This window comes from Microvirga sp. VF16, from assembly GCF_016864375.1.
In the GTDB taxonomy this organism is placed as follows: Bacteria; Pseudomonadota; Alphaproteobacteria; order Rhizobiales; family Beijerinckiaceae; genus Microvirga.
This window is the reverse complement of the sequence record NZ_CP069354.1, coordinates 4,912,068-5,023,338: the sequence shown is the minus strand read 5'-3', so window position 1 is coordinate 5,023,338 and position 111,271 is coordinate 4,912,068. Positions and strand designations below refer to the sequence as shown.

Here is a 111,271-nt window from a genome sequence, read left to right as displayed (position 1 = left end):
GGATGTCCTTGGCAGCAACGTGGAAGAACCAATCGAGGGGGATACTATGGGTGCGAACAATTCATCAACGTCAGGATCGGGCCGACTGAAGGTGTCAGAGTGGGCTGCCATCGTCAGCTGTATTGCTTTCGCCACGATCTGGTTCGCAATCTCATTTGCCTGATGGATGCATCTGCGAGAGTCTGAGCGGCGACGCAGTGCGGTCGCCGATGCTCATTCGACTGCGTGACTGCGAGGGAGGGAAGCGGTCATGACCCCAGAACTCCGCCCCGCCACGCCTACTGATGTGGAAGCCTGCGGGTGCATCATCTTCGAGGCCTTCAAGGCGATTGCGGATCAGCATGGCTTCCCGTGGGATTTCCCGTCGGTGGAGGCGGGAACGCAGCTTGCCTCAACCTTTATCGCGGCCCCAACCATATACGGGGTAGTGGCCGAGTTGGACAGTCGGGTGGTCGGCAGCGTCTTTATGGCCGAAGGGGATCCGATCCGTGGCATCGGGCCGATCACTGTCGACCCGGCCATGCAGGGCAGCGGGGTTGGGCGCAAGCTTATGGAAGCCGTCCTGGAGCGGGCCCGCGACGCCTTGGGGGTGCGCCTCGTCCAGGACGCCTTCAACACCCGCTCGCTTGCGCTCTACGCCTCGCTCGGGTTCGACGTCCGGGAGCCGCTTGTGCTCATGCGCGGCACGCCGCGCAGCGGGCCAGATCTGGGTTTCGCGGTCCGGCCGATGATCCCTGGGGATGTCGACGCCTGTGCAGAACTCTGCACGGCCGTCCATGACATCGGGCGCAGTCATGAACTCCAAGAAGCACTGCAGGTGTTCACGCCCTTCGTGGTCGAGCGGGAGGGCCGCATCACGGGCTATCTCTCGGCGGCGACATTCTGGCTGATGAACCACGGTGTTGCCGAAACCGAATTGGACATGAGAGCGCTCCTGGCTGGCGCCGGAGCCATGAGCGCTGAGCCGCTCTCCCTGCTCCTGCCAACGCGGCAGGCGAACCTATTCCGCTGGTGCCTGCATCAAGGAATGAGCGTGATCAAACCGATGAACCTGATGACGATAGGCACCTACCAAGAGCCGAAGGGCTGTTACTTCCCCTCGGTGCTCTACTGATTGACGACCATTCCCGGAACGGTAGCAAACTACCCGGCTCTTGATATCCGGGTGACCGGTCACTTTGGTACAGGCAAAGGAATTTTTCGATCACAGGAGCCATGGTATAACTTCGCGAGACAAGGTCGATTGGATGGGGCTGAAGATCCTCTCAGGAAGGGGGCACATGCTATCCATTACAGCTCAGGACGAGACGCCGGACCGGATCCGGGCAACGGCTCGGGGGTTGATCAAGCCGCTTCAACGCCAGGAACTCAGGCGTGAACCATCTCAGTGTCCGGATGCCTCGCCGATCAGGTGTCGCCGTTCGGACTGCTGTAGAGCTTGCGCACGTTTTTCATGCTGTGGGCTCCTGCGCCGATCTCAGCCGATCAAAAAGCGGAGTAATCGCTTCCCGCCGCGGCCTGAAGCACCACCGAGCGCCGTCTCGGCCCCCACGTGCCCGGGGCTGCCTCGAACACACCAGGGCAGGGGGTGCCGCAACTGCCACAACGCCCATCGACGGTGAGGTTCCAGGCGGTGAGTTGGTACCAGTCCCGTCCGATCAGCACTGCCTGACACGCATGGCAATAGGTGCTCTGGCCTTCCGCATCGTGGGTGTTGCCGGTGAAGACATAGCGCAGCCCCACTTCCTGGGCGATCCGGCGGGCCATCCTCAAGATCTCGGGCGGGGTGGCCGGGGTGTCCAGCATCTTCCAGTCGGGATGGAAGGCGGTGAAGTGCAACGGCACGTCAGGACCCAAGTGCTCCAGCACCCAGCGGCTCAAGGCTTCGATCTCAGTAGGGGAGTCGTTTTCGCCGGGGATCAGAAGCGTCGTGATCTCGAACCAGATGTCGGTCTCATGCTTGAGGTACTCCAGCGTATCGAGCACCGGTCCCAGCCGGGCCGAGCACAGGGTCTTGTAGAACTCCTCCGTGAAGCCTTTGAGATCGATGTTGGCCGCATCCATGTGCCGGAAGAACTCGACCCGTGGCTCATCGCAGATGTAGCCCGCGCTCACCGCAACCGATTTGATGCCGCGCTCGCGGCAGGCCTGAGCCACGTCGACGGCATACTCCAGAAAGATCACCGGATCGTTGTAGGTGAACGCCACCGACCGGCAGCCGCTTGCGACCGCGGCCTCGGCAATCGCCTCGGACGAGGCGCGGTCCTGAAGACGGTCGAACTCGCGGGCTTTCGAGATGTCCCAGTTCTGGCAGAATTTGCAGGTGAGATTGCAGCCCGCAGTGCCAAAGGACAGCACCGGTGTGCCGGGCAGAAAGTGGTTGAGCGGCTTCTTCTCGATGGGATCGATGCAGAAGCCCGACGACCGGCCATAGGTGGTGAGCACGATCTGATCGCCTTGCCTGGCGCGCACGAAGCACAAGCCTCGCTGGCCCTCATGCAGCTTGCACAGGCGCGGACACACATCGCACTGGATGCGCCCGTCCTCCAGCAGGTGCCAGTAGCGGCCCGGGTTGCCTGGGGAGATCTGTTGATCCATGCCGACCTCACCTATCTCTGGTAATGAGGTTGAGAGTCGCCTGCGGAGCAGCATCCAGTGGCATCCGGACAAGATCAACAGCAGGTCAGGCGGGCTGCGGTCGCGGGCCGGTTCTATCCTCGCAGCCCGCACCAGCTTCGCACGACTGTCGACGCGCTCTTGGCCGGGGTGAGGATTGCCCCCGTGGCGGCTCCCAAAGCCATCATAGTCCCTCATGCCGGATACATCTACTCCGGCGAGGTGGCTGCCACTGCCTTCGCCTCGCTGCAACCCCATGCCGACACGATCACGCGGGTGGTGCTGATCGGGCCTGGGCATTACGTGCCGTTTCGCGGCCTCGCCATGCCGACGGTGGACGCTTTCGAGACACCGCTGGGGCGTGTGCCCGTCGCGCAGGATGCCGCCACCATACTTGCAGACTTCACGCCCATGCTGCGGGCTGACGCTCCGCACGCGCCTGAGCATGCCCTTGAAGTCGAACTGCCATTCCTCCAATCGGTCCTCAGGTCCTTCGAGTTGGTCCCGCTGCTGGTAGGTGACGCCGCTCCGGAGGAGGTCTCCGGCGTGCTCGACCGGCTGTGGGGTGGCCCGGAGACGCTGGTCGTGGTCAGCTCGGACCTGTCGCACTTTCATGATTATGAGACGGCCCGGCAACTCGATGCAGTTACGGCGGCTCAGATCGAGCGGGGCGACTGGGCCAGCCTTGGACCGAACAATGCCTGCGGGTATCTCGCCATTGCGGGCCTGATCATAGAAGCGGACTGCCGCGATCTTGGACTGCAGCGCCTAGCGCTGGCGAACTCCGGCGACACCGCCGGGACCCGGGATCGTGTCGTCGGTTATGGGGCGTGGATTATCGACGACACCCGGAATGCCTCCTAGAGGGGAGAGGAAGTGTGGGGCGGCCCATGTCGCTGCTTACCGGGGAGAGGTTCGCCCCGAACGAACAACGAGCGGCGACCTTGGTTTACCCCCTATGCATATCCCAACGTGCCGATCGCCTGCCCCACGAAACCTCACACTCCCCAGCTGGCTTTGCCGCAAATCCGCAGCAGTGACGAGAAAGGATCAGGTGTTTGTGAAGAACTCATGCGGCGGGCAGAGCACCCTGCTCGGCGGTTCGCCCAAGCCGAACGGCAAAAAGCCGCTTGCGGACTACCTCAGCCGAACCTGTCAGCCTAGGGTTCGGTCATCCATGATCTCTCGCCGAGCCGCCAGAACGACGTTCCCACGGCCGCATCAGGCTTCGACAAAGCCGCCAATGAAACGGCCGATGCAGCGCCAAATCACGATAATCTTGAGAAAAATCCGAGATTAGGGCACAATTCATCGTCGCATCTGAAGTGCGCAGTTATCTCAAATCCGGCCGTGTCGCCGCCGAGTGATAGTTCGCATCGGAGGGTGGGCGTCGATGGATCAGGGTTTCTTTTTTCTATTCGCTGCGGCGTCCGTGATCACGGCCCTGATCATGGTTCTGGCGCGGAATCCGGTTCACAGCGCATTGGCGTTGATGGCGTGTTTCCTGCAGATCTCGGCAATCTTCGTCTTGCTCGAGGCGCCGTTGCTCGCTGTCATCCAGATCTTCGTCTATGTCGGCGCAATCATGGTCCTGTTCTTGTTCGTGATTATGATGACCGATGTGCGGGAAGCGGTGTTGCAGCGGTTCTTGCCGGGTAGCAACTTGCCGGCTCTGGTGTTGCTCGTCCTGCTCGGGGTCGAAATGCTTGTGCTGGTGCTCTGGAGCGACAGATTTTCGGTCACGGAGCCCGTCTCTATGCACATCGGTGGTGAGATCAGACAGCTTAGCGTGACGCTTTTCGCCGACTACCTCCTGCCGTTTGAAGCCGCCTCCGTCATCCTACTGGCGGCTCTGGTCGGCGCCATTGTGCTGGCGCGGAAGGAGCCGAAGTGATGGTGCCGCTCTGGTGGTATATCGTGCTCGGGGTGGTCCTGTTCGTGATTGGGGCGTCGGGGGTGCTGCTCAGGCGCAACATCCTAGTCGTTCTGATGTCTCTGGAGCTGCTGCTCAACTCGGTCAACATCAATTTCATCGCGTTCGGGCACTTCCATGACGACTTCCGCGGACAGATCTTCACGATCTTCGTCATCGCAATCACCGCGGCGGAAGTTGCCGTTGCCCTCGGCATCCTGGTCGCCCTCGTGAGGAACAAGGCCACTCTCAAGGTCGACGATATGACCATCATGAAAGGATAGCGGCTTGAACCCGGTGGTATCGACCCGGCCGCTGCTTGCCGTCGCGATCGCAGCTCTGGCGGCACTGGCAGTTCTCCTTCTGAACAAGCGTGAGAAATTTCGCGATGTCGTCTCGCCGCTAGCGGCGTCTGCCATGTTCGCAACTGTCGCCTCAATGGCGCCCACCGTGCTAGCGGGCGGCACGGTCGATTTGCGTCTGTTCGAGATTCTGCCGGGGATCGACTTCGCGTTCCGAGTCGACGCGCTCGGCATGGTGTTTGCCACAGTCTCGTCGCTGCTGTGGGTTGCGGCGTCGATCTATTCCATCGGCTACATGCGGCATTTGAATGAGCACGCGCAGACCCGGTTCTTCGCCTGCTTCGCCGCGAGCATCGCGGCAGCCGTCGGGGGCGCCTTCGCAGCCAATCTCTTCACGCTGGTGATCTTCTACGAAGTGCTCAGCCTCGTTACCTATCCGCTCGTCTATCACCACGAGGACGGCGAGGGATGGGCGGGCGGACGCAAGTACCTCGTCTACTTGATGGGCGCGTCGAAAAGCGTGCTTCTCGCCGCGCTGGCGCTGACCTACCATATTGCGGGGTCGCTCGACTTTGTGGCGGGAGGACTGCTGGCAGGGGTCGATGCCTCGGCCGGGCTGCTGACGGTCATCTATTTCTGCTATCTCTTCGGCTTCGCCAAGGCAGCAGTGATGCCTATGCACGCTTGGCTGCCCGCCGCGATGGTGGCACCGACACCGGTGAGCGCACTCCTGCATGCGGTGGCCGTGGTCAAGATGGGCGTGTTCTGTGTGCTGCGGGTGGTGTTCCATGTCTTCGGCACAGGGCTGATGGATGGGTTAGGTCTCGGCATCGCAACAGCGTATCTGGTCTCCTTCACTATCCTGATGGCGTCCGTATACGCTCTGACGCGGGACGACCTGAAGGCGCGGCTCGCCTATTCGACGGTCAGCCAACTCTCCTACATCGTGCTGGGTGCGGTTCTGCTGTCGCCGGCTGCGATGATCGGCGGGATCATTCACATCGCGGCGCACGCGTTCTCCAAGATCACTCTCTTTTTCTGCGCCGGGTCAATCTATTGCGCGTCCGGCAAGCGGAATATCAGCGACATGGCCGGCATCGGCCGCAGACTGCCCTGGACGATGGGGGCTTTCTTCATCGCCTCGCTCAGCATGATCGGGATACCGCCGACAGCGGGCTTCGTCAGCAAGTGGTATCTGGCGCTGGGTTCGGTGGAGGCGGGGGAAGTCGCGTTCCTGATCGTTCTCTTGGCAAGCTCGGTCCTGAATGCCGCCTATTTCCTGCCTGTCAGTTATCTCGCCTTTTTCGAGACAGAGGCAGTGGAGAGCCCTGCGGCGGTCCGTGAAATACCGTTGGTGACGATCCCGCTGGTCGCGACCGCCATCCTGTCGGTGTCGATGGGCATCTTCCCCGCCTATTTTCTTTCCTTGGCGGAGGAGGTGGTCAGATGATCAAGCGCGTCGTTGATTTCTTCGGTGACGGGAAATATGCGAAGATACGGCGTCGCCTGTTCTACCTGACACTCGTTCTGATCGTCGTTTCAGACTTTTTGGTCCCCCGCGAACACGGCGAATACTTTTGGGACCGCCTGCCGGGCTGGTCGGCCGTTTACGGCTTCGCCTCCTGCGTGCTGTTGATCTTCATTTCCAAGTTCCTCGGCCATCAGGGCGGGCTGATGCGGCGCGAGGACTATTATGACTGACTTCGTCCATCCCACGCTGCTGCTTGTTCTTGGCGCCCTGCCGATCCCCTTCCTGAGGGGATTGATCCGCAAGATCTATCTGCTGCTGATACCGGCGTTGGCAATCCTCGCCGTGCTCACGATGCAGCCGGGCGACTATGGCGCAGCGCGGTTCATCGGACAGGACATCCTGATTGCGAAGGTCGACAACCTGAGCATCGTCTTCGCCACCGTTTTCACCATCATGTCGCTAATCGGCATGGTCTATGCGCTACACCTGACGTGTGCCGGCCAGCATGTGGCGGCGTTCGTCTACGTCGGCAGCGCGCTCGGCGTCGTCTTCGCTGGCGACTATCTGACCCTGTTTCTGTTCTGGGAAGTTATGGCGTTCGCCTCTGCCTATCTGGTCTTCGCCCAGCGTAGTCGGCAGGCGATCCGCGCTGGGTTCCGGTATCTCATGGTCCATATCACCGGCGGGCTCGCCTTGCTCGGCGGTATTATTGCCCATGGGCTTACTGTCGGCTCGCTTCGCTTCGGCCCGATCGAGAGTGGGATGGACGTCGGGGTCTACCTGATCCTTGCCGGATTCATGCTCAATGCTGCTGTGCCGCCGCTCAATGCCTGGCTGACCGACGCCTATCCGGAGGCGACCGTCACCGGGGCGGTGTTCATGAGCGCCTTCACGACCAAGACGGCTGTCTATGTGCTGGCACGGGCGTTCCCGGGGACCGAACTTCTGGTCTGGCTCGGCACGGTGATGGCGCTTTACGGCGTCGTCTACGCGGTGCTGGAGAACGATTGCCGGAGGCTCCTAGCCTATCATATCGTCAGCCAAGTGGGCTACATGGTGGCCGGAATCGGCATCGGCACCGAGATGGCGGTGAACGGAGCCGCCAGTCATGCCTTCGCGCATATTCTCTACAAGGCGCTCCTCTTCATGGGTGCGGGGGCGGTGATCTACGTCACCGGGCGTCGCAAGCTCACCGAGCTTGGTGGGCTCTATAGGACCATGCCGCTGACTGTGGCGCTCTATATGGTCGGCGCCTTTGCGATCTCGGCATTTCCGTTCTTCTCGGGCTTCGTCACCAAATCCATGGTGATAGCCGCCGCCGGACAGGATCACCGCGCGCTGGTCGTGCTCGCGCTGACGATGGCATCGTCCGGGACCTTCCTGCACACTGGGCTCAAGCTCCCATACTACATGTTCTTCGGCACGGACCGGAAGCTGGAGGCGCGAGAACCTCCCCGCAACATGCTGATTGCGATGAGCATGGCGGCGGTGCTCTGCATCGCGATCGGAGTGTTCCCCCAGCCGCTCTATGCGCTTCTACCCCATCCGGTCGACTTCGAACCCTACACCACCGTCCATATCACCGAGAGCCTCGGCCTGCTGATGTTCACCGCATTGGGGTTCGTGCTGTTCCTCAAGGCGCTCGATCCTGAGAACACGATCAGCATCGACACCGACTGGTTCTATCGCAAGGGTGCGCGACGCTTCCTGTGGCTCGCCGAGAACCCGCTGGCACGCTACGAGAAGGCGGTGAGCGACGTGTCAGAGACCACGGTACTGCCCTTTCTGCACGGAGCGGCGCGGACCGGGCTGCGGATCGATCACAGCAAGGTGGACGCCGTCGTGAATGGTGTCGCTCGGGCGATCCTGAGCACTGGCGAGGCGCTGCGGCATCTCCAGACCGGCGTCGTGACCCAATATGCGCTGGCGATGATCGTCGGCGTGATCGCGGCGACCGCCGTATTCGCTGTGATGTGGCGTTAGGGGGGGCGATGGAGTTCCCGCTGCTCAGCTTCATCGTGTTCATGCCCGCCATCGGGGGCGCAATTCTGATGTTTCTCCGCAATGACGATGCGGTGCGATGGACGGCGTTTGGCGTCACCGTCCTCGACTTCGCCCTCGCCATCGCGATGCTGGCCGGCTTCGACATCACCACTCACGAGATGCAGTTCACCGAGACGCGCCCATGGGTGCCTGCGCTCGGGATCACCTACGCACTTGGCGTCGACGGAATCAGCGCGCTCTTCGTATTCCTGACCGCACTGTTAGGCTGGATCTGTGTACTCGCCTCATGGGTGGCGATCGACCGCAAGGTGAAGGAGTTCATGATCAGCCTGCTGGTCATGCAGACGCTGATGCTTGGGGTGTTCTGCGCGCTCGACCTGTTCCTCTTCTACGTCTTCTGGGAGGCGATGCTGATCCCGATGTACGTGATCATCGGCGTCTGGGGCGGCAACGGCCGTGTCTATGCGGCGTTCAAGTTCTTCCTGTACACCCTGGCGGGCAGCGTCCTGTTCCTGGTCGGTATCATCGTGCTCTATTTCCACGGCGGCGCGACCTTCGACATCCTCGCCTTGACCGCGCAGGATTTGCCGTTCGAGGTCCAATCTTGGCTGTTCTTCGCCTTCCTGATCGCCTTCGCGGTCAAAGTGCCGATGGTTCCGGTCCATACATGGTTGCCGGACGCTCATGTGCAGGCGCCGACGGCAGGCAGCATCATCCTCGCCGCCGTGCTCCTGAAGATGGGCGCCTACGGGTTCCTGCGGTTCTCGCTGCCGATGCTGCCGGAAGCGTCGGTGCATTATTCGCCGCTGATGCTGGCCCTTTCCGCGCTTGCCATCGTTTACGGCGGGCTGCTTGCCCTGGCGCAGGATGATCTGAAGAAGCTGGTGGCCTATTCCAGCATCAGCCACATGGGCTTTGTGACCCTGGGGATTTTCGCCCTGAACCTACGCGGGCTCGAGGGCGGCATCCTGCAAATGTTCAATCACGGCGTAACCACAGGCGCGTTGTTCCTGTTCGTGGGTCTGATCTACGAGCGGACCCATACGCGCAGCATCGCCGACTATGGCGGGCTGATGAAGGTGGCGCCGGTTTACACGACATTTCTTGCGCTGTTCATCTTGTCCTCAATGGCGCTGCCGGGAACGAACTCGTTCGTGAGCGAGTTGCTGGTGCTGTCAGGCGGGTTTGCGGCCAACCTGGCCATTGGTGCGGTCGCCGTTCTGGGGGCATTGCTAGGCGCGGCCTATCTGCTTGGCATGTACGGGAAAGTCGCGCTCGGTCCCGCCAGCGTCGCCGGGCGGTTCGAGATCCGAGACGTGAACACCCGCGAATTGGCAGCGATCCTGCCGCTAGCCGTCCTCGTGCTCTGGGTCGGGCTCTATCCAAAACCATTTCTCGACATCATCGACGCCTCGATGAAGCATCTGTTGGTGCAAGTGCACGGTAAGGGGAGTCGCCAATGACCGCTGCCGCGCTGTTGCAGTCGATTCTCGCGAGCCTGCCCGAGATCGTGGTGGTCGTCGGGGCCTGTGTCCTGCTGATCCTGGGACAGATCGTGCCAAAAGGGCAGGAACAGTTCCTCATCTGGGCTTCCGTCGCGATCGTGCTGATCGCCGCCTTGGGAACACTCATGTTGGCGGGCGAGGTGAGGCCGGCATACATGGACATGTTCATTGCCGATCGCTTTTCAGCCTTCTTCAAGATCGTGTTCTACTTGGCAACGGGTCTGACATTCCTTCTTTCGCGAAAATATGTCGAGATCGAAGAGATCGGGAGCAGCGAATACTATGTCCTGCTGCTCTTCGCGCTTTCGGGAATGATGATCATGGCCTCGGCGACAGACCTCCTGTCGATCTATGTGGGCCTCGAACTGATGGCACTCTGCACTTATGTGCTGACCGGATTCCTGCGGCGGCAACGACGGTCGAACGAAGCGGCTTTGAAATACGTGATCCTCGGTGGGGTCTCGACGGGGCTTTTCCTCTACGGCGCTTCGCTGGTCTATGGGCTCACCGGCACGACGCAGCTGGACGGGATGGCTGCGGCGGTGACCAGCAAGCCGCTCGATCCCGGATTACTGCTGGCGGTGGTCTTCATCGTTGCGGGGCTGGCGTTCAAGGTTGGCGCGGTGCCGTTCCATATGTGGGTGCCGGACGTCTATGAAGGCGCGCCGACGACCATCACCGCCTTCATGTCGGTAGGCCCCAAGGCAGCCGGGTTCGCGGTGATCCTGCGAGTATTCCTCAACCCGCTAGTCGCAGCCTCGGACGTTTGGATCATCATCGCGATCATTGCGGTGGTGACGATGGCGCTCGGGAGTTTCGTGGCGCTTGTGCAGGACAATTTCAAGCGCCTCTTGGCCTATTCCAGCATCGCCCATGCCGGCTTTGCGATGTTCGGGGTGGTGGCCGGCGGCGCTGAGGGGGTCGCCGGCGTGATGCTTTATCTGCTGATCTACACGTTCATGAATCTCGGCATCTTCGGCACCGTCATCATGATGCGGAACGGCGATTCCTCGGGCGAGGCCATCGAGGACTACGCCGGTTTAGCTAGGTCGCATCGCGGATTGGCACTTCTGATGCTGCTTTATCTGTTCTCTCTGGCGGGCATTCCGCCGACGGCCGGGTTCTTCGCCAAGTTCTACGTGCTGGTCGCGCTCGTCGAGCGGGGTTTCATCCTGCTCGCCGTAATCGCAGTGCTTTTGAGCGTCGTCGCCGCCTATTTCTACATCCGCATCGTCATGGTGATCTACATGCGTGAGCCGGAGGGCTCATTCGACCCGGCGCTGACGCCCTCGGTCCGCGCCACACTTGCCCTCACGGCCGCGGGCACCATTGGGATCGGCCTGTTTCCAGCGTGGTTTCTGAGGCTTGCCCAACATTCCGCGTTTGGCGGCTGATCGATTGGATTTGCATTGATTCGACAGACGGAATACTCTTGCAGTGCAAGAAAGGAATGCCCAATCCGCTTGCCGGGGACCTGCGCCAGGCCCGAATAGGGTCGGTTACGGCCTGAGCAAAGTCCTCGGTGGATAACCGGATGATGCGATATGACTGGGATGGAATTCCTGCCGGTTCTTATCATGACCGCCGGAATTGTTCTGGTGGCAGTTGCGACGCTCTTTGTCTCCTCGCTGCTGCGGCCGTCCAATCCCTATCCGGCGAAGAACATGCCCTATGAATGCGGCATGGATCCGGCAGGCGAGGCCGCCGGGGGGCGCTTCAGGGTGCAGTTCTTCATCCTCGCGATCCTGTTGGTCGTCTTCGATGTCGAAGCAATGTTCCTCTTTCCCTGGGCCGTCGTTCTGAAAGAAATCGGGTTGGTCGGCTATATCGAGATGTTCGTCTTTATGGTGCTTCTTCTTGTGGGCTTCGCCTACGCTTGGCTGAAGGGGGCGCTGGAATGGGAAGCGTGAACAACGCGATCCGCGACAGCGTGCTGTTCACCACGGCCGACAGCGTCATCAGTTGGAGCCGACGGTCGGCACTGTGGCCCGAGACTTTCGGCATTGCCTGCTGTGCCATCGAGATGATTTCGGCGGGCTGCGCCCGCTACGATCTCGACCGTTTCGGCGTGGTATTTCGGCCTTCGCCGCGCCAGTCCGACGTGATGATCATTGCCGGCACGGTGACGCGGAAATTCGCGCCAGTCGTGCGCCGGCTCTATGATCAGATGCCGGAGCCGCGCTGGGTGATCGCGATGGGCACCTGCGCGATCTCGGGCGGAGTCTACAACACCTATGCGGTGGTGCAGGGGGCCGAGACGTTCGTGCCGGTGGACGTGCATGTGCCTGGTTGCCCGCCGCGGCCCGAGGCCCTGATGCATGGCTTCCTTCTGCTTCAGGAAAAGATCAAAAAATCCCGGGCGCTGGCTGGGGCGCCCCTGGGTCGGATTTCAGTGCCATGAGCATGGAGACGCCCCTCAATCGCGCCCCGATCATGGAGTGTTTCGGAGGAGCAATCGAGGATCTTGGCTTCGCCCATGGCGTGCATGCCTTCGCTGCCTCGCCTGGAGCGATCGTCGAGCTTTGCCGGTTCCTGAAGGAACATCCGGCCTTACGGTTCAACTTCCTGTCCGACATCTGCGGGGTCGATCATTATCCTGAGACGCCACGCTTCGAGGTGGTATACCATCTGTATTCGCTGCCGAACAAATGGCGCGTCCGGATCAAGTGTCGCCTCGGCGATCCGCCGCAGATTCCGTCGGTGATGGGCGTCTGGCGCACCGCCAACTGGCATGAGCGCGAGGCTTGGGACATGTACGGGATCAGATTCGAGGGTCATCCCGACCTGCGCCGGATCTACATGTGGGAGGGGTTCGAGGGTTTCCCGCAGCGCAAGGACTTTCCGCTCCGGGGCTACAAGGACGAGTTGAACCCGTTTGGCGCTGAAGGCCCTCCGCCGACGCAACCCGACCTCGCCACCAGGGACATTCCATAAGAGGCCATTCCATGCCGAGGACTCGAGATGACGGAAGTCACGGAACTGAGAAGTCCTGAAGGCGAAGCGCTCGACACCAAAGAGGTGCTGCTCAATCTCGGCCCGCAGCATCCCAGCACGCATGGGGTGTTGCGGCTTGTCCTTGAGATGGAAGGTGAATATGTCGCGCGCGTGGACCCGCATATCGGCTATCTCCACCGTGGCACTGAGAAACTGGCGGAGAGCTTCACCTATACCCAGATCTTTCCTCTGACGGACCGGCTCGACTACGTCTGTCCGCCATCGAACAACTTGGCGTTCGCGCTGGCGGTAGAGAAGCTCCTGGGCATTGAAGCGCCGATCCGCGCCCAATATATCCGCGTGTTGATGGCCGAACTGGCGCGGATCTCCGGTCATCTCCTGATCACCGGCGCACTGCCGATGGATCTGGGCGCCATGACCGCGTTGCTTTACGCCATGCGCGAGCGCGAAATGATCATGGACCTGTTGGAAATGATCACCGGAGCGCGGATGCACACCTCCTTCTGCCGGGTCGGCGGCGTGCGCGAGGACCTTCCCGACGGGTTCCTCCCCAAAATCAGGGAGTTCTGCGACGTCTTCCCGAACCGGATCCGCGACTATGAACGGCTGATCGAGAACAACCGTGTGTTCCTGAGCCGCACGCAGGGCGTCGGCGTGATCTCCGCCGAGGACGGCATCGATCTCGGCCTGAGCGGCCCGAACCTGCGGGCCTCAGGCGTCAACTGGGACATCCGCCGCGACGAGCCCTATGAGATTTACGACCAGCTCGAATTCAATGTTATTACCAGCGATGAGGGCGATTGTTACGCGCGCTGGCGATGCCGGGTCGAGGAGATGCGCGAGAGCATCCGGATCATAGAACAATGCCTCGACCGGATGCCCGAAGGGCCGTTCCAGGTCGACATGCCGACAATCGCTTTCCCGATGGACAAGAATAGGGTGCACTGCTCGATGGAGGCGCTCATTCAGCATTTCGACCTGTCTGCCTACGGCTTCAAGGTGCCAAAGGGCGAGGTCTATTCGGCAATCGAGGCGCCAAAGGGAGAACTCGGGTTCTACATCATCAGCGACGGCTCGGCAAAACCGTTCCGTATGAAAGTGCGGGCGCCGTCATTCGTCAACCTTCAGGCACTGTTTGGGGTCACCAATGCGCGCTACCTGGCGGATATGATCGCCGTGCTGGGCAGCCTCGATCCGGTGATGGCCGAGGTGGACAAGTAGCAGGGGATTTCGACGCGATGACCATGCGCGAAAAGATCGAGGCGGCAGCGGCGCGGTATCCCGATCAGCGCTCGGCGATCATGCCCGCACTTCTGATCGCGCAGAAGGAACATGGCCATCTCCCCGGCCAGGTGTTGGAAGAGATCGCCGACATCCTTGATGTCGAGCGGATCTGGGTCTACGAGCTGGCGACCTTCTACACCCTCTTCCATACGGAGCCGGTGGGGATATTCCACCTGCAACTCTGCGATAACGTCTCCTGCATGCTGCGCGGATCCGAGGACCTGTTGAGGCACCTCGAAGCCGTGCTGGGAATCAAGAAGGGTGGTACAACCCCGGACGGACTGTTCACGCTTTCGACCGTCGAATGCCTCGGCGCCTGCGAGATGGCCCCGGTGATGCAGGTCGGCGACGACTATCTCGGTGACCTCGACATCGCGAGGATCAACGCGCACTTGGACAGACTGCGGGCGGCGGCGGAGCATGCGACCGGTGTCGATCTCGCCGCAGGATCGCCGGGAGAGTAACGCCATGTTCGAACCGGTTCTTCTCAGGAACATGGACGTACCAGATAGCCATCTTCTCGCGACCTACGAGTCCGGCGGCGGCTATCAAGCGCTGGCGAAGGCGCTGCGCGAGTACACGCCCGATGAGATCATCGACCTGGTTAAGAAATCCAACTTGCGCGGTCGCGGCGGGGCCGGATTCCCAACCGGGGCAAAATGGAGCTTCGTGCCGAAGCAAGCCCGCAAACCGAAATACCTGTGCTGCAACGCCGACGAGGGCGAACCGGGCACCTTCAAGGATCGGCTCATCATGGAGCGTGACCCGCACCAGCTGATCGAGGGTCTGGCGATCGGCGCCTACGCGATCGGGGCCGAAACCGCCTATGTCTACATCCGCGGGGAATACGTGCTGGCGATCCGGCGGCTGGAGCAGGCGATCGCTGAGGCCCATGCGAAGGGGTATCTGGGAACGCGGATCCTCGGCTCAAATTTCAGCTTCGTCGCGCACATCCATTGCGGCGCCGGAGCCTACATTTGCGGCGAAGAGACCGCGATGCTCGACTCGCTCGAGGGCAAGCGGGCGCAGCCGCGTTTGAAACCGCCGTTCCCGGCGGTCGAGGGACTCTACGCCAGTCCCACCGTGATCAACAACGTCGAGACAATGGCCTGCGTGCCGCATATCGTGGCGCGGGGGCCAGATTGGTTTCGCAGCATCGGCCCGGAGAAGAGTCCGGGCCCGAAGCTCTATTGCGTCAGCGGACACGTGCGAAAACCGGGCCTTTACGAGCTGCCAATGGGCATACCGCTGCGCGAATTGGTCGAGGACCGCGCCGGTGGGCCGCCACCGGGACGCAAGATCAAGGCGGTGATCCCCGGCGGAGTGTCGGCACCGATGCTCCCGGAGCGCGGATTGGACGTCGGGATGGATTTCGACTCACTGGCCGCCGCCGGCTCGATGCTCGGCTCGGCCGGGGTGATCGTGATCGACGACACGACCTGCATGGTTAAGGTTGCGACCCGGATCATCGAGTTCTTCCACCATGAGTCCTGCGGCAAATGCACCCCCTGCCGCGAAGGATTGAATTGGACCGCGAAAGTACTGCGCCGGATTGAGGCGGGGCAGGGCGAGCCGGGCGATCTGGAACAGCTGGAGGCGCTTTGCAAGGGCATTTTCGGCAACACGTTCTGCGCTCTGGGTGACGGCGCGGCTATGGGACTGCGGGCGGCGCTGATGCATTTCAGGCATGAATTCGTCGCCCATATCGAGGAACGGAGGTGCCCGTTTCACTGAAGAGCGCGCAGGGAGAGGGCCACGAGGAAGCCATGGTTAGCCTCACGATCAATGGACAAATGCTGGAAGTGGAGGCGGGCTCGACGGTTCTCCAGGCCGCTCAGCGTCTGGGCATCGACATCCCGACCTTCTGCTATCTGAAGCGTCTGCCGGCGCTGGCCTCCTGTCGCATGTGCTTGGTGGAGATCGAGGGGCAGCGACGGCTGCAGCCTTCCTGCGCCACTGCGGTCGCCGATGGCATGGTGGTGCGAACCAACACGCCGTTGATCGAGGAAACGCGCTCTTCCATGCTCGACATGCTGCTCGCCAACCACCCCCTCGACTGCCCGATCTGCGACAAGGGTGGTGAGTGCGAGCTTCAGAACATGGTGATGGCATACGGCCCCCGCAAAAGCCAGTTCCACGATGCCAAGCGTGTGTTCCACACCGAGGACATCCGTCTCAGCCCGGTCATCATCATGAACGTCAACCGCTGCATCCAATGCCAGCGCTGCGTCCGGATGTGCGAAGAGGTCGTGGGCGCGGTCGCCTTGGGCACTGTCGAAAAAGGCATGGACACTGCCGTCACCGGCTTCGAGGGCAGCCTCGCGAGTTGCGACCAGTGCGGCAATTGCGTCGAGGTCTGTCCGGTCGGCGCGCTGATGAGCTTCCCTTATCGCTACAAGGCGCGGCCTTGGGATCTGGTTGAGACCGACACGGTCTGCGTGCATTGCGGCACCGGCTGCCAGCTGACCGTCGGTACGCGCAAGGGCGAGTTCATGCGCGTCCGGTCGAAGTGGGAGCATGGGGTCAACCGCGAAACGCTCTGTGTGCGAGGGCGCTTCGGTCTCGACTTCGTCGAAAGCCGGGACCGGATCAAGCAGCCGATGATCCGTCGTGATGGCGCCCTGGTTCCGGTTTCCTGGGATGAAGCGGGAGACTATCTGGGCCGGCGCCTGGTCGCCGTCGAAAGCAAGACAGCAGGCGGTCTGGCCTCGCCGCGTCTGCCCAACGAGATGCTTTATCAGTTCCAGAAGCTGATGCGGACGGTGTTCCGGACCAACAACGTCGACTGTTCGTCGCGTTGGTCCACACATTTCGACACGCTCGGCCCATTGGTGACGAGCTTCTACACCCGCGCGCAGGTGGAGGAGGTGGTTGGCAACGACTGCGTGCTCATCGTCGGCGGCAACGTGACGGACGAAAACCCGGTCACCGAATACCTGCTGCGGGATGGCGCGCGACGGCGACAGACTAGTTTGCTCATGATTTCGGCGCGGCCGTCCCGCCTGGATGCCGATGCCCGGGCGGTCGTTCGCGTTCCGCCGGGCGGTGAGGCAGCGAGTCTTGCCGCGGTGGTGGCCGGGCTGGTGGCGTCCGGTCAGACTTTGCTGGGAGACGTTTTGACTGGCATCGGCGGGTCAGCAGCGAATACCAACAGTGATGGCCTGGACAGTCTGGTCACAGCCCTGCTGGAAGGCCGGAACGTCGCCATGCTTGTCAGCGCCGATCTCCTCAGATCATCCGAAGCGCGCGTGACGCTGCAACAGCTCAGCAATCTGTTGCAGGTTCTCCGCGTGCTCGGCAAGGGCCCGGCAATGCAGTTCCTCTTCGACCGGGCCAATCAGATGGGCGCCTGGGACATGGGGGTTCTGCCGGCGGCATTGCCGGGATTGCGCTCGGTCACTGACGACGTGGCACGCACAAACCTCGAACAGGCCTGGGGCGCCGAAATCCCGCCTGAACCGGGCGCGGATTTCGACGCCTTGCTGGAGCTCTGTGACGAAGGGCGTATGGGCACGCTCTATATCGTCGGAAGCGATCCGCTGATGGCTTATCCCGACCGGGAATTCGCCAAGCGGGCGCTTGGCGCTGCCGATCTCCTGATTGTGCAGGACACGTTCCTCACGGATACGGTGGGTTTGGCTGAAGTCGTTCTGCCCGCGGCGGGTTTCGGCGAGGAATCCGGCACGTTCACCAACAACGAGGGCCGGGTCCAGAAGGTCTGCAAGTTCCGCGAACCCGTCTTCGATGCGCGGAGCAATCTGGCGATCTTCGACTTCGTCGCGGCGCTCCGCGGCAGGATGTTGCAGCCATCGACGCACGGCGAGATCCTCCGCGAGATCGCACGGCTGGTTCCGGCCTATCAGGGACTAGAACGCGACAGGCTTGGCGCCGACGGAGCATTCACGAAGGCAGCCCCGACACCACCGGCCGGCGAACTCTTCGCCCCTCCGCCGGCACAAAAGGCAGACGACCGGCTCATGCTGGTCACCGGCAACTGCCTGTTCCACAATGGATATCTTTCCGAACGATCGGAGATCCTGAATACGGTCGCGGATGACCCATATGTTGAGATGAGCGCGTGGGATGCCTCGCAGCTTGACCTTTCGGATCGCGATCAGGTGGTCGTGCGATCCGCCCGAGGCGAACTGACGGCGCAGCTCAAGGTCAACAAGCGTTTTCCCAGAGGCCTCGTGTTTGTTCCCGAAAACTACAGAGCTCTGCGTCTCAACAGCCTGATGCGTCGGGGCGAATATCCATGTCCGGTGGAGGTTCACAAGGCGCGCGTAACCTTCGAGCTCGCCATCGGCGCCAGACCAGGGGCGGAGTCTGAGGATCTGGACTGAGGCATTGCTGGGTTTCCCAGCGGCCTGCGCGAACCTTGCGTCTGCACCCCCGGGTCGGCGGCGTCAGTGATAACCGACCCCGGCGATGTAATCGTGCAGCGCCTGCTCGTTGCGCAGGAATTCGTCGAGCCGATGCTTGACCACGTCGCCGATGCTGACCACGCCGACAAGGGTGTCGTCGTCCATGACCAGCACGTGGCGCGTGCGCCGCTTGGTCATGATCGCCATCACCATGGGCAGCCCATCCTGTACCGAACAGATCGCCAAGCTGCGGTTCATGATGTCGGCGACCCGCATCATGGGCGCCTCGGTTCCGTGTTCAGCCACCGCATTGCAACAGTCCCGCTCCGACAGCGTGCCCAAGTACTCCCCGGACCGACGGCTGACGACCACGAAGCCGATGTTGTTTTCCCGAAACAGCCGCAGGACTTCCACCATCGTCTGACCTGGAGTGACCGAGATGATTTCAGGAGCCTTGGTCTGCAAGATTTCGACGACAAGCATCTGAGCCTCCTGTCTGCACGGCCCAGCTTGATGGCTGGCGCGCGTTCACGTTCGTCGGATATTTCGCCACCAGTTGTACCCCTGCAGCTCGCTCGCCTCGACCAGCACCTCCTGTTCGGTGTTCAGGCGCGCGGCGACCACGCTGCCGCCGGTCATTGCCTTGCCCGGTTTGTCGAGCAGATTGTCACGCCCGATCACTAGGTCATGCGAGGAAAAACTCGAAAACTCGTACTGTTGTCCAAGCGCGATCGCGTCCGCCGGGCAGGCGTCCTCGCATAGTCCGCAGAATAGGCACCGGGCCATGTCGATCTCGAATTTTGCCGGGCGACGGTTGCCCTTATCGTCCTCGTAGGGGACGACTTCGATGCAGTCGCAGGGGCAGATCCGCGCGCAGAGCTCGCAGGCGACGCATTTGATCTCGCCCTCTTCGTCGCGCTTCAGGAAGTGGTGCCCGCGGTAACGCGAATAGGGCAGCCATTTTTCCCTGTCCGGATACTGCATGGTCACGGATCTGGAGAACATGTAGCCGAAGGTCAGTGCCAGGGCGTCCGCCAGATCGGCGAAGAACGCCCAGCCGATCCATGTTCCACTCCTGTCTAGTGCGCGCGACATAACCGCCTCGCTACCGGGCCGCTGCGGCCCCTAAAGGAAAGCAACACCTGTTATAATTATGTTCGCCAGTGACAATGGAAGCAAGACTTTCCATCCGATCGCCATCAGTTGATCGTAGCGGTAGCGCGGGAAAGTGAAGCGGAACCACATAAATACATAGATGAAGACCGCGACCTTGATCAGGAACCAGAGGAGTGGCGGCAACGGGATCAGCACGCCGTTCCAGCCGCCGAAAAATAGGATCACGGCCAGGACCGACACCAGCAGCATGATGGCGTATTCACTGACCATGAAGAAGGCGAAGCGGATACCGCTGTATTCAGTATGGAATCCGGCCCCCAGATCACCTTCCGCTTCCGCCAGGTCGAAGGGAATGCGCTGCGCTTCGGCCAACCCGGCGACGAAGAACACGAAGAACCCGACCGGTTGGTAAACGATGTTCCAGACATCGGCCTGCGCCCGTACGATCTCGAGCAGGCTCATGGATTGCGCCAGCATGACCACGCCGATGACCGCGAACCCCATCGGGATCTCGTAACTGATCATCTGCGCGCAGGTCCTGAGACTACCCAGAACCGCATATTTGCTGTTTGCGGCCCAGCCGCCGAAGATGACGCCATAGACCTCGATCCCGATTACCGCGAGAACGAAAAGGAGCGCCACATTCATGTTGGAGACATAGAGCGTGATCTCGGCGCCGAGAACAGAGACGGTTTCTCCGAAGGGGATTGCGACGAACACTACGAAGGGCGGAGCGAGTGCCAGGATTGGGGCCAGTTTGAACAGGAAACGATCGGCCTCGGCCGGGATATGGTCCTCCTTGGTTAGGAGCTTGATCCCGTCAGCCACCGGCTGCAGCAGCCCGTGCCACCCCACGCGCATCGGTCCTATCCGCTGCTGGATGTGCCCGGCGACCTTGCGTTCCAGCCAGGTCAACGGCAGGGGCAGCAGCAGCAGGACCGCAATCAGCAATGCGACCTTGAGGACGATCAGGCCAAGGGCGACGGCAAGTTCCATGATCCGCGGCTACTTGTTTAACAGTTAAACCCGCGACCGGACTTCAGCTCCGGCTGTACACTGAATACCTGTGCAGTTCTCAGGCTGCGCAGGAGCGCTCTTTGCCAACGACGGCGTGCTTTGTGCAAGGATATCACAGTCTTGCCGTCGCTGGCTATGGCACCGTGCGCCCGCCCGGCTGATTTAAATCTTTTCATGATGCGTTCGCGTCGGCGGGTCGGTTGATGAGAATTCTCTGCTCGACTGTTCAGACCCCGATGCTACCGATGCTCCACGCTGGGCATCACGGCCCTTTTCGCGAGGGTATAGCTGGCCAGCTTGTCTGTGATTAGCACGCGCGGTGCGGTGCCCTGCTTCTTGAGAGGCTTCCGCAACAGGCGTTTGGCGGCCTTTGCATTGCGGCGGCTCTGGACCAGAATGTCGAGCACGGTCCCGTGCTGATCCAAGGCTTGCCATAACCAATGCTTATGGCCGGCAATGCCGATGACGACCTCATCCAAGTGCGACTTGTCTCCGGCAGCCGGAATACGCCGATGGATCTGGTTCGCGAAGCCCTGACCGAACCTCAGTGCTCACTGCCGTATGGTCTCACGGCTGACCAGAATGACTCGGGCCGCCAGCATTTCCTCAACCATGCGCAAGCTACGTGGAAACCGAAAGTACAACCACACGGCATGGCTGATCACTTCAGCCGGGTAGCGGTGGCGAGCATAATGGGGGTGACGGGTCTTTTTCATCCATCACATATGTCAGGATCCTATCACCTCCGGGTTAAATTGAAGGTGCCCTTCTACCTACCGGATGCACCACTTAGTTGCCCTCCCTACGGAACCGACCCTTTTATAGAACTTGCAGAGCATTGCTGGGCTCGGACTTTTCCTAGGCTATGAGGTACAATGCTTCTGTTGCAGAAACACGAGGAACCTCGCCATGACGCCGCATGAGCTTGAGGCCACTCTTCACGACCTACCCGCCGGCCAAGCCGTGCACGTGCCTTATGACCTCTTCAGCGAGCTATTTCCGCCAGGTGAACCCGACAGCGAGGCTCGGCAAAGAGCGCTTCAGCTTGCCATGGCCAATGACTGCTTTATCGAGAACCGGACACAGAAGCAGGAGATCCTATTCGTCAAGAAGCAGAGCGGATTGCGCCTCTATGGGCGCTAACCCAGATTGTTTGGAAGCATGAAATGCTCGCGAACCATGTCTTGATCCAGCCACAGTCAAGCTGCGCCACTCGAGCAACTCCAACAACACAAGGGTGCGGAATGGAGAGAAGGGATCTGATCACTATCTATGGGCGAATGGGCCTCATTTTTGCACTCACCTTAATCGCCGGGATCATCGCAGCACCCATTCTTCCGAAAACCGGAACACCTACGGTGATTGCTTCCAAGCCGTACCAAGAGCCAAACCTGCTTCTGCCCATTACGTCGGCAAGCGTCCATAAAGACTAGGATCAGGGCTCATTCATCCAGTGAAGGGGCACGACCGCTTCAAGTCCTCAATCAGCCTTCATTTGGAGAGAGCATGAGATTCCATGGGGCAGCCGCTAGGGATCTTCTCTGGAAGACGGTAATCAAACCCGATCAGCACAGCGGCCGCGCAAAGCGAAGCAAAAAATTGCGGACGGCCTTTGCCCCACGCTTCCTTAGGCTCTCCTACATCGATCGGGTGTGTCAGCCATCGGCCCGTCATATCTTCCAGATGATCAATCACTCACTCACAAGTCCGAATATTCAGAGGATCCGACATGCCCGACCTCCATGTCCTGACATCCGACCAGAAGCCGAGGGACCAGGACAACAACATTGTCCTGACGGAGGTGGTGCGGCCCGGGCGCGGGATGGAGTACACCGTGACGGTACTCGTCGATGGGACGGCCATCGCTGTGAGTGGACCATTCCTCACCTTGGAGGAAGCGGTCGACCAAGCCAGTGGCCAAGCCAGGCATTATGAGCTTGATCCAATCTATTTCAGACGAGAGCAGGACTAAGGGGAGGGGCCCGTTCCCTCCACCCAGGCCTTGCAGCCTGCCGCGCGGTCTGCTCGTCCGCGAAACCACGCTTGGTGGGCTGCCCGAAGCCGCAGACGTGGTACTGAAAAGCGGCCGCGAAGCACCCATCATTCGTGGCGAAGCTCAGGACGGATGCTGCATCGTAGGAACACCGTGGACACAATCTCTGATCCATAGGGCTCTCCCTTTCCCGCCGATTGCAGCTGGTTGAGCGACGTTAACGCAAATAGCGCTGCGTCCGAGCCGGGGAGGCCGCGACAACATTGGGCGGCGCAAAATGGCAAGGGATCCGGGGTACGAACAAGGTGGCCCTGACATCGTTCCCGGCCAGCCGCGTTTAACGACCTCATACCCCCTCACAAGGAGGGGAGCTTGAGGAAGTGTGTTGGTTGTTTCGAACGGTGCCCGGTGGAACGAGGTTCGTGTCAGACCGAACTGCGCCCGCCGCCGCGATCCACCCTCTCGCAGATTTCAGCCTGCCGATCGACGGCCGCACGAACCCTGATGCCCCTGGTTCCGGACGCGGCTTTCGGAACCAACGTAGATTACGCCCGTTCGACCGGCATGATCCCGAATGAGCCATAACAGGCTTCCGTCATCCGCTTGGTCGAGGATGAGCCTCTGATGTGCATGACGACCGCCGGGTTAGAGGAGGTGGCGAGTCCTGCTGTCATCCCAATGTGGTGCTGGCGGCACAATCCGACGCAGTGCGGGTTCTCCCCACGGATGGAGATAGGCCCGGCTCAGGGGCCGCATAGCGCTGGCCATGCAGGTCCCCGCCCACCGAGAGGCGCGAGGCCCACTAAGCGAGATCGTATCGGGGGCGCAGCATGAGGAGGAACTCATGAAAATCAGTGAAGTCATGACACGTGATGTGCGGCTGATCGAGCCGACCCAGACCATCCGGGATGCGGCTCGGCTGATGGCCGAGCTGGATGCCGGAATCATGCCGGTGCGCGAAGGCGACCGCCTGGTCGGCATGATCACCGACCGTGATATCGCCATCCGGGCCGTCGCCCAGGGCCGAGGCCCTGACACCCCGATCCGTGAGGCGATGACGGACGAGGTCCTGTATTGCTTCGAGGACGATGACACTGTCAAGGTGGAGCGTAACATGGCCGACATCAAGGTCCGCCGCCTGCCGGTGCTCAACCGTGACAAGCGCCTGGTTGGCATTGTGTCGCTGGGTGATCTGGCGATGAACGACAAGGCCGCGAAGGTTGGTACCGCGATGGCCGGCATCTCACAGCCGGGCGGCCTGCACAGCCAGACCGGCGGTTCCCGGCATTAGGCCTTTGGCCTAGCGAGATCCAGAACAGCCTGACGCCGGGAAGAACAGCACAACGATAAAGGAGAGCATGAGGTCTTATGGGGCGGCGATGAAGCGCTTGAGGGCGGCCCCATTGGCGGGCAGGGAGACGTGTTGAAATGGCGAGCTCTCGAAACAGCCCCTGACTGAGTGCCCCACACTTCCTCACGCTCTCTCTCGCGCGCGTCCGATTTACTCTTTTACTCTTGGGTTACGCGCCACGGGTAACAGCAGACGAGACTGCAGCAGTGCACCCCAGTGCCGACCCACGGCGAACTCCTGGAACATGCGCCCGTCGTGGCCGTTTCGAGGCTCCCTCGTTACTGGCATAAATATCCCCGCGCGCCATCGGACATGCACTTGGTGCCGTTCGGCAGTGTCACACCGCCCGTTCCGTCGGGCGCGACGTAGGCCCCGTTCGGCAGCCGGAAGCCGCCCGATCCGTCTCCCGCCGCCGTCGTGCCGTCGGGCAGGACGTAGCCGCCGGCCCCGTTGTAGACGATATGTTTCGCATTGGTGGGCGCGGGGGCGATCGGCGGGGCCGGCACGGCAGCCGCGGCCCGGGTGTCGCCCACATTCGCGGGCGGTAAGGGCTGTGTCTGCTGCTGTTCTCCCGACGAGACGCACGCGGCGAGAGCCAGGCATATCGGCAGGGCGGGCGGCAGGCGCATCGGGTTCCTCCAATGGTGCGACCGAACGGCCAAACCTGACTACCGGCACCGCAGGATCGCCGCCATTGCTCTCATGGGTGAGGCCAGCTGGAGTCAGGCAAGCGATGCTCCCTCTCCGAGATGACTGGGCATCGATCGTCGGTGACGATCAGCCATGGTCACAGTCACGGGATTATACTCCGTTTGTGAGTCGCCTTGACATCGTTTCCGGCCCTGCATGCGTTATGGTTGGGTGGAGTGCAGTGCACGGTTCTTGGTCAGCCTCCGATGAGGATCGCCACGGTAATTTCAGTGCGCCTCGCGGCCTTCCTGACCGCCGGCGCGGGGCTGTTACCCGACGGTGCCGAAGCTGCGCGGCTTCATTGCACCACGCTGTCGCACGTCAGGTCCAATGCCGAGGGGAGAATTGAGGAGGCCGATCCGGCCGATCCGTTTGCCATGACCTGGCAGAGCTTCGACTTCGACACCTCGACCCTGATCCTCACCAATGCGCTTCCCGATGACGCAACATACTCGCAGAAACTGCAGAAAGGCCTCCTCAGCACGAGCGAGTTCGTCGGCTTCTTCCGGATTGGCGCCTCGCCGATCGGGATGCTCCACGTCAGCCTGTCGAGCACGCCCATGACCTTCAGCCTCTACAGGATCCGAGACTTTCTGTCGGGTGTGTGCCAGTCGCTCGAAGAAGAACCAGAGTGATCCAGACGATCCGAGGAGCCGTTGATAGACAGGCTAAGGCTTGTGAGGCTCGACCACGGTCGCCGAGGCCCGCTCGTTTCAACACGAACGTCTATCTAGGAGAGCATAAGGTTTTGTGGTGCAACTCTGAGCGTTTGCGGACAGCCGTCATTGATGGGTATGCAAACGTGTTGAGATAGCGGGCTCTGAAACTGATTCACAGGTTGGCGCCCCACAGATCCTCATGCTCTCCATGGATGCGCCCGCAGGCTCTTTGCCAAGGTGAGAGCGGTGAGAGCACAGGGCAAGTTCCCGGATAGGTGGTGCTTCCTGAACTGATCGGCGGCGTGTGAAGCTGTATTGGATGTCCCCCACGGTCTTGGAAGCGACCTTGGCGCCGGCCGTTGAGACGGCATGGGCGCAACGCTTCAGGCTTTGGACGCGCTTTGAGCCTGTGATTTTTTCGCCTGTCCTAGGTTCTGCTCCAAGAGGAAGCCGATGCGGCGCGGCTCTTCCTCTTCCTTCAGCTTGGGAAGGGCCGTGAGGAGAAGGCTCAACTGTGTATAGTGCTGGATCAGATGAACCGGGCGTCCATGCTGGTTCAAGCCTGAGAAAATCAAAAGGTCAGGGTTCGAGTAGGCCACGGCAAGAATATGAAAGGCGTCGGCTCCAACCCCGGTCGGGAGATAGCCGCCTATCTCCTCATTCGGATTCAGTCGGTCCTCAAAGGCTTTGATCTGGTCCACTAAGCGCACGAACACCCAGCCTGCTGGATTTTCATTCCTGGCATTGCATTCTGCCTCGTGCGCAAAGGATTGGTGCACTGAGGCGTTCAGGGACGAGAGGAGTTCAGTAGGATCACGGGTCATGTCCATTCCTTTGCCTGCCCCCATAATACCGTTCCATGTCGGTTTATGAATTCTCCCGGAAATGCCCCGTTGGGGATCTGCCTGAACGGGGCCAGGGTTGAGTCGGCCGAGATCTGTGGGGCAGCTCTCGCAAAGATATAAGACACAAGGCCCAGAACGTGCGAATGCTGTCATCGTATCGAGCAAGACCCCACGCCGGAGTCAAAGCTCTAGCTTGGCCGCAGCCGAGAATAGGTCTTCCCTCAATGCTTTTGCTATAATCCCGCGCGAGCGGGACCTGCAAAGGCCCCGACGCCGCACTTGGGATCGAGGAGGCGGATATGGCCTTCAAAGCCTCAGCCTTTAAAGACTTGTTGCTTCTGACCCGCCAGGGCACGGAAGCCGGCAACCGCTATGCACTGTGGCTGGCGGACACGTGTGGCGCGAGATTGACCGTGACCTCGCCGGCGATCAGTCCCGCTCTGCCTCCCATGGTCTCGGTGGAGATGCCGGGTAACCTCCTCTCCCGGATGCAGGAAGAGATTAAGAAGGATGCGCGCGGTGCACTTGAGGCTTTTTTGGAGAGGGCGAAGCAGACGGATGTCACCGTGGAAACGCTGACGCTCGAAGCCTCGAGTGGAGACCTGGGCAGAGAGGTCGGTCGTCTCGCACGGTATTTCGATGTCGTCGTTCTCGAGCAACCGAACCCTGAGGGCCCTGACACGTCTGAGGTTATCGAAGCTGTGCTCTTCGGGTCAGGGCGGCCGGTATTGATCGTCCCCTACATCCACATGCTCCATGTTCCCCCACAGCTCAGGACAGTGCTCGTCGCATGGAACGAGGGGCGTCCGGCCGCCCGCGCCATCGCGGACGCCTTGCCGCTCCTCCAGATGGCTGATCGGGTGGAAGTTGTGACCGTATCAGACACCGACCCGATGGGCGTCAGGCATGCGTCAGCCGACACGATGGCACAGCACCTGGCTCAGCACGGGATCAACGCCGATGTGAAGTCTCTTGCCAGGGGAGCCATTGATATTGGCAACACGCTTGTTTCATATGCCGCGGATGTCAGCGCAGATCTGATCGTGATGGGCGCCTATGGCCATTCGCGCCTACGGGAGATTGTGCTTGGTGGTACGACCCGTACCATTCTCCAGTCGATGACGGTCCCGGTGCTGATGGCCCATTGAGCCTACTGCCATTAAGGGAGCCACTTTTCACACGTGTCCTTGTCTTTCAGGTGAGACTTTTCGCATTTCATTTGAGACTGGCCAACCGGTTCATGCTGGATGACGAAACTCCCATGGCAGGCTCGGAAGCCACCCTTGGCTGGAGGCCGCTCCGGGGCGGATCACTGAGATGGCGCGACCGTTTGTTTGCACTTCATGTGGGACCGAATGTGGGGCTGCCAGCCTCCTCAGTCTCAGATGAAGCGCACGAACTGCCGTCCAAATCGCCGAGCTCCATCATGAAGTGCAAATCGACAGAAGCGCCTGCGACCTTGGTCAGCCCGCGCGGCCATCGCCGCGACAAAGGCTGGCGGAATCAGGTGGTGATGGACATCAATGGGGTGAGAAGGTCGACATGACGGTCTCCCTCGCGCTGGCGGGTCGGGGCCCATGCAGAAAGACGGTGCGTGCGTTGGCAACGGTCCAAAGGGCGCCCAAGGCAATCCTAGGCCCATGCTCTCAGGGACCAGAGCCGAGATTTCAGAGTGACGGGAGGAGATCAATGAGCTTCCAGATTGATCCGCTGATCGCCCTCGGTGTCGTGCTGGCCACCGCCATGACCGATGCGGCCTATGTGTTCTTCAACGCGGCCGTGGTCGCCCGGCATCGGATCAGGGCGGCGAACTGGAGCGCCATCTGGTATCTGCTCTCGGCTTTCGCAGTGATCAGCTACACAGAGCAGGCGGTCTACGTCGCCTTTGCAGCCCTCGGCTCCTGGATCGGTGCCTTCGTGTCGATTACCTGGCTGGTGCGGGTCCCGCGACTGAAAGCCTGATGGGATGAACCAGCCGCAAGGTGCCTTGCGTGGCACCGATCTCCGCCGTGACCGCTCGCAGGCGTAACTGACTTGGTGGCGAACTGGCGATCGAAGTCGACTTTCTATGTGATCAGACGCCCGCCAGGCGGAAGGGCGTCGGCCTACATCGCGGCATGGAACTCCTGTACGCGGGTGCACTGTTCCTTGGTCCGTCGGAGTGGATCACCCAGCCCGAGGACATGGACAGGTCCCGGGTGCCCATTGAGCTCCGCCGGCAGGGCCAAGCCCATGCCACGGCGAGCGCGCAGATCGGTAATCTGTTCATTTGAGAGCGCCGTCACGGGCCGGTGCTCCCAGCCGGCAATAGGGCGAGGCGGGACCATGCTGGGCCTGGGCGGCGCCATCGTGGCAAACCATGCAATGATTGCGACAGGCAGGTACGGCATCAACGATCTCCGATCGATAAAGGAGCGGGATTGTTGAAGCCGTACGGGTTCACAGGGGCATGGTGGCGACGTAGATGGCCAGCACCAGCAGGACGCACACTCCCGCTGAACTGACCAGCCATGGGGCGAGCTGGTTTCTGTAGTGCTCTTCCACGCGACGTTGGTGCTTGCGACGGGACATCGTCGGCCTCCTCCCGATGGAATGGCGCATGATGACGTGTCGAGCGGATCATAACCTGTTGCTGCCTGGGCCACGACCCAAAACTGGCGCAGTCGGAAGTCGCCTGGCATTGGCTCCGCCTGCCGCATTTCCGGACGGAAAACCGGTTCTAATCCGTGTTGGCGCTGAGGGCAGACGAGGGAGCAGTCCGATGGAAACCCGCATTGTTGAGATTGGCGATCGCATCCACCGCCTCTCGACCTACGCGTACCGGATATCGTGCCGCCGGCCGGCTTCACCTTCGATCAGTTCCGCATCCTCGGCGAGGAGCCGATGCTGTTCCACGCCAGCTTACGGCACATGTTCCCGCGGTTCTGTCGCAAACTCGAAGTATAGGCACTTCCAGCCCCATTTTGGTGTCAAGGAAGCAGCGCTAAGCCGTTGATTCTACAGCAGCCGGTGACCACGGATCCTCCAGTATAGGCAAGCAAAAAGCGAGTTTGCGACAGAACCGTATGAAGTGCGTAGCACCTCCTCGAGGGCTGTCTCGGCATTCACGCAGCGGGAATAGATCGCCAGACAGGTTGCCTTCGCGGGAAAGCGGCTCTGGGTGGTGGAGAACCTGAGTTCGTGCCGGACGAGGTTCATCAGGTCGGCCGAGTCCTCGCGGTCATGGATCGAGAAGGCGGGGTCGAGACCGATCTCCGGCGCGTAGTCGCGGAGGAGCCTGGCGCCAATGCCGTGGAATGTGCCGGCCCAGGTGAGAGCGTCGGTCATCACGCCTGCGCTATGGCCCATGACCCGTTTGGCGATCCGCTCGACCCGGCGTGCCATCTCGGACGCGGCCCGGCGCGAGAAGGTCAGTAGGAGGATGCGGCGTGGATCGGCTCCATTGACGATCAGATGAGCCACGCGATGGGCCAGGGTGTTGGTCTTGCCTGATCCTGCTCCAGCGATGACCAGCAGCGGCGCAGCCAAACTCGAGCCACCGGCCAGGACACCGTGCTCCACCGCCTGACGCTGCCGGGGATTGAGTTGCTCAAGGTAGGCGGGGTTAGCGGACACGGGCGAACCATTCCTCTCTGGTCCACTATAGACCCCCATTCCTGTTTTGTTCGCAACGGCCCAGCTTATCGCCGCAGGATGGCGACGCGACAATATGTTCGCATTTTGTTCTATCTTTTCTCGACGAGGATCCTTAGGGTCCGGCTTCTTCTCTCCAGCACAGGATTTGCGATGACTACGGATAAGGCCAAGGCGATCGAAACCGCAGTCAGCCAGATTGAACGCGCCTTTGGCAAAGGGGCCATTATGCGCCTCGGCGGCGATCAGGTCATCGAAGTCGAGACGGTCTCCACTGGATCGCTGGGCCTCGACATCGCGCTCGGCGTTGGCGGTCTGCCCCGCGGCCGCATTATCGAGGTCTATGGGCCGGAGTCGTCCGGTAAGACGACGCTCGCGCTACAGACCATCGCTGAGGCTCAGAAGAAGGGCGGCGTCTGCGGCTTTATCGACGCCGAACACGCTCTGGATCCCGTCTATGCCCGCAAGCTCGGCGTCAATCTGGACGATCTCCTAGTGTCTCAGCCGGACAATGGCGAACAGGCGCTCGAGATTGTCGACACGCTTGTCCGTTCAGGCTCCGTGGACATTCTCGTCATCGACTCGGTTGCGGCCCTGACTCCGAAGGCTGAGATCGAAGGCGAGATGGGCGAGAGCCGTCCCGGCCTTCAGGCCCGCCTGATGAGCCAAGCCCTGCGCAAGCTCACCGGTTCGATCAATCGCGCCAACACGATGGTGATCTTCATCAACCAGATCCGCATGAAGATCGGTGTCACCTATGGCAGCCCTGAGGTCACGACGGGTGGTAACGCGCTGAAGTTCTATGCATCGGTGCGGCTCGACATCCGCCGCACGTCCACTTTGAAGGACCGCGACGAGCCGATCGGCAACCAAGTGCGCGTGAAGGTGGTCAAGAACAAGGTTGCTCCGCCCTTCAAGCAGGTTGAGTTCGACATCATGTTCGGCGAAGGCATCTCCAAGATGGGCGAGTTGATCGATCTCGGCGTGAAGGCCAACGTGGTCGAGAAGTCTGGCGCTTGGTTCTCTTATGACAGCCAGCGCCTCGGCCAGGGACGCGAGAATGCCAAGACCTTCCTGAAGGACAATCCGGAGATTGCGGCCGAGATCGAAGGCAAGATCCGCCAGAATGCCGGCCTCCTGATTGCGGACCTGCAGGGCAACGATGACGTGAGCGCGTCAGAGGATGCAGCCTGAGGGTTTTCTCGCAGCACAACGCTGACCTTTTGCGGATCGGCCAAGTCCGCACTGCTTGAAAAGTAAAAGGCCGTCCCTTGGTGGGCGGCCTTATCAGTAATTGAAACACTAAGGTGAGCTCAGGCCGCCTCAGCGACAGGAGCGGGGCCTGCCTCGTCCATGGCTCGCATGTAGACGTCGAGCAGGCTGTCGTGCTCGTCGCGCTCGTCCTGATCCTGCTTGCGCAGCTTGATGATCTCCTTGAGGATCTTCACGTCGAAGCCCTCACCTTTGGCCTCGGAGAAGACTTCCTTCTTGGCTTCGTTCAGCTCCTTGATCTCGTTCTCGATCTGCTCGATGCGCTCGACAAACGACCGGATCCGATTGCCCGGAATTCCAACGACGTCACTCATGGCTTCTCCTTTGCCGTATGTGGACCGGCACTATCGGGCAGGAGAGTAATCACCCCGTTAATCCGGCGCTGCAGTCACGTAGGAACTGCCTTAACAAGACCGCACTGCATTCGGGCGCACCGGTGACGAGGGTAGGAATGGATGTTACACACGCTTCGTGACATGACGAAGAGGTCATGAGGCCGCCCTGAATCTCTCGAAGGCGGTGATCCGCTGGGTGAAAGGCTCTACGTCCCGGCAGTAGATCTCCTGCCGCAGGAACTTCATCTCCGCCTCATACGCATCCTCGGTAACCTCGATGAACCAGGACTTGGGGCGGCCGTCGTTGCCATCACTCCAACGGTAGCCGCGCTTCTTAAGCTCGTCTTTCATGTCAAAAGGAGAGCCTTCCGCCCAGATCCGCAGCAGGGCCTTTCGAGCTGAAGCCAGCAGATGGGACATGGCACAACCTGTGTCCCCGCGGAGCGGAGCCGCCAGGACTTCCAGAAGGGCATGGCAGTCCTCGACCGCACGATGACCCTGATGAAACCAGCCGCACTGAGACAGCAGGTAGCCGAGCTTCGAGCCCTCGAAGCCAAAATCCGACCAGGACACCTCCGCATGGGAGCAGGCCCATGCCTTCAGTGAGAAGGCTTGGGACAGGCGTTCACAGAACGGTCGGTCGAAGCGGGCGTTGTGGGCGATCACCAAATGGGCTGGCTGAATGAATGCCTCGACGGGATCGAGATCGATCATCTGGCCCTTGACCATGTCGGGCGTGATCCCGGTCAGACGTGTGATCTCAGGCGTGATCGGGACCGACGGCTCCCGCAGGGCGTTGAAGGTGTCGACGACATCGCCGATACGGCCATCTTCGTCATACGAGAACGCCACCATGCCGATCTCGATGACTTCGTCTCGGGTGTGATCGAGACCTGTGGTTTCGGTGTCTACGATGACAGCAACCTTTTGGCCGGGGACTGCAATACGGGAAGTGACAACAGGTCGTGGCTGGAGGCGGCGCAGAATGCGGTACTGTCCGCTCGCCTCCAAGGCGTTAGCCGCGGGCTCGAAATTGGCAGGGTCCAGGCGAAGCGCCCGCTGTTGTCCTTGCAGCTTGACCTGAATTTGAGAGCTGACGGGCTTCTGGAACGGGCCCGCTGCCTCGTCCAGACCAAGAAATAGATCGGCCTGTCCCTGCATCCAGTTCTACTCCTGCGGCAGCCATCGGGCGATGTCCATGGAAGTTGCGAACAGTAGGGTAGAACTAATCGCTGCGGAGTTAATGAAAGTACCAAATTCGTCGAGCGCTTGGAGAAAGCCCAAGCATCCGCTCTTCAAATGTACGAGATTGGCACATTCCGGAAGCAGACCGATTTTCCAGAATGTGCGGCAAGCGGATCTTCCTATTGCTTTGTCTGAATATGCGGCCGCTAAAGCTGCCCGCGGCTTTTCGGGGGATTTGAAAGTCAACATCTTGCTAATGCCGATAAGTATGTACGGATTATCGGGCATTGCTGAACGTCTCTTACTTTATCAGAGGGCAGTTGCCTTCCAGGCGACCAGAAAACCTCTTCGCCTGGAAGGGTTCTGACCAGCTTGTAGGGATCCCAGGCACTCATGGATTCCCGTAGGGTTTTGACTTAGCCGGACCATCTGCGGTCCGCGCGCCTTCAGACGTTGGGTTGTGTCTATCCGAAGCCTTCCGAACATCCGGAAACTCTCAGGAGGACTAGGACCAATCGACATTCAGGGTTCAAATTCGCGGCGGTGCGTGATTCATAGGTCTCCAGCTTCGATCTGGGGAACCTGCATGGCCAAGCGATATGAACTGACCGGCGAGCAATGGCGGCGCATTGAGGGGCTGTTGCCCGGCAAGTCCGGCGATCCCGGGCGGAGTGGCCGGGATAATCGGGTGTTCGTCAATGGCGTGTTGTGGATCCTGCGCTCTGGCGCGCACTGGCACGACCTTCCCGAGCGCTATGGCAAGTGGAAGACCGCGCATCAGCGTTTCCGGCGCTGGGCCAAAGCCGGGGTCTGGGAACGCGTGTTCGCCGATCTGATCCATGACCCGGACAATGACTACGTGATGCTCGACAGCACCCTGGTCCGCGCCCACCAGCAGGCCGCGACCGGAAAAGGGGGGATCCGAACCAGGCTCTGGGGCGCTCCCGAGGTGGATTGACCACCAAGATCCACATGGTCGTGGAGGGCCAGGGGCGCCCGTTGCGGGTCATCCTGACCCCGGGCCAGCGGGGCGATGTCACCCAGGCGCCGGTCTTGCTCAACGGCTTGTCGGCGAGACGCGTCCTCGCCGACAAGGCCTATGACAGCAACGCGCTCCGCCGCATCGTCGCTGGGATCGGGGCCGAGGCCGTCATCCCCTGCAATCCGACCCGCAAGCAGCCGATCCCCTACGACTTCGAAGCTTACAAGGCCCGCAATCGCATCGAACGTTGCTTCAATAAGCTCAAGCACTTCCGGCGGATCGCCACCCGATACGACCGGCGCGCCGACCACTTCCTTGGCTTCATCCACCTCGCCTGTGCCATCCTCTGGATGCGATGAATGTCGATTCAGCCTAGCATTACAGTTGCGCCCTCCGCTTGCGATGTGAGGTTTGTGCCATCGCCTGATGCGCGCGGCGCCAAGCGGACCAGGCCATCACGAAGGCGGGCTCGATGCGTCGCTGCTGGAGGCGTGTGGCGACGCGGCGGATTTCCTGGACAGACCAGCGTACCAACGCTGCAGCTTGGCTTCGTCGCTTCTTTTTTGGGGGGAGGTCAGACTGTTGGCACGCTGGCGCACCACCGCCATCATGGCGAAGGCCAGCATCACCAGCGACACATGCCGGTGCCAGCCGTGCCACGAGCGCGTCTCATTGTGCGTCAGCCCCAGCTCGGTTTTGGCGGTCTCAAAGGCATCCTCGATCGCCCATCGCTGTCCCTCGACCCGCACCAAGGTTTCCATCGGGGTGTCAGCCGGACACCAGGTCGAGAAGAACGCCAGATCCCCATCAGAGAGGCTGCGCCGGATCAGCAGCCCCCGTGTCCACAAGCCGGTGAGATGCTCGTTGTATTCCTCCGCCGCGAGATCGGCGAGTTCGAGATAAGCCCAGTCATACAGGCGCGCCCCCTTCGTACCATCGCCGGCTGACAGGCGCGTCCAAGCCTCGGGAGAAAGTGCCTGCGCGATTTGCTCGGCCGTGCCGGCGACTTCGGGCTTGTCGATCCAGGACGAGAACTGATCCGTGGCATGCGCGCCCAGCACATAGCCCTTGCCGGCCCGGCGCAACAGCATCTCGATGGAGCCCACGCCGTAGATGGAGTCCGTCGCCGCCCAGTCGAACGGCACGTCAGCCGCGATCGCGCGCTCGATCATCTCGGCGGCGATCTCGGGTTTGGTGACAAAGCGAATGGCATCCGGCACCTGAGCCGCCGTGCGGCGCTCGGGCGTGTTGGTCCAGTCCTTGGGCAGATAGAGCTGGCGATCGATGAAGGCGCAGCCCTTCTCCGACACGTAGGTGGCAAACACGCCGATCTGGCAACTGGTGATCTTGCCCGCCGATCCGGTGTATTGTCGGCCTACCCCGCACGAGCGCTGGCCTTGCTTGAGAAAGCCGGTCTCGTCGATCACCAGCACCGCCCCGGGTGAGGCGAGCGTCTCGAGCGCATAGTCGCGCACCATATCCCGCAGCGCATCGGCGTCCCAGTGGCTGCGGCCGAGCACCGCCTGCTGGCGCCAAGGGCCCGAATCGCCGGCGGCTTCCGCGCGCATCCAGCCGGTCTTGCGCCGCTCCGGCCCCAGCAGCCCGTCGAGGAAGGCGGCGGCCGAGGCGGCGATGCTGGGATGGGCAAACAGCGATTTGAGGTGAGCTTTGACCTGACGCAACTCCACGCACCAGAGTTCGAGCATCTGCTCGACGGCCACACCGGTCATGGCAGCCTCCTGTGTCAGATCAGGAGGTAATTAGCGCAAAACCGACGGGTGCAACTGTAGTGCTTCTGTAATGGGCCGTTGGGTGTCAAGCCCCTGAGTGACTGTCCTGTCGCCGAAGTCTTGCTTCTGTTCGGGGTCGACGCGAGGCCGCCCCACCATGCCATCAGAGAGGATGCGGTCAGCCCATCTAAGGCGCGTGTTCCACCTCGATGAGATGCTCACGGCACTACTTACGGCTTGACCGCCTCCATCGTCCCGGCGACGGGACCTCAGGAGAACGGGACGATCGCCGCCCCGTTCCGAACGCTTGTTTCTCCTATGCGGCAACGCCCTCCCGGTTCCAGCGGAAGGTGGTGCCGTCGATCCAGATGCGATGCAAAATGACCGCAAGCTTCCGGGCCAGCGCCACCTTGGCCCGCCGCATGCCGCGCCGCTTGGCCACCTCCAGCGCCCAGCGCTTGAGCGCAGAGAAGCGCACCGCGCGGGTGAGCAGGATATGGGCTCCTTCATAGAGCGCCGTGCGCACCATCGGATCGCCCACCCGGCTCACGGCTCCCGTGATATCCGTCTCGCCCGACTGATACTTCTTCGGGGTCAGGCCAAAATGCGCGCCCACCGCCCGCGAGCGCGAGAACCGCTCAGGATGATCGACTGCGGACGTGAAGGTGACCGCGATCAGCGCGCCAACGCCTGGCACGCTCATCAGCCGCCGGCAGACCTCGTTCTTCCGGGCGATCGCCAGCATGGCCCGATGCAATCGGGCAAACTCCATTTGCAGCGCGTCCCGGGCGCGCAGCATGGCTTCGGCAATCTTCTCCAGCATTTCATGACCGGCCGTGAGGGTGCGCACCCGGGCGGCAAACTGGCCCTTGCTGATCTCGCCGACCTTCAGGCCGAAGCCGCGCAACAGCCCACGCAGGCTGAGCTCGACATCACGCATCTTGGCCTGCAGCTGCTTGCGGGCCATGAGCAGCGCCCGCACTTCTTGCGCCGGCGGCGACTTGCAGTGGACGGGGCGGAACCAGCCCATGCGCAGCAGTTGGGCGATGCCGCGCGCATCGCGCCGGTCGGTCTTGACGATCATGGCCGAGAGCGCCGCCTTGACATGCCGCGTCTCCAGCAGCACGACTTCGAACCCAGCCTGCACAAGGCCGGCATGCAGCCACTGCGAAAGTGGCCCGGCCTCCAGGCCGACGCGGGTGAGCGGTAGGCTCAGGCTGGCGAGAAAGGCCGCAAGCGCCTCCGGCTCGCTGGCGACCTTCGCCTCGCGGACAATCTGTCCGGAGCCATCGAGGATGCAGACGCTGCTCAGTTCCAAAGACACGTCGATTCCGGCATAGTAGTCCATGGCTGTCCCTCATGATGCTTGGGGCCGATCCGCTCGGACCCCGTTCCAACACACATCACTCTGAGGGACAGCCACCCCGCTCCGCTACTGCGTGAGCGGCAGGCCCATTACGGCATCTAAGGTACTTAGGATCGATACGCTGGAAGATCAGCTCCACGCCGCGTTCAATACACATCGAGAGCAATCGGCCCCCTCGGAATTGCGGTATGCCGAAGATCAATAGGATGCGGCTGGTTGATAAGGCCGAGATGACTTAGTGCTTGCTGTCGGGTGTCGTCCTAACCGGGTGCCAAGTGGCACCTGGGGCCGTTGTCGGCGGCAAAGTCTTGTTGTCCGCGACGGTGGCAAAGTTCTCGCGCTTGCCGCCCCGTGGACCAACCTCCCGGAAGATGCCGCCATCCTTTCCAGTATTTGTGCCTGGCTTCTTGTCCATCGATTAATCCCTGCGGTTCACGAGTTTCGATTGATGGGTCTGGACGACAATTAGGCTATGCCGGCAAAGTTCCTGAATTTGCTGAACCGGAAGCTTGGCCGAAGCCCTGAGACCTGCACTCAATCGCGCCGAATCTTGCCTTTCCTCACTTGTGGCGGCAACGTCGATACGTCGTCGCGCTCGACGACCATAGAGATGGACGCCAAGCTCAGCAGTTTGTCCTTAATCGACCCAGAAACAGTCGTTGAAACAAATTATCGTGGTAGGCCTATCAACGAAAATTTCATGGAAAAGGCAGACACTCGCCAGACCTCGCCTCACGCAACCGGCGCTAAATTTGACGGCACTCTTCTGGCGCCTAAGACTAAGATAGCATGATCCCACAAGACCCGTTGGCACAGTTGCCTGTCGAAGTGGTTTCCACATCCTTCGACCTCTTGCAGATCGCGCTTGGCATCGCGATCCTTGTCGTCGTGGTCTTCGTCCACGGTGCCGGCATTCGGCGGATTTCGCGCTACTTCTCCGGACGATGGGTGCATGTGACCACGGCGACGCCCCATTGGCGGGTCAACCTCCTGTTCGGCAGCGTGATTGCGCAACTCGTCATCGTTCATCTGATCGAGGTGATGGTCTGGGCGCTGCCGATTTACTGGCTCAATCTCATTCCCGAACTCTCAACCGCAGCCTTTTTCGCAGCCAAGACCTATACAACTCTCGGTGAGGGCACTGTCCGGCTGCCGCTGAGCTGGCGGCAACTAGGGCCCATTATCGCCGTCTCAGGGCTTTTCACCTTCGGTTGGACGTCGAGCGTGCTCGTCTATGTCATGACTCAGTTCGGAACACTCGACACCCACCACGCCGAACGTAAGAAAGCCGCCGAATCCGAATCCGACACTGCGTAACTTCGACTACTCGATGATCCTGCTGTGCGTCCGGCAGTATCTCGCCTTCAGCCTCAGCCTATGGGATCATTAAGGGATGGTGGCGGACGAGCTATCCAGAATTTAGGAGGGGGATTGCTGTCCTCACCGCTTGGATGTTTAGAAATGGTAACAAGGGCGAGATCGGACCTGAGGACTTCCTCGCCGGGGCGTACCTGAACATCCTTGTGCTAACAGACGCAGCAGCACCGGATTATGGACGCGTGAAACCTTCAGCGGGTCGTGGTGGTCCCATCTCTGCGGAATAGCGGGCCTTCCCAGACCGTCGTGATCAGACCGGGGTCGACCCAGTGCAGACATTGCACCTTGGGGGAAGTTTGGAATTTAATGACCTGAGTACGGGGCCGTGAGGTGATGGTCGACCGCGCTCAATTCATCGTGCCTGACCATCGACCGGCGACGAACATTGCCTCTGCGCAAGACCCCTGACGTCGTGTAATGCACCCGTCGAGTGGGTCGCATTAGGGGGCTGTCTCACGTCCTGCCCGCGATCATGTCGCGGTCTTGTCGGTCTTGCCCGGCTCCTCCGCGGAGCGATGCTCGATCTGGCTCATCAGCTTGTCGGCCATATCCTGAAGGCGGCGGCGATCCGGCTTCGAGAAGTCGCGTGGTCGGGTGTCAATGACGGATAGGGTGCCGATGACTAATCCCGAGGAAGTCCGCAGCGGAGCCCCAGCATAAAAGCGGATGCCCTTCTCCAGCACGCGCGGATCGTCGGCAAAGCGCGGATCCTCCGTGACGTCCTGGGACGCCAGCACCTCGTTCGCCGCGATCACGTGGGCATCGAGCGAGTCCTCATGAGGAGGCTGCTGTGTGACCTGAGTTTCCTGGGGCAAGCCTGCCACATCGGTTAGGGGCCGGTGTGCCTCATCCACGAGAGAAACCAAGGCAATCGGGACATCGAACGCCTGCGCGACTTTCCTGGATGCCTCGTCGAACTGACGGCCCATCACGGAGGCCAACCCGAGGTCGTGCAGCGCCGCAATCTGCGCCTGCTCGGTGTCAGGAAGGACCGGGGGCGCTTTGCCCGTCGATGCCGGGCGGCAGACCCACGCATTCACCTGCTCGACACAGGCTGCCAGAGAGGCGAAGACCGCATCGGCCGCCATCTGCTTCTTGAGGTCGTCTGTCTGCCCCGTCCCGGGCGCCAGGTTCCAACAGCAGACGATGAGCTTCATGTGCGGTGCCCGGCGGCGCAGGCGACGACAGATGTAGCGGGCATAAACCTGCGGCTGTGGATGCAGGTAGGACAGGCACACCACGTCCACGTCTTTGAGATCGAGCTGCCCCAAGGCCCCCTGACTGACGGCGATCGGCGGAAGAACCCGAGCGCCGATGCCCTGTTCCTCGAGCACCTGCGCCATCATCTCGGCCGCGGCGCGATCGAGTTCCGTGCGTCCTGCCAGGCAGAGGACCGACGAGGGCCGTTCCTCTGGTGCGGACGGTGCGCGATCCTCACCCGTAGCCACTTCGTCGCCGGAGGCGGCGTTCTCTCGGACATGGTCCTCCACCTCGCGCACGACGCAGATCGCCGTGTCGGCGACGAGCCGCCGGTAGTTGGTGTCGGTGGTGCTGCGCTGGCGGTCGTTCTCGGCCAGGCGGAGGGACGGGATGGCCACGTTGTCGTAGAACTCGCGCGAGGAGTGTTCGTCGACATAGTCCTCGGCCATCTCCACCGCCTCCTCGAGATTACCGGCCAGCAGGCGTTGGTAGAGGCGCTCCTCCGGCGCGAGCACCGGGTCGCTGCCGAGGAGGACGCCGAGGAATTCGAGCTGCGGCACGTAGCGTCCGATCACGACGAGGCAGACCGTCAGGGGCGTTGCGAGGAACAGCCCGACCGGACCCCACAGGCTGGTCCAGAAGATGGCCGCCATGATGATGGCCAGCGATGACAGACCCGTGCTGGAGCCGTAGAGCCATGGCTCGATGACGTTGTTGCTGACGAGCTCGGCAAGGAGGAACAGGCCCACCACCCAGAACAGCATCGTCCAGCCGGGATCGACCGCGATCGCAAGGGCAATCGGGAAGAGGGCAGCCAGGAAGGGGCCAAGATAGGGAATGAACCGCAATACCGCCGCCAAGAGGCCCCACAGCAGGGCATTCGGCACGCCGATGAAATAAAGGGCGATGCCGATCGGGATGCCGTAGGTCAGGTTCACCACGAGCTGCATCAGCAGATAGCGGCTGACCCGGGCGGCGGCATCGTTGATGGCCTGGGTGCTCTTCTGGAGGTCGCCTGCCCCGGCGAGCTTGATGAAGCGGTCGCGCAGATCCTCACGCTCGAGCAGCACGAAGATCACGAAGATCACCACCAGGCCAGCGGTGGCTAGTGGCGCGAGCAGGGGACCGACAACGGTCTGGATGATCTCGAGTGGCTTGGCCTGCGGGGCCTCCAGCCGCACGGTGACCGGCTCCTGCGCGGTGCCGCTGCCGAGCCGGGACCCGGGTGTCTGCGCCGGAACATTGTCAGGAGGCTTTTCGCCGGAGATCTGCTTGCCGACATCCTGGATGGTCGTCGTGACCTTGTCCACGATCCCCCCGCCGGGAGCGGAGGTCTGCAACGAGCGGATCTTGTCGGTGATGGTGGTCTGATAGCTCGGGAGGTTGTTGGCAAGCTGAACGAGCTGGCGCCCGACCACGAAGGCAATGCCCGCGATCAGGATGAAGGCCAGGGTCACGGCCACGAGCACCGCTGCGATCCGCGGCAGCTTCCAGCGTCTGAGCCAGTTGACCAGCGGCGTCAGGGCGAAGCTCAGGAGGATCGCGAGAGCAAAGGGAACGAAGAGATCGCGGCCGAAGTAGAGGCCAGCTATTGCCAGGACGATGCCACCGGCGGTCAGGATAGGGGATCCCGCAGGCTGAAGGGTAGGCGGGGGCGGCGCCGGAGCCGGGTCGGCCATCGTGCAGTGCCTTCGGTTCAGGTTAATCGCAGGACAACTCGACGCCAGTGGCATTTGATCCGATCGGCGGTTCGGGTGCGTTGTCGTCGTCGCCGTGGGGCTGCACTGCCCATCCGCGTGGCGCCATCGGAGAGGCATGACTGAAGGGGCTGCTCCAGTGCTGTCTCCTAGATCGACGGAGCTTTGCCTTGCGCGATCTGGCGGCAGGAAGGGATCAAAAGCAGGAGATCGAGGCTAGGAGATAGAGCTAACCTTCTGTCGTCTGATGCGAAGTGCGGGTTTTGGCACCAAGCGGTGGTAGGTTGAAGATCCGCCTTCCTGCGGTGGAACGGACATCGACACCGTCGCGCTCAGGGGCAGTGCGTGACCCGAACTGGTCACCTGTTGCGGTGCGCACAAACGATTCAGCCGAAGAGTCTGGCTCGTCCCTCATGACTGATTGGAACGGGCGACCTAGGATAACATATGCAGTGATTGCTTCACGGCCTGGAGATCAATGCATGAGGCCCCGGTCTGCCCGGTTTGGCTTTTCCCTTGCCCCAGCCGTTGTCCTCGCGCTCGGCATCGTGCTGCTGGGCGCGCTCGAACTCATGCAAAGTTACAACGAGAGGGTAGGACGGGGCGAGGAGAATGCCCGGAATCTCGTCCATGTGCTGGCCGAGCAGACCGAGCGAACCTTCCAGGCGGTCGACTTCACGCTGCTGGGGCTCCGTGAGGCCCTGACCGCCGCTCCCGACTTGCCGGAGAACGATGCCCGCTTCCGGGATGCGCTGAAAGAGCGGCTCAAGGCCTTGCCGTATGTTCGCGCCCTCTATGTCATTGGTCCGGATGGACTCATCACGCACGACACCGACTATCCCTCCACACCAAGAGTCACCCTGGCGGACCGGCCCTACTTCAAGGCACATCAGGAAGATCCTAGCCTCGGCCTGCAGATCGGGCCGCCGCTTCGCAGTCGGTCAGTCAATGTCTGGTTCGTCAGCTTCAGCCGCAGGATCAACCGGCCTGACGGCAGCTTCGGCGGGATCGTCGTGGCCGCCGTCGAGCCCAGGTACTTTGAGGAGTTCTACCGCAACCTCTCTGTTGGTGAGAACGGATTTATCGCGCTTCTGCTGCGCGACGGCACCCTTCTGGCCCGCAGCCCGGCCTCCGAGGAGGCCATCGGCAGGTCCTACGCAGCGGCGGAGCCATTCTACACTTACCTATCACGCAGTTCGCAGGGCGTCTTCTGGGGCGCCAGCCCGGTCGACCGTACGATCAGGGTGACCGCGTATCATGCCCTCGGCACCACACCGGCTGTGGTTCTGGTTGGCCTGGCGCAGCAAACCGTGTTTCAGCCTTGGCGCGAGCATGCGGTCATGGAGGCCATCTCGACGGCCGTCCTCCTCGGCCTGGTCGGCGCCCTGATTGTCCTCGTTCAGAGAAGCCGCCGACGCGAACAGGCCGAGCAGGAGCGGCTTAGCCGCGCGCAGCGACTGGAGGGACTCGGGCGCATCGCCGGCGGCATCGCACACGATCTCGGCAACACGATCCGGATCATGCAATCGACATTTCTGCTCCTGAGGCCCTCTCTGGCCGACCGCCCCGACACCTTGTCCCTGGTTGACGAGGCCGACCAGGCCCTCAAGGGTGCGAGGGCCATGATCGAGCGCCTGCTCGCCTTCGCGCGGCGGCAGGACCTTCGGCCGGAGGTGACCGTGATCGACGAGCGGATCGCGGGCTTTGCCCCGATCTTGCGGCAGGCGGCGGGTCCTCGGATCGCGCTCGACCTCAAGTTGGCCGGCATGGGCAGCGCAGCCCTGCTCGATCCGGTCCAGCTCGAAGCAACGCTGCTCAACCTAGTGCTGAACGCCCGCGATGCCATGCCGGACGGGGGCATCATCACCGTGGCGACCGAGATCACCGCCCCACCTCCCGGGCCGGTGGCGTTCCACCGCATGTCCGGCAGGGATGAGCGGTGGGTTCGGATTTCGGTGACGGATACGGGCATCGGGATGCCTCCGGCGGTGCTGGAGCGGGCCTTCGACCCCTTCTTCACCACCAAGGGACATGGAAACGGGCTCGGCCTCAGCCAGGTGCTGGGCTTCGTCCAGCAAAGTGCCGGTGACGTGCAGCTGGAGAGTGAAGAGGGCCGCGGCACGACAGTGCGCCTGATGTTCCCTGCTGTCACTGGAGAGGACCAGACTGACGGTCGCCGGGTCCGAAGTGCCATCGGTTCGGGAGAGTAGCCTTCCCAGGGGGCACGGCACTCAGGAAAATCCTGAGTCCTTGTTCGGGTCCAGACCCGATGGGTCTGATACGGCGCCGCAGGTAAGAATTGTCGGGTCCTATGAGCGTGCCATGACCATCAAACTTCTTGTAGCCGACGACCATGCCATCGTGCGTCGGGGCTTGCAGGCTCTGCTGGAGGCGCAAGCCGGCTGGCAGGTCTGCGCCGAGGCCGACGACGGGCAATCGGCGGTCGACCTAGCCGGCCAACATCGGCCGGACGTGGCGATCCTCGACTACGCCCTGCCGGGGCTGAACGGCCTCGAAGCCACCCGCCACATGCGCCTCGCCAGCCCGGGCACCGAAGTGCTGATCTACACGATGCATAACAATGACGATGTGATCCGCGACGTGCTGCGAGCCGGGGCACGCGGCTATCTGCTCAAGACGGAGGACGACACTGAGGTTGTCAGGGCGGTGCGGGCTCTATTGCGCAAGCAGCCCTACTTCTCGCCCCAAGTGGCCGAAACCTTGCTCGATACCTTTCTGAGCGGCGGCAAGGTGGTGGCCTCGCAAACCTTGAGCTCCCGTGAACGGGAGGTTATCCAGCTCGTGGCGGAGGGGCAGAGCAACCGCGACATCGCCGAGCGCTGGAAGGTGAGCATCAAGACCGTCGAGAGCCACCGGACCTCGGCGATGAAGAAACTGAACCTGCGCTCGGGGGTGGAGCTTGCCCTCTATGCCGTGCGCAACAAGCTGATCGAGCCCTGACTCCCTGTCTCAGAGAGTAGGGCAATCCCGACCCGCTCTTCCGGTCCTCACCTGATTTCAATCCAAGTGGCAATGCGGTTTGCTGACTGGCGCCGACGCCTTGGGGCTGGTCCGGACCGACATGTCTTCCGGCCGGCTGGAGGCTAGACCTTCAGAGGCCTTCGTTCAGAGCGCCAGGCGACGGAGCCCCGGCGAGAGCGGCGTCCGACGTGATAGCTGAGGAATAGAATATGCTGGCGTGGATTGGCAGGCGCCTGATCGGCCTCTGGCGAGCCGCAGGCACCCGGATCGACAAAGCGATCATCGCATCGGCCGTCAGAAATTCGGATGAAAGAACCAGGGGGGCAGACCTCCGCTATCGACAGTCCGGAGACCGCAATGCTTGGGATGCTCGGAAAAACAGGAATTCCCATCAGCCTCATCGGGGCCGCGATGAGCCCTGACGAGATCGAACAGCGCATCATCCGCGCCTATGTCCAGCTTGCCTGCACGCCTGAGACGGATGGCTCGCGCACTGTGACCGTGGTCCGGTTCGGCGCGCTGGAGGCACGGCTGACCGAGATCCCGGAGGAGCTAAGGCTGCCGGGTCTGCCATGGCTCTGGCTGGAGCTTTACTCCCATTCACGGCAAGCGGTCGTCGACAGTTGCGGCTGCACCGAACTCGACGAGCCTGAACTCACTCTGGCAGTCGAACTGATCATCAACGCGAGGCAGTGGGTTCAAGATCTACACTAGGAGAATACGTCCCATCAGCCTTCATCGGTCTCGTAACCGAACCCTTGGACAGCGGCTTGGGAAGGAGTGATGGTGCAGCTTTCCGCTGGGCAGCACAAGCAGGCGGCTAGCACAAGCTCATGAGGAGAGGCCCACTATGCCGAGGCTGCCAAAACGGATTGAACCGTAGGCTCTTCTGGCCTGGACCAGAGGAACTCTGACGGTCGTTCCGGGTCCTCACCTGATTCCAATCCTGGTCGGTTTGGCCCAGAGCTTCCCATCCGCAAAGCCGCCGCACGCGGCTCATGGAAGAGGTGACATGCCGCATTTTTATTTCGACGTCCGGGCAGGGACAGAGGTCCTCTCAGATCCGGACGGCTTTGAACTCGACAGCCTGGAGGGTGCCGAGCAGGAGGCGACGCAGACCGCTCTTGCGCTTGGACGGGATTGGTTGCCACGCACCCGCGAGGTGTGTGTCGAGGTCCGGGACGAATGGCGTCATCTGCGATTGATCTTGAGCGTTGCGCTGAGGGTGAAGAGGCTGGACTGAGTGGGCTGCGGGTGAGGCTATCCTAGGTTTCCGCACACGCGAGGGTCACCGCCCTTCCAATGTTCGCGCCTAGCGAAGTCGCCGTTTGAGCCGAATTCAGGACGATACCCTCTCCCGTCCTTCAAGCAATCAAAAGGGTCAGAATGTCTGCGTGTGGCACTCCTGAGACGTCAGCGCTGGGTCCGCTTCAGCGCTCAAGAGCCGACCTTCGTTGAGCGTGCCGGAACGTGAATGTTTGACCCAAAGCGGGCCTTCCTATGGGCAGCTATAGATGACACTCATGAGCCGCCCGGGTCCGGCCTAGCGTCGGTAGCGCAGTGTCTCAACGATCAGCGACAGTGCCAGCGACGATTGGCGCCGACTGGCGAAGAAGATGTGGAGCCCTGGGAAGGTCGGGCACCAGTCCTTGAGCACGGCTTGAAGTTGGCCGCTCCCGATATAAGGACGCGCCAGTTCCTCCGGCATGTATGCCAAGCCAAACCCTGCGAGTGCGGCCTCCACAACAGGGTAGATGGAGTTGAACGTCCACGAACCTTCAACCCGCACCTGCACGTTCCGTTTGCCCTTCTTGAGTTCCCACGCGTACACACCGCCACGCATCGAAAAGCGCATGTTGATGCACTCGTGCTCGGTCAAGTCCGACGGAGACTTGGGCAACGGACGCCCTTCCAGGTAGGAAGGCGCACCGACGATCACCATGCGGATGTCCCGCGAAATCCGAACGGCCGTCATGTCCCTGGAAATCTGGTCGCCAAAACGGACACCCGCATCAAAGCGCTCCGCGACGATGTCGGTCAGTCCCGGCTCGATCGCCACCTCGATCTTGAGGTGGGGATACTTCGGCTGGAGCTTGGAGAGCTTGGGCCAGAGAATCGTGTTTGCTGCAAAATCGGAGGCCGTGATGCGCACGGTCCCGACCGGCTTGTCGCGCAACTCCTCGAAGGCGGCCAGTTCCTCGGTGATCGCCTCGAACCGAGGGGCCACTCTGTGGATCAGGCGCTCACCTGCCTCCGTCGGCGATACGCTACGGGTCGTGCGCGTCAACAAACGCAGCCCCAGCCGCGCCTCCAACCCTCGAATGGTGTGGCTGAGCGCGGACTGGGAAACCCCCAACTGCGCTGCCGCACGGGTGAAGCTACGCTCCCGGGCAACCGCGAGAAAGGCCTGGATGTCGCGAAAGTTCTCACCGGACATGCAAGCTGCTCCGCTGCTATGGCCTGTGGCGCAAGGCCTCGACCAGCAAGGTCATCGCGCGCGACGGCTGGCGCCGGTGCGGATAATAGAGATGGAATCCGGGCCACACCGGGCACCAGTCCTCCAGCACCGAGATGAGCTGTCCCTCTGAGACGCAGGGGCGAACCATATCCTCGGGCAGGTAGGCCAGCCCGAAGCCAGCCTTGGTCGCCTCGAAGATGTCGTAGGCGTTGTTGAAGGTGACCGTTCCATCCACCCGGGCATTCACGGTGCGCCTGCCCTTGGAGAACTCCCATTCGTAGAGGCCGCCGTAGGTGGACACGCGCAGATTGATGCAAACGTGCTCGGTGAGGTCGCGGGGCGTTTGTGGCGGCCGCCGCCCTGCGAAGTAGGACTTCGAGCCCACGACCATGTTGCGAACGTCCGGGCCGATCCGCACTGAGATCATGTCCTGTGCCAGTTCCTGGCCGAACCGCACGCCGGCGTCGTACCCGCGCGCGACGATATCGACGCTCTCATACTCGTTGTTCAGCTCGACCTTGATCTTGGGGTATTGCGGGAGGAACGTCGCCAGCTTGGGCCAAAGCGTGCTCCTGATGGCGTAGTCGATGGCGGTGATCCGGATCGTTCCCATGGGTTCGTCCCGAAGCTCGCCGAGCGCCTCGATCTCGGCCTGGATGCCGTCGAATTCGGGAGCGAGACGATCCAGCAGCCGCTGACCGGCCTCGGTCGGCGCCACGCCGCGCGTGCTGCGCATGAGGAGACGAACGCCGAGTTTCTCCTCCAACGCCCGGATGGTGGTGCTCAAGGCTGGTTGCGTCACCCGAAGCTGGGCCGCTGCGCGGGTGAAGCTGCGCGCGCGTGCCACGGCGATGAAGGCCAGAAGGTCGCCGAAGCTGTCACGCGACATTGATGAACTCTTTCATGGGACTCTATCCATCCCATAGCCCTCGTCCGGAATCTGCTCGAGAACCGATCCTATCGGATGCTGCCATTCATGAACAGCATTTATGGGACTATGCGAATTATGCCGTCTACTCGATGTCGGATACGCCATCTAAGTTCCGTGTCAGCCAAGGAAGGCTAAGCCCTGCAAGTGAGCGTCGAGGCGCCGAAAAGGCGCGTGACGATGTAACCGAGGAATTGAAATGTCCGTCCTGAGAAACTCCTTGATGTCCGCCGCGATCCTGTTCGCCATCCCAGCGTTCGCGCAATCCACGAACCCGGTCGCCGTGGCGCAGGGTGCCAATGTCGTCGGTTCGCAGGAGGTCACGTTCGACAACGGCGGCGTGCGCATGGCCGGCAACCTCTACCTGCCCGCCAACTACGACAGCAGCAAGAAGTACCCGGCGATCGTCGTGGCCCATCCCTGGGGCGGCGTGAAGGAACAGACCTCTGGCCTGTACGCGCAGGCACTTGCACGCAAGGGCTTCATCACGCTGGCCTACGACGCGTCCCACTACGGCGAAAGCGGCGGCGAGCCGCGCGACCTGGAGGATCCGGCCGACCGCGTTCAGGACATCCGGAGCGCCGTGGGCTACCTGACCAACCTGCCGCAGGTGGCTGCGAACCGCATCGGCGCTGTCGGTATCTGTGCCGGCGGCGGCTATGCGCTGCACGAGGCCCAGACTGACCTGCGCGTGAAGGCCGTGGCCGGCGTGGTTGCCTATGACATCGGGGATGCAACCCGCACCGGCATCCAGGGCGCCTCGGTCACGGCCGAGGACCAGCAGAAGCTGCTCCAGGGCGTCGCCGAGCAATTGAACAAGGAAGCGGCCGGCGCACCCGTGTTGGTGCAGCAACTGCTTCCATCACATGACCAAGTCAATGCCGATAGCGATAACTTCATCCGTGAGGCGGTGGATTACTACCTGACCCCGCGCGGCGCTCATCCGAATGCCCGCAACCGCTTCATCGTGACCAGCCCCGGTCTGCACATGGCGTACTACCCGCTGGAACACATGGAGCGGGTCTCGCCCAGGCCGGTGCTGCTGATCGCGGGCGAGCGCGCCGAGACGCGCAAGTTCAGCGAAGCGGCTTACGCCAAGGCGCAGCAGCCCAAGGAACTGCTGGTCATCCCCGGCGCCTCGCACTTCGACCTGTACGACAAGCCGCAATACGTGACGCCTGCCGTGGACAAGATGGCCGAGTTCTTCGGCAAGCATCTGTGAGGCCATGACGGCAGGGAGGCACTGAAATGAAGCCATCGCTCATCGCCCTCTACATCCAGGCGCTAGCGACGCTCTGCGCCGCCCCGGCGGCCCTGGCACAGGATGCGGCCGGCAACGTGCGCATCCAGGCCACCATGCCCGGCGACTGGACAATGCAGGTGGTCAGCGACGGTCTCGACTACCCATGGGACATCGCGCGTGCCGACGATCGGTTTCTGCTGACCGAGAAGACCGGCAACATCGTCGTGATCGAGAACGGCCGGCAGCGGCGCTACCCACTCCAGACCTCCGACCCGATCGTGGACGAAGGCGGCGCCGGCCTGCTCGGCATGGCGCTGTCCCGCGACTTCGCGCAAAGCGGCGTCGCCTACTTCTACCACTCGTACCGCTCCGAGGCGGGCCTCGCCAACAAGGTCATCGAGGCGCGGTTCGACGCCGACGCCTGGCGCGAAACCCGCGTGCTTTTGGCAGGGATTCCCGGCCACCGGCTCTACAACGGCGGGGCCATCGCCATCGGGCCGGACGGGCATCTGTACGCGACCACCGGTTGGACCGGCGACCGCGAGCGTCCGCAGGATCGGGCCAGCCTGGCCGGCAAGGTGCTACGCATGACACTGAGTGGCCAGGCGCCGCAGGACAACCCATTCCCGGGCTCCCTGATCTATTCCTACGGCCATCGCAATCCGCAAGGTATGGCCTGGAATCCGGCCGGCGAATTGTTCGTGGTCGAGCATGGCGAGTCCGGTCACGACGAGATCAACCGGATCAAGCCAGGCGTGAATTACGGCTGGCCGCTGGCCGAGGGCGCCGAGCGGCGCGATGGCCTGGAGCCGGCCTGGATCGAATCCGGCCGCAGCACGTGGGCGCCCGCGGGCGCCGCGTTCGCCGGCGACGAACTGGTGATTGCGGCGCTCGGCTCACGCGAACTGCTGGTCATGGACGAAGGAGCCAGAGCGCTCAAGCGCGTGTTCAGCTCCGGTGACCGCATCCGGGACGTGCTGCCGGTGGCGCGCGATCTCTACGTGATCACGACGAACCGGTCGCCAAGGGGGGAAGGTCCCTCGAAGGACCGACTGCTGCGACTGTCCCCGAGGCAATGACACGACCTGCCGTCGCGGCTTTTAAGGCAACTGCCTCAGAGGCCTACGGGCTTGGCTCCCAGGAAGGGATGACATCCAGGAGCCACGACATCGTCATCCGGAAATCTGATTCAACACAGGAAATGACATCATGAAAATCTCCTTCGAGAACCAAGTTGCGCTGGTTACCGGCGCCGCATCAGGCATGGGCCTGGCAACCGCCAAGGCATTCGCGCAGGCAGGTGCGGCCGTTGCGCTGGCGGACGTGAACGGCGACGGCGCACGCGCTGCCGCCGACGAGCTCGTAGCAGCCGGGCACAAGGCCATCGGTATCCGTTGCGACGTGGCGGATCTGGGCGAAGTCGAGGCCATGGTCAAGGAGACCGTCTCCACGTTCGGCCGCTTGGATATGGCATTCAATAATGCCGGCGTTCAGAACGCGCTCGCGGAGACCGCCGACGCCACGCCTGAGGACTTCGACCGCGTGAACTCGGTCAACCTGCGTGGCATCTGGGCCTGCATGAAGTACGAGTTGCAGCACATGCGGCAGCAGGGAAGCGGCGCCATCGTCAACTGCTCGTCACTCGGCGGGCTGGTAGGCGGAGCCGAGCGCGGCACCTATCATGCAGCCAAGCATGGCGTTCTCGGCCTGACCAAGAGCGCGGCGCTGGAATACGCCACACGGAATATCCGCGTCAACGCCGTGTGCCCCGGCCTGATCTGGACCCCGATGGTGGAACAGATGGTCGCCTCTGGGCAGAAGGAGGCACTGGATGCCATGGTCGAGGGCATCCCCATGCGTCGGCACGGCCGTGCCGACGAGATCGCCGACGCCGTGCTGTGGTTGTGCAGTTCGGCTTCCAGCTATGTGACCGGGCAATCCATCTCGGTGGACGGCGGACTCATCATGCGCTGATCGTGCTTCCGGGGACGAACGTTCTTGCCACACTGGCAAACGTTCGTCCGCTGTTTTTCATGCCGATGGCGCGGCGGTGTACCCTGACCCTGCGTGGTCATTCAAGGTTCGCGAGCCCCTGCCTGCGATGTGGGGGCTAATCGGCAGGGCGGCATCTATCACGTGGCGATGTGGACGAGGAGGCCTTGCTGCCTGCCACGGAGCTGAACTTGGCGGGAGGAGTGGAACCTCGTGAGCCACTCCTGATCTCCCGCGGCGCGAATGCAATCCTCCGAGGCGATGATTGAGCCGCCAATCTCGCGCGTCACCTCCTCGAGCCTGCTCGCCACGTTCACGACGTCGCCCACGACGGTAAATTCGATGCGCTCCCTGCCGCCGAGATTGCCTACCGTCACAGGGCCACAGTGAACCCCGACCGAGACACGCAGCGGATGGGCGCCGCGAGTGGACCTCTTCCGGCTCCAGCGCTCGATCTCCTGCTGGAGTTTAAAGGCGCACGCGAGCGCGCGGGCCGGCGCGTCCGGTTGCAGGCCGATGGAGCCGAAGGTGGCCATGAAGCCGTCGCCCAGGTACTTGTCGAGGGTGCCGCCATGATTGAACACGATGGCGCTACTCCGCTCCTGGAAACTGCGCAGCAAGGCGAACGTGCGCTCGGGCGAGAGAGGCTCTGTGAGCTTGGTGAAGCCGACGATGTCTGCGAACAGGACGGCCACCGTTCGTGTCGCCGGCTCTCCGAAGGCAGTCCCGCCGCGGCTGGCGAGGGCCTCGGCCACGTCCGGAGAGACGTAGCGCGCGAGATCCGCGCGCACGACCTCGGCCTCGACCTGGTTCAACAGCGTCCGCCGGCTGCGCCAGACGGCGAGAGTGATGAGCAGGGTGAACAGGGAGGTTGCAACAAGCTGGGTGTACCAGGCCGTCAGGCCGACAAAAGCAGGCTTGAAGGAGATATCCAGGGCCGCGGCCGACGTGAGAACTCCCTCCGCAGCCGCATCGTTGAACCGCAGGGTGTCCGGCTGGGAGTAGATCGTGAAGACCCCGAACGACCAGATGACGAGGATCGACACCCCCGTCCAGAGCACCCTCCTCGGGGAGTAGGTAAGCGCAGCCTCACCGAGGAGAAGGAGAACGTAGAGGAATTCCTGCCCGCGCAGGCGGGTCTGAATCGGCCAGTCGTTGCCGAGACTCACCGGTGGCGGGACCAGGATCGCAGCCGTCATCAAGGCCACGTCGAGGACAATGAAACCAAGCTTGATAGCCTCGCCGTGACGACGGTGCCGCAGGCGGTATGGGATATAGCCCAGGAGGAAGAACCCGAAGGCGTAAGCACCGTAATAGAGATCGCGTGGCCCTGGTACGAGCCAGACCAGCCAGACCGAAACGACGATGATGGCGGTCAGCCGGGCGTAGAACGCGAACTGTAGGCCTTCGAGCTCGGCCTGTCGAGTGCTCGCCTGAAGACGAACCTGTGCGTTACGGAGAGACCGAAGCGATCGAAGCCCCTTCGAGGTGCTGGACACAAAGCCGACAATCCGGGTCGCCAAGTCAGACATATGCTTGCTCTGCCGATCCCAGAAGCTCTGGGTCTGTACCTGATAGCATTCTGACGAGGGCCTTGCACGGTGCGAGCGGAAACGGCAATAGGGAGGCTTCAGCCCCGAAGCTGGAATCCTCATCGAACCAGACGTTTCGAAAACGCAGGGGATCTCGGTTCCTATCCAATGCGCTCGATGCGCAACGGGAATTTGCCGCGCACGCGTAGGGGCTCAAAGCTGCCGTCGAAGCGGCCGAGCCGGATCAGGCCGTCCCAGCGGTAATCGGCGTAGAACATGGCCAGGTTGCCCCAAGGCTTGAAATAGCAGAGATCACCCGGCCGCTCGTTGCCGAAGGGGCCGCTGCCGTCCTCCGTGAGCTTGCGTGGCAGGTAGGCGATCTTCTCGTTGCTGCCGTAGTCGTCGATCGTGAGGTCCAGGGGGAGCAAGGTGGCCAAATCGCGGGCCGACGGGTTGTCGTAGAGCGTGGCCGTCATGGTTCGGCCATCGAAGGTCAGCCTGATCCTCACGTCGGTCGGCTTCTGGCTTGCCGGATCCCGGCCGCTCTGACCGTATGCCAGATGCGGAACGGCGGCTGCGAACGTGGCGCCGAGCATCGTGCGGCGGCTGATCGTCGGTGGTCTCATCGCCATGGAAATGCTCCGGATCGTGCGGGACGAGGCTTCTCTGCTACCGGGTTTTCTATCCGTGCTAACCCCGAGCTGCCGGCTCAGGAGAGGCAAATGCTCCCGAGCCGACGATGGTTCATGATCTTGGCTATCAGGTGGCCAACGGCACCCTCGACCGAGGTCAGGCTGCCAGGGACGCAGTGTCGATCACGAAGCGATACTTCACGTCGCCCTTGAGCATTCGTTCATAGGCTTCGTTGATCTCGTCGGCCTGGATCATCTCGATGTCGGCAACGATCCCGTGCTCGGCACAGAAATCCAGCATCTCCTGCGTCTCGGGGATGCCGCCGATCATCGAGCCCGCCAGGCTGCGGCGCTTCATGATCAGGCTGAACACCTCCGGCGACGGATGCGGCGTCGCCGGTGCGCCCACCAATGTCATGGTGCCGTCGCGCTTGAGCAGCGCTAAGAAGGCATCGAGGTTGTGGGGCATTGCCACCGTATTGAGAATGAAGTCGAGGCTCTTGGCGTGCGCTGCCATCTCATCCGCGTTGCGGGAGACGACGACCTCATGCGCGCCCAGCGCTGTTGCGGCTTCGCGCTTCGACTCGGAGGTGGTGAAGGCCACCACGTGCGCGCCCATCGCGTGCGCGAGCTTGATGCCCATGTGACCCAGGCCGCCGATGCCGACTACGCCCACCTTGTGGCCGGGGCCTACGTTCCAGTGCTTCAGAGGCGAGTATGTGGTGATCCCGGCGCACAGCAGCGGCGCGACGGCGGCAAGTTGCTCCTCGGGATGGCTGATGCGCAGCACGTAGCGCTCGTGCACCACGATCTGCTGAGAGTAGCCACCAAGCGTGTGACCCGGCGCATCGGACGTGGGTCCGTTGTAGGTGCCGACCATGTGGTTGCAGTAGTTTTCCAACCCGTCGCTGCAATCGTCGCAGCGCTTGCAGCTATCGACAATGCACCCGACGCCGACCAGATCGCCGACCTTGTGGCCCGATACATGCGCGCCGACCGACGACACCCAGCCGACGATCTCGTGGCCCGGCACGCAGGGATACAGGGTGCCGGCCCATTCGGCACGAACCTGATGGATGTCGGAGTGGCACACGCCGCAGAAGGCGATCTCGATGCCGACATCGTGTGGACCGACCGACCGACGGCTGATGTCCATCGGCTCGAGCGGCTTGTCTCCGGCGTAGGCGCCAAAGGCCTTTACAGTCATAGAAGCTTACCTTTGTTACTCATAATGCGGCTAGGTACCTCGGGAAAGGGAGCCCAAGCGAAGAGCATCTAGCCGAAGGCGCTGCTTGTGATTACCCAGTGCGGGTCGCATGCCCTCATGAGCCCTGCTCATGAATTCCTTCCCGGTCGGGTGAGGCGTTATCGCGCGCCGTATTCCTGGTCGCTGACCAATTCCATCCAATCGGCATTCTTGCCGTCGCGAATGTACGTGATCGCGACGTGGCTCATGCCGTTGGTGTCGGTTGCGCCGTGCCAATGCTTGATCCCGGCCGGAATCCACACGACGTCGCCGGACGTAATCTCCTGGCGAGCCTGTCCCTCCCGCTGGACCCAGCCCTTGCCCGCCGTGACGAAGAGCATCTGCCCGGCCGGATGGCTATGCCACGCGGTGCGGGCGCGTGGAGCGAAGGTCACCAGACCCGATGAGGCCGGGGTCTCAACGGAAGGCGGTGTGAGCAGGTCCACGACCACTTGGCCCGAAAAGTTCTTCGGATCGGCGATCACCGACGGCGAGGAGCCGCTCGGGAAGACCTGGATCTCCTGTGCATTGGCCGGCTCACCGACGAGTGCGGCCGCGGTCATGGTGGCTGCGATGAGTGTGTTCTTCATGTTCAATCCTTTCAGGGGAGAGGAAGGCGGGACGGCGATGGTCACTTGGCCCGGCTCTTGAAGACCTCGGCGGCGACCGGACCGGCCGAGAAGGCATTGGGCCAACCGGCATAGAAGGCGATCTGCGTGACCACCTCACCAGCCTGTTCCTGCGTCAGGCCGTTGTCCAAGGCCCTGTTCAGATGGCCCGCGAGCTGGGCCACCTGCCCATTCGCCATCAGCGACGTGATGGTCATGAGGCTGCGGTCACGCGGCGACAGGTCAGGACGCAGCCACACGTCCTTGAAGAGCGGATCGGTGGTGTATTGGTCGAGGCCGGGAGCCGCGGTTCCGAGAAGGCGCTGCACGCTCGCGATCCGGGTTGCCTCCGCCTGCTCGTTCAGTGGCAGGAGTTGCGGCGATGCGGCCGGCAACTGATCCGGCCCGATCCCGCGTTGGGCGAAAATGTCCTTGGTGACGGCAACCGCCGCCATGGCGTTCGACCAGCCCGAGTAGAAGGCGAGGTGCGTGATCGTCTCGGAGAGTTCGCGTGGTGTCACGCCGCTGTCGAGGGCAAGGTTGATATAGTGCGGCAGGTCCAGCGTCTGGTTGCGAGCGATCAGGATCGCCACCGTCACGAGGCTGCGGTCGCGACGGGAGAGTTGAGGGCGCTGCCACAGGCCTGCAACGTCTTCCTTGGCGTATCGGCCGAGGGCCGGAGAGACCGACTGGATGTCGGCAGCCGAGAGCGCGGAAGCGGTTTCGAGGGGTGTAGGCATGGAAGCAGTTCCTTGGGCAAGGGCAGGTGTTCCCAACACGAGGGACACGAGTGTGGCGGCCAGCAACTTCATGGACGATGATCCTTTGCACGTAGATCGATGTGTGAAGGGGGCCGGCGCGATGATCGCGGCAGCCGGTGTGGTACTCACGTGCGTGCGGATGATCCCGCAAGCTTCGTCATGAACGCCATGAGGCCTGCCGCAGCCAGCATCGCTGCGCTCGCACTGAAGGTGCTCTGATAGCCGCTCATGTCGAACAGCAGGCCGCCAACGGTCGCGCCTAGCGTGATCGCCAGTTGGATGGCGGCCACCATCAGCCCGCCGCCGGCTTCGGCGTCTTGCGGCAAGGTCCGGGTCAGCCAGGTATTCCAGGCCACGGGGGCCGGAGTGCCGAGCAAGCCCCATGCCCCGAGCAGGACTGCCGTTCCGGCAAGCCAGTTTCCGAAGGCGATCAGCGCGATGGCGATCCCCGCCATCGCAAGCGGAATGGCGATCATCACGCCATACATGCCATTCGTGAGGAAGGATCCGATGAAGGTCGTCCCGACGAGGCCGGTGATCCCTAAGAGCAGAAGGATCAGCGAAAGGGTCGGAACATCGACATGGGTCACCATCTCGAGGAACGGCCGCAGATAAGTGAAGAGCGCGAACTGCCCCATGAAGAACAGCGTGATCGCCACCATGCCGGAGGCCACGACGGGCCGGCGGAGCAGCCTGAATACGTTGCCCGAGCCTGTCCGCCGATCGGAGTGCATGGATGGCAACTTTGCCAGCAGCCAGACCAGCGCGATGGCTGCCAGGGGCACCACGCAGAAAAAGGCTCCGCGCCACCCGATATACCCGCCGAGGAAGCTCCCGAGTGGCGCCGCGACGATGGAGGACAACGCAGTCCCGCCTTGCAGGATCGCCAGGGCACGAGGCACGCTGTCCTCCGGTACCAGGCGCATGACCGCTGCGGCCGACATCGACCAGAAGCCGCCGATGGCGATGCCGAGCACCGCCCGGCCGAGCATGAGGATCGTGTAGTTCGGCGCAAGGGCCACAACCGTTCCAGAGACGATCAGCGAGAGGGCCAGCACGAGCAGGACGGTGCGTCGATCCCATCGGGACGTCAGGCCCGAGATGGACAGGCTTGTAAGTACGGCGAAGATGCCGGAAACGGAGATCGCCTGCCCGGCTTGGCCTTCCGTCATGTGAAGATCGGAGGCGATTGGGGTCAGCAGGCTGACGGGCATGAACTCTGAGGCAACGAGCACCATGCAGCATAGCGACATGGGGAGAACCGCCCCCCATGCCGGAGAGCGGTCGGCGATCATGTCACGGGTTGAGGCGGTTCCGGCTGTCATCAATGTCTCACGATAGCGATTGGAGGCCAGAAGATAGGCCGTGCTCATTGGGTCGATTAGGTGCTAAGACCTGCATGAACCTATGAGTGGAGCTCATGAATGGCGCGCGAGAACATCAGCGACCTGATTGCCTTCCTGGCCGTCGCACGGGAGCGGAGCTTCACGAGGGCCGCCGCACAGCTCGGTGTTTCCCAATCGGCCCTGAGCCACACTGTGCGCGGCCTTGAGGAGCGTTTGGGCGTGCGGCTTTTGACCCGGACCACCCGCAGTGTGGCGCCTACACAGGCAGGAGAGCGCCTGCTCCGGACGGCAGGCCCCAGGCTGGAGGAAATCGAGGCCGAGCTGGATGGATTGAGCGAGTTCCGTGAGAAGCCCGCTGGCACGATCAGGATCACGGCGGGCTACCATGTCACCCAGACGATCTTGTGGCCGAAGCTCAGAACGTTTCTATCCGACTACCCCGACATCAAGGTGGAGATCGCCCTCGACGAGATGCTGACCAACATCGTCGAGCAACGGTTCGACGCGGGCGTGCGCCTCGGTGAGCAGGTTGCCAAGGACATGATCGCGGTACGGATCAGTCCCGATGTCCGCTTTGCGGTGATCGGGGCACCGTCCTACTTCGCGGACAAAGAGCGGCTAAGAACCCCTCAGGACCTCCTCGGCCATACGTGCATCAACCTGCGCCTTCCCACCTATGGTGGGCTTTATGCCTGGGAATTTGAAAAGGACGGACACGAGCTGGCTGTCCGGGTTGAGGGACAGCTCGTGTTCAATGGCATCTTCCAGGTCCTCAATGCCGCGGTTGATGGCTTCGGACTCGCCCACGTCCCGGAAGACATCGCGCTGCCGCATATCGCCGCCGGACGCCTTGAACGAGTGCTCGAGGATTGGTGCCCATCGTGGACGGGGTACCACCTGTACTACCCGAGCCGCCGGCAGTCCTCCCCAGCCTTCAACCTCGTTGTCGAGGCTCTGCGCCATCGGAGCTGAAACAAGCAGGGCTGATTCTTCAAATTCCCGCGAGATTGATGAGCCGAGCTCATAGGGGCATGCGCCGCAGCTCCGCTAATCCTCTGCTTTCCCGCTTGCTACTGTTTACCCGAAGCCGGGCATCGGCCTGAGCAGGAAAGAGCAGAGATACTGGCATGAACAAGCAGAACAGTCCCGACAATATCGCAGCCCAGACCCCTGGCCTTGGCCGGCGTGACCTCTTGAAGCTGACCGGAGCTGGCGTCGCCGCGATTGGTGCCGGGTCGCTTTTCAATGCTTCCAACGCAAAGGCACAGAATGTGTCAGGCGAATGGGACAAGGTTTTCCCGCGAAGCGAGAACGTCGATCACGAGAAGGTTACTTTCAAGAACCGCTACGGCATCACCCTGGCGGCCGATCTCTACCGGCCGAAAAACCGAGCCGGCAGGAGGCTGGCGGCACTCGCCATCAGCGGTCCCTTCGGCGCCGTGAAGGAGCAGTCGTCGGGTCTCTATGCGCAGACCATGGCGGAGCGTGGATTCGTCACGCTGGCTTTCGATCCGTCCTATACCGGGGAAAGCGGCGGCGAGCCTCGCAATGTCGCCTCACCGGACATCAATACCGAGGATTTCAGCGCGGCGGTGGATTTTCTCGGCCTGCACCCCTCCGTCGATCGCGAGCGTATCGGCGTCATCGGCATTTGCGGCTGGGGCGGCATGGCATTGAATGCCGTTGCCGTGGACAAGCGCGTCAAGGCCGTTGCGGCCAGTACCATGTATGACATGACACGCGTTATGTCCCGCGGCTACAACGATAGCGTGACCCTTGAACAGCGCACGAAAACGCTTGAGCAACTGAGCCGGCAGCGTTGGAGCGATGCGGAAAAGGGAACCCCGGCTTACCAGCCGCCATACAACGAGCTGAAAGGCGGCGAGGCGCAGTTCCTGGTCGACTACCACGACTATTATAGGACGCCACGCGGGTACCATGCGCGCGCTGTCAACTCAGGCAACTCCTGGACGCAGACCACGCCGCTGTCGTTCATGAACATGCCGCTCCTGACCTACATTGCGGAAATAGCGCCACGCCCGGTCCTATTGATCCATGGCGAAAAAGCCCACTCGCGTTATTTCAGCGAGACCGCCTATGCGGCTGCGGCGGAGCCAAAGGAGCTCCTCATCATTCCGGGCGCCAACCACACCGATCTGTACGACCGCGTCGACCTGATTCCGTTCGACAAGCTCCAGTCGTTCTTCAGCCAGCACCTCTCCGCGTGAGCGGCGAAATGGAGCCTGGGCCGTTTGGTTCAGGCCCATCAAGGTGAGGAGTCAGCCGCATGCTGAAGTCGCTGCCGGGCGCCACCCTAGCGCGTGTTAGCGTCTGAGTTTGCCTCTAGCGATGAAAGGAAGAAGCGAATGAAGAGCACGACCTTGCACACACCCAGGGGCATCCGAGGGCTACGACTGCTAGCCCCTGCGGGCGCCGCTGCTATGGTCGCGCTGGGAACCGTGCTGATTCCGGTGCTACCTGCTGCCGCGCATCACGGGTGGCCCGGCTTCGAAACCGATCGCCTCGTTTACATCGCGGGAACGGTCTCTTCGGATGGTGTCTGGGGTAACCCGCACTCGCAGTTCGATGTAACCCTGGACAGCAACCTGCCTGCCGACACTCCCGAACTGGCGATTCCAGAGCAGTTGCAAGATCCCGAGGACAGTGTCCGGGTCAAGGCCGCTCTCTCGTACAAGGGCCCCCACAAGGAACTGGAAGTCATCATCGCGCCGCCGGCCTGGTCGGGCCAGTGGGGCTTGGGCCGTGCGCTGGAGATTGGGGAGCGCTTCCAGGCGGTCGGCTACATCAATCGGACGAATGACGGTCTGTTTCGTCCAGTCGTGTTTTGGTACGGGGATGACGCAGTGCCGGTAAACCAGGTGCTCGGCAACACGCTCCCGGTACGAGCGCCGCTGCCGAAGTAGGCTTCCTCAACGGCTGCGAGCACCACCCCGGCCACCAGGTCAAAGCCGCAGCGCGAGACTCTGGGAATTCGATGTTGTGGGCGGTGTTCGGGGCGTCATCGCCGCAGTCAGTGCGGGTGGGACCTCTACCTGCGCCATCGCATCGAGCGCGATTGAACGGAGTATGCTTGATTTGCTCAACTCGTTGCTGATGCTGTTGCAGGGCTCTACGCTCGGCGAGACGGTGCGAAGTGGCCAATACCTCTATCCGGTGCTCGAGGCTATCCACATCCTTGGGATCGCTCTTCTTGTCGGCCCGGCTTTCGCCTTCGACCTCCGACTGCTGGGAGGCGGACACCGCGTCGTGTCTGCAATCACAGCCGCGCGCTATCTGCTGCCCGTCTCCCACATCGGATTCGCCATCGCCATTGCCACGGGTATCGCACTGCTCAGTGCGCAGACCACCGTAGTCGCTGGTGCCGGAGCTGCACCGTGGAAGTTCGGCCTGCTGATCCTCGCTGGCCTCAACATACCGGTGTTCCACTACGGCGTTTACCGCCGCGTCGATGAGTGGACGGATGCCGCCGTGACCCCGGTCGCCGCCCGCGTCGGAGCAGCAGTGTCACTGGTCGCATGGATGGGCGTGATCCTCGCCGGTCGGCTCCTCGCCTACACCTGATCTCCAGAGCGTCAAGATTCCTTCATCGGGTTCCTCGGCCTCGCCGCCTGCTCGATTTGCTCGACTGTAACAGGCTCTAATCGCAATCGGCCTGGCCGGCGTTTGCCTTGTTGGCAGATACACTGCACTACCGCAGCTGAACCAAAAGCACCCTCAACTGATTGGCGGAAGGTTGAGGGCGTCACGGCACAAGTGATGGCAGAAGTTGACTGAGGCAGTCCTCTGCTCGGCCTCTCCGTAGACGCTCAAGTCGAGCTGGAGTACCGAAGCACGATCTTATCGAATGGGCAGGTTATATGAGCACTGATTGGGACGTCGTCATCATCGGCGGCGGGGCGGCAGGTATTGCCGCAGCGCGGCAGCTCGCAGCCAGTGGCCTTTCCACCTTGCTGCTGGAAGCCTCGCAGCGGATCGGGGGCCGCGCCCACACGGTCCACGTTGCCGGGCACGCACTCGATCTCGGCTGCGGCTGGCTCCATTCGGCCGATCGCAATCCTTGGGTCGGCATCGCCGAGGCATCAGGCTTTACCGTGGACCGCCGCGGGCCAGCCTGGGGCCAGCAGTATCGCGACCTCGGCTTCTCATCGAAGGATCAGGATGCATCCGACGAGGCCTATGCCGCGTGGCATGGACGCTTGATGTCCGACCTACCCCATAGCGACTGTGCCGCCGATGCGCTGGAACCCGGCGGGATGTGGAACGGCCATCTTCAGGCGATGAGCGGCTACATCAGCGGCGCCGGCCTCGAGCAGCTCTCGATCGCCGATTATCTGGCCTACGACAGGGCATCAACAAGGCGCAACTGGAGAGTGCCGGCTGGATACGGCACCCTCATCGCTGCAAGCCTTCCGCCCAGCGTTGCGCTTGGCCTTGCGACCCCGGTCGAGGCGATCAACCTTGAGGCGGCTGGGGTGAGCATCGCAACGCGAGCCGGCCGCATCAACGCTCGGACCGCCATCCTTACCGTCTCGACCACCGTGTTCGTGGATGGGGCCATCGGGTTGCCGCCAGAGCTCGATGACTGGCGCCATGCCGCCGCCAGCCTGCCGCTCGGTCGGAACGAGAAGCTGTTCCTGGAGATCGTAGGCAACAGTCCCTTCGAGCCTGAGATCCATGTCCTCGGTAACCCGCGCAACCCACGCACCGGATCCTACTACATCCGACCCTTCGGCCGTCCCGTAATCGAGGCCTTCTTCGGCGGAGAGGGCGCCGAGGTTCTGGCCGAGGACGGACCTGCCGCTGGCTTCGCCTATGCCATCGAGGAGCTTGCGGCGCTGTTCGGCGCGGATGTCCGACGCAACCTCCGGCCCCTAGCGGTCTCGAACTGGAGCCGGATGGATCACATCGGGGGAGGCTACAGCTATGCTCTTCCGGGACAGGCGGCAGTCCGGGACACCTTGGCCCGCCCATTCGACGGCCGGCTGTTCTTCGCCGGCGAGGCAACGCACCGCCACGACTTCTCAACCGCCCACGGGGCTTATCAGAGCGGGGTCCGTGCTGCCGATGAGGTGATGGCTGCGGTTCGCCCGTCCGCGCCCTAGGTCTACGGCTTCAGCGGATTGCGGGGATTGGCATGGCCTTCATCTTCATCACCGGCAGCACGGATGGGCTTGGCCGCGCGGCGGCGCAGACCCTGATCGGGCAGGGGCACCGGATCGTTCTCCATGCCCGCTCGCCGCAGCGTGCAGCGACGCTCGCAGACCTCTCGCCGCGCTCGGCTGGTATCGTTGTCGGCGACCTCCGCAGCACGGTTGAGACCCGGTCAATCGCCGATCAGGTCAATGCCATTGGCCGGATGGATGCGGTCATCCACAATGCCGGCATCTACACTGTGCCGAGCCGGTCACCGACCCCTGAAGGGCACGCGAGCACCCTCGCAGTCAACACGCTCGCCCCGTACATGCTGACGGCTCTGATCGAACGTCCCCGCCGGTTGATCTACCTGAGCAGCGGCATGCACCGCGGCGGCACCGGGCCGTTGCATGACATCGATTGGACCGAGCGGGGCTGGGACACAACCCGCGCCTACTCGGAAAGCAAGCTCTATGTCGCGGCGCTGGCCCTTGCCGTCGCTCGCCACTGGCCGGAGGTCTTGAGCCATGCGGTCGATCCGGGCTGGGTCCCGACCCGCATGGGAGGTGCCGGAGCTCCGGACGATCTCGAGGAGGGGTATCGCACCCAGACCTGGCTCGCCACCAGCGATGATCCTGCGGCCGTCGTCAGTGGCGGGTACTGGTATCACCGGAAGCGACAGGCCCCAGCCGCACAAGCATCCGATCCTGCCTTCCAGGACGAGCTTATGGCCAGACTTGCGGACTTAGCGGGCGTATCGCTGTTCTGACGTGAGGCGAAGGTTGGCTCAGGGTGTCGGAGCCGGTGCATCCTCGACCTTGTGACGCAGCCACGCCATGCCCCCTTCGAGCGTCTCGCAGCCGATCAGACGCAGCGCCTGCCCTGCGCCCGGACGCTCGTTCTCAGCGCCGTGGTAGTCAACGATGCTCTGGACCCCGGCCAGACCGTCGACGGCAGGATAGATCAGCGTGCTGAACTCATCGATCAGCCCCTGCTTCAGGAACGAGCCGTTGATCGCGCCACCGCCCTCGAGGAGCAGCGTCTTGACGCCGAAGACGGAGCCGAGCTGCTCCATGGCAAGTGCAAGGTCATCGCCATTCGGGCCGGCGAAGATGTAGGAGACGCCGTCCTCGCGCAACTCGGCCAGATAGGCATCCGGGACCTGCTCGCCCAGCACGGCGACAGCGTGATCTCCCCCGATATTATCCTTCCCATAGTGGACCCGGCCGGCCGGATCGATGGCGATAGCAAGGTCCCGACCATTGCGATTTGCCACATGCGGCTCGCGCGCGACCTGCCGGACATCGGCTACGGTCCGCTCGGTTCCCTTGGCCATCTCAGCCATCGTCTTTCGACCAACGATCCAGCCCTCGGCCCCGAACTGACCGGTGACCTGCTCGTAATGCCCTCGTAGCACCTCGGCTGGAATGCCTGCGGCAGGCACGGTGAAACGGCTGGGATGGAGGCGGCCGTCGATGGAGGTGACCATGTGGCAGATGATGTAGGGGCGCATGGATACGACTTCTCCGCTGGTAACAGCCCGGGGAGGGTCAGACGTGTCAGCGGCTGCGGGCTTGACCGAACCGTATATGCCTGTGCGTGGCGCGATGACCAGAGGCTGGAACACGCATAGGCTTATGAATGCCACTCATCAAACCAAGGCTCTCAAACGTGACCTCCCATTCACGATGCGTAGATCAACGGGGTGTTCAACTCCGCCACGCGGTGTGCCGGCTGGACCACTGAGCGCCTCTACGTAGGGGCGTCAAGGAAATGTCTCCTTCTGGCACTCCTGAGACGTAAGCGTTTGGTCCGCTTCGACACTCAAGTGCCGACGTTCGTTGGGAAGGCCGGAACGTGAAAGATTGACCCATTCCTGACCTTCACCAAATGACTGGAGCCGGGAGCCCCCACGCGTATCCGCTTCTTCTCAGATCGTGTCGTGGGAATGGCTGCCGGAGAAATCTCGTGGCTTGCTAGCGGACTGGGATGCCGTACTGAAGACCGCCCTTGGTCCACAGCGCGTTCTGACCGCGCTTGATCTTGAGCGGAGAACCCTCGCCGACGTTGCGCTCGAAGCTCTCGCCGTAATTGCCCACGTGCCTGATGACGCGGACGGCCCAGTCGTTGGGCAGGCCGATGGCCTCACCGAACTTGCCCTCGGTGCCGAGCAGGCGCTTGATCTCCGGATTGACAGAGGCCTTCATCTGCTCGACGTTGGCCTGCGTCACGCCGAGCTCCTCGGCATCGAGCATGGCGTTGAAGGTCCAGCGCACGATGTCAGCCCACTGGTTGTCGCCCTGGCGCACGGCCGGGCCAAGCGGCTCCTTCGAGATGACCTCGGGCAGAATGACGTGATCGTCCGGGTTCGAGAGGGTCAGCCGCGCGGCATAGAGGCCGGAGACGTCGGTCGTCATCGCATCGCAGCGGCCGGCCTCATAGGCCTTCTTCGCCTCCGTCGCGTTCGCGAAGCTCATCGGCTGATAGGTCAGGTTGTTGGCGCGGAAGTAGTCGGCGAGGTTGAGCTCGGTCGTGGTGCCCTGGTCGGTGCAGACCGACTTGCCGTTCAGCTCCTTGGCCGAAGTGAGACTAAGGGATTTGCGGACCATGAAGCCCTGGCCGTCGAAGTAGTTGATCGCCGGGAACTCGAGGCCGAGCTGGGTGTCGCGCGACATGGTCGCGGTCGAGTTGCGGGCAAGGACATCAACCTGCCCGGACTGGAGCGCCGTGAAACGGTCCTGCGCCGAGAGGGGAACGAACTGCACCTTGGTCGGGTCGTCAAAGATTGCTGCTGCAATGGCGCGGCACAGGTCAACGTCGAGACCGGACCAGTTGCCCTGCGCATCCGGCGCGCCGAAGCCGGGGGCACCCCGGTTCGAGCCGCAGGTCAGGATGCCTTTCTGCTTCACGCTGTTCAGTGTCGCCTGGGCCGAGGCGGCCGTCGCGAGCAGGCTTGCTGTCAGGCCGACGGCAATCGATGTGAGAGCGTTGATCATGACGCTGTCTCCCAATGTCGGTTTCACCTGTGACCATGGAAGTGAATTTATCAGCGCGCCGTGCTAGGCCGCCTTGGTCTTCTCTCCGGCTACACGCAGGGTTCCGCTCCCGACGGCAACCGCCGCCGTGTCCGAGAACTGCGTGAACCCGGCCACCTTGCCATTCTCAATCCGGAAGGCATGAAGGAAGCGGATGTCGATGGTCTGTCCTGTCGCGGTCGCGGTTGCCCGTTCGTGGCCGAAGCAGAACACATGGTCGCCCGCGTCATGGAAGCTCTGCGGCGCGAACTCCTCGAACGTGTAGCCGCGGTCGAGCTCCTCGAAAAAGCGCTGCACGGCAGCCTTGCCGCTGCGAGTTCCGGCCAGCGGCACCCAGTCGGGATTGCCGACGCAGTCCCAAGCGATCGTATCCGAGCAGTGCTCCAGGATGGTGTCGATCCGCCCGCTGCGGAAGGCCTCATAAAGCATCTGGATCAGTTCGACGTTAGTCCGCATGGCATCCTCCTGCGCCGTGCGACCCGAAGACCCGATGGGATCCCGGGTCAGGAGAGCGATTATACACCCACGAGCGGGACCAACAGATGGATTTGCTTGCAGGCAAGAGGGCGATCCTGTCGGGCGTGGCTCGCATGATCCGTCGCCGAAATCTCTATTCAAGGCCGGCCATGGCCAAACCACGTTCGTAGTGCTCCAGGTCGGCTGCATGCTGGAACCGGGCGGGCAAGCGGAGCCACGCGATGGGACCGCCAATTGACCGCAGCTCCTCCTCGCCCAGACGCTGTTGCAGCGTGGCGCGCATCCGCCGGGCATGCATGGCTGCTTCGTCCACCCGTCCTGCATAAGCCGCCGCTGCGGCCAGCCAACCGCGGTTGGTCGTGATCCGGTCCGGCGTCTGCCTCAGCCAGAACAGCGCCTCATCGTAGCGATGTGCAATGAAGCAGGCCTTGCCGATCTGCTCGGCGGATACGGGCGGAAAGTACGGATTGAGCCGGATGGCTTGCTCAGCCTGCGCGATGCCGCGCTCGGGCTCACCCGCATAGGCGTACTCCAGGCCTGTATAGCCAAGGGTCTCGACATCGCCTGGGCTGAGGGTGACGGCGCGATCCAGATGAAAGCGGGCGCCGGAGAAGTCGCGCCGCATCTGGAGCAGCATGCCGAACAGCCAATACCCTTGCGGATCCAGCGGATCGAGCGCAATCGCCTGTTGCGCATGGCTGATCGCCCGTTCCCGTCGAAGGTCCTCCTCTTCCGGCGTGATCCCGCCGGTCGAGATGTAGCACACGGCGAGCCCGCAATGGGCGGCCGCCGAGGTCGGATCCTGCTCGAGAGCGCGGCTGAAGTGTTCGAGGGCCTTGGCATGTGACGCATGAGCGATCGAGCGCTGGTGCTCACGGCCGCGCAGGCAATGCTCATACGCGCTCAATGACTGGATCTCCCGGTGGCGTATCCGCTCCAACTCCGCCTGCTCGACCTGCACCGGGATGGTGGCCACGATGGCCATGGCCGCCTCCTCTTGGAACGAGGGCAGCTCCTCCCAATCACCCTGGTAGTGCTCGCCCCAGACTTGGCGCTGCGAGGCGCTGTCAACCAGGCGGACGGTCACGCTCAAGCGATTGCCGGTGCGCCGGACACTGCCCTCGACCGTGTAGCGGGCGCCAAGCTGGCGCAGCCGGGCTTCGGGATCGGGATCTCGACCGAGTGCGAAGGACGTGTGCCGGGCCAGGACACCGAGCCGGCGAAAGCGCGCCAGATCGGCGATGACGTCCTCGGTCAGGGCCGCTGGCAGGCTGACCAAGGTCTGATCCTCGGAGAGATCCCGGAAGGGCAGGACCGCCACGAGCGGCCTGCCCTCCGAGGGTACGTCGCTGCGGCCCAGAACCCAGGCAGCATTGAACGGCTCCGGGGCAGAGCGCCCACGATTCTGGCTCGCGGCGCGGGCGAGTTGCTCGACCTCGGCGCCCGGCGGGATCTGGAGATCCCGTGCCAGGCGGGCGCGGAACTCGGCATAGTGACCGGCCGCGAGCGCACCCTCGCCCTGCGTCAGGTGCAGCCGCATTAGTGCCGCGTGCATGCGCTCGCAGTAGGGATCGATCGCGAGATAGCGCTGGGCGCAGGCCTTCGCCTCCGTCACCTCGCCACGCCACAGCCTGAATGAGAACAGGTTCCAGAAGGCGGAGCGAGCCACATCGCGCAAGCGTTCCCGCTCGGGCAGGAGCCAATCCTCGTACTCGGGGCTGAGATCGCCGACATCCGACAAAAGGTCGCCGCGGTACAGATCGCAGGCTGCGGTGAGCGCCTCAAGTGTCCCCTCCGTCGCGAGAGCCTCGAAGCGCACCGCATCAACGGCCACGCGATCCGGGTCGAGCCAGACCGAGCGGTTATCGCTGCAAAGCGGCCCCGCGCTTCCGCCAAGGATCTTCCGGAGCTGATGCAGGACGAAGCGCAGGTTGCCCTGGGCGTGCGGTGGGTCAGCGTCCGGCCACAGCAGCGCCTGGAGAATGTCGCGCCGATGCTTCGTGCCGGGGTGCAGGGCCAAGCGCGCGAGGAACTGGGGCCCCTTCTCGCCCGCGAGTTCGATGGGCCCGCGATCGGGATGCCGCAGGCGAAGCCCGCCGAGTAGTGCGATCTCGAGTTCCGCCATGGATGCCTCGGACGCTGTCGCAGCAGGACCAGTCTAGCACCGCGTCAGGATCCACGAAACGCCGAGAAGCACCCGCCTCACGCTCGGCTAACGCTCCATCCGTCTAACTCCCGCATGCACCGCATGCGGAAGGATTGAACCATGAGGAAAGTTCGCCCACTCCAGAGCCAAGACAGCCATCACGACACGGCCAAGGCTCCATGGGATGTATCGCATCTGGTTCATGTGCTTGCCCTGGTCGCCTGCAGCCTCGCGTTGCTGTTGGCCGCCATTGGTCCTGCGACGGCCCGCGCGGACGGATCTGGCGGATGCCTTGAGGGCGACTGGATCACCGAGGCAAGAGCCTTCGTGGCGGAGGAGACGGGCATCCCAGTCCCGGAGGCTTGCGTGCGCCTGGCTAGGAAGGGACGTCTGGAGGGGCTCGTGTTCCCGGCAGCCTTTGACGAGACCCATGGCGAGACCGTGGCTGCCGTCTATGTCCCGGCGACCCGAGAGATCCTCCTAGCTGACGATCTCGATCCCGGCACCCCGCTCGCGCGCAGCTATCTCGTTCACGAACTGGTGCATGCGCAGCAGTTCATGAGCCGCGCGCATGAACACGTCCGATGCCCGGGAGCGCTGGAGGCGGATGCCTATGGCACCCAAGCCCTTTACCTCGGCACCCGGGGCCTACGGGAGGAGGCCTTCCTTCTTCAGATTCTGGGAATGTTCCAGAGTGCTTGCGGCTACTCGTACTAACTGGCCAGCTCGCGCTTGAACCGCGATGCCGAAGGTCAGGAAATGGCACATTTGCGAAGTCGACCGAATGTCTGCTGGGGAAGGGGACAACAGACATTCGTAAGGCGTCGGCAATTTCCTCGGGTGAGACGAAGCAGAAGTAGACCGAACATCCGGGTTCGAACGGTACGCTGATCTCTTGTTCGTTCCGTGCAAAGTCGCAGTTTGCCCGCCCTTGAAGACGTACTCGAACTGCCCCCCGCTCCATGGCCAGGACTGACGTTCCTTCACTCTCCCTTGCCCTGAGAGGATCTCAAGGTTCGGGAGACTATCGCTCAGGAGCCTTCCGGGCCGCCTTCTCCATCCCTTGTGGGTTCTTCTTGACCCCCTCCCGAAGCACCTTCGTGGCGGCATCCTGTTCCTGCTCCAGAGGAGCGGAGATCGGCGCGGTGTCGCCGCGGGCTTCGAGACCCTGGTCCCGCGGTTTCTGACTTCCCGCCTTCGCAGCGGATTTCAGGGAGCGCAAAGCCTCGGGCTGTTGACCATTCTGCTTGCGGTCGGGCATCGGGCGAACTCCTCCAGGGCGGCGTCATCGCCGCCTCCCAAGGCAATTCCCGTTCTGCTAAGGCGTTCCATCCGGAATACCTGCCGGATGGCGAGGTCGCCCAGCATGCCGGAGCTCCAGTCGAGCCCGTCGGTTCGCACCGCTGCATGAGAAGTGTCTCGACCGTCCGCCCAACAGGAGGAACCAGACTGCCCGGAGTGGCAGGGAAACGACAGAAGTTGACCCTGGCTGTGTCAAATGGAGGGATCCGATGAAACGCTTTGTCGAAGGCGTGGATCGCGGCCAGACCACCTTGTTTCCGGAAAGCCTGGACGACTGGATTGGTGAGGACAATCCGCGTTCGGCACGATCAAGATGCGTATGGGTGCCACGCACTTCCTGATGAAGCGGCTGCCGAAGGTCACCTGCGAGTTGGCGCTGCACGTGCTGGCCTACAATCTCGCCCGGATGCTGAACATCCTGGGCATCCCACCGCTGATGGCCGCCCTCAGGGCGTAGGGGCCGGGCTACGCTCGCGTCATCACGCTCATGAGGCGCCGGCCCCTTGCGTCAGAGGCGACTGGAGCTTTACTCCGCCGATGATCAACAATGAGCAACCCGGATCGCGCTCGCCCATGATGTTGAAGGGCTTGGAACGTGGAAAGCCGCAATTCGTCTTCTGCCAAAGCGTTTTGACACGACCAAGACCCGGTGCAGACATTCACCGCTAGATGGACTGCACTTGATTGACTAGAGCATCGGACTCAAAGGCACGCTCGATGCTCTCAAAGACAGAACCATCACCTTCATTGCTGAGAGACTGGTGCCGACGCAAGCGGTTGGCGATGTAGACCTGATGGTTGCTTCATTGGCGTCTGCTCGGCTGCGACTTCCTTGATATTTCCCCAGTAAGAGCTAGACCACGGGCAGCCTTAGCAGTTTCCTCGTCGCAGATAATTACTGAGGCGAGGCGCGCTTTCATGGCTGCGGCAATGGCGGGGATCTTGTTCTGCCCGCCAGATGCGAGAACGACGGTAGGAATGCGTGAGAGCTCGCTGAGCGGCAGCGCGATGGCGCGAAGGTTCAATGGATGGTCGATGACCCGACCTTCCGCATCGTAGAACTGCCCCAAGATATCTCCAACGGCGCCGAGTGCTACCAGCTCATCAGTGGTCACATCCCGCGGCAGGCCGTAGCGGATCAGTAGGGAGCGCAACGAAAGATCGCCGATGCTGAGCACCGCGACGTCGTTTGATGAAATGCGCTCGAATGTCTCGCGAAATACATCCTGCGCCAGGATGATGTCTCGGGACTCGGGGCTACCCGCATAGATCGGCGCAGCCAGGTACTGGCATTCGGCATTCAAGCGGTTGGCAAGGCTGCTCGCGGTCTCGAAGGTGTTGAGCTCCAGACCGTGCGTCAGACCGCCCATCATCGAGTTGATGCACAGGTCCGGATAGCGGCCAAGGCGCGTGTTGCGGATGGTCTCGCGCAGGGTTGCGCCCCAGCCTAATCCGAGGCCCTTCACCCGGTTCGTCTCGAGGAAGTTCGAGAGATACTCACCCGCCGCCTGTCCGAGCAGGACTGGAATGAGATCAGGATTATCCGGTGTCGGGACGATCACAGCGTCTTTCATGTCGAACTCGCGGATAAGGATCTGTTCGAGCTCGACACAGGTAGCGAAACGCGAGTTAAGAGCGATACTGACGAGGCCGCTGGTGCGTGCCTCCACGAGCATACGGTTCACGCGGAGCCTCGTCATCCCGAGCTTCTCCGCAATGTCCGCCTGCGTCATGCCCTCCATGAAGTAGAGCCAGGCGACCCGAGTTTCGAGCGGATTGTCTGCCAAGTTCAGCATTGGACCGAGCCTGGAGTGGTTATCCAAAGTCTGGAGCGAGGATCTGCGTAGTCTCTCCTCGGCGTATGGCCGTTGCCCGAGATCTGACTGAGCTCTTTGTCGCAATGTGCTTCGGTCATGCCGGGACGCTCCCTAGACTGGAACAAGATATCAGAATGATCATTCATCAAATCCTCCGATGAGAACAAGGGGCTTCGTGCACGGTCCCATTGCCAGTGTCATACAAATGTAATACACAATATTCAAATGTATCGCTAGTGAGGGTTAATGGTAGATCAGGCGCAGGTTCTCAACGATGCGATACGAAAGGCGACAACGACGCGCCACGTGTTCGTCTCCCCTTCGGCGCTCGCCTTCTTGTCTGACGCCGTGCGGGCTGCAGGAAGCAGTTCGCCGATGATCATCGCCGATCAGAACACGATGGAAGCTGCGGGCCGAGGTGCACTCGTGATTCTCGAACAGGCAGGTCTTTCCCCTGATGTGCCTATCATTCTCGAAGCTGCACCGCGCGTGAAGCCTAACGCCAGCCTTGCGAGAGACATCGCAATGGTAATCAAGGAGCGGGAGGCGCTTCCGGTCGCCGTTGGGTCCGGCGTCATCAACGATCTCACGAAATACGCAGCCGAGCTCGCGGGTATGCCCTATGTCTGCGTCGCAACGGCCGCCTCCATGGACGGCTACGCCGCCTCAGGCTCAGCATTGCTCGACGACGGCTTCAAGCGCACGCTCGACTGCGCTCCGCCGATCAGCATCGTTGCGGACCTGAACGTGATCGCGCGGGCCCCGAGCCGCATGGCTGGCTGGGGCTATGGTGACCTCGCCGGCAAGATCGTCGCTGGCGCGGACTGGAAGCTGGCCGATATGCTTGGCGAGGAGGCGATCAATCCGGAGCCCTTCGCCCTTGTGCAGGACAATATCCGGGGATGGCTGTCGCAGCCCGGCGCCATTGGTCGCGGCAACCCGGCAGCCCTAGGCGACCTCGTAAACGGTCTTCTCGTGTCCGGCTTCGCCATGCAGGCTCATGGCAATTCGCGTCCGGCGAGCGGAGCCGAGCATCTCATCTCCCACGTTTGGGAGATGGAGCGCCTGACCTATCAAGGAGAGCCTGCTGCGCACGGAGCCTGTGTTGGGATCGGAACAGTGGCGATCCTTGCCTTGTACGAATGGTTTCTGGCGCAGGACATCAGCGAGGAGGTGATCGCTCAGGCGAACGGCGCTACGTCCTCGCCCGAGCAGATCGAGGCAGAGATCGCCGCGGCTTTTCCAGACCGGCACATTGCCGATAGTGCGCGCACCGAGATGCGCATCAAGCTGGAGCCGGCGGCGCGCCGGGCCGAGCGGCTGGTAACGCTTGCGGCAGACTGGCCGGCGCTGCGCGAGGAGCTGCGCCGGTACTGTGTTTCGCCGGACGAATTGGAGGCTTGGCTTCATGCAGCCGGCGCCGCGGCGCACCCTGGCGATCTCGGAGTGCCGCTGGCGAAGCTAGCAACGGAATATCGGCGCGCGCGGCTGATCCGCCGGCGCTTCACTGTCCTGGATCTTCTCGACGATCTGGGATGGCTCGACAGGGGGATCGCGGCTCTCATGGCCGATGACGGCTTCTGGGGAAGGCGTGCAAAAGGGCAGGGGCGGCGCGCCGCGCCAGCCTGAGACCAGGGGCAAGGATTGAAAGGGAGGAAAGCATAATGAAGGTTAAGTCGACAATACCACGCATTGCTGCCGGAGCGCTGGCGCTGATGATGTCAGGAGCCGCGGCCTGGGCCGCGCCCATCGAGGTTCAGTGGTGGCACGCCATGACCGGCGTGCTTGGCGAGCGCGTCGACGAAATGGTCAAGAAGTTCAACGAGTCCAACGACCAATATAAGGTCGTCGCGATCAACAAAGGCAACTACGATGAGGTGATCAACAGCACCATTGCGGCCTATCGAGCAAAGCGTCCACCCCACATCGTCCAGATCTACGAGCGTGGCTTCATGACGATGCTGCTGTCGGACGCGATTGTCCCGGCGCAGGATCTCATGGACAAGACTGGCCACAAGATCGAATGGGCTGACTTCATCAAGCCGGTGGCGGGGTTCTACTCCTACAAGGGCAAGCTCGCGGCGATGCCCTTCAACTCGTCATCGCCGATCCTGTTCTACAACAAGGACCAATTCCAAAAGGCCGGATTCGACAAGCCGGCAGAAACCTGGGGCGAGTTCGAGAAGCAGCTCTATGCCATCAGGAAATCCGGCGCTGCCGAATGCGGCACGGCGCTGGCGACGGACTACCACTGGAGCCTCATCGAGAACTACAGCGCCATCAACGACCAGCCCTATGCCACGAAGGCGAACGGCTATGATGGGCTAGATACAGAGTTCGTCTACAATACGACGCTCGTGGTGCCGCAAGTGGCCCGCCTGAAGAAATGGCTCGACGATAGCGTGCTTCAGATCGCCGGACAGGGATTCAGCCCAGAGCAACTCTTCACATCCGGAAAATGCGCCACCTACTTCGCCTCGACGGCAGCGCATGGGGGTATCGAGCGCAACGCGAAGATCGCCTGGAGCGCAACCTTCCTGCCCTGGGAGGAGGGATACCAGCCGAAGAACAGCACGATCGGCGGCGCCGCACTGTGGGTGATCAAAGGGCACAAGCCGGAGGAAGAGAAGGCGATTGCAGCCTTCTTCGACTATCTCGCAAAGCCCGAAACCCAACTCTGGTGGCACAAGGCGACGGGTTATGTCCCGCTCACCAACAAGGCCTATGAGTTGGCAAAGGCCGAAGGCTACTACAAAGAGAGCCCGACCCGTGAGATCGCCATCCAGCAGCTCAACCGTGGCACGCCGACGGACAACTCTCTTGGTTTCCATTTCGGAAATTTCACCCAGGCTATGTTTGCCCAGCGTGAGGAAGTCGAGGCCCTGTTTGCCGGCAAGAAGGACGCCCAACAGGCGATGGACGATGCCGTGAAGCGCGGCAACGAGATCCTCCGCCAATATGAGCGGCTCAATAAGGGCAAATATTGATTGAACGACGCGGCATTGGCCAGAATCTAGGCCAGTGCCGCTTCACCGTTTGTCGAGCGGAGATTTGACGTGATTGCAACCACTCACGAACCGGGACTGAAGCACGCTCATTTCCAGACCGCGGGCCTTCCGGCTTTGCTGCTTCTGCCGCAGCTTCTCATCCTCCTCCTGTTCTTCTTCATCCCCTCCATCCGGGCGCTGATGCAGGCATTTCTGCTGGCGGATCCCTTTGGAGCGACAGTCCACTTCGTCTGGTTCGACAATTTCACCGCGCTCTTCGCGAGCGAGAGCTATCGTAATTCCGTCTGGGTCACGATCTGGTTCACCCTGGCCCAGAATGTGGTGACAATCGTTGTTGCGCTCGTCCTGGCCTTCGCCACGGATCGGGTAGTGCGCTTCCAGTCCGCCTACAAGGGCGTGATCCTTCTGCCTTACGCGATCGCACCCGTCATCGCGGGCGTCATGTGGGCGTTTCTGTTCAATCCGGCGGTCGGTCCCATCGCGTTCTTCATCAAGTCTCTCGGCATCGCATGGGATCCGAACCGCAACGGCTTCGACGCAATGCTGCTCGTGGTGCTCGCGGCGTCTTGGAAGCATATCTGCTACGATTATATTTTTCTCGTCGCGGGCCTTCTGACGGTACCGAAGTCCTTAATGGAGGCAGCAGCCGTCGACGGTGCCGGACCGATCAAGCGCTTCTTCCAAATCGCGCTGCCGCTTCTCGGGCCCACGCTCTTCTTCCTCACGACCATGAACTTCGTCTACGGGTTCTTCGAGACCTTCGCCATCATCGACGCGGTCACGCGTGGTGGGCCGGCAGGAGCCACGAATATCCTGGTCTACAAGGTCTATCAGGACGGCTTCATCAATCTCGACCTCGGATCCTCGGCGGCCCAATCGGTTCTCTTGATGGCTTTCGCACTTCTCCTGACGCTGCTGCAGTTCAAGTATGTCGAACGCAAGGTCAATTACAGTATCTGATCATGGTTGAACGCTCACCCATTCTCACGACGATCTGCCACCTGCTCCTCATCGGCGGCATCGTTCTCGTGTGCCTGCCGCTCTACTTCGCCTTCATCGCCGGCTCCCTGACGATGGACGAGGTGCAGCAGGTCCCGATGCCGTGGCTGCCGGGCGGCCACTTCCTCGAGAACCTGGCGGCCGCATGGAGCAAAGTCGATTTCGGGCAACTCCTCGTGAATTCCTTCATCGTAGCAGCGGGAATCACGATCGGAAAGGTGGCGATCTCGCTGCTGTCCGCTTTCGCCATCACCTATTTCCGGTTTCGGTTCCGCATCCTCGCCTTTTGGCTGATCTTCACCTCGCTGATGCTGCCTGTGGAAGTGCGGATCGTGCCGACCTACGAGGCGGTCGCGAATGCGGCCCTGCCGGCCCAGTGGCTGATCGATGCTCTCAACATCCAAGGGCTCTGGGAGTGGGCCTCCGGCAACACGGTGGAGATCGCACTGGAATGGAACATGCTGAACACCTACCAGGGCTTAATCCTGCCACTGATCGCCTCGGCATCGGCGACCTTCCTGTTCCGGCAGTTCTTCCTCACCGTTCCCGAGGAGCTTCTCGAGGCAGCACGTCTCGACGGCGCTTCCGCCATGCGCTTCTTCTGGACGATCCTGCTGCCGCTCTCGCGCTCGAACATCATCGCCCTGTCGATCATCCTGTTCCTCTACGGGTGGAACCAGTATCTCTGGCCGCTGCTCTTCACGACCGACAAGGACATGGCGACGGCCGTCATCGGGGTGAAGCATCTCATTCCGCGCTCCGACACGGAGCCCGCCTGGAACGTCGCGATGAGTGGTGCACTTCTGGCGATGCTCCCGCCCGTTCTGGTGATACTTGTCATGCAGCGGTGGTTCGTGCGCGGCCTCGTCGATAGCAGCAAGTAAGGGAATCGCCTCATGGTCATGATCATCGGTCATCGCGGGGCGCGGAATCTGTGGCCCGAGAACAGCATCGAAGGCTTCCGCAGGCTCGCTGAGCTCGGCGTCGAAGGGGTCGAGTTCGACGTGCACATGACGTCGGACAGACAGCTCGCCGTCATCCACGATCCAACGCTCGAACGGACGACGACAGGATTGGGACCCGTCAGCGCTCGGACCCTGGCTGAGCTCCAGGCGACGACGCTTCGCGACAGTGCGGAGGGCATCCCGAGCCTCGATCAAGTCCTGGAGGTGCTCGGCGAAAGCCCGCTTGAACTCCATATCGAGCTGAAGACCGACGCGGCTGGGAGCGCCTATGCCGGCATGGAGGTAAAGGTTCTGGAGGCGGTTCGCCGGCACAGACTCGAGAAGAGATCTGTTCTGACATGCTTCATGCTGGAGGTACTTGAGACCGTTCGAGCGCTCAGTCCCGCAGTTCCAGTGCTTGCATCCCTCGACAGGCGTTCGTCCGAGATGTTGGGAGGGCTGGATCGGGCGATCGATCGTCTCAAGGCCATTCCCGGCATCTACGTGGCGGTTGAGAAGTCCCTGCTTGTCCATAGAGTTCAGCAGTTCTCTGCCGCCTTCGGGGCTGACCGGATTGGTGCCTGGGTTCCGAACGATGAGGCTGATCTCCGGTACTGGTTAGGCCAGCCCGTCCGGCAAATTACCACGGATCGTCCTGATCTAGCGTTGCGGATTAGAGCCGAAATCGCGGCCTGAGATCGCGATGGGGGATCACGATCACCCCTGATTATGGTGTCTGGGACAGGCAGGTCAGTATCACCGACCTGTCTGTGGCTTGATGCCGACGAACGGCATGGCTTGTCGTTTTTTGCCGGCGAACCGGATCCACTTCGCCGAAAAATGCTCCCGAGCATCGGATCCAGAAATGGACCCACTTTTGGGATCGATTCCTATGATCCTTCTCTTGGCTGGCGCGTCGTTCGGTGCGGAAAACCGGGTCCATTTCTCCGCACGATGCGCTAGCGTGACGCGATCTATGACGGAAGCTTCCATGATGCGCACACTTCTCTGCTTTGGTGATAGCAACACCCATGGAACCCCACCCATTGTGACGCGGGGGGAGGCCTACCGCCGCTTTGGCGCGGATACACGCTGGCCGCGCGTGACCGCGTCAATGCTCCCGGATTGGGAGGTGGTGGAGGAGGGGCTGCCCGGCCGAACGGCGCAGTTCCCCGACCCGGTGATGGGCGCACACATGGACGGACGTGAGGGACTGAAGATTGCGCTTCAGAGCCATGGGCCTATCGACGCGCTGACCATCATGCTCGGGACGAACGATACGAAGACGCGCTTCGGCGCAACGCCCGGCAAGATCACGGCAGGGATTGCCGGGCTCCTCGACATCGCCATGAGTCTTGAGATGCAGGCGCGACACGGTGGCTTTCGTATACTTGTGATCTCTCCACCAACCGTGCTGGAGCAAGGGCCAATCCGTTCCGAGTTCAGTGGCGCGCGTGAGGTGTCACTTCAACTTCCCGCGCTCTATGCGGCGCTGGCTCAGGACCGGGGAGTAGAGTTCCTCGATGCAGGATCGGTGATCGAGGTGAGCCCAGTGGACGGGATCCATTTCGGGGCGGAGGCGCATCGCAGACTCGGAGCGGCGGTGGCGGAGGTAGTCGCTCGGCTCTGACAGACAAAGGTACGGCCGGCGCGAAGCTGGAGCACGCTGGATCCTATCAGGCATGCCGCAGCGCAGATTCGTGATGCGGGCGTGTGCTCCTCAGGTGACGGACCGAATAGATCTTGCCGCCTGCTGGAGTATCTCGAATGCCTTGAAACGCTTTTCGTGCCATTCCGCCGATGCCGGATTGGGGCGATAGATTTCGCCCATCTCCGACATCGATGTCATGGCCTGTGCAAGATCTGGATACTGGCCCGAGGCAACGGCACCGAGAATCGCGGAGCCAAGGAGAACGGGCTCTTGGGAGGTCGTGGCTGCAACGATCTTTCCCGTGGTATCGGCAAGAAGCTGTCGCACGAGCGGGCTCTGACCTGCACCACCGCTGACGACGATCGTGTCGATTGCCATGTCCTTCTCATGCTGCGCCTGCAGGATCTGTCGTGCTCCGTAACCCAATCCGCAGATGCCAGCGAGATAGAGTGCCACGAGACTGTCGAGACTCGTCTCCATGCCAAGTCCCGCGATGAGCCCACGCGCGTCCGGATCGGCGAACGGTGCCCGATTTCCCAGGAATTCGGGGACGATGTGCAGGTCTCCGATGCGATCGGGTGCTGCCTCCGCGCCTCCGCGCCTCTCGGCCTCCAGCGACAGCCACTGGCTCAGGCTGGTGCCGCTCTCCCGGGCCATCATCTCCGCGTCTTTCGAGGCCGGATGCATCCGGACCAGATGATCGATCGCAGCACCCGCGGCCGATTGACCGCCTTCGTTGAGCCAGAGGTCGGGCAGCATGGCCGAGTGATAGGGACCCCATACACCCGGAACGAAGATCGGATCCGTCGTGGTTGACATGGTGCAGGCGGAGGTGCCGAACACGTAGGCCATGCGAGTGAGGACGTTGCCGACGTCGCCACGTGCGCCAACTGTTCCTACGCCGCCGGCATGCGCATCGATCAGACCGGCTGCGACAGAGGTCCCGGGCGCCAGACCCAAATCAGCGGCAGCTTGCGACGTCAGTCCGCCGAGTCGGGTGCCGCCTGGCACGACTTCCGTGCCAATGCGTCGGAAACCTTCGTCCGCCAGAACGCCGAGTCCGACCGTTCTGAAGTAGCCCGCGTCCCAACGGTTCTCGTGTGCAAGATAGGTCCACTTGCACGTCACTGTGCAAACGGAGCGTGCGAGACTCTCCGTGGACCTCCAGGTTAGGAAATCGGCTAGATCCATGAACTGCCATGCCGCCGTGAACGTCTCGGGCATGTTCTCGGCCAGCCACAGCAGCTTGGGGGTCTCCATTTCGGGCGAGATAGTGCCACCAACGTAATTCAGGGCCGCTTCGCCCGTGCGATTGATCCGGCGCGCCTGCTCTGTTGCACGATGATCCATCCAGACGATGATGTTGCGCTCGGGGTTGCCGGATGGACCAACAGGCAATGGCTGGCCACTTGGTCCGAGTACCACGAGGGAGCAGGTCGCGTCAAAGCCGACGCCGGCAACGGACTCAGGAGAAATGTCGGCCCGATGCATGGCTTCTTGCACACATGTGCAGACCGCACGCCAGACATCGTTGCTCGACTGCTCTACAATACCGCCGGCCTCATGCCACAGCGCGATGTCGGCCTTGGCCGAGGACAGCAAGGCTCCACGTTCGTCGAACACTCCGGCTCGTGCGCTGCCGGTTCCAACGTCAATGCCGAGAAAATGGTTTGCCATGACTATTCGGATATCTAAGTGAGTCGAGAGACATGTCGCAGTGCGCCGCGAATTCGGCGGGCGCTACAGGTCGTTGCTTTGCGGTAGGATCACGAGGTCGCGAATGGTGACGTTGCGCGGTCTCGTCAGCATGTACAGGACAGCATCGGCCACTTCCGCCGGTTGCATGAGCCCTCCCGCCGCCAGCTCCGCCTCAAGCTTCTCCTTGGGCCAGTCTTTGATCAGGGCTGTGACTACCGGGCCCGGCGCTACGGCGCCGACACGCAACCCGTATTTCGCGACCTGCCGCCGCACCGTATGCACGAAGGCCTGTACGGCGTGCTTCGAGGCGGTGTAGATCGGCTCCCACACCACAGGAACGAGGCCGGCGATCGAGCTGGTGACGATGATATCACCGGTCTTGCGTTCCACCATGTGCGGCAGCACGGCATGGATGGAGCGGAAGACGGCATTGATGTTGAGATTCAGCATGCGGTCCCAGGCGTCGGGATCGCCTTCCAGGATCTCACCGCCGATATAGGAACCGGCATTCGCGTGGAAGATATCGAGCTGCCCGACTCGCTCCAGGATCTGCGGCATCATACGGGCGACGCTTCCCGGATCGGTCACGTCCACCCGCAAGGAGATCGCCTGAGGACCGAGGTCGGCACAAACGCTCTTCAGCGCCTCCTCGTCGCGATCGACGAGAACGACCCGCGCGCCCTCGGAAAGCAGGGCCCTGGAACATTCAAGACCGATGCCCGAGGCCGCTCCGGTGATTGCGGCGACCTTCCCGGATAACTTTTCACCCATGGCTTTCCCTTTTGTCTGATGTGACCTAAGCCCGGCCATGCGAGACACGCGAACGGCGCGCCAGCGAGTCGACGATGACGGCAATGGCAAGCACGGCACCGGTGATCATGTACCGGAGCGATGAGGAGAGATCGAGCAGCGTCAGGCCGCTGGCGATCGATTGAATGACAATGATGCCCAGCAGAGCGGAATAGGCGCTGCCGCGCCCGCCGAACAGGCTCGTTCCACCAATCACGGCGGCCGCGATAGCGTTGAGGTTGACGTCGCCTGTGCCTGCCTGCTGACTGGCTGAAGCCAAGCGTGCGGCGGACAGAATTCCCCCGGTGGCGGCCAGTGCCGAACACAGCATGAAGGCCGTCGTATAGATGTATCGGACATTGATGCCGGCCCGGCGTGCAGCCTCGCGGTTGCCGCCCACGGCGATCATCGACCGGCCCCACTTGGTGCGCGTCAGCGCATAGTCCATCGCCACTACGAGGCCGACGAAGAGTCCGAACATCCACGGAATGCCGCGGTCGAGATTAAGGTAATAGACGATGAATTCCAGAATGACGGTGAGGACCACGGCGCGCACGAGGAGCCGGCCCAGCGGGTGGGAGGACAATCCCGCGGCTCGCCGACGAGCTGCGGTTCGGTACTCGAGTACGAGAAGCACGATGCCAGGGAGCGCCGCAAGGATGTATGAGACCGGATCGGGCATGACGAGCAACTGGCCGAAATTGACCAGAGGCGACTCGTAGGGGAGGTTGATCGAGCCGGTCGAGCCGAGGAGGTAGAGCTGCAGACCGAGCACGGACAGGAGACCGGCCAGCGTCGATACGAAGCTCGGCATGCCGAAGCGGTTGAACAGGGATGCGTAGATCGCGCCAATCAGCGTCCCAAAGGCAAGCGCGGCGATGATAGCAATTCCGACCGGCCAGCCCTGGTTCACCCACAGGACGCCTACCAGCGCCGACGCGAAGCCGCTGACCGATCCGACCGACAGGTCGATCTCGCCCACCATCAGAATGCAAACGATGCCCAGAGCAATCACGCCGATCGTTGAGCAGTCGAACAGCAGATTGACAAGGTTGTTCGGTGCGAGGAAGACCGGATTGAGGCTCTGGAACACCGTCCAGATGATCGCAAGACCGACAATCACGGGAAGAGAGCCGAGATCGCCTGACCGCACCCTGTCCAGAAAAGCGCGGATCGAGCCGCCGAGCCCTTCGGCATGCTTGACGCGCTCGTCCCTGCGGTCAAGCATCGGGGCAACCTGCGTGTTCTGATCCACGCTCTTGGTCATCGGCGTGCCTCCGGGCGTTGGGCCTGCTGATCCTGGCCTTGCCCGCTCTGGGCTTGACGTCGGCTGGCGCGGCGGGAAACCGAATTATTGGCAGCCCCCGTGATGGCGCTGACCAGTTCCTGATTGGATGCATCTGGAGCGAAGACACCGTTGTTCCGGCCCAGCCTGAGCACCACGATGCGGTCCGCGACCGCGCGTACGTCTTCCATGTTGTGACTGATCATGATCACGCCGAGACCACGGTCACGCACGCGCTCGATCAGGTCCAGCACTTCGGCCGTCTGGGCGACGCCGAGAGCGGCCGTCGGCTCGTCGAGGAGGATGAGTTTCGGCTCGAGCAGCAGCGAGCGCGCAATGGCGACGGTCTGGCGCTGTCCTCCGGAGAGTGAGGCGACCGGTTCGCGGACACTCGGAATGCGTGCGGACAGCTCGTTGAGCAGGGTCCAGGCCTTCACCTCCATGGACACTTCATCAAGCCGGAGAGGGGTGAGCTCTCGACCAAGAAAGATATTGGCAACCACGTCGAGGTTCTCGCACAGAGCAAGGTCCTGGAACACCGTTGCGATGCCGAGGCCAAGTGCCGTGCTCGGATCGTCGAGCGTCACCGGTTGTCCACGAAAGGTGATCGACCCCGAGTTCGGCTGGTGCACCCCGGCCAGGATTTTGACCAGTGTAGACTTGCCGGCGCCATTGTCGCCGACGAGCGCAACAACCTCGCCGGCATGGACATCCAGATCGATATCGGTCAGTGCAGACACGGCACCAAAATGCTTCGATATACCGCGCAGGTTGAGCACTTGCTCGCGCGTGTCGCCTCTCGGTTCATCGATGTTCGTCATGTGATATGCCTCGGTGGTATCCTCCCGTGCCTTGGGGAGGTCCGGCCGCCGTCAGGCGGCCGGATGGAACCTTGCTGGCTAGTTGGTAATTCCCAACTTCTTGCAGCCTTCGGCATAACGGCCGGAGCAGAGCTGTTCCGCCGTATTGATCTTCTTGTCGATGATCTCGGCCTTCAGATTTTCGGCCGTAATCACCGCCGGGACGAACAGCTTCGACGGCGTGTTGAAGAGCGTCGTCTCCGCCTTCGGCGTTTCTCCGGCCAGGAGTTGGACAGCCGCATTGGCCGCGGCAGCCGCCACGATCTCGCTCGGCTTGGAAATGGTATTGTACTGGTCGCCCGCAATGATGAGCTGCAGCGCTGCGATCGTCGCGTCGTTGCCGGTAACCGATGGGACCGGGTTCACACCTGCGGCCTTGAACGCAGCGATCGCGCCCCCGGCGGTGCCGTCATTGGCCGCCACAACACCGAGGATATTTTTGCCGAAACGCGTGATCTGACCGCTGGCCCATTGCTGCGCCTTCGGAGGAGCCCAGTCTGGCGTGTCGTATTCGGCCAGAATGGGATAGCCACTGTTGTCGAGACCTTCGTGGATACCCTTCTTGATGAGACCTGCAGCCGCGTCTGTCGGTGAGCCGTTGATCTGCAGGACGCCTGTGCCGCTGCCGGCAGTCACGTTGGATTTCTTCAAGTGTTGCACCAGCGAATCTGCGATGGATTTGCCGATGGCCTGATTGTCGAAAGAAACGTAGAAGTCGGCCTTGGCGTCCGGTACGGGTCTGTCATATGCGATCACCTTGATGCCTTGGCTTTGCGCCTGCTTGACCAGGGAGGCGGCTGCGGTGGAGTCAACCGGATCGAGCACGATCACCTTCGCGCCCTGTGAGATCGCAGAGTTGAATTGCTGCTGCTGGCGCGACACATTGGCATCGGCGTTCTGATAGATGACCTTGCATGTCGGGCAGAGTTTTTCCATTTCTGCTTTGAAGCCAGGAAAGTCGTGCTCCTCGTAGCGCGTTGACGCTTGGTCCGGCATGAGGAACGCGACAGTGGCATTGGAGACTTTCGCATTCTGGGCCATGACGCTACCCGTGCCCGCGAGCAGGGATAGCGTCAGCGCCGCGAGGCCCGTGAGTTTCCATGAAGACTTCGTCATTTGTTTCTCTCCCTTGGACTTATAGTGATACTGGGTTGCGCCAGTTCGTATTCAGCGACTGATGCTCCTTTTGGGTCCTCCCTTTAGCGCCATCGGATGTTTTGATATTGTCGAGCAGGAGCCGTCGGAACTGAGAGGGCGTCATGCCCTTCTCGGTAAGGAACTGCCTGTTGAAATTGGACAGGTTGTTGTAGCCTACTTCGTAGCAGATGCTGGTGATTGAAGCCTGTTCATCGCTCATCAGGATCTGGCAGGCGAGGTTGATGCGCAGGCGTTTCACATACTGCACCAACGACATGCCGGTGTGCTGGCGAAATGCGCGCGAGAAGGCGCTTGTTGATTGGCCCGCGATTGCAGCGAGATCCGCCTCGTTGAAGGGTCGGGTTAGGTTCTCTCGGATATAGGCGAGCGCCTTGTTTATCCCGGTTGACATGTAGCCGGAAGGATCGGGCAGGTAGCTGGCACTGGCGAGCATCCGCGACCCCTGTGCACGACTCAGCAGACCGGCGATCAACATGAACAGCTCGATCCGGCGCATGCCCTGGGCGGTCATCATCTCGTCCATGAGCGGTGCCAACTGGCGGCTGGTCTCTTCATTGAACGACACTCCGCGCCGCGATGATTCCAGCACCGGCGCAAGGGCAGCGAGCTCCGGAAAAGCTTTTATGGCCCTGCCGACGAATTCCTCTCCAAATTGGATGATGCGGCAGCGCAGTGGAATGCTCGTATCTTTCGGGATATTGCTGACCCAGTTGTGCGGAAGGTTCGGTCCGGTCAGGACAAGGTTGCCAGGCTCGAACTCGCCGATGAAATCGCCGACGAAATATCGGCCGGAGGTGGCGACCACCAAGTGAAGCTCGTATTCGGGATGGAAGTGCCAGCGCACAGTCCGGTAGGGGTATCCATGCGACCAGGCGGCAAAGGACTCGCCGGGCCTTATCTGAACAACCTCGAGATCCGGCTCCATGTCCGTCTCCTCCAGGGTCGGGGTAACTCCCCGACACGACCCTAACTCCCTACTCGGCCGATTTCGTTTCGGCTCTCAGCACAGCATTACGGTAGTCGGCGCTGTCGGCGAGCACCAGCACGTTTCGCACTTGGCACTGATACTTTTTTGACAAATAAGAGGAGGGCTATCAGTTAACAGATGCCGGGTTTCGCTGTCGCTGTTGGTTTGTAATTCCATAGCAGATCTTTCGGAGGTGTCGCAAACTTGTAGGTAACTCCGTTCGGTCTACATCTCCGGCCAGCTCCGGAGGTGCATGATGCTCAAAGGCCGCCATTTCGATCGCCCGGAGATCCTGCTGTGCGTCCGGTGATGCTTGGCCTACCATCTGAGTCTAAGAAACCTTGAAGAGATGATGGCCGAGCGCGGCATCTCCGTCGACCATGCGAACATCCATCGCTGGACGGTACATTACGCACCGCAGTTGCTGGAGCAGTTCAATCTCCGCAAGCGAGCCGTCAGCCGAAAATGGCACATGGACGAGACTTACATCAAAGTTCGAGGTCAATGGAAATACCTCTACCGAGCCATCGACAGCAACGGCGACGGTGGAGTTCTGGTTCAGCGGGCGGCGTAATTTGACAGCCGCCAAGCGTTTTCTGCGCAAGGCTCTGAAGCGGCATGGCCGACCCGAGCGGATCGTCATTGACGGCAGCCAGACGAACCGCGAGGCGATCCTGTCCTGTGATACCGCAGACCGGCTCCAGGGCAGATCGCGACGCGATCTGAAACCCATTCGCATCCGCCAAAGTGCCTACCTCAACAATCGTATCGAGCAGGATCATCGGGCCACCAAGAGGCGGGTGTGGCCGATGCTTGGTTTCAAGTCAATTGGCAGCGCTCGCGTGATCCTGGGCGGCATCGAGGTGATCCATATGATGCGGAAGGGACAGGCGAGGTATGCCTGCAATCCGCGGCCTTCACTTGCCGAGCAGTTCGAGCTGCTCGCCGCCTGAGATTGCTACTGAGTAATTGTCCGTTTCGCGTCTCCTCTCCGAGTTTGCGACACAACCCAGCCTCTCCCTCGCCGTTAGCGTGGCACTGGAGAATACAAGGCTTTGTGGGGCAGCTCTGCTGCCTTCTTCTGTCCTCACTGATGAGTCAGTAGCCGGGTCGCGATGCGCGCCCTGAAATCTTTCGTCAGTGACTGCCCTTCGGATCCTTATGCTCGCCAGGCATGAGCGACGCACACTCGTGTGACCGGCGGCATGCCCCGTGGGCATTCGTAGCTGTCTGGTGGCGGAACGTTGTTGGGACCAAGTGCGTTGCGCGATTGAGGAGTATGCTTGGCGCTTTGACGGCCTGCGGCGCCGAGCTCCTCATCGCAGGAGGACATGATGCACTCCCTTCATCCGCAAGCCCGCACCACTCCAGCCGTCCGCCAGGAGATTGCCCGCTCATCCGAGCCGACGGGCGTGCTGGCCCAGCGCTTCAGTGTGAGCACCGAGACGGTCCGCAAATGGCGCAAGCGCGGCCCCAAAGACTGTCAGGACCACAGCAGCCGGCCGCACAAGCTGCCCTGGAGGGCCACCGAGGAGGAACGCGCCATCGTCTGCGCCCTGAGGCAGGCCACCGGCTTTCCGCTCGACGATCTGACCTTCGTGGTCACGCATTTCCTGCCGCATCTCAACCGTGATGCGGTCTACCGCATCCTCAAGGCTGAAGGCTTAGGCCGCCTGCCACCGGCGCAGCAGCGCCAGCGCCGGAGCGGCACCTTCAAGGACTACGATCTCGGCTTCGTGCACATGGACATCAAACACCTGCCCAAGCTGAGAACCGCCAATGGCGAGAGCCGCAAACGCTTCCTCTATGTCGCCATCGACCGCTGCTCGCGCTGGGTGCACCTGGCCGTCAAAGACGACGAGCTGGCCATAAGCGCGATTGCCTTCCTCAAAGAAGCGATCCGCGCGTTTCCCTTCAAGGTCACCCACGTGCTCACCGACCGTGGCTCGTGCTTTACCGCTGATGGCTTCGAGGACGCCTGCCACCAGTTGAAGGTGGAGCATCGCAGGACCAAGCCGTATACGCCGCAGACGAATGGTCTCGCCGAGCGCTTCAATGGACGGGTGCAGCGTGAAGTGCTCGGCATCACGATCTACAGCCATGGGGATCTGGAGACGCTGCTCAAGGGCTTCAACCAAGCCTACAACAGAAGACGCCAGCGCGTGCTCAAGGGGCGATCACCGGACGAGGTCGTGCGAAGCCGCTTGGTCGCTGAGCCGAAGCTGGCCAATCGGCGCGCGAAGCCACCCGATCCACACGCTTTGCCTCAAGCCCTCCAGGTCGTCGCTCACGCCAAGGAGGTCTCGCATCCAGACACGTAGCGGCAAGGGAGGGGGCGCTCGGCTCCTCCACCAATCCGCTCCAGGATTAGATCTCCAGAACCAGGCCGTCCTCGGTACGCTCGGCGCCGTCAATCGCGACCTGTTCGAGCATGCCCTTGCTCATGTGGGTCAGCAGCACGCGCTTGGCTCCAATCTCCGGCAGGTGCTCGCGCAGGCTCATCCAATTCATATGGAAGGGCACCGGCCCGTCGAAGGTATAGCACTCCGCAATGAACACATCCGTGCCTCGTGCAGCCTCGATGAGCGCTGGGGCCCATTCCGTGTCGCCAGAATAGCAAAGGGTCTGGTGCTCGACCTGGCACCGCAGCGCGTAGGAGGGAGCCCCTGAGGGATGACGCACCAGATAGGGGATCACTGAGACGCCGTTCACCTGGGTGGTTACCTGCGGCTCGAGTTCAACGATGTCGAGCGGAAATCCCAGGTCCGATTCCGTGGAGCCCGGGAACATGGTTTCTCGGAGCGCCTGCAGACGCGCGGACAGGGTCGGCGGCCCAGCGATCGTGAGCGGGGTCGTCCGGCGGCTGACGAACTGAGCATCGAGCAACAGAAACGGCAGCCCGCCGAAGTGGTCGCCATGCAAGTGCGAGATCAGCACAGTCCGGACGGTATTCGGGTCAACCCCAAACCGTCGCATGGCGATCAGCGACGAGGCGCCACAATCTATCAGAAAGCTGGTGGAACCTGCTGAGACATGAAAGCAGGTGTGGAAGCGTCCGCCCGAGCCGAACGCGTCACCGCACCCGAGGACCTGCAGCTGCATTATGATCACCTCATCCGTGTCTCCCGAGATAGGACGACACGGCGCCTCGCCAACGCGCAGCTCTGTCCTGACGCATGAAGCTGTTCGCCCTGTGCAAGCTATGGGTCCGCGATCCTCAGTTCGTCCAAGCGCACGACCTGGCGGCGCACGGGCTCACCATTCTCGCTCCGCAAGGCGAGAGTGACCGTTCGTTCCCACCAATCCACATCGATCGTGCCGAAGTTCGGGGCTCCATAGACCGCGCCGAGGCGGTTCGGGCCGGCCTCCCTGTTGCCCGGGAAGATCTGATTGAGGCCGCTCGAGGTGATCTCGATGAGGGCATAGGGCGCTGCCGTGGTTTCGCGGTACAGGCCACCCACGTGGCGGTCGCCTGACAGCAGGATCACGCCACCGGCCCCAGTGGTGTGAATGAGGTCGTAGAGGCGCTGCCGCTCGCGGGGGAAGTTGCCCCAGCGCTCCCAGCCATGCCCCTCCGCCACCACCTGTATGGACGACACGATGAGGCGCACATCGGCCGGCTCCCGAAGTCGCTCAGCCAGCCAGGACCACTGCGCCGCGCCCAGCATCGTCTTGCCTGGATCCTCGTCCGGCAGATAGCGCTCGCGACCGGCAGCATTGCGCTGGTCCGTCGGCTTGAGGGGCGAGCGGAAGAAGCGGGTGTCAAGCAGGATCACCTGCACCCGCTGCCCGTCGGGGCCAAAGGTCTGGCTGTGGTAAATTCCCTCGCGCCGGTGGCGCACATCCGATAGCGGCACGTCCCAGAACTGCAGAAAGAGCTGCTGGGCCTCATGGCGGCCGGCGAACTCGGCCCCGGCATCATTCTTGCCGTAGTCATGATCATCCCAGGTCGCGAGATGCGGGATGGTGCTCCTGAGCCGCACCATCCCTGACACCTGAGCCGTCTGGGCATACGACTCTTGCAGGCTCTGGATCAGCTCTGCATCCGGCACATCGCGTCCTTGACGAACGTCGCCATAGACGTTGTCCCCGGCGAACAGGAAAAGCTGGGGCTGGTAAGCCAGGACCGCATCCCAGATCGGCTGAGGCTTCTCCTCGTCGGCACAGGAGCCGAAGGCGATCCGCGTGAGAGGGGAGGGCACATCCTGAGCATGAAGAGGGTTAGGCAGCAACCATCCGAACAGCATCGCGAGAATGAGTAGCGGCATATCGGCTCCCTCCGCCCAGGAGAGTTTCTCTGAGTTGCATGGCCAGGTTGTGACAGGCGACCATCTGTTGAGTTGGAAGTCGACATCGCTCTTGGTGAGCTCATGACCTCCTCGGCTGCCATTTGGCTGAGGCGGACGCTAGTGAAGAGCGCCAACAGGCCGGATCCGCAGGGGCAGGATACGGCCCTGCGCCGAGCCACGTGCCTCTGGTGCCGCAGCCGACACCGAATTAGCATCCCACCCGTACCCCTTCAGGACCAGCCGCCCTCCGGTGAGTTGGTCCTTGCAAAACTCCTCAGAAAGCGAGGCCGATGACGACTTCACCTGCTGTCGCACTTACGCAGATGCTGATCCGCCAGAACACCGTCAACCCTCCCGGCGCTGAGGCTCAGTGCGCAGCCCTCGTGGCCAAGCGGCTGGAAGCGAATGGCTTTGCCATCACTGCAATCTCGTTCGGGGAAGGACGCACCAATCTGATCGCGCGCCTCGGCGGCCGGGATGCCTTGCCGCTTGCCTTTACAGGCCATCTGGACACGGTGCCGCTTGGTTCGCAGCCATGGTCGGTCGATCCGTTCGGCGGCGATATCGATGGCGACCGGGTCTATGGCCGCGGCTCCAGCGACATGAAGGGCGGTGTTGCAGCCTTTGTCGAAGCCTGCATCGCCCACCGTGCTACGCTGGAAAAGGGCCCTGGCGCGGTGCTGATCATCACCGCCGGGGAGGAGACTGGATCGGAGGGAGCCTACCATCTGTGCCGGCAGAGGGGGCTTCTGGACGCTGCCGGTGCCTTGATTGTCGCCGAACCAACATCCAATACCCCGCTTATCGGCCATAAGGGGGCCTTGTGGCTGAAAGCAGTCGCACGGGGCGTGACTGCGCACGGCTCCATGCCGGAGAAAGGGGACAACGCAGTTATCAAAGCAGCGCATGCGGTCGTGAGGCTGACGGACTTTGACTTCAACGTGCAGCGACACGCGGTCTTGGGCGGGCCGACGTTGAACATCGGCACCTTCCATGGCGGATTGAACACCAACTCGGTTCCCGACCGTGCCGAAGTGAGCCTCGATATCCGCACTGTGCCGGGCCAGGCGCACGCCTCCGTGCGCGAGATGGTCGGGAGCTTTCTGGGCGATGAGATGGAGGTCTCGCCAATCATCGACGTGCCAGCCGTATGGACCGATCCCAGCGACCCGTGGATCCGTCGGGTCTTCGAGATTATGGCGCCACTTCTTGGAGCGATGCCCGTGCCGCAGGGAGCGACCTACTTCACCGATGCCTCGGCGCTGACCCCGGCCATGGGCAACCTGCCAACCGTCATTCTTGGTCCTGGAGAAGCGGCGATAGCGCACCAGACGGACGAGTACTGCCTCATCTCGCGCATCGACCAGGCCGTGGAGGCCTATGGCCGGATTATTGAGGATTGGTGCAAATGACCGGATGTCCCACTGCCCTTGAAGCCGCGCGACGCATCGCTGACGGCAGCCTCACCAGTGAGGCTCTGGTCCGCGCCTGCCTGGACCGCATTGGTGAGCGCGAGCCCTTGGTGCAGGCATGGCAGCACCTCGACATGGACGCCGCACTGAACATGGCTCGGCACTTGGATCAGTTCGGCTCCGGTCCCCTAAAGGGGATCCCCATCGGGATCAAGGACATCATCGACACAGCGGATGTGCCCACGGGGTACGGTTCGCCGCTCTATGAGACATTCCGGCCGCCGCGCGATGCAGCCTGCGTGGCTCTGGCGCGGCACGCGGGCGCGCTGATCCTCGGCAAGACGGTGACCACCGAATTCGCCTACTTCCAGCCAGGCAAGACCCGCAATCCGCACAATCCGGATCGGACGCCTGGCGGCTCCTCCTCGGGCTCGGCGGCGGCCGTAGCCAGTGGCATGGTGCCATTGGCCTTCGGCACGCAGACGGCCGGGTCGGTCATCCGGCCGGCCAGCTTCTGCGGCTGCGCCGGCTACAAGCCGACCTTCGGCCTGATCGACCGCACCGGCGTGCGCCCATTCGCGGACAGTCTCGACACGGTTGGGGTTTTTGCAACGACCATCGAGGACGCGGCCTTTTTCGCTTCGATCATTGCTGGCCGTCCAAACCTGCGCATCGCAAATGACGTGTTCCGCCCGCGTATCGGCCTGACCCGAAGCCATGCATGGGAGGCCGCCGAACCTGCCACGGCTACGGCACTCGACGAGGCCGCGGCGCGGCTGCGTGCAGCTGGACTGGAGGTCTGCGAGGTTGCCCTTCCTGAACGGTGGCGCGGCCTGTTGGCGGCACAGAAGACGATCATGGCCTTCGAGGCGGCGCGGTCCCATGCGCCGGAGATGCTGACCGTGTCCGATCGCCTCAGCGTGAAGCTCCGTGAGCTCCTCAAGGATGGCGCGCTTATAGCGCCTGACGACTACGATGCCGCCAAGGCGCTGGTGGCAGAGGCGCGCGCCGGCTTCAGCGATGTGCTGGACGGGCTTGATGTGCTGCTCACTCCGAGCGCGCCCGGAGAGGCGCCGGAAGGATTGGGGGCAACCGGCGATCCTGTCTTCAACCGGATTTGGACGGCCTTGGGAGTGCCTTGCATCTCCGTGCCGGGTTTGACCGGGCCCACGGGAATGCCAGTCGGCGTCCAGGTGGTTGGCCGCTGGGGCGACGACCGGCGCGCACTGGCTGCTTCAGCGGCTATTGGCCAGAGCCTGTCATGACCGCCTCGCACGTCCGTCATCCCCATTTCGGAACTCATGCCATGAATGCGAATCTGCTTGAGCAACTTGAACGCTCAAGTGCCAATCCAACGAAGACCGCCATAGCCGCACCGGCCGGTCGAGGTGGCACGGAGCAGTTCGCGCCTGCAGCCAGATCGGGTATTCTTGGCAACTGGCTGCGAGGACCAACGACTTCAGGAGCTGTCCTATGCCAAAGCTGACGGTGAGCTGGGATGAGAACGGGCCCCTGCTGCAGACGGCTGAGGTCGAGAACCCCATGTCCGATCGGCGCTGGAGTGCCCCGATTGGGCAACTAACCAAGGACGAGCGGCCAGATCTGCGATCAGCTGCGCCAGGGCTTGCGCAGCTGATCGCAGATCTGGCCGCCGAGGATACTTTCTTCAGCAACCCCGTTAGCTCGTGGGCGGAAGGCGCGCTGACCTCTGACCAGAGGGCCCTGGGTTCGACTCGCAGCGCGCTTACCACCCCAAATCCTTAACCAGCGTGGGTTACTGCTTTCTCCATCGCAATAATCCCTCGTCGGATCTGCTCTCGGGTCAAGCAAAGGATAGCCGCAGATACGCTTGGGGCCGTGCGCCTTAGGTTCCACCTGACGGCGAACTCCTGGGGGCATGCGCCCGTTGTGGCCGTCCTGACATTGCCTCATCTTGGACACAGATAGCCCCGTGCACCGTCCGACGTGCACCGCGTGCCGTTCGGCAGGGTCACGCCGCCCGTCCCGTCTCCTGCCGCCGTCGTGCCATCGGGCAGGACGTAGCCGCCGGCCCCATTGGAGACGATATGCTTCGCATTGGAGGGCGCGGGGGCGATCGGCGGGGCCGCCAAAACAGCTCCGTTGCATTAACCTTGGCGTTATAACGAGGGACGGCCATCTGAGGAGCCGCCCTGTTGTCCCTGTTCAAGCGCCGTCGCTTTCCGGCTGAGATCATCCTGCTGTGCGTTCGCTGGTACTGCAAATACGGTACAGCTATCGCGATCTCGCCGAGATGATGCGGGAGCGTGGTGTCGAGGTCGATCCATCTACGATCTTTCGTTGGGTTCAGCGCTACGCGCCGGAAATCGAGAAGCGGATTCGGCAGCATCAGGGTTCCCGTTCCGGCTTGTGGCGTGTGGATGAGACGTACGTGCGGGTCGGAGGGCCTGAAAGTATCTGTTTCGGGCGGTCGACAAGCACGGGCAGCTGATCGACTTCATGCTCTCCAACCGCCGGAACACCCGAGCCGCTTATCGTTTCTTGCGCAGAGCCCTCAAGCTGATGAGCGACTATCCTCCATCCTCGATCACGACCAATAGACTGGCCTTCGTGCACCGCGTGCCGTTCGGCAGGGTCACGCCGCCCGTCCCGTCTCCTGCCGCCGTCGTGCCATCGGGCAGGACGTAGCCGCCGGCCCCATTGGAGACGATATGCTTCGCATTGGAGGGCGCGGGGGCGATCGGCGGGGCCGCCAAAACAGCTCCGTTGCATTAACCTTGGCGTTATAACGAGGGACGGCCATCTGAGGAGCCGCCCTGTTGTCCCTGTTCAAGCGCCGTCGCTTTCCGGCTGAGATCATCCTGCTGTGCGTTCGCTGGTACTGCAAATACGGTACAGCTATCGCGATCTCGCCGAGATGATGCGGGAGCGTGGTGTCGAGGTCGATCCATCTACGATCTTTCGTTGGGTTCAGCGCTACGCGCCGGAAATCGAGAAGCGGATTCGGCAGCATCAGGGTTCCCGTTCCGGCTTGTGGCGTGTGGATGAGACGTACGTGCGGGTCGGAGGGCCTGAAAGTATCTGTTTCGGGCGGTCGACAAGCACGGGCAGCTGATCGACTTCATGCTCTCCAACCGCCGGAACACCCGAGCCGCTTATCGTTTCTTGCGCAGAGCCCTCAAGCTGATGAGCGACTATCCTCCATCCTCGATCACGACCAATAGACTGGCCTTTTATCCGAAGACCATCCGACGCTTACAAAGCGAAGGGCTGTTGTCGAAAGATTTCGAGCACCGGACCACTAAATATCTCAACAATATCATCGAAGCGAATCACGGCGCGCTCAAGCGTATGATCCGGCCGACGCGCGGCTTCCAGAGCATGAAAACAGCCTACGCCACTATCAAAGGTTTTTGTGGTCATGCGGATGATCCGCCGCGGCCACTGCATGCTGCCGGAGTCTGGTGCGACAGGCGAAATCCGTCTCGTGAACCAGCTCTTCGGTATTGCCACCTGATGAGGGCCTTCCGATGGATGCATTGTGCCCTATGGCAGTTACTGCAAGAAAGCCAGTTGAGGCGACCTATCGGCGATCCTCGTCCGCCGCCAACTCCTCCAGGTGCTGGGCCGCCTCGAACAGGTGAAACTTGGCTTCGAGGAGCGAGACCTGCTCGGCAAGAATGCGGATCTTCTCAGCCTGATGGCGATACTCGGCCGCCTTGTCGGAGCGGAACGCATACATCACTCATGCCTCCGATGGAGTTCCTCGCCTACCAACGGCCAAAGGAGGCCGGGGTTCGCTTTTCAATAAATGCGTTTACGTGCAATTCACGGTCTCACTCGCTCTCTGCCGCCTCAACACACTCACCGCCCTGAAGGTCGTGAAAGCTGAGGCGCACCTTCGCGATGTGGCGGGCCCGGTCAGACGGAGCGCCCAGGCCGACCGATGGGTTCATCTCGCCCGTCACGCAATCGCTGATCACGGCCAACCTGAGCTGGACCGGGCGGTGGCGCAGGTGCGCCTCGAACTCATGGATGGCCAGCAGGGTTTGAGCATCCACATCGACATCGACCCAGCAGACAGGCTTGCCATCGCTGCCGGGGGCGATCTGCACGTCTTGCAGCAGGGGAACAAGCGTCGTGGGCCATTCAACAACAGGGGCGTGACGGAGCGGCATGGAGCACTCTCATTTAACATTTCGGCCCCTAGGTAACTAAGAGAGAGCCAAGCTTACGGGTTCCATAGAGGGATAAAGCATTCTCATGACTCTCCGGACAATCTTCGCATGCCCGCGCGAGGCGGATGAGCGCCGGCTGAGGGCATGGTGTGGTCCACAGGCACGCCTTCCTTGAGGCATGGGCACGCGCACAAGCATGGACCTATTCGGGCGGTGTTCGGTTGAACCAAGAGCTGCCCTCTAACAGGCTGCCAGTAAGCATGGAGACCTCGTCATGGCTGAGGCGCGGGTCGGTGTTCGGGTTGCGGATGACCGTCACTTCGTGACTATCGAGATTGGTCCTGTCGCGGGTCTGTCCGAGCCCGTCACCTTTGACCTTGAACAACTCACAAAGGTCATCAGGCTGCTCGGGCAAGCCAGGGCGCGTATGGTCGAGGGGATTCAGAAGCAGCCCCTCGATGGCAAAACCGTTGAGACTATCCTCAAGCCAACTTGGCATATTCAAGTGGCCCATATCGATGGCTCGCTTCTGGCATTCGACCATCCTTTGTATGGACCTGTTGCCTTTGCGATCCCGCGAGATGAGGTGGCGAGGATCGTAAATGTCTTAAGCAAACACCTTGAGCTTCCAGCAAGTCAGCCGGAAAACCCGAGCTAGGTAATCCAGGAGCCATCATGCCGCGATACTTCTTCAACGTCCATATCGGAACGGACGCCTTGAACGATCCGGATGGACAGGACCTCCGGGATCCGGACCAAGCCTGGGAAGTCGCCAGGGCAATGGCTCAGAACCTGATGAACACTCAGTTTGAGCGGCCAGTGAATTGGGCGACGGCTTATATCGAGGTGCGGGATGATATGGATGAGATCCTCTTGGAATTCCCGTTCTTAGAGGCCCTTAGCTTTCCGCAGCGGTCCCACTGAGGCCTAAGGCATCTGTCAGCGGGTTTCGAGCAGTGCCAGCCGGGGACGTGGTGCCTGCCTTGGGCTGAAATGCCCTAAAGACAAGGCACCTCGTCGAGGCAGGTCGTGTAGCGGGGCGAGCGTTGCTCGAACCTGGGCGCCCATGGCCTCTTGATGCCTGCGGCTGTCAGGTGACCGTGCCGCGACCGAAGCGACTGTTGGCGGCATCCATCGCGGCCATGGCTGGGTCGCAGGCTGACTTCATGGTGCTAATCCTCAGGCAGGGCGCTAATCCCGTCCTCAGGGTAGAACGGCTGGATATGCAGCGTGTAGCGCTCGCCGACCTGCAGATCGACATCGTGGGCGTCGATATTGTTCAGGATCAGGGTGATCTCCTGCCCACCTTCGGCTCCGGTTCCCTCGAACTCGGCTTCGGTGCGGTGCTCGCCCTGAACCATGCGAACAAGCTTGAAGGCTGTCAGGGGTCTCATGGCCGTTATCTCCTCTCAGTGTGGGCCAGCCCAAGCATCGGCCAGGAGCTGAGCCATGTTATCCTCGCCGCCCTCCAGCTTCAAAACCCCCGCATTTTTGCGCGCAATGGTGTTAAGTATCCAAAAGCCGCGTGCGCGGGTGCCGTTTTGTCATGAGCATCCAATTCCACCGAGGCATGCGCATTACGCGCTGCGAGTTGGCTTGCATAGGAACATGCCCTGCCTCGATGCGTTCCCTGACAGGGCCGGCTGGTAATGCATGGCGATGGTTGCACTGGTCCTCCTCCAACGGAGATATCCATGAGCAAACTCGCAGCACTGATGGGCTTCATCTTTCTGGCTGTCTCGCCTGTCTGGGCACAGACCCCGCCTGCGGCTCCCAGTCCTCCAGCCGGCGATGCTGGGGCAGCCAGTGGCGGGATCATGGACTACTGGTGGGTGATCCTGCTAATCATCATCGTTATCGCCGCCATCTGGTATTACTCGCGGCGCGGCAGGAGCGTATAAGCAGACCCAAGGAACGGGACCATCGCATCAGGCGTTATTCAGCAGCCGTTTTGATGCTCGTGACTGTCCCATATGGACACGAACCCGGCGCAAGGCCGGGTTCTTTTTCTGCGCCGGCTCGGTTGTTTCCAACGTTCCATCAAGGCGCTTTTTGCGAGATTACGTCTCTGTCCGGGCAATGCCGCTGTCCAAGTAGATGATCGGCATCTTCACTGCCTTGGCCACCTCCAGAGCCTGCCCGCGCTCCATCCAGCGTGTGGCTCGTGAAATTGCCGGGCGGTTGGCGCTCCAGATTAAAACCCCAAGCCCTCGGTGGCCAGCAATGGCACGGGCAACGCGCTCTGCGATGTCATCCAAGCCACACTTGGTTCATCATACGGCGCGGCTTGGTGCCTCCTCAGGCGGCATGCCATCTTTGATGGCGCCTCTGATTTGATCCCGCAGCTCGGGCGTGTCCTGGTGCCCGTGCACGGCTACGGCGTGCTGCACGGCGGCGTCAACCAGCTCGCGCTCGGTATCGGCGATGATGGTGAGCGAGCAGTTCATCTCACTCGGAAAGGCCCGGCAGTCGATGAATTTGCGTCCCATGGCGTCCTCCCGTTTGGGGCGGTTACAAGCCACTGATGGTACGTCCTCGATTGATTGTACGACTGACCCACCGGAGCCGCAACCGGCGTCAGATTGCAGGCGGAGCGTCGCGAGCGCTTGACCTGCCTCACGTATGATGTTCGGCGAGGCTATGCTCGGCCGCAGAAATCATGCAGCTGCCCATGCTGGTCGGTTCCAGGCGCCCTGTCTGCCGCGTGCTCGAAACACTTTGATAGATTTCGTGAGGGAATAGAGCAACGCGTCCCAACGTTTGACGGCCATGCAGCGTCAATCGAGGTTAGGATAAACTCATGCTTCACGATTACAACCCACGCGACATCTCTCCGGAACCTACGACGATCACGAACCCTGAGCCATCGTTTCAGCGCGCATCGATCCTTTTTGCAGCCTCCCTCGGCTCCTTCATCGGAGCGAGCCTTCTGCTGGCCAGTCTATGACACGAGGACGAGCCCTAGCATTCCCGAGGCGGACGCAGGAGGTGTCATCATGGATCCGGAACCAATGGAGTACAGGGTCGAGCTGGTCTCTCGGGCTATCCATGAAGCTCAGCCACAAGCCTGCTCATGGGACGCCGAAACCGCATCCCGCAGAGAGCACTTCCGGGAGTGTGCCCGCAATGCGATCAAGCTGCTGGACGAGGATATTGGCGTTCTTCTGCTCGCATTAAGAGAGGCCACAGCGGAACGGCGGCAATTAGAGCCGCTGTTCAATCCCGCTCAGAGGTCTGCGGCAGGAGCTGTTGATACCGCCGACGGATGATCTGGTAGCACTCACACGCGGCCTTCTGAAGAGCAGGACGGTCAATGACCGTAATCATGCCTCGACCTTGGCGGATCAGGCCCTTGTCCTGCAGCGTGCGCGTGACCTCGCTCACCGTCGAGCGCTGCACGCCCAGCATCTCGGCCAAGAACTCATGCGTGAGAGGCAGCTCGGCCTCACCAACTCTGTCCTGAGACATGAGAAGCCAGCGGCAGCAGCGGGCCTCGACGCTGTGAACGGCGTTGCAGGCGACGGTCTGGAGCGTCTGCGCCATCAGCGCCTCGGTGTGAAGTAGGACGAGTTGCCGGATCATGGGGCGGGCTGCCATGGCCTCTTGCATCCGGGAGAGGTCAATCCGCGATGCCGAGCCGCCCAGCTGGACGATGTAGCGCCCGAAGGACTGGCTGCTCACAAAGGCGCTCACCAGCCCGAACAGGCCCTCGCGGCCGAACACCGCCATCTCGGCCGCCTTGCCGTCCCGCATGACGGTGACGAGCGACACCATGGCATCATGCGGGAAGTAGGTATGGGTGATGGTCCCTCCCGGCTCAACGAGGATCTGCCCTCGTTGCAGTTCCAGGACGGCCAGATGCGGCTCCAGATAGGCCAGATCCTCTTTCGCCAGAGCGGCCAGGAGCCGGTTGTCCTGGTGTCGGGGTAGTCTCTGGACCTGGGCCATGGCAGGCCTCCTACAGACGCCTAAACCAGCAACCCGTCAGATAATGTCAAGCGAACCGAAGAATTGACCCCTCGGATCGCCTCGCGCCCGAGAGCCACCGCTAAATGGGTCTTGCCGGTGCCTGGAGGCCCTAAAAGCAAGACCGCGTCACCATGCGCAATCCAGCGGCACGTGGCAAGCTCCCGGATCTGCCGCGGATCCAGCGACGGCTGCGCGTCGAAGTCAAAGCCATCAAGTTCACGCACAAACGGGAACTGCGCGATCTTGCTCGCCATGGCAATCCGCCGCTCGTCGCGCCGTGCGATCTCGCGTCTGACCAGGAACGCCAAGGCCTCGCGCAAGGTCATGTCCGACCGGGCCGCCTCGTCCAGCAGCGTGTCGAGCTGGTCGCGGATCGCGGTCAGCTTGAGCCGATCGAGCATCGCATCGCCACGAGCGCCTCGTGATCGATGGCCGTCATCACCAGCCTCCTCCCACCAGCGCCTCAAACTCGGCCAGCGGCCGCAGCAGGGCGGGTGCCACAACGATGTCCGTCGGTGCCGATCGAGCCGGCCCCGCAGCGCCGACCACACCGGCAAGATGTGCGCTCGACAAACCGTTGGCGACGGCCCCGGCACAGGGCATGGAGATCCTCCTGCTTCAGGAGAGGCTCTCCATTTTTTCGGAGCAAGTCCAATATCTCGTTGTTTCGGATCTGTGGCCGTGCCTGACGAACACGAGAGTGCCGTCCTCCGACCGTCACCATTCATTGGGAGACGGCAACGCCCAAACGATCTGATCAAAGGTAAGTGGAGGAAACATGAGAGCCATTGGCCTTGAGTGAAATATCAGCGAGTTCAGACCTACTCCGCTCAATCGTCCGAGTGCCGCCCTGTTCGTCGAGAGCTCTGACGAGGTCTTCTGCCCGGCGCAAGACTCGACACCCTTGAAAAGCCGTACGATGCTCGTAAGAGACCGCGCCTAACCGGGAGGACGATGATGTCGAGATCACCTGGGGGACGTCGTCCGCCCGATCCCTTGAAGGCTGCCGAGGCTGCATTCAAGAAGGTTACCGCCAAACCTGTTGAAGGACCTCTGAAGGCTCCTGCGATCCCGGGCGTGAAGGAAACCGTGCCTCTGCGCATCGACCAAGACATACTGGAGTACTTCCAGGAGGACGGCCCAGGCTGGCAGGACCGGATCAACGCAGCTCTTCGGAAGGCCGCTGGCAAGTGAGTGGCGGTCTCCTGAAACAACTCGGCCGGGTTCACTGGCACACGCTCTTGGCCCTGCCGCTTCTGGGAATATCAGGCTGCGCCTCGTCCTCTTTGCCCCTTCATCCGAGCCTATGGTCGTGCGAGGCAGGCGATCAATCGATGGTTCGCGACACGCTCTACTTTGGCCGTAACCGCCCTAATGGAGGAACAGTCCGCGAGGCCGAGTGGCGACAGTTCCTGAATGAGATCATCACGCCACGCTTCCCTGAAGGCCTGACAGTGGTGAAAGCAACCGGGCAATGGCGGAATGCCAACGGACAAATCGAGCGAGAGGGATCCGAAGTCGTGACCGTGCTCCATGCCGGTGACCCCACGGCACGAGGCAAGATCTCGGAGATCATGGCTGAATACAGGCGGCGCTTTGACCAGGAGGCTGTCCTGCGCGAGCGTACCGCGACCTGCACACGTTTCTAACCCAGCGAAACGAGAGATGTCACGCTCGTTCTGACAGTGCCTCACTCTGTGATGTGTCAAGCGCGGCGACGACCCGGGTCCATCGGGCCAAAGATCACTGTCGCGTCATGGATCATCTAAGGCATCTGATGCAGTTCGCTTCCGTGCAGGAGCCGGCGGGCAATGTCAGCCATCTGAAAGGCAGCCCGTTCGGTTGGTGAATGAGCCGCCAGGTAGCGGCCGACCCCCATTAGGATGTGCCCGCCCTGACGGGTATTGGCCCATTCCCCGAACTGGCGCACCCCGGCCTCCAGCATCTGGCAGGCATGAAATCCCGCATCCTCCCGGAGCAGTGCGTGCGCCAGCGTCATGATCAGGTCATCGGGCAGGAACTCCACTGCAAGATGCCGCGCCACAAGGCCTCCCACCGCATCCACCTGCCGCTGCCGGTCGAAGGCGTCGAGCAAGGCCGCGCGGATGTCCTGGGAGACTTGGGGAGAGCCGTCCAGTCGAGGGTCGCCCTTGTCCGGCAGCCGCGCGGGCGGCACATTCAGATAGCGGGACAGATAGACCGCCATGGCGCCATGAAGAATGCCCCGAGTCGCCTCGGCCACATCGTTCGGCACAGTGTCGCCCCCCGCCGCAATCCGCTTCAAAGCCTGGTGCACGGCATTGCTGTAGGTGAAGACGTGATGCGCCGTCTCCCAGTCGGAATGTTCGTTGGCCGTCCCGAACTGCGCCACCCGGCGCGCCGCCGCATACGCCAGGGAGCGCGAGAGATCCACAGGCAAGGCCCCATGACCGATGTCATGTCGGATCCGGTCATCGCCGCACGGCGTGAGCGGGCGCTGGCTCGCTTGGCGGCCGCCGGACATTTCAACCTGGCAGCCACATCGCATCCCATCTGATCAACCATTAAGAGGGGGTCGTCCGGCTCGGCCATGAGCTCTATTCTGCTCCTCATAAAACCGGGGAGTAGGATTAGGATGAGAACCGCCCGCGTCAGGCTGTCGGCCGATGCCAGCATGGGCGAGTTAATTACTGTCGTGTCGGAAGGGCACCCCGACAGCGTCGACATCCTGTTCCTTGTCTTCCAGCACGCGACGTTCCCAGCAGCGGTCCTCCTCGACCTGGATGATATGAACATGCGTGGCAAGCAGATCTGGCTCGCCTTCCATCAAGTTTGTGACGGGCGGATCACCCACTTCATCCTCCGTGTCACCTGCCGGGATGTAGCTCTGGTAAGTACCGTGAATGCGCTGACCCTCGGAGAGCACGAACAAGCAGTTTGTCATGGTGGCAGCGAGCAACACTTAGGTCAGAAATTTTCCTTCCGTAGCTCGCGGCAATTGAACCAAAATCCCGGAAGGTCCGAAACTGGGGAGCATAAGAATCCATGGGGCAGTCACCAATGATGCGGTGTCAGGGCGCACCATCTCGACAGAACTATCGGATCATCAAAAGCACAGATGCCAGAGCTGCAACGCGCTGCCCCAGACAACCTCATGCTCTCCATGAACGCGAGCTCTTTGTGCACTTTCCCCGAACCGGGGAGCAGCGATTGGGTAGGGACCGCCTGACCTTACTGGCAGATCCGGTAGCGGTCGCTGGATCCATGCTGCTCGATGTCGACGTGGAGGTGATCGTGATGCGCCTCATCCGAGCCAGGACCGAGGATCGTCGTGAACCAGCCGCAGGCAGCGGTCCGCAGGGCTGCGAGCGCCGGATCCGGTGCGGTGTCGGCTTCAGGCTTGATCCGCAGGGTCGTTCCGTTGGCGAGGTCGAAGCCGGCGATGTCGATCGCAAGCCCTTGCGCATGGGCCGAGAGCTTGCCCGCTGCCGCCCGGTTCCGGTTGCGGCACTCGAAGCCTGGGCCGGTGCGGACGGCCCTCAGCTCTGTCCCCTTGATGCCGGCGACGAGCGGAGCGACGAGATCGCCGATCCAGTGCCCGAACGGCCCGGCGAAGCGGCAGGCCAGGGTGGGCTGATCGGTCAGCCGGACAGCCGTCTCAGACTTCGTTGGAACCGGCACGGCCTTGAGTCGCACCGGCGTCTCGATCCGGCAGAGTTCGTTTGAGACCTGGGGCGGCTCCGCGGGTTCGAGATCGAACCCGGCAGCCTGCAGCCTGGCCAGGCAATCGTCGGCTTCCGGGATGGCCGGTGGCGCGTCCGCCGTCGGCACCGGCGGAGCCTGCGGACGTGCGGCAGGGGGTGTCACAGGGGGCGTTTCGGCAGGCCGCGGGGGCGGCAGAGGTGGTATGGGCTGCGCCACGGCAGCTTGGGCAACCACCACGGGAACGACGGCCACGACGGCTCTGAACAGCATCGGCTCCTCCGATCCTCGGCAGACCAACGCCACGCTGCGCTGAAGGGTTGCGGGCTATCCAAAGCGGTTCGGGATCCCCAATTAGATCGCATGAGTCAGGACCTTCGCCGACAGGAGCCGCTTCCGGTGGACGCGGGCCGCCCGGCAATGTCAGAGATCGCCCTCTCGGCCGAGGACCGCGAGGCGCTGCGGCGGGCCGTGCTGGCGCTTGAGGGGCCAAGCTACGTGGCCCGGCTGTCTGCCTTAGCCGGACGGCCGATCGAGTTACTCGGGCAGGCGCTTCCCGAGCCGGTCTCTGATATGATCTCGAGGGCAACGCAGGCGGCACTCACCCGCGCGCTGCGCTATGCACTGAAGACGATCCCGAAGGAGGGCAAGGATCCCGAGACCCGTGCCCACAAGGCGCTCGCGGTCCTATCCGGCGCCATGGGTGGCGCGCTCGGCGTCTCGGCGGTTCTGGTGGAACTTCCGATCTCGACGACGATCATGCTCCGGTCGATCGCCTGGATCGCTCAGAGCGAGGGCGAGGACCTTGAGGATCCCGAGACGGCGCTGGCCTGCGTCCAGGTCTTCGCCCTGGGCGGGCATTCTGGCTCGGACAACCTGCACGAGGCCGGCTACTTTGCCGTGCGGGCCGCCATGGCGAAGTCCGTTACACGTGCCCTGCAGCAGATGGCCGGGCGCGGGGTCGTCGACGAGAGTACGTCGGCCATCATGCGCCTGCTGGCCCAGATCGGATCCCGGTTCGGAGTGGTCGTGTCGCAGAAGGCCGCCGCCCAGGCCGTCCCAGTGCTCGGGGCGATCGGCGGCGCGGCCGTCAATGCCGCCTTCGTCGATCATTTTCAGAGGCTTGCCCGCGGGCATTTCACGGTGCGCCGCCTGGAGCGGACCTACGGCAAGGGAACGGTCCGGCAGGCCTACAACCAGGTCCGAGCAAACATTCGCATCTGAGTATCGGAACAGACAGTGACACCAGCGGTCACGCCCTTGCCAGCACCATGCAGTCCAGCACCGCTTCATAATGGCGGGCTGCGGCCACCAGCACGAAGGCATGCCAGATCGCGTTCTGGAAGCGCAAGCCTTCCCACACGTGGAAGACCACGCCCAGGGGTAAAGGAGGCCACGTGCAGCCAAGAGGGTAACGGTCGAGCCGGGCAGGGCGCCGAGCCGGCCTCACAGGCCACGATGCCGCTCCAGCCGAGGAGCAGGTAGAGCAGGATCGCGAGCCGATCAAACCGGCCCGGCAGGCACAGCTTCAGGATCATCCCGGCCACGGAGCCCATCCAGGCTCCGACCAACAGGACGATGGCCGTGATCTCGTTCCTCATCTGCATGATGAATGGGTGTGTAGGTGCCTGCGATCAGAAGATAGATGGCCGAGTGATCGAACCGCCGCAGAAGCCATTTGACGGATGAGATCGGCCACAGGTTGTAGAAGGCGGAGATGACGAGTACGGCCACCAAGCCGCCGCCGTAGATCGCCACCGACATCAGTTCCCAGGGACCGACTGTTGGCGCGGCGAGGACCAGCAGGACCATCACGGCGACAAGTCCGCCGACGTCCCCAGGGCATGGACAACGCCGTCTGCCAGGATCTCGTGCTTGTCGTAGTCCCACTTGAACATCGTCCCTCTCACGTCGTGGAAGGCGCACCAGTCCGCCCGTGCAGCTGTCACTGGCTCCTGACACGGCAAGCTTGGCTACATGGGGCCCACTATCGTGCCGCGGGTTTCGGCTGGCTCGATGCACTGGTATTGAGGTGTCAGAACAGAGGGCTTTCGTATCCTACCTGGAGCTCGGTTTGTCCGAGCGCGACCCGGCGGCCTCGGAAAGACAGACCAGCACGAAGACTGCCGCAACCGTGACCAGCTCGGCGGTCTGGGTGGCCCATTCAGGCGCACCGCTCGACAGCAAGCCAAGCGTCAGGCCCGACAGCAGGGCCGCGGCAAGAGCGATCCAGAGCAGCATGGTGACCCTCATTCGTCAGCGGATGCGGGTGTTTAGGCCAAGGCGTCTGAACAGGGCCTGTACGAGCCTGTCAGGTCTTCGCCAGCCGGTAGGCGCTGCCGAGCAGGTCGAAGAGATCCAGCAGCCGGACCACATAGGCGTCATGGGCCACAAAGCCGGCTTCCTCCCGCTCCGCGTTCCACTTGTCGATTTGCATTTCATGATGGGACTGGCGGTCGCTGACAGATCAACGACTTAGCTGAGACTGTAGTGCAAAACACAGTGTTTCATTTGAGACTGTTTGCATTTCAGATGAGACCGCACAGCCGCTTCGACACCGCTGCCGCTCGCATGATAAAAATTGCTTTGCGCCCCCGGTATACACCAATGGCTGGCAGCCGCTTCCGAGCGGAGCAGCAGGGTATAGTAGCCTGCTGCAAACAAGGAGCCCCGCGTTTGTTTGCACTTCATGTAAGACTCGGGAGATTGTTCAGTCTCACATGAAGTGCTTAAAGCGGCCGACAAGTCGCCCGATCCCATCATGAAGTACAAATCGACACAGGCATCCCGCACGTTAGATGACGAAAAAGTCGTCGTACTTCAGGGTAGGTTTCTTCGTGAGCAGAGCGAACTCGACAGCCTGCCCCTTGCGGGAGCCGTCGGCATCATAGGACAGCACACCCGTCTTCTTGTTGTAGATAACGTAGTCGTCCCTGTCTTTCGCCTTATCGCTCACGATGAAGAACTTCTTGTCGAGCCTGACCGGCTTCGGCTCTGAACCCTTCATTCCAAGCTTCTTAAAGATAGTGTTGTCGAGTTGGATGCTGTCATCCTTCGCGCTAAAGTCCTTGATGGTGTCGAAGTTCACCTTGCGGTCGGTCGAGGACGTGCCGAGCTTGGTGGTGAACAGGAACGCATCCTTGCCGGTGCCGCCGGAGAGGGTGTCGTTGCCGGATCCGCCATTCACCTTGTCAGCACCAGCGCCGCCGGTGATGGTATTCTTACCCACGTTGCCAGTGATGCTGTTGTTCAGAGCATTGCCGGTCAGCGAGATGTTGTTGGTGCCTCCTGCCACCAGATTGAGCGAGCCTTCGGGAAGCGTGGTGCTCGTCGTCGTCTCAACCACTCTAGGTGGCGTAACCACAGGAGGTTGAGGCAGGGGTGTAATGACCGGAGGGTCAAAGAGGAAAACAGGAGGCCCTGGCGGAACGATGATCGGGGGATCAAGGAGCTGTGACAAACTGAACGTGCCGTCCGAAAACTGGAAAGCCTCCACGCCTGTCACTTTGTCGATGCCGTTTGCATCAAGGCGTTTGTCCTGAATTTCAATGGATCCATCAAAAGAATACTTGGCCCAGTAGTCCGCCAAGCGCCCGGTGAAGACTGCAACATCGTCACCGGCTCCGCCTTTCAGGGTGTCGCTTCCGCTCCCGCCAGTGAGAGTGTCGGAGCCATTCCCTCCATCGAGAATGTCATTGCCGCTGTCGCCGTTCAGCGCATCATTTCCATCAAATCCATTGATGGTGTCGTTGCCGGAGCTGCCACTAAGGACATCTGTTCCGTCTTCCCCATCCAGCATCTCACTGGCCTCGGATCCGGAAAGTGTAAGCCCTGGAATAATGAAATCGACTGTCTGATCCAGGAATTGAAGGCGGTTGATACTCCGCAAGACATCTGTGCCGTCTGGGCCGATTAGGATGATGAATCCATCGTCTTCCACGATTGTAAAATCAGCGCGATTTCCCGAGTAAACAGCGATGTCTGCCCCCAAGCCGCCATCCAAAGTATCGTCTCCGGCTCCTCCAGTGATTATGTCGACTCCCAGGCCGCCTACGATTCTGTCAGATCCGTTGCCGCCGAGTAACTGGTCGTTCCCCTCACCGCCGGTCAGCGTGTCTGCTCCATCGGAGCCTTCAAGCGTGTCTGCCAATGCACCGCCAGTGAGACGGTCCGCGTTGGCATCTCCCGAGAGAAGTAGTCTGCCCTGCTTTATGGCTGTGCCATTGACTTCGATTGTTGGGATAATCGTGGTTGCGAAGTGCTGCCAGCCCGAGCGGATCGTGAGCGTGCCTCCACTGGTCACGTTGGCGTTGCTCAAAACAATATGAGCTGAGGTCCCTACTACAATCGTTTCGAAGTTGACGACCTTGCTCCAGTCACTCGGGCCAGCCCACAGCATGAGGGTGTCGTGACCGGATCCGCCGTCAATCCGTCCAGAAAAATTGCTATCGCTGAGATTGATCCAGACCTTGTCGTCGTCTTGGCCTGCATCAACGAGAGACGCTCCCGTAATGGAGATATCGTCCTGGCCTGCCCCACCTCTCAGTGTCGCATTGTTGTTGGTGGATATCAGGACGTCGTTACCCGCTCCGCCATCCAACGTAGCAGCGCCGACCCCATGAACTTCGAGGTGGTCATCGTTCCCAAAGCCGCTTAGAAGGTCATTCCCCTCGTAGCTGTACAGCCACTCACGTCCGCCTGCTCCGGTGAGTGTGTCATTGCCGGCGCCGCCATCCATAGTTTCAACAGAGTCCTCGGTAGTCCTCCACTCGTAGAGCACGTCATCGCCGGCTCCGCCGTACAGGCTATCGTTTCCCAGTCCTCCGTTTAGGATGTCATTGCCATCACCGCCATCGAGAGTATCGCTCCCGTCTCGACCGTCCAAACTATCATTATCAGTCCCGCCGAATAGTTTGTCGGCTCCGGCACCACCCCACAGACTGTCGTTGCCGCTTCCACCGCTTAGAGTGCTTGCTGAGATCTCACCTACGGAAATCGACAGGTCATCGGCCCCGGCCCCGCCGTCCAAGCTGTCACCACCGGCTCCGCCAAACAACACGTCCCTGCCGTCACCACCAATGAGCGTGTCGGATCCGCCACCACCACTGAGAGTGTCATTACCAGCGCCGCCATTTAGGGTGTTCTCTGAAGTGTCATCATGCCACTCGTAGAGCCGATCATCTCCAGCGCCACCCTCCAAGCTATCGTTTCCGACTCCTCCGTTCAAAGTGTCGTTGCCGTTGCCGCCTATGAGCCTATCCGCACCGGCTCGACCGTCCAAATCGTCGTTGCCCTCGTCACCATAAAGCAGGTCATTACCAGCTGCGCCACTAAGGCGGTCATTGCCATCGCCGCCGCTCAATGTGTTCTCGGAGGCCTCGTCAACGTACTCGGAGATCATGTCATCGCCGGATCCGCCGTCTAGGCTATCGTTTCCGGCTCCGCCCCACATTGTGTCGTTGCCGCTCCCTCCGTCTAGGGTATCGGCGCCTGTGTCCCCATCTAGCCTATCGTTCCCAGCTGATCCTTGGATAAAATCGTTGCCGTCGGAACCACCGATTGTATCGTCTTCGTCCCCACCGGTGAGCGTATCGTCATTTATCGTAGTGCCTGAGACACTGAACTTCGCTTCAGAGCCGAGTGCACGAAGCTCCTCGTTCGTATAGTCACGACGATTTCCCGCTTTATCGATGAGTGTCGCACCCCTGATAGTGTGCGTCCCTAAAGTCGTGAGAGGCGAAAGCACTATAGCGCCTGAAGCCGGACCATCAGATGAGCCATCGAGATCTTGAAGCACAATGGAGGCAATAAGCCTTGTCTGACCATCATCAAGAGCTTCGACGACTGGATGTTCTAACCATAGGGTGATGGTATCAATCCCGGAGCCGCTATCGAGCGCTTCTGCCGTGATAGTGAGCAAAGCATTGCCCTGACTCACACTGACAACGTAAGGGACGGTGATACGCGCTAAGACTGGAGCTGTGGTGTCAGCCATCTAAACTGATACTTTATTTCTTGCACTCTGGGTCTCGGAATATACTTCTAGCGTAGCAATTTATCCAGGCGCCAGATTAATTGTAGCCCTACTTTGGGCAGAACCTGTTCGGTTTTGCCCGGTTTCATCAGCTTCAAGGTGGCGCGCCAAATGTGCGGCTTCTAACCAAGAGATTTCATTCAGAAACCATGGAGCACAGGTCAGCGTAAGGGATGCGTCGCAAATTTGAAGCAAAGATGAGAAAGTACCAGGGATCTGTATCCACTCATGCGGCGAGTAGCTCAAACTGTTCGGCGAGCGACAGCTGCCGATTGCAGGCATACTTCGCCTCTCCTTTGCGCATCATATGAACCATCTCGATCCCACCCAGGATCACACGAGCGCTGTTCATCGTCTTGAACCCGAGCATCGGGCGCACTCGCCTCTTGATGGCACGATGATCCTGCCCAATGCGATTGTTGAGGAAAGCGTTTTGCCGGATGCGGATCGGCTTCAGCTTCCGCCCTGATCCTAGGTAGGGGACCCAACCAAACAACTGACATTATTGGCTGATTTCCTCCGGCATTGGGTCTGGCGAGGTGGGAGCAAGTCATGCGCGATCTGTTCTGGCTGTCTGACGATGCCTGGGCGGCTCTGGAGCCGCATCTGCCACACAACCAGCCGGGGAAGCCCCGCGTCGACGACCGGCGGGTGATCAGTGGCATCCTTCACATCCTGAAGACGGGCGGACGCTGGCGCGGCGTGCCGCCCGAATATGGACCAGCAAAGACCATCTAGATAGTCTGTACGCAACCGACAAAACGGCTCGCGTTCACCGTTGGGGCCGGTTGGGAAGGCGTAGCGGATCTCCACCTCACCGTCAGTGACAACAACGCGATCAACGAGCAGCTCGAGAAGAGCCCGCTTGCGGTCGAAGTCGGCACTGGCCAATCCATCGCGAACGCGTCGGCAGAACTCTTCAGCATTATCCGCCAAGCGCGCCGTCTCATGCCGATCGCGTGCGTCAGCAAGGAGTTCCTGTTCTTGCCTCTCCAAAGCCCCCAAGCGGCCCTCGGTTTCCCGGCGCCGCCGCTCAAACTCGGCTAAGGGCACGACCCCGCCTAAGTAAGCCTCGGTCAGTCGTTCGATCTGCTGGGTCAGGCTCATCCGGCCGCGCCGCAGGTTCTCCCGCCGGGCCTGCCATTCCTGCGGCAGCCAATGACCGCTGCGGGCTCGCTCCATGGCTTGCGCGATAACCTCTGGATGCTGCAGCACCTCACAAAGATCCTGCCAGACCAGCTCCTCCAGAGGCCTGGCCGGAATATAGCGCGCCGGGCAACGCTCACCAGGAACGAGCAGGCGCAGTTGGGTCTTCGTGCGGCACAGATAGTAATCATAAGCTGGCGGCAGCCGGCGGCCGGTGCAGGCACGCCGACAGCATCCGCAGCTGACAAGCCCGCGCAGAAGATACTGATGCACCCGGTTGTTACGTGGGGCCATCCGGCGATTATACACCAGCCGTGCGGCGGCCGCGTCAAACTGCTCCCGGCTGATGATGGCCGGAACAGAGGCCACCGCGATCCACTCCGCCACATCGGTAGGCCGGCGCGTTCCTTTTGAGTGGCCGACCGGGCGCAGCGCCGAGTATCGCGTTTGCGGAGGGCTGGTTCGCATGCGGTTGGCAAAGATCTGACCCGCATAGGCCGGATTGGTGAGCAAGCACCGCAAGGCCGAGGGGCTCCAAGTCATGCATCCCGTGGGCGAGGCAATGCCAAGTCGGGCCAGGCGCTGGATCAACGCGATCATGGTCGCGCCTTCGATGTACCAGGCGAAAAGATCGCGCACGACGGCGGCTTCGGCTTCGTCAATGCGCACGCCAGCCGGGTCTCGCGGGCGGTCGGGATCAAGACGGTAGCCGTAAGGTGGACGCGTCCACGGCAACAGCGTTCCCGCCTTGAGCCGCCGCAGCCGGCCGCGACGCATGCGCTCGGTAATCAGGGTTCGCTCGTACTCGGCCACCGCGCCGCGGATCTGGAGGAGCAATTGATCATGCGGATCCTGGCTCATGGGCCGGTCAAGGAACTCGACCGTGGCACCATGCTTCTGAAGCTCCTCCACCAGCAGAACCTGATGAACGTAGTTGCGAGCCAGGCGGTCCGGGCTTGTGATCAGGATGCGGTCGAGGCGGGCGCTTGCGACAGCATCGCGCAACCTATCGAGCCCAGGGCGTTGCAGGCTGGAGCCACTGTAGCCATCGTCGCGAAAGATGTACTCGGGGGCCAGATCTGTCCCTTGTGCGAGAGCGTAGGCTCGCAACCGTTCGATCTGCTGTTCAGTCGACTGACTTTGAACCTGGCGCTGGGTGGAGGCGCGGCCATAAGCGGCGAGGATTAGCATGGGGGCTCTCCTGTAGGGTCGCCTCGCCCCCGCCGCCGTCCGGGTCGGGTTCGGCCGGGCGTGCCGTTTCCAGGAGCAGCTGGAACGCACGGTCCCAACGCCGCTGCGCATCCGGGTGGTGGGCCCAGTGCCGTACGATCCTCCACGGTGGCTGGCGCATGATCTGCTCCCTGGGGGCGGGATGCCTCGGGAGCAGAACCCTGTTGGGCCGCACGTCGGCGGCAGGGGCTAAACGGAACCCGGCTCCATGTCAGAACCAAACGGCCAAGCCGGACGTAGCAGAATTTGTCGTTTGTGAATCTACCATCTACAATCGTTACACCCGCTGGGCCAGAAGAGATGTCTGGCAGCGTATTTTTACCCAGGTTGCGGCGGCCGGACCGATTCCCGAGGAGCTTGCGCTCGACAACTCAAACGTGAAGGCGCACCGCTCGGCGTCCGGTGGAAAAGGGGGGAGTTCAACCAAGCGGTCGGCGTCTCGCGCGGCGGCAGAACGACGAAGATCCATTGCCTGGCCGATGGTCGCGGCCGGATCGTCGCCGTCGCGCTGACGCCGGGCAACATGGCCGACATCACCATGGCCATGCCGATGCTGGAAGCCTTGGCGCCGGCCAAGCGGCTCATCGCCGACAAAGCCTATGACGCCGACCGCCTGCGCACTTGGCTCCAAGACAAAGGCATCGACGCTGTCATCCCGGTCCGCGCCGCTCGTGCCATCGCCTATCCGCTCAATCGCGCAGCATACCGACGCCGAAACGTCATCGAGCGGATGTTCGGACGGCTCAAGAACGGGAAGCGCATCGCAACCCGATACGACCGGCTGGCCATCAACTATCTCGCCGCGATCGCACTCGTCGCGACGATTACTCAATGGCTTGGATGAGTCCCCTACCTAGAGCCCCAGTGCTCGAATTGCCTCTGCCGTCGCCGTTGCCATTCCTGTTTCCCGCGTCACCACCGGCCGTACCGCCGCTATTGCCGTTTCCGTCGTTCTTGCCGTTCCCGCTGCCGCCTACATCCCCTGATTGTCGGCATTGCCTCCACCGCCTGTGTCTCTGTTCCCAGCACCATCGCCCTTGGCAAGCGCAGACCCGTTGATGACGGGCAGGATGGACCCATGGCCGAGATCCAGTTGAACGCGGAGGGGAAAGGCAGGCGCAATGTCTGCAATCGCGAGGAGGGCATGTCGCCACCAGCGTGTCATGATTCTTCCGCGCCTCAGCAACTCAGCCGATAAACCTAGAAATGTGAGCGGAACTGGAACGGATAACTCGATGCCGGCCCAGAGGGTTGCTGACGCAATACGTCGCTCACGCCGCTTGGACCGTACCTAACATGATCACAGGTGAAGCAATCACGAAATGTGACGGATTCTAAGCTTGGCAATACATGTCTCGGCGATGCCGCTCGTGCCCTCAAATTGCTGTTGCCGGACCCGAAACGTCGAGATCCCTAAGCGTCAGCACCTATATAGCCAGCACAATACCTCGGGCGGGTTGATCCATCGGCGCTC

General features: G+C 61.9%; 109 protein-coding genes and 12 pseudogenes. 64 read left to right on the top strand and 57 right to left on the bottom strand.

The annotated features are described in order from the left end of the window. Window positions 1-250: 250 nt before the first annotated feature. Window positions 251-1,114: a GNAT family N-acetyltransferase gene (locus JO965_RS23680; protein ID WP_203441390.1), complete on the top strand. Its 864-nt coding sequence runs from the start codon at window positions 251-253 to the stop codon at window positions 1,112-1,114. A gap of 371 nt (window positions 1,115-1,485) precedes the next feature. On the opposite strand, the gene amrS is transcribed toward JO965_RS23680, so the two are convergent. Beyond that, a complete protein-coding gene (gene amrS, locus JO965_RS23675) occupies window positions 1,486-2,598 on the bottom strand; it encodes an AmmeMemoRadiSam system radical SAM enzyme (RefSeq protein ID WP_203441389.1) in 1,113 nt (370 codons plus the stop codon). A 57-nt stretch (window positions 2,599-2,655) separates the two neighbouring features. On the opposite strand from amrS, the gene amrB reads away from it, so the two are divergent. The 15 genes from amrB (at window position 2,656) to nuoG (ending at window position 18,392) form a co-directional block, all read left to right on the top strand. Beyond that, a complete protein-coding gene (gene amrB, locus JO965_RS23670) occupies window positions 2,656-3,480 on the top strand; it encodes an AmmeMemoRadiSam system protein B (RefSeq protein WP_203441388.1) in 825 nt (274 codons plus the stop codon). 529 nt (window positions 3,481-4,009) lie between these two features. Further along, a complete protein-coding gene (locus JO965_RS23665) occupies window positions 4,010-4,510 on the top strand; it encodes an NADH-quinone oxidoreductase subunit J (RefSeq protein WP_203441387.1) in 501 nt (166 codons plus the stop codon). Continuing rightward, window positions 4,510-4,812, top strand: coding sequence for an NADH-quinone oxidoreductase subunit NuoK (nuoK, locus tag JO965_RS23660; protein WP_203441386.1), 303 nt, complete (start codon window positions 4,510-4,512; stop codon window positions 4,810-4,812). The genes JO965_RS23665 and nuoK overlap by 1 nt, the downstream gene beginning before the upstream one ends. 4 nt (window positions 4,813-4,816) lie before the next feature. Beyond that, entirely contained in the window at window positions 4,817-6,280 is a 1,464-nt protein-coding gene (locus tag JO965_RS23655) for a monovalent cation/H+ antiporter subunit D family protein (RefSeq protein WP_203441385.1), read from the top strand. Beyond that, a complete protein-coding gene (locus JO965_RS23650) occupies window positions 6,277-6,531 on the top strand; it encodes a hypothetical protein (protein WP_203441384.1) in 255 nt (84 codons plus the stop codon). Before JO965_RS23655 ends, JO965_RS23650 begins: the two co-directional genes overlap by 4 nt. Then, window positions 6,524-8,284 (top strand): Na(+)/H(+) antiporter subunit D, encoded by a 1,761-nt coding sequence (locus JO965_RS23645; RefSeq protein WP_203441383.1) that lies wholly within the window; start codon window positions 6,524-6,526, stop codon window positions 8,282-8,284. Before JO965_RS23650 ends, JO965_RS23645 begins: the two co-directional genes overlap by 8 nt. A gap of 8 nt (window positions 8,285-8,292) precedes the next feature. Then, window positions 8,293-9,768, top strand: a complete 1,476-nt coding sequence (locus JO965_RS23640) for an NADH-quinone oxidoreductase subunit M (protein WP_203441382.1) — start codon at window positions 8,293-8,295, stop codon at window positions 9,766-9,768. Beyond that, window positions 9,765-11,204, top strand: a complete 1,440-nt coding sequence (locus tag JO965_RS23635) for an NADH-quinone oxidoreductase subunit N (RefSeq protein WP_203441381.1) — start codon at window positions 9,765-9,767, stop codon at window positions 11,202-11,204. The genes JO965_RS23640 and JO965_RS23635 overlap by 4 nt, the downstream gene beginning before the upstream one ends. 150 nt (window positions 11,205-11,354) lie before the next feature. Then, a complete protein-coding gene (locus JO965_RS23630) occupies window positions 11,355-11,720 on the top strand; it encodes an NADH-quinone oxidoreductase subunit A (RefSeq protein ID WP_203441380.1) in 366 nt (121 codons plus the stop codon). Continuing rightward, window positions 11,708-12,211 carry an NADH-quinone oxidoreductase subunit B family protein gene (locus JO965_RS23625; protein WP_203441379.1) on the top strand — a complete coding sequence of 168 codons (504 nt, stop codon included), beginning with the start codon at window positions 11,708-11,710 and terminating at the stop codon, window positions 12,209-12,211. The genes JO965_RS23630 and JO965_RS23625 overlap by 13 nt, the downstream gene beginning before the upstream one ends. Then, window positions 12,208-12,744, top strand: a complete 537-nt coding sequence (locus tag JO965_RS23620) for an NADH-quinone oxidoreductase subunit C (RefSeq protein ID WP_203441378.1) — start codon at window positions 12,208-12,210, stop codon at window positions 12,742-12,744. Before JO965_RS23625 ends, JO965_RS23620 begins: the two co-directional genes overlap by 4 nt. A gap of 27 nt (window positions 12,745-12,771) precedes the next feature. Next, on the top strand, window positions 12,772-13,986 hold the full coding sequence (gene nuoD, locus JO965_RS23615; protein ID WP_203441377.1) for an NADH dehydrogenase (quinone) subunit D: 1,215 nt from the start codon (window positions 12,772-12,774) through the stop codon (window positions 13,984-13,986). 17 nt (window positions 13,987-14,003) lie between these two features. After that, window positions 14,004-14,513 (top strand): NADH-quinone oxidoreductase subunit NuoE, encoded by a 510-nt coding sequence (gene nuoE / locus JO965_RS23610; protein ID WP_203441376.1) that lies wholly within the window; start codon window positions 14,004-14,006, stop codon window positions 14,511-14,513. Window positions 14,514-14,517: 4 nt separating this feature from the next. Then, window positions 14,518-15,783, top strand: coding sequence for an NADH-quinone oxidoreductase subunit NuoF (gene nuoF, locus JO965_RS23605; RefSeq protein ID WP_203441375.1), 1,266 nt, complete (start codon window positions 14,518-14,520; stop codon window positions 15,781-15,783). 32 nt (window positions 15,784-15,815) lie between these two features. Next, window positions 15,816-18,392, top strand: a complete 2,577-nt coding sequence (gene nuoG, locus JO965_RS23600; protein WP_203441374.1) for an NADH-quinone oxidoreductase subunit NuoG — start codon at window positions 15,816-15,818, stop codon at window positions 18,390-18,392. A 63-nt stretch (window positions 18,393-18,455) separates the two neighbouring features. On the opposite strand, the gene JO965_RS23595 is transcribed toward nuoG, so the two are convergent. The 4 genes and pseudogenes from JO965_RS23595 to JO965_RS23580 all read right to left on the bottom strand — a co-directional run bounded on the left by JO965_RS23595 (window position 18,456) and on the right by JO965_RS23580 (window position 21,262). Further along, complete coding sequence (locus JO965_RS23595) at window positions 18,456-18,896, bottom strand: CBS domain-containing protein (protein WP_203441373.1); 441 nt, start codon at window positions 18,894-18,896, stop codon at window positions 18,456-18,458. A gap of 45 nt (window positions 18,897-18,941) precedes the next feature. After that, on the bottom strand, window positions 18,942-19,508 hold the full coding sequence (locus JO965_RS23590) for an NADH-quinone oxidoreductase subunit I (RefSeq protein WP_203441372.1): 567 nt from the start codon (window positions 19,506-19,508) through the stop codon (window positions 18,942-18,944). 30 nt (window positions 19,509-19,538) lie between these two features. Further along, window positions 19,539-20,525, bottom strand: coding sequence for an NADH-quinone oxidoreductase subunit NuoH (gene nuoH, locus JO965_RS23585; RefSeq protein WP_203441371.1), 987 nt, complete (start codon window positions 20,523-20,525; stop codon window positions 19,539-19,541). Window positions 20,526-20,542: 17 nt separating this feature from the next. Next, window positions 20,543-21,262 (bottom strand): annotated as a pseudogene (locus JO965_RS23580) (IS6 family transposase). A gap of 193 nt (window positions 21,263-21,455) precedes the next feature. Here JO965_RS23580 and JO965_RS23575 point away from each other — a divergent pair. From JO965_RS23575 to JO965_RS23565, 3 genes are all read left to right on the top strand, one after another. Then, window positions 21,456-21,689: a hypothetical protein gene (locus JO965_RS23575; RefSeq protein WP_203441370.1), complete on the top strand. Its 234-nt coding sequence runs from the start codon at window positions 21,456-21,458 to the stop codon at window positions 21,687-21,689. A 586-nt stretch (window positions 21,690-22,275) separates the two neighbouring features. Continuing rightward, window positions 22,276-22,518 (top strand): hypothetical protein, encoded by a 243-nt coding sequence (locus tag JO965_RS23570; RefSeq protein ID WP_203441369.1) that lies wholly within the window; start codon window positions 22,276-22,278, stop codon window positions 22,516-22,518. A gap of 865 nt (window positions 22,519-23,383) precedes the next feature. Continuing rightward, window positions 23,384-23,830: a CBS domain-containing protein gene (locus tag JO965_RS23565; RefSeq protein WP_203441368.1), complete on the top strand. Its 447-nt coding sequence runs from the start codon at window positions 23,384-23,386 to the stop codon at window positions 23,828-23,830. A gap of 338 nt (window positions 23,831-24,168) precedes the next feature. Here the strand turns inward: JO965_RS23565 and JO965_RS23560 are convergent, their stop codons facing one another. Further along, window positions 24,169-24,519 (bottom strand): hypothetical protein, encoded by a 351-nt coding sequence (locus JO965_RS23560; RefSeq protein ID WP_203441367.1) that lies wholly within the window; start codon window positions 24,517-24,519, stop codon window positions 24,169-24,171. Window positions 24,520-24,786: 267 nt separating this feature from the next. Between JO965_RS23560 and JO965_RS23555 the strand changes: the two genes are divergently transcribed. After that, on the top strand, window positions 24,787-25,215 hold the full coding sequence (locus JO965_RS23555) for a hypothetical protein (protein WP_203441366.1): 429 nt from the start codon (window positions 24,787-24,789) through the stop codon (window positions 25,213-25,215). A gap of 407 nt (window positions 25,216-25,622) precedes the next feature. Here JO965_RS23555 and JO965_RS23550 read toward each other — a convergent pair whose 3' ends face one another. Next, a complete protein-coding gene (locus tag JO965_RS23550; protein ID WP_203441365.1) occupies window positions 25,623-26,069 on the bottom strand; it encodes a DUF6173 family protein in 447 nt (148 codons plus the stop codon). A gap of 314 nt (window positions 26,070-26,383) precedes the next feature. On the opposite strand from JO965_RS23550, the gene JO965_RS23545 reads away from it, so the two are divergent. Both JO965_RS23545 and JO965_RS23540 read left to right on the top strand, forming a co-directional pair. Further along, window positions 26,384-27,232, top strand: a complete 849-nt coding sequence (locus JO965_RS23545) for a universal stress protein (RefSeq protein WP_203441364.1) — start codon at window positions 26,384-26,386, stop codon at window positions 27,230-27,232. Window positions 27,233-27,773: 541 nt separating this feature from the next. Next, window positions 27,774-28,046, top strand: a complete 273-nt coding sequence (locus JO965_RS23540) for a hypothetical protein (RefSeq protein ID WP_203441363.1) — start codon at window positions 27,774-27,776, stop codon at window positions 28,044-28,046. Window positions 28,047-28,189: 143 nt separating this feature from the next. On the opposite strand, the gene JO965_RS23535 is transcribed toward JO965_RS23540, so the two are convergent. From JO965_RS23535 to JO965_RS23530, 3 genes and pseudogenes are all read right to left on the bottom strand, one after another. Further along, window positions 28,190-28,474 (bottom strand): hypothetical protein, encoded by a 285-nt coding sequence (locus JO965_RS23535; RefSeq protein ID WP_203441362.1) that lies wholly within the window; start codon window positions 28,472-28,474, stop codon window positions 28,190-28,192. A gap of 49 nt (window positions 28,475-28,523) precedes the next feature. Continuing rightward, a complete protein-coding gene (locus tag JO965_RS48955) occupies window positions 28,524-28,655 on the bottom strand; it encodes a hypothetical protein (RefSeq protein WP_256451899.1) in 132 nt (43 codons plus the stop codon). Window positions 28,656-29,156: 501 nt separating this feature from the next. Next, window positions 29,157-29,738, bottom strand: a pseudogene (locus JO965_RS23530) (UvrD-helicase domain-containing protein); the annotation flags it as partial. Between the two features lie 132 nt (window positions 29,739-29,870). Here JO965_RS23530 and recA point away from each other — a divergent pair. Then, entirely contained in the window at window positions 29,871-30,911 is a 1,041-nt protein-coding gene (gene recA / locus JO965_RS23525; RefSeq protein ID WP_203441361.1) for a recombinase RecA, read from the top strand. Between the two features lie 119 nt (window positions 30,912-31,030). Here recA and JO965_RS23520 read toward each other — a convergent pair whose 3' ends face one another. Continuing rightward, a complete protein-coding gene (locus tag JO965_RS23520; RefSeq protein ID WP_203441360.1) occupies window positions 31,031-31,303 on the bottom strand; it encodes a DUF2312 domain-containing protein in 273 nt (90 codons plus the stop codon). Between the two features lie 174 nt (window positions 31,304-31,477). Continuing rightward, window positions 31,478-32,485: a 3'-5' exonuclease gene (locus JO965_RS23515; RefSeq protein WP_203441359.1), complete on the bottom strand. Its 1,008-nt coding sequence runs from the start codon at window positions 32,483-32,485 to the stop codon at window positions 31,478-31,480. Between the two features lie 37 nt (window positions 32,486-32,522). On the opposite strand from JO965_RS23515, the gene JO965_RS23510 reads away from it, so the two are divergent. Continuing rightward, window positions 32,523-32,876, top strand: a complete 354-nt coding sequence (locus JO965_RS23510; protein WP_203441358.1) for a hypothetical protein — start codon at window positions 32,523-32,525, stop codon at window positions 32,874-32,876. Window positions 32,877-33,095: 219 nt separating this feature from the next. Continuing rightward, a protein-coding gene (locus tag JO965_RS23505) for an IS5 family transposase (protein ID WP_203440463.1) occupies window positions 33,096-33,850 on the top strand; the annotation gives its coding sequence in 2 pieces (ribosomal slippage) (window positions 33,096-33,435 and window positions 33,435-33,850; 756 coding nt in all). Between the two features lie 96 nt (window positions 33,851-33,946). Here the strand turns inward: JO965_RS23505 and JO965_RS23500 are convergent. The 3 genes from JO965_RS23500 to JO965_RS23490 form a co-directional block, all read right to left on the bottom strand. Beyond that, entirely contained in the window at window positions 33,947-35,221 is a 1,275-nt protein-coding gene (locus JO965_RS23500; RefSeq protein WP_246776662.1) for an IS701 family transposase, read from the bottom strand. Window positions 35,222-35,537: 316 nt separating this feature from the next. Continuing rightward, the gene (locus JO965_RS23495) at window positions 35,538-36,569 is read right to left on the bottom strand and encodes an IS110 family transposase (protein ID WP_203439776.1); all 1,032 of its coding nucleotides are present in this window, start codon (window positions 36,567-36,569) and stop codon (window positions 35,538-35,540) included. A 253-nt stretch (window positions 36,570-36,822) separates the two neighbouring features. Continuing rightward, window positions 36,823-37,002 carry a YjzC family protein gene (locus JO965_RS23490; protein WP_203441357.1) on the bottom strand — a complete coding sequence of 60 codons (180 nt, stop codon included), beginning with the start codon at window positions 37,000-37,002 and terminating at the stop codon, window positions 36,823-36,825. A 374-nt stretch (window positions 37,003-37,376) separates the two neighbouring features. On the opposite strand from JO965_RS23490, the gene JO965_RS23485 reads away from it, so the two are divergent. Next, a complete protein-coding gene (locus JO965_RS23485; RefSeq protein WP_203441356.1) occupies window positions 37,377-37,904 on the top strand; it encodes a two pore domain potassium channel family protein in 528 nt (175 codons plus the stop codon). 530 nt (window positions 37,905-38,434) lie between these two features. On the opposite strand, the gene JO965_RS23480 is transcribed toward JO965_RS23485, so the two are convergent. Then, on the bottom strand, window positions 38,435-40,843 hold the full coding sequence (locus JO965_RS23480; protein ID WP_203441355.1) for an AI-2E family transporter: 2,409 nt from the start codon (window positions 40,841-40,843) through the stop codon (window positions 38,435-38,437). A gap of 500 nt (window positions 40,844-41,343) precedes the next feature. Between JO965_RS23480 and JO965_RS23475 the strand changes: the two genes are divergently transcribed. From JO965_RS23475 to JO965_RS23460, 4 genes are all read left to right on the top strand, one after another. After that, a complete protein-coding gene (locus tag JO965_RS23475; RefSeq protein ID WP_203441354.1) occupies window positions 41,344-43,071 on the top strand; it encodes a hybrid sensor histidine kinase/response regulator in 1,728 nt (575 codons plus the stop codon). A gap of 112 nt (window positions 43,072-43,183) precedes the next feature. After that, window positions 43,184-43,822 (top strand): response regulator transcription factor, encoded by a 639-nt coding sequence (locus JO965_RS23470; protein WP_203441353.1) that lies wholly within the window; start codon window positions 43,184-43,186, stop codon window positions 43,820-43,822. A 378-nt stretch (window positions 43,823-44,200) separates the two neighbouring features. After that, window positions 44,201-44,557: a hypothetical protein gene (locus JO965_RS23465; protein ID WP_203441352.1), complete on the top strand. Its 357-nt coding sequence runs from the start codon at window positions 44,201-44,203 to the stop codon at window positions 44,555-44,557. Between the two features lie 298 nt (window positions 44,558-44,855). Then, on the top strand, window positions 44,856-45,086 hold the full coding sequence (locus tag JO965_RS23460; RefSeq protein WP_203441351.1) for a hypothetical protein: 231 nt from the start codon (window positions 44,856-44,858) through the stop codon (window positions 45,084-45,086). A 300-nt stretch (window positions 45,087-45,386) separates the two neighbouring features. On the opposite strand, the gene JO965_RS23455 is transcribed toward JO965_RS23460, so the two are convergent. Further along, window positions 45,387-46,280: a LysR family transcriptional regulator gene (locus tag JO965_RS23455; RefSeq protein ID WP_203441350.1), complete on the bottom strand. Its 894-nt coding sequence runs from the start codon at window positions 46,278-46,280 to the stop codon at window positions 45,387-45,389. Between the two features lie 16 nt (window positions 46,281-46,296). Beyond that, window positions 46,297-47,190, bottom strand: coding sequence for a LysR family transcriptional regulator (locus JO965_RS23450; protein ID WP_203441349.1), 894 nt, complete (start codon window positions 47,188-47,190; stop codon window positions 46,297-46,299). Window positions 47,191-47,452: 262 nt separating this feature from the next. On the opposite strand from JO965_RS23450, the gene JO965_RS23445 reads away from it, so the two are divergent. From JO965_RS23445 to JO965_RS23435, 3 genes are all read left to right on the top strand, one after another. Continuing rightward, the gene (locus JO965_RS23445; protein WP_246776661.1) at window positions 47,453-48,451 is read left to right on the top strand and encodes an alpha/beta hydrolase; all 999 of its coding nucleotides are present in this window, start codon (window positions 47,453-47,455) and stop codon (window positions 48,449-48,451) included. Window positions 48,452-48,477: 26 nt separating this feature from the next. Then, window positions 48,478-49,551 (top strand): sorbosone dehydrogenase family protein, encoded by a 1,074-nt coding sequence (locus JO965_RS23440; RefSeq protein WP_246776660.1) that lies wholly within the window; start codon window positions 48,478-48,480, stop codon window positions 49,549-49,551. Window positions 49,552-49,681: 130 nt separating this feature from the next. Beyond that, the gene (locus tag JO965_RS23435) at window positions 49,682-50,446 is read left to right on the top strand and encodes an SDR family NAD(P)-dependent oxidoreductase (RefSeq protein ID WP_203441347.1); all 765 of its coding nucleotides are present in this window, start codon (window positions 49,682-49,684) and stop codon (window positions 50,444-50,446) included. Between the two features lie 158 nt (window positions 50,447-50,604). Here the strand turns inward: JO965_RS23435 and JO965_RS23430 are convergent, their stop codons facing one another. The 6 genes from JO965_RS23430 to JO965_RS23405 all read right to left on the bottom strand — a co-directional run bounded on the left by JO965_RS23430 (window position 50,605) and on the right by JO965_RS23405 (window position 56,568). Further along, on the bottom strand, window positions 50,605-51,996 hold the full coding sequence (locus tag JO965_RS23430; RefSeq protein ID WP_203441346.1) for an adenylate/guanylate cyclase domain-containing protein: 1,392 nt from the start codon (window positions 51,994-51,996) through the stop codon (window positions 50,605-50,607). A 161-nt stretch (window positions 51,997-52,157) separates the two neighbouring features. Then, on the bottom strand, window positions 52,158-52,628 hold the full coding sequence (locus JO965_RS23425; RefSeq protein ID WP_203441345.1) for a cyclophilin-like fold protein: 471 nt from the start codon (window positions 52,626-52,628) through the stop codon (window positions 52,158-52,160). Between the two features lie 157 nt (window positions 52,629-52,785). Further along, entirely contained in the window at window positions 52,786-53,835 is a 1,050-nt protein-coding gene (locus JO965_RS23420; RefSeq protein ID WP_203441344.1) for an NAD(P)-dependent alcohol dehydrogenase, read from the bottom strand. A gap of 158 nt (window positions 53,836-53,993) precedes the next feature. After that, on the bottom strand, window positions 53,994-54,464 hold the full coding sequence (locus JO965_RS23415) for a cupin domain-containing protein (RefSeq protein WP_203441343.1): 471 nt from the start codon (window positions 54,462-54,464) through the stop codon (window positions 53,994-53,996). Between the two features lie 41 nt (window positions 54,465-54,505). Beyond that, entirely contained in the window at window positions 54,506-55,294 is a 789-nt protein-coding gene (locus JO965_RS23410) for a carboxymuconolactone decarboxylase family protein (RefSeq protein WP_203441342.1), read from the bottom strand. Between the two features lie 74 nt (window positions 55,295-55,368). Continuing rightward, the gene (locus tag JO965_RS23405; RefSeq protein WP_203441341.1) at window positions 55,369-56,568 is read right to left on the bottom strand and encodes an MFS transporter; all 1,200 of its coding nucleotides are present in this window, start codon (window positions 56,566-56,568) and stop codon (window positions 55,369-55,371) included. 99 nt (window positions 56,569-56,667) lie between these two features. On the opposite strand from JO965_RS23405, the gene JO965_RS23400 reads away from it, so the two are divergent. From JO965_RS23400 to JO965_RS23375, 6 genes are all read left to right on the top strand, one after another. Then, window positions 56,668-57,561 (top strand): LysR family transcriptional regulator, encoded by an 894-nt coding sequence (locus JO965_RS23400; RefSeq protein ID WP_203441340.1) that lies wholly within the window; start codon window positions 56,668-56,670, stop codon window positions 57,559-57,561. Between the two features lie 155 nt (window positions 57,562-57,716). Then, window positions 57,717-58,817, top strand: a complete 1,101-nt coding sequence (locus tag JO965_RS23395; protein WP_203441339.1) for an alpha/beta hydrolase — start codon at window positions 57,717-57,719, stop codon at window positions 58,815-58,817. Between the two features lie 153 nt (window positions 58,818-58,970). Next, window positions 58,971-59,513, top strand: a complete 543-nt coding sequence (locus tag JO965_RS23390) for a hypothetical protein (RefSeq protein WP_246776659.1) — start codon at window positions 58,971-58,973, stop codon at window positions 59,511-59,513. Between the two features lie 163 nt (window positions 59,514-59,676). Continuing rightward, window positions 59,677-60,171 carry a hypothetical protein gene (locus tag JO965_RS23385; protein ID WP_203441337.1) on the top strand — a complete coding sequence of 165 codons (495 nt, stop codon included), beginning with the start codon at window positions 59,677-59,679 and terminating at the stop codon, window positions 60,169-60,171. 296 nt (window positions 60,172-60,467) lie between these two features. Next, entirely contained in the window at window positions 60,468-61,712 is a 1,245-nt protein-coding gene (locus JO965_RS23380) for an NAD(P)/FAD-dependent oxidoreductase (protein ID WP_203441336.1), read from the top strand. A gap of 32 nt (window positions 61,713-61,744) precedes the next feature. Further along, window positions 61,745-62,512 carry an SDR family NAD(P)-dependent oxidoreductase gene (locus tag JO965_RS23375; RefSeq protein WP_203441335.1) on the top strand — a complete coding sequence of 256 codons (768 nt, stop codon included), beginning with the start codon at window positions 61,745-61,747 and terminating at the stop codon, window positions 62,510-62,512. 18 nt (window positions 62,513-62,530) lie between these two features. On the opposite strand, the gene JO965_RS23370 is transcribed toward JO965_RS23375, so the two are convergent. The 4 genes from JO965_RS23370 to JO965_RS23355 form a co-directional block, all read right to left on the bottom strand. Then, entirely contained in the window at window positions 62,531-63,256 is a 726-nt protein-coding gene (locus tag JO965_RS23370; RefSeq protein ID WP_203441334.1) for a dihydrofolate reductase family protein, read from the bottom strand. A gap of 463 nt (window positions 63,257-63,719) precedes the next feature. Beyond that, window positions 63,720-64,739 (bottom strand): amino acid ABC transporter substrate-binding protein, encoded by a 1,020-nt coding sequence (locus JO965_RS23365; protein ID WP_203441333.1) that lies wholly within the window; start codon window positions 64,737-64,739, stop codon window positions 63,720-63,722. 63 nt (window positions 64,740-64,802) lie between these two features. Continuing rightward, window positions 64,803-65,234, bottom strand: a complete 432-nt coding sequence (locus JO965_RS23360; protein WP_203441332.1) for a nuclear transport factor 2 family protein — start codon at window positions 65,232-65,234, stop codon at window positions 64,803-64,805. Window positions 65,235-65,388: 154 nt separating this feature from the next. Further along, window positions 65,389-67,380 carry a BTAD domain-containing putative transcriptional regulator gene (locus tag JO965_RS23355; protein WP_203441331.1) on the bottom strand — a complete coding sequence of 664 codons (1,992 nt, stop codon included), beginning with the start codon at window positions 67,378-67,380 and terminating at the stop codon, window positions 65,389-65,391. Between the two features lie 141 nt (window positions 67,381-67,521). Between JO965_RS23355 and JO965_RS23350 the strand changes: the two genes are divergently transcribed. Further along, window positions 67,522-68,118, top strand: a complete 597-nt coding sequence (locus tag JO965_RS23350; protein WP_203441330.1) for a DUF6647 family protein — start codon at window positions 67,522-67,524, stop codon at window positions 68,116-68,118. Between the two features lie 307 nt (window positions 68,119-68,425). Here the strand turns inward: JO965_RS23350 and JO965_RS23345 are convergent, their stop codons facing one another. Beyond that, entirely contained in the window at window positions 68,426-68,662 is a 237-nt protein-coding gene (locus tag JO965_RS23345; protein WP_203441329.1) for a hypothetical protein, read from the bottom strand. Between the two features lie 250 nt (window positions 68,663-68,912). Here JO965_RS23345 and JO965_RS48950 point away from each other — a divergent pair, with 250 nt between their 5' ends. Next, a complete protein-coding gene (locus JO965_RS48950; RefSeq protein ID WP_256451898.1) occupies window positions 68,913-69,044 on the top strand; it encodes a hypothetical protein in 132 nt (43 codons plus the stop codon). Then, window positions 69,002-69,160, top strand: a pseudogene (locus JO965_RS23340) (IS5/IS1182 family transposase); the annotation flags it as partial. The gene JO965_RS48950 and the pseudogene JO965_RS23340, both read left to right, overlap by 43 nt. A gap of 346 nt (window positions 69,161-69,506) precedes the next feature. Here JO965_RS23340 and JO965_RS23335 read toward each other — a convergent pair. After that, window positions 69,507-70,499 carry a sugar-binding transcriptional regulator gene (locus JO965_RS23335; RefSeq protein WP_203441327.1) on the bottom strand — a complete coding sequence of 331 codons (993 nt, stop codon included), beginning with the start codon at window positions 70,497-70,499 and terminating at the stop codon, window positions 69,507-69,509. A gap of 267 nt (window positions 70,500-70,766) precedes the next feature. On the opposite strand from JO965_RS23335, the gene JO965_RS23330 reads away from it, so the two are divergent. The 6 genes from JO965_RS23330 (at window position 70,767) to JO965_RS23305 (ending at window position 77,101) form a co-directional block, all read left to right on the top strand. Beyond that, window positions 70,767-72,149, top strand: coding sequence for a sn-glycerol-1-phosphate dehydrogenase (locus tag JO965_RS23330; protein WP_203441326.1), 1,383 nt, complete (start codon window positions 70,767-70,769; stop codon window positions 72,147-72,149). Window positions 72,150-72,184: 35 nt separating this feature from the next. Next, window positions 72,185-73,507: an extracellular solute-binding protein gene (locus JO965_RS23325; protein ID WP_203441325.1), complete on the top strand. Its 1,323-nt coding sequence runs from the start codon at window positions 72,185-72,187 to the stop codon at window positions 73,505-73,507. A gap of 69 nt (window positions 73,508-73,576) precedes the next feature. Then, window positions 73,577-74,488 (top strand): ABC transporter permease subunit, encoded by a 912-nt coding sequence (locus JO965_RS23320; RefSeq protein ID WP_203441324.1) that lies wholly within the window; start codon window positions 73,577-73,579, stop codon window positions 74,486-74,488. 2 nt (window positions 74,489-74,490) lie between these two features. Then, window positions 74,491-75,411, top strand: a complete 921-nt coding sequence (locus JO965_RS23315) for an ABC transporter permease subunit (RefSeq protein WP_203441323.1) — start codon at window positions 74,491-74,493, stop codon at window positions 75,409-75,411. Between the two features lie 12 nt (window positions 75,412-75,423). Continuing rightward, window positions 75,424-76,167, top strand: coding sequence for a glycerophosphodiester phosphodiesterase family protein (locus JO965_RS23310; protein ID WP_203441322.1), 744 nt, complete (start codon window positions 75,424-75,426; stop codon window positions 76,165-76,167). Between the two features lie 295 nt (window positions 76,168-76,462). Further along, window positions 76,463-77,101: an SGNH/GDSL hydrolase family protein gene (locus JO965_RS23305; RefSeq protein ID WP_203441321.1), complete on the top strand. Its 639-nt coding sequence runs from the start codon at window positions 76,463-76,465 to the stop codon at window positions 77,099-77,101. 90 nt (window positions 77,102-77,191) lie between these two features. Here the strand turns inward: JO965_RS23305 and JO965_RS23300 are convergent, their stop codons facing one another. From JO965_RS23300 to JO965_RS23275, 6 genes and pseudogenes are all read right to left on the bottom strand, one after another. Next, window positions 77,192-78,799, bottom strand: coding sequence for an FGGY-family carbohydrate kinase (locus JO965_RS23300; protein WP_203441320.1), 1,608 nt, complete (start codon window positions 78,797-78,799; stop codon window positions 77,192-77,194). A gap of 63 nt (window positions 78,800-78,862) precedes the next feature. After that, window positions 78,863-79,591: an SDR family oxidoreductase gene (locus JO965_RS23295; protein ID WP_203441319.1), complete on the bottom strand. Its 729-nt coding sequence runs from the start codon at window positions 79,589-79,591 to the stop codon at window positions 78,863-78,865. Window positions 79,592-79,616: 25 nt separating this feature from the next. Then, on the bottom strand, window positions 79,617-80,876 hold the full coding sequence (locus JO965_RS23290; RefSeq protein ID WP_203441318.1) for a sugar ABC transporter permease: 1,260 nt from the start codon (window positions 80,874-80,876) through the stop codon (window positions 79,617-79,619). Beyond that, complete coding sequence (locus JO965_RS23285) at window positions 80,873-81,715, bottom strand: ATP-binding cassette domain-containing protein (protein ID WP_203441317.1); 843 nt, start codon at window positions 81,713-81,715, stop codon at window positions 80,873-80,875. Before JO965_RS23285 ends, JO965_RS23290 begins: the two co-directional genes overlap by 4 nt. A gap of 78 nt (window positions 81,716-81,793) precedes the next feature. After that, window positions 81,794-82,870 (bottom strand): sugar ABC transporter substrate-binding protein, encoded by a 1,077-nt coding sequence (locus JO965_RS23280; RefSeq protein WP_203441316.1) that lies wholly within the window; start codon window positions 82,868-82,870, stop codon window positions 81,794-81,796. Window positions 82,871-82,955: 85 nt separating this feature from the next. Beyond that, window positions 82,956-83,837 (bottom strand): annotated as a pseudogene (locus JO965_RS23275) (helix-turn-helix domain-containing protein); the annotation flags it as partial. Between the two features lie 355 nt (window positions 83,838-84,192). Here JO965_RS23275 and JO965_RS23270 point away from each other — a divergent pair. Together JO965_RS23270 and JO965_RS23265 are read left to right on the top strand one after the other, a co-directional pair. Continuing rightward, window positions 84,193-84,832 (top strand): IS6 family transposase gene (locus tag JO965_RS23270; protein ID WP_246776658.1). Its coding sequence is split into 2 segments (ribosomal slippage): window positions 84,193-84,422 and window positions 84,421-84,832, totalling 642 coding nucleotides; the frame shifts between segments, so codons are not numbered across the junction. Window positions 84,833-85,213: 381 nt separating this feature from the next. After that, window positions 85,214-86,200: an IS481 family transposase gene (locus JO965_RS23265; protein WP_203444173.1), complete on the top strand. Its 987-nt coding sequence runs from the start codon at window positions 85,214-85,216 to the stop codon at window positions 86,198-86,200. Window positions 86,201-86,246: 46 nt separating this feature from the next. Here the strand turns inward: JO965_RS23265 and JO965_RS23260 are convergent, their stop codons facing one another. Continuing rightward, a complete protein-coding gene (locus tag JO965_RS23260) occupies window positions 86,247-86,981 on the bottom strand; it encodes an MBL fold metallo-hydrolase (protein ID WP_203441314.1) in 735 nt (244 codons plus the stop codon). A gap of 98 nt (window positions 86,982-87,079) precedes the next feature. Continuing rightward, window positions 87,080-88,147 (bottom strand): alkaline phosphatase D family protein, encoded by a 1,068-nt coding sequence (locus tag JO965_RS23255; protein WP_203441313.1) that lies wholly within the window; start codon window positions 88,145-88,147, stop codon window positions 87,080-87,082. A gap of 311 nt (window positions 88,148-88,458) precedes the next feature. Between JO965_RS23255 and JO965_RS23250 the strand changes: the two genes are divergently transcribed. Further along, on the top strand, window positions 88,459-89,580 hold the full coding sequence (locus JO965_RS23250) for a M20 family metallopeptidase (RefSeq protein WP_203441312.1): 1,122 nt from the start codon (window positions 88,459-88,461) through the stop codon (window positions 89,578-89,580). Further along, window positions 89,577-90,845: an amidase gene (locus JO965_RS23245; protein ID WP_203441311.1), complete on the top strand. Its 1,269-nt coding sequence runs from the start codon at window positions 89,577-89,579 to the stop codon at window positions 90,843-90,845. Before JO965_RS23250 ends, JO965_RS23245 begins: the two co-directional genes overlap by 4 nt. 663 nt (window positions 90,846-91,508) lie before the next feature. Here the strand turns inward: JO965_RS23245 and JO965_RS23240 are convergent. Continuing rightward, window positions 91,509-91,691: a hypothetical protein gene (locus tag JO965_RS23240; RefSeq protein ID WP_203441310.1), complete on the bottom strand. Its 183-nt coding sequence runs from the start codon at window positions 91,689-91,691 to the stop codon at window positions 91,509-91,511. Between the two features lie 367 nt (window positions 91,692-92,058). Here JO965_RS23240 and JO965_RS49425 point away from each other — a divergent pair. Further along, window positions 92,059-92,109, top strand: a pseudogene (locus JO965_RS49425) (hypothetical protein); the annotation flags it as partial. 20 nt (window positions 92,110-92,129) lie between these two features. Here JO965_RS49425 and JO965_RS48035 read toward each other — a convergent pair. Continuing rightward, window positions 92,130-92,315, bottom strand: a complete 186-nt coding sequence (locus tag JO965_RS48035; RefSeq protein WP_246776938.1) for a hypothetical protein — start codon at window positions 92,313-92,315, stop codon at window positions 92,130-92,132. A 63-nt stretch (window positions 92,316-92,378) separates the two neighbouring features. Here JO965_RS48035 and JO965_RS23230 point away from each other — a divergent pair. After that, a pseudogene (locus tag JO965_RS23230) lies at window positions 92,379-93,076 on the top strand (IS6 family transposase). A gap of 66 nt (window positions 93,077-93,142) precedes the next feature. Here the strand turns inward: JO965_RS23230 and JO965_RS23225 are convergent. After that, on the bottom strand, window positions 93,143-93,304 hold the full coding sequence (locus JO965_RS23225; protein ID WP_203441309.1) for a hypothetical protein: 162 nt from the start codon (window positions 93,302-93,304) through the stop codon (window positions 93,143-93,145). 91 nt (window positions 93,305-93,395) lie between these two features. Then, window positions 93,396-93,737 (bottom strand): hypothetical protein, encoded by a 342-nt coding sequence (locus JO965_RS23220; protein ID WP_203441308.1) that lies wholly within the window; start codon window positions 93,735-93,737, stop codon window positions 93,396-93,398. A 322-nt stretch (window positions 93,738-94,059) separates the two neighbouring features. On the opposite strand from JO965_RS23220, the gene JO965_RS23215 reads away from it, so the two are divergent. Together JO965_RS23215 and JO965_RS23210 are read left to right on the top strand one after the other, a co-directional pair. Continuing rightward, window positions 94,060-94,395: a hypothetical protein gene (locus JO965_RS23215; protein ID WP_203441307.1), complete on the top strand. Its 336-nt coding sequence runs from the start codon at window positions 94,060-94,062 to the stop codon at window positions 94,393-94,395. A gap of 17 nt (window positions 94,396-94,412) precedes the next feature. Continuing rightward, window positions 94,413-94,661: a hypothetical protein gene (locus JO965_RS23210; protein ID WP_203441306.1), complete on the top strand. Its 249-nt coding sequence runs from the start codon at window positions 94,413-94,415 to the stop codon at window positions 94,659-94,661. A 74-nt stretch (window positions 94,662-94,735) separates the two neighbouring features. Here the strand turns inward: JO965_RS23210 and JO965_RS48030 are convergent, their stop codons facing one another. Next, entirely contained in the window at window positions 94,736-94,816 is an 81-nt protein-coding gene (locus JO965_RS48030; RefSeq protein ID WP_246776923.1) for a DUF4113 domain-containing protein, read from the bottom strand. Window positions 94,817-94,909: 93 nt separating this feature from the next. Then, on the bottom strand, window positions 94,910-95,131 hold the full coding sequence (locus JO965_RS23200; RefSeq protein ID WP_203441305.1) for a hypothetical protein: 222 nt from the start codon (window positions 95,129-95,131) through the stop codon (window positions 94,910-94,912). A 300-nt stretch (window positions 95,132-95,431) separates the two neighbouring features. Between JO965_RS23200 and JO965_RS23195 the strand changes: the two genes are divergently transcribed. Continuing rightward, the gene (locus JO965_RS23195; protein ID WP_203441304.1) at window positions 95,432-95,638 is read left to right on the top strand and encodes a hypothetical protein; all 207 of its coding nucleotides are present in this window, start codon (window positions 95,432-95,434) and stop codon (window positions 95,636-95,638) included. Window positions 95,639-95,797: 159 nt separating this feature from the next. On the opposite strand, the gene JO965_RS23190 is transcribed toward JO965_RS23195, so the two are convergent. Continuing rightward, a complete protein-coding gene (locus tag JO965_RS23190) occupies window positions 95,798-95,995 on the bottom strand; it encodes a hypothetical protein (RefSeq protein ID WP_203441303.1) in 198 nt (65 codons plus the stop codon). Between the two features lie 15 nt (window positions 95,996-96,010). Further along, on the bottom strand, window positions 96,011-96,226 hold the full coding sequence (locus JO965_RS23185) for a DUF1059 domain-containing protein (RefSeq protein WP_203441302.1): 216 nt from the start codon (window positions 96,224-96,226) through the stop codon (window positions 96,011-96,013). 311 nt (window positions 96,227-96,537) lie between these two features. Between JO965_RS23185 and JO965_RS23180 the strand changes: the two genes are divergently transcribed. Beyond that, on the top strand, window positions 96,538-96,684 hold the full coding sequence (locus tag JO965_RS23180) for a hypothetical protein (protein WP_203441301.1): 147 nt from the start codon (window positions 96,538-96,540) through the stop codon (window positions 96,682-96,684). 269 nt (window positions 96,685-96,953) lie between these two features. On the opposite strand, the gene JO965_RS23175 is transcribed toward JO965_RS23180, so the two are convergent. From JO965_RS23175 to JO965_RS23165, 3 genes and pseudogenes are all read right to left on the bottom strand, one after another. Beyond that, the gene (locus tag JO965_RS23175) at window positions 96,954-97,685 is read right to left on the bottom strand and encodes a Crp/Fnr family transcriptional regulator (protein ID WP_203441300.1); all 732 of its coding nucleotides are present in this window, start codon (window positions 97,683-97,685) and stop codon (window positions 96,954-96,956) included. Window positions 97,686-97,756: 71 nt separating this feature from the next. Continuing rightward, window positions 97,757-98,145 (bottom strand): annotated as a pseudogene (locus JO965_RS23170) (ATP-binding protein); the annotation flags it as partial. After that, the gene (locus tag JO965_RS23165; RefSeq protein WP_203441298.1) at window positions 98,145-98,309 is read right to left on the bottom strand and encodes a hypothetical protein; all 165 of its coding nucleotides are present in this window, start codon (window positions 98,307-98,309) and stop codon (window positions 98,145-98,147) included. The gene JO965_RS23165 and the pseudogene JO965_RS23170, both read right to left, overlap by 1 nt. Window positions 98,310-98,663: 354 nt before the next feature. Between JO965_RS23165 and JO965_RS23160 the strand changes: the two genes are divergently transcribed. Together JO965_RS23160 and JO965_RS23155 are read left to right on the top strand one after the other, a co-directional pair. Next, window positions 98,664-98,900, top strand: coding sequence for a BrnA antitoxin family protein (locus JO965_RS23160; protein WP_203444326.1), 237 nt, complete (start codon window positions 98,664-98,666; stop codon window positions 98,898-98,900). Window positions 98,901-99,040: 140 nt separating this feature from the next. Beyond that, on the top strand, window positions 99,041-99,355 hold the full coding sequence (locus tag JO965_RS23155; RefSeq protein ID WP_203441297.1) for a DUF3574 domain-containing protein: 315 nt from the start codon (window positions 99,041-99,043) through the stop codon (window positions 99,353-99,355). 116 nt (window positions 99,356-99,471) lie between these two features. On the opposite strand, the gene JO965_RS23150 is transcribed toward JO965_RS23155, so the two are convergent. Further along, the gene (locus tag JO965_RS23150; protein WP_203441296.1) at window positions 99,472-100,119 is read right to left on the bottom strand and encodes a hypothetical protein; all 648 of its coding nucleotides are present in this window, start codon (window positions 100,117-100,119) and stop codon (window positions 99,472-99,474) included. Between the two features lie 201 nt (window positions 100,120-100,320). Between JO965_RS23150 and JO965_RS23145 the strand changes: the two genes are divergently transcribed. Next, window positions 100,321-100,749, top strand: coding sequence for a hypothetical protein (locus tag JO965_RS23145; protein ID WP_203441295.1), 429 nt, complete (start codon window positions 100,321-100,323; stop codon window positions 100,747-100,749). A gap of 167 nt (window positions 100,750-100,916) precedes the next feature. On the opposite strand, the gene JO965_RS23140 is transcribed toward JO965_RS23145, so the two are convergent. Further along, window positions 100,917-101,660: an extensin family protein gene (locus JO965_RS23140; RefSeq protein WP_203441294.1), complete on the bottom strand. Its 744-nt coding sequence runs from the start codon at window positions 101,658-101,660 to the stop codon at window positions 100,917-100,919. Window positions 101,661-101,750: 90 nt separating this feature from the next. Here JO965_RS23140 and JO965_RS23135 point away from each other — a divergent pair, with 90 nt between their 5' ends. Next, window positions 101,751-102,611, top strand: a complete 861-nt coding sequence (locus JO965_RS23135) for an EcsC family protein (RefSeq protein WP_203441293.1) — start codon at window positions 101,751-101,753, stop codon at window positions 102,609-102,611. Window positions 102,612-102,639: 28 nt separating this feature from the next. Here JO965_RS23135 and JO965_RS23130 read toward each other — a convergent pair. The 5 genes and pseudogenes from JO965_RS23130 to JO965_RS23115 form a co-directional block, all read right to left on the bottom strand. After that, a pseudogene (locus JO965_RS23130) lies at window positions 102,640-103,285 on the bottom strand (hemolysin III family protein). Between the two features lie 160 nt (window positions 103,286-103,445). Next, window positions 103,446-103,628: a hypothetical protein gene (locus JO965_RS23125; protein WP_203441292.1), complete on the bottom strand. Its 183-nt coding sequence runs from the start codon at window positions 103,626-103,628 to the stop codon at window positions 103,446-103,448. Window positions 103,629-103,698: 70 nt separating this feature from the next. Next, the gene (locus JO965_RS48945) at window positions 103,699-103,824 is read right to left on the bottom strand and encodes a hypothetical protein (RefSeq protein WP_256451897.1); all 126 of its coding nucleotides are present in this window, start codon (window positions 103,822-103,824) and stop codon (window positions 103,699-103,701) included. A 357-nt stretch (window positions 103,825-104,181) separates the two neighbouring features. Continuing rightward, window positions 104,182-107,382, bottom strand: a complete 3,201-nt coding sequence (locus tag JO965_RS23120; RefSeq protein WP_203441291.1) for a calcium-binding protein — start codon at window positions 107,380-107,382, stop codon at window positions 104,182-104,184. Between the two features lie 265 nt (window positions 107,383-107,647). Next, window positions 107,648-107,890: pseudogene (locus tag JO965_RS23115) on the bottom strand (DDE-type integrase/transposase/recombinase); the annotation flags it as partial. An 83-nt stretch (window positions 107,891-107,973) separates the two neighbouring features. On the opposite strand from JO965_RS23115, the pseudogene JO965_RS48025 reads away from it, so the two are divergent. After that, window positions 107,974-108,156 (top strand): annotated as a pseudogene (locus JO965_RS48025) (transposase); the annotation flags it as partial. Window positions 108,157-108,702: 546 nt separating this feature from the next. Here the strand turns inward: JO965_RS48025 and JO965_RS48020 are convergent. Beyond that, window positions 108,703-109,758: pseudogene (locus tag JO965_RS48020) on the bottom strand (recombinase family protein); the annotation flags it as partial. Window positions 109,759-110,057: 299 nt separating this feature from the next. Between JO965_RS48020 and JO965_RS23105 the strand changes: the two are divergent. Continuing rightward, window positions 110,058-110,641 (top strand): annotated as a pseudogene (locus tag JO965_RS23105) (IS5 family transposase); the annotation flags it as partial. Window positions 110,642-111,271 lie beyond the last annotated feature (630 nt).

Excerpts from the sequence above, each read along its gene's own strand:
- JO965_RS23405 (WP_203441341.1), bottom strand. The coding sequence starts at position 56,568 with ATGACAGCCGGAACCGCCTCAACCCGTGACATGATCGCCGACCGCTCT.
- JO965_RS23195 (WP_203441304.1), top strand. The coding sequence starts at position 95,432 with ATGAGCAAACTCGCAGCACTGATGGGCTTCATCTTTCTGGCTGTCTCG.
- JO965_RS23265 (WP_203444173.1), top strand. The coding sequence starts at position 85,214 with ATGCACTCCCTTCATCCGCAAGCCCGCACCACTCCAGCCGTCCGCCAG.
- JO965_RS23345 (WP_203441329.1), bottom strand. The coding sequence starts at position 68,662 with ATGCCCGACCGCAAGCAGAATGGTCAACAGCCCGAGGCTTTGCGCTCC.
- JO965_RS23360 (WP_203441332.1), bottom strand. The coding sequence starts at position 65,234 with ATGCGGACTAACGTCGAACTGATCCAGATGCTTTATGAGGCCTTCCGC.
- JO965_RS23590 (WP_203441372.1), bottom strand. The coding sequence starts at position 19,508 with ATGTCGCGCGCACTAGACAGGAGTGGAACATGGATCGGCTGGGCGTTC.
- JO965_RS23620 (WP_203441378.1), top strand. The coding sequence starts at position 12,208 with ATGAGCATGGAGACGCCCCTCAATCGCGCCCCGATCATGGAGTGTTTC.
- JO965_RS23250 (WP_203441312.1), top strand. The coding sequence starts at position 88,459 with ATGACGACTTCACCTGCTGTCGCACTTACGCAGATGCTGATCCGCCAG.
- JO965_RS48945 (WP_256451897.1), bottom strand. The coding sequence starts at position 103,824 with ATGCAAATCGACAAGTGGAACGCGGAGCGGGAGGAAGCCGGCTTTGTG.
- JO965_RS23470 (WP_203441353.1), top strand. The coding sequence starts at position 43,184 with ATGACCATCAAACTTCTTGTAGCCGACGACCATGCCATCGTGCGTCGG.
- JO965_RS48950 (WP_256451898.1), top strand. The coding sequence starts at position 68,913 with ATGAAACGCTTTGTCGAAGGCGTGGATCGCGGCCAGACCACCTTGTTT.
- JO965_RS23460 (WP_203441351.1), top strand. The coding sequence starts at position 44,856 with ATGCCGCATTTTTATTTCGACGTCCGGGCAGGGACAGAGGTCCTCTCA.
- JO965_RS23465 (WP_203441352.1), top strand. The coding sequence starts at position 44,201 with ATGCTTGGGATGCTCGGAAAAACAGGAATTCCCATCAGCCTCATCGGG.
- JO965_RS23185 (WP_203441302.1), bottom strand. The coding sequence starts at position 96,226 with ATGGGACGCAAATTCATCGACTGCCGGGCCTTTCCGAGTGAGATGAAC.
- nuoK (WP_203441386.1), top strand. The coding sequence starts at position 4,510 with ATGGTGCCGCTCTGGTGGTATATCGTGCTCGGGGTGGTCCTGTTCGTG.
- JO965_RS23645 (WP_203441383.1), top strand. The coding sequence starts at position 6,524 with ATGACTGACTTCGTCCATCCCACGCTGCTGCTTGTTCTTGGCGCCCTG.
- JO965_RS23180 (WP_203441301.1), top strand. The coding sequence starts at position 96,538 with ATGCTTCACGATTACAACCCACGCGACATCTCTCCGGAACCTACGACG.
- JO965_RS23545 (WP_203441364.1), top strand. The coding sequence starts at position 26,384 with ATGGCCTTCAAAGCCTCAGCCTTTAAAGACTTGTTGCTTCTGACCCGC.
- JO965_RS23570 (WP_203441369.1), top strand. The coding sequence starts at position 22,276 with ATGCCCGACCTCCATGTCCTGACATCCGACCAGAAGCCGAGGGACCAG.
- JO965_RS23565 (WP_203441368.1), top strand. The coding sequence starts at position 23,384 with ATGAAAATCAGTGAAGTCATGACACGTGATGTGCGGCTGATCGAGCCG.
- nuoD (WP_203441377.1), top strand. The coding sequence starts at position 12,772 with ATGACGGAAGTCACGGAACTGAGAAGTCCTGAAGGCGAAGCGCTCGAC.
- JO965_RS23575 (WP_203441370.1), top strand. The coding sequence starts at position 21,456 with ATGACGCCGCATGAGCTTGAGGCCACTCTTCACGACCTACCCGCCGGC.
- JO965_RS23245 (WP_203441311.1), top strand. The coding sequence starts at position 89,577 with ATGACCGGATGTCCCACTGCCCTTGAAGCCGCGCGACGCATCGCTGAC.
- JO965_RS23355 (WP_203441331.1), bottom strand. The coding sequence starts at position 67,380 with ATGGCGGAACTCGAGATCGCACTACTCGGCGGGCTTCGCCTGCGGCAT.
- JO965_RS23285 (WP_203441317.1), bottom strand. The coding sequence starts at position 81,715 with ATGACGAACATCGATGAACCGAGAGGCGACACGCGCGAGCAAGTGCTC.
- JO965_RS23550 (WP_203441365.1), bottom strand. The coding sequence starts at position 26,069 with ATGGACATGACCCGTGATCCTACTGAACTCCTCTCGTCCCTGAACGCC.
- JO965_RS23375 (WP_203441335.1), top strand. The coding sequence starts at position 61,745 with ATGGCCTTCATCTTCATCACCGGCAGCACGGATGGGCTTGGCCGCGCG.
- JO965_RS23445 (WP_246776661.1), top strand. The coding sequence starts at position 47,453 with ATGTCCGCCGCGATCCTGTTCGCCATCCCAGCGTTCGCGCAATCCACG.
- JO965_RS23480 (WP_203441355.1), bottom strand. The coding sequence starts at position 40,843 with ATGGCCGACCCGGCTCCGGCGCCGCCCCCGCCTACCCTTCAGCCTGCG.
- JO965_RS23490 (WP_203441357.1), bottom strand. The coding sequence starts at position 37,002 with ATGGACAAGAAGCCAGGCACAAATACTGGAAAGGATGGCGGCATCTTC.
- JO965_RS23210 (WP_203441306.1), top strand. The coding sequence starts at position 94,413 with ATGCCGCGATACTTCTTCAACGTCCATATCGGAACGGACGCCTTGAAC.
- JO965_RS23455 (WP_203441350.1), bottom strand. The coding sequence starts at position 46,280 with ATGTCCGGTGAGAACTTTCGCGACATCCAGGCCTTTCTCGCGGTTGCC.
- JO965_RS23290 (WP_203441318.1), bottom strand. The coding sequence starts at position 80,876 with ATGACCAAGAGCGTGGATCAGAACACGCAGGTTGCCCCGATGCTTGAC.
- JO965_RS23555 (WP_203441366.1), top strand. The coding sequence starts at position 24,787 with ATGAGGATCGCCACGGTAATTTCAGTGCGCCTCGCGGCCTTCCTGACC.
- JO965_RS23140 (WP_203441294.1), bottom strand. The coding sequence starts at position 101,660 with ATGCTGTTCAGAGCCGTCGTGGCCGTCGTTCCCGTGGTGGTTGCCCAA.
- JO965_RS23535 (WP_203441362.1), bottom strand. The coding sequence starts at position 28,474 with ATGCCGTACCTGCCTGTCGCAATCATTGCATGGTTTGCCACGATGGCG.
- JO965_RS23200 (WP_203441305.1), bottom strand. The coding sequence starts at position 95,131 with ATGAGACCCCTGACAGCCTTCAAGCTTGTTCGCATGGTTCAGGGCGAG.
- JO965_RS23135 (WP_203441293.1), top strand. The coding sequence starts at position 101,751 with ATGAGTCAGGACCTTCGCCGACAGGAGCCGCTTCCGGTGGACGCGGGC.
- JO965_RS23510 (WP_203441358.1), top strand. The coding sequence starts at position 32,523 with ATGGAAGTTGCGAACAGTAGGGTAGAACTAATCGCTGCGGAGTTAATG.
- JO965_RS23475 (WP_203441354.1), top strand. The coding sequence starts at position 41,344 with ATGAGGCCCCGGTCTGCCCGGTTTGGCTTTTCCCTTGCCCCAGCCGTT.
- JO965_RS23485 (WP_203441356.1), top strand. The coding sequence starts at position 37,377 with ATGATCCCACAAGACCCGTTGGCACAGTTGCCTGTCGAAGTGGTTTCC.
- amrS (WP_203441389.1), bottom strand. The coding sequence starts at position 2,598 with ATGGATCAACAGATCTCCCCAGGCAACCCGGGCCGCTACTGGCACCTG.
- JO965_RS23145 (WP_203441295.1), top strand. The coding sequence starts at position 100,321 with ATGAGAACCGCCCGCGTCAGGCTGTCGGCCGATGCCAGCATGGGCGAG.
- nuoG (WP_203441374.1), top strand. The coding sequence starts at position 15,816 with ATGGTTAGCCTCACGATCAATGGACAAATGCTGGAAGTGGAGGCGGGC.
- JO965_RS23435 (WP_203441347.1), top strand. The coding sequence starts at position 49,682 with ATGAAAATCTCCTTCGAGAACCAAGTTGCGCTGGTTACCGGCGCCGCA.
- JO965_RS23400 (WP_203441340.1), top strand. The coding sequence starts at position 56,668 with ATGGCGCGCGAGAACATCAGCGACCTGATTGCCTTCCTGGCCGTCGCA.
- JO965_RS23175 (WP_203441300.1), bottom strand. The coding sequence starts at position 97,685 with ATGGCCCAGGTCCAGAGACTACCCCGACACCAGGACAACCGGCTCCTG.
- JO965_RS23120 (WP_203441291.1), bottom strand. The coding sequence starts at position 107,382 with ATGGCTGACACCACAGCTCCAGTCTTAGCGCGTATCACCGTCCCTTAC.
- JO965_RS23260 (WP_203441314.1), bottom strand. The coding sequence starts at position 86,981 with ATGCAGCTGCAGGTCCTCGGGTGCGGTGACGCGTTCGGCTCGGGCGGA.
- JO965_RS23330 (WP_203441326.1), top strand. The coding sequence starts at position 70,767 with ATGGTAGATCAGGCGCAGGTTCTCAACGATGCGATACGAAAGGCGACA.
- recA (WP_203441361.1), top strand. The coding sequence starts at position 29,871 with ATGACTACGGATAAGGCCAAGGCGATCGAAACCGCAGTCAGCCAGATT.
- JO965_RS23515 (WP_203441359.1), bottom strand. The coding sequence starts at position 32,485 with ATGCAGGGACAGGCCGATCTATTTCTTGGTCTGGACGAGGCAGCGGGC.
- nuoF (WP_203441375.1), top strand. The coding sequence starts at position 14,518 with ATGTTCGAACCGGTTCTTCTCAGGAACATGGACGTACCAGATAGCCAT.
- JO965_RS23430 (WP_203441346.1), bottom strand. The coding sequence starts at position 51,996 with ATGTCTGACTTGGCGACCCGGATTGTCGGCTTTGTGTCCAGCACCTCG.
- JO965_RS23500 (WP_246776662.1), bottom strand. The coding sequence starts at position 35,221 with ATGACCGGTGTGGCCGTCGAGCAGATGCTCGAACTCTGGTGCGTGGAG.
- JO965_RS23380 (WP_203441336.1), top strand. The coding sequence starts at position 60,468 with ATGAGCACTGATTGGGACGTCGTCATCATCGGCGGCGGGGCGGCAGGT.
- JO965_RS23440 (WP_246776660.1), top strand. The coding sequence starts at position 48,478 with ATGAAGCCATCGCTCATCGCCCTCTACATCCAGGCGCTAGCGACGCTC.
- JO965_RS23415 (WP_203441343.1), bottom strand. The coding sequence starts at position 54,464 with ATGAAGAACACACTCATCGCAGCCACCATGACCGCGGCCGCACTCGTC.
- JO965_RS23310 (WP_203441322.1), top strand. The coding sequence starts at position 75,424 with ATGGTCATGATCATCGGTCATCGCGGGGCGCGGAATCTGTGGCCCGAG.
- JO965_RS23280 (WP_203441316.1), bottom strand. The coding sequence starts at position 82,870 with ATGACGAAGTCTTCATGGAAACTCACGGGCCTCGCGGCGCTGACGCTA.
- JO965_RS48955 (WP_256451899.1), bottom strand. The coding sequence starts at position 28,655 with ATGTCCCGTCGCAAGCACCAACGTCGCGTGGAAGAGCACTACAGAAAC.
- JO965_RS23495 (WP_203439776.1), bottom strand. The coding sequence starts at position 36,569 with ATGGACTACTATGCCGGAATCGACGTGTCTTTGGAACTGAGCAGCGTC.
- JO965_RS23595 (WP_203441373.1), bottom strand. The coding sequence starts at position 18,896 with ATGCTTGTCGTCGAAATCTTGCAGACCAAGGCTCCTGAAATCATCTCG.
- JO965_RS23680 (WP_203441390.1), top strand. The coding sequence starts at position 251 with ATGACCCCAGAACTCCGCCCCGCCACGCCTACTGATGTGGAAGCCTGC.
- JO965_RS23625 (WP_203441379.1), top strand. The coding sequence starts at position 11,708 with ATGGGAAGCGTGAACAACGCGATCCGCGACAGCGTGCTGTTCACCACG.
- JO965_RS23350 (WP_203441330.1), top strand. The coding sequence starts at position 67,522 with ATGAGGAAAGTTCGCCCACTCCAGAGCCAAGACAGCCATCACGACACG.
- JO965_RS23450 (WP_203441349.1), bottom strand. The coding sequence starts at position 47,190 with ATGTCGCGTGACAGCTTCGGCGACCTTCTGGCCTTCATCGCCGTGGCA.
- JO965_RS23520 (WP_203441360.1), bottom strand. The coding sequence starts at position 31,303 with ATGAGTGACGTCGTTGGAATTCCGGGCAATCGGATCCGGTCGTTTGTC.
- JO965_RS23325 (WP_203441325.1), top strand. The coding sequence starts at position 72,185 with ATGAAGGTTAAGTCGACAATACCACGCATTGCTGCCGGAGCGCTGGCG.
- JO965_RS23385 (WP_203441337.1), top strand. The coding sequence starts at position 59,677 with ATGCTTGATTTGCTCAACTCGTTGCTGATGCTGTTGCAGGGCTCTACG.
- JO965_RS23295 (WP_203441319.1), bottom strand. The coding sequence starts at position 79,591 with ATGGGTGAAAAGTTATCCGGGAAGGTCGCCGCAATCACCGGAGCGGCC.
- JO965_RS23640 (WP_203441382.1), top strand. The coding sequence starts at position 8,293 with ATGGAGTTCCCGCTGCTCAGCTTCATCGTGTTCATGCCCGCCATCGGG.
- JO965_RS23560 (WP_203441367.1), bottom strand. The coding sequence starts at position 24,519 with ATGCGCCTGCCGCCCGCCCTGCCGATATGCCTGGCTCTCGCCGCGTGC.
- JO965_RS23125 (WP_203441292.1), bottom strand. The coding sequence starts at position 103,628 with ATGCTGCTCTGGATCGCTCTTGCCGCGGCCCTGCTGTCGGGCCTGACG.
- JO965_RS23220 (WP_203441308.1), bottom strand. The coding sequence starts at position 93,737 with ATGCCGCTCCGTCACGCCCCTGTTGTTGAATGGCCCACGACGCTTGTT.
- nuoE (WP_203441376.1), top strand. The coding sequence starts at position 14,004 with ATGACCATGCGCGAAAAGATCGAGGCGGCAGCGGCGCGGTATCCCGAT.
- JO965_RS23665 (WP_203441387.1), top strand. The coding sequence starts at position 4,010 with ATGGATCAGGGTTTCTTTTTTCTATTCGCTGCGGCGTCCGTGATCACG.
- JO965_RS23335 (WP_203441327.1), bottom strand. The coding sequence starts at position 70,499 with ATGCTGAACTTGGCAGACAATCCGCTCGAAACTCGGGTCGCCTGGCTC.
- JO965_RS23420 (WP_203441344.1), bottom strand. The coding sequence starts at position 53,835 with ATGACTGTAAAGGCCTTTGGCGCCTACGCCGGAGACAAGCCGCTCGAG.
- JO965_RS23155 (WP_203441297.1), top strand. The coding sequence starts at position 99,041 with ATGGTTCGCGACACGCTCTACTTTGGCCGTAACCGCCCTAATGGAGGA.
- JO965_RS23540 (WP_203441363.1), top strand. The coding sequence starts at position 27,774 with ATGAGCTTCCAGATTGATCCGCTGATCGCCCTCGGTGTCGTGCTGGCC.
- JO965_RS23255 (WP_203441313.1), bottom strand. The coding sequence starts at position 88,147 with ATGCCGCTACTCATTCTCGCGATGCTGTTCGGATGGTTGCTGCCTAAC.
- JO965_RS23315 (WP_203441323.1), top strand. The coding sequence starts at position 74,491 with ATGGTTGAACGCTCACCCATTCTCACGACGATCTGCCACCTGCTCCTC.
- JO965_RS23365 (WP_203441333.1), bottom strand. The coding sequence starts at position 64,739 with ATGATCAACGCTCTCACATCGATTGCCGTCGGCCTGACAGCAAGCCTG.
- JO965_RS23165 (WP_203441298.1), bottom strand. The coding sequence starts at position 98,309 with ATGCCCTGTGCCGGGGCCGTCGCCAACGGTTTGTCGAGCGCACATCTT.
- JO965_RS23370 (WP_203441334.1), bottom strand. The coding sequence starts at position 63,256 with ATGCGCCCCTACATCATCTGCCACATGGTCACCTCCATCGACGGCCGC.
- JO965_RS23650 (WP_203441384.1), top strand. The coding sequence starts at position 6,277 with ATGATCAAGCGCGTCGTTGATTTCTTCGGTGACGGGAAATATGCGAAG.
- JO965_RS23305 (WP_203441321.1), top strand. The coding sequence starts at position 76,463 with ATGATGCGCACACTTCTCTGCTTTGGTGATAGCAACACCCATGGAACC.
- JO965_RS23395 (WP_203441339.1), top strand. The coding sequence starts at position 57,717 with ATGAACAAGCAGAACAGTCCCGACAATATCGCAGCCCAGACCCCTGGC.
- JO965_RS23425 (WP_203441345.1), bottom strand. The coding sequence starts at position 52,628 with ATGGCGATGAGACCACCGACGATCAGCCGCCGCACGATGCTCGGCGCC.
- JO965_RS23410 (WP_203441342.1), bottom strand. The coding sequence starts at position 55,294 with ATGAAGTTGCTGGCCGCCACACTCGTGTCCCTCGTGTTGGGAACACCT.
- nuoH (WP_203441371.1), bottom strand. The coding sequence starts at position 20,525 with ATGGAACTTGCCGTCGCCCTTGGCCTGATCGTCCTCAAGGTCGCATTG.
- JO965_RS23630 (WP_203441380.1), top strand. The coding sequence starts at position 11,355 with ATGACTGGGATGGAATTCCTGCCGGTTCTTATCATGACCGCCGGAATT.
- JO965_RS23300 (WP_203441320.1), bottom strand. The coding sequence starts at position 78,799 with ATGGCAAACCATTTTCTCGGCATTGACGTTGGAACCGGCAGCGCACGA.
- JO965_RS23160 (WP_203444326.1), top strand. The coding sequence starts at position 98,664 with ATGTCGAGATCACCTGGGGGACGTCGTCCGCCCGATCCCTTGAAGGCT.
- JO965_RS23635 (WP_203441381.1), top strand. The coding sequence starts at position 9,765 with ATGACCGCTGCCGCGCTGTTGCAGTCGATTCTCGCGAGCCTGCCCGAG.